At 57.8% G+C, this 114,231-nt stretch carries 109 protein-coding genes and 2 pseudogenes (2 of these 111 only partly in view); 66 read left to right on the top strand and 45 right to left on the bottom strand.

Annotated features, from left to right (window positions below; translation table 11 throughout):
• A protein-coding gene (locus GOW04_RS09825) for a CocE/NonD family hydrolase (RefSeq protein ID WP_171232402.1) crosses the window boundary here: on the top strand, positions 1-800 show its end. It extends 1,165 nt beyond the left edge of the window; 800 of the gene's 1,965 nt are visible here — the last part of the coding sequence; its start codon lies beyond the left edge, outside the window; the stop codon is at positions 798-800.
• A gap of 284 nt (positions 801-1,084) precedes the next feature.
• Here the strand turns inward: GOW04_RS09825 and GOW04_RS09820 are convergent, their stop codons facing one another.
• Positions 1,085-2,116 (bottom strand): LysR family transcriptional regulator, encoded by a 1,032-nt coding sequence (locus GOW04_RS09820; protein WP_256368248.1) that lies wholly within the window; start codon positions 2,114-2,116, stop codon positions 1,085-1,087.
• A gap of 90 nt (positions 2,117-2,206) precedes the next feature.
• Here GOW04_RS09820 and GOW04_RS09815 point away from each other — a divergent pair, with 90 nt between their 5' ends.
• A complete protein-coding gene (locus GOW04_RS09815) occupies positions 2,207-2,383 on the top strand; it encodes a hypothetical protein (RefSeq protein ID WP_171232401.1) in 177 nt (58 codons plus the stop codon).
• Positions 2,384-2,637: 254 nt separating this feature from the next.
• Positions 2,638-3,294 (top strand): aminotransferase class III-fold pyridoxal phosphate-dependent enzyme, encoded by a 657-nt coding sequence (locus GOW04_RS09810; protein ID WP_371814382.1) that lies wholly within the window; start codon positions 2,638-2,640, stop codon positions 3,292-3,294.
• Positions 3,295-3,497: 203 nt separating this feature from the next.
• On the opposite strand, the gene GOW04_RS09805 is transcribed toward GOW04_RS09810, so the two are convergent.
• Together GOW04_RS09805 and GOW04_RS09800 are read right to left on the bottom strand one after the other, a co-directional pair.
• Positions 3,498-5,924, bottom strand: coding sequence for an FAD-dependent oxidoreductase (locus tag GOW04_RS09805; protein ID WP_171232399.1), 2,427 nt, complete (start codon positions 5,922-5,924; stop codon positions 3,498-3,500).
• A gap of 4 nt (positions 5,925-5,928) precedes the next feature.
• Positions 5,929-7,425, bottom strand: a complete 1,497-nt coding sequence (locus tag GOW04_RS09800) for a trimethylamine methyltransferase family protein (RefSeq protein ID WP_171232398.1) — start codon at positions 7,423-7,425, stop codon at positions 5,929-5,931.
• Between the two features lie 135 nt (positions 7,426-7,560).
• Here GOW04_RS09800 and GOW04_RS09795 point away from each other — a divergent pair, with 135 nt between their 5' ends.
• The 17 genes from GOW04_RS09795 (at position 7,561) to GOW04_RS09715 (ending at position 24,974) form a co-directional block, all read left to right on the top strand.
• Entirely contained in the window at positions 7,561-8,466 is a 906-nt protein-coding gene (locus tag GOW04_RS09795; RefSeq protein WP_217356915.1) for an NAD(P)-dependent oxidoreductase, read from the top strand.
• A 12-nt stretch (positions 8,467-8,478) separates the two neighbouring features.
• Positions 8,479-9,954, top strand: coding sequence for an aldehyde dehydrogenase family protein (locus tag GOW04_RS09790; RefSeq protein ID WP_171232397.1), 1,476 nt, complete (start codon positions 8,479-8,481; stop codon positions 9,952-9,954).
• A gap of 2 nt (positions 9,955-9,956) precedes the next feature.
• Positions 9,957-11,216, top strand: coding sequence for an aminotransferase class I/II-fold pyridoxal phosphate-dependent enzyme (locus tag GOW04_RS09785; protein ID WP_171232482.1), 1,260 nt, complete (start codon positions 9,957-9,959; stop codon positions 11,214-11,216).
• The gene (locus tag GOW04_RS09780) at positions 11,213-12,220 is read left to right on the top strand and encodes a glutamate cyclase domain-containing protein (protein WP_171232396.1); all 1,008 of its coding nucleotides are present in this window, start codon (positions 11,213-11,215) and stop codon (positions 12,218-12,220) included. Before GOW04_RS09785 ends, GOW04_RS09780 begins: the two co-directional genes overlap by 4 nt.
• A gap of 455 nt (positions 12,221-12,675) precedes the next feature.
• Positions 12,676-13,602: a hypothetical protein gene (locus tag GOW04_RS09775; RefSeq protein ID WP_171232395.1), complete on the top strand. Its 927-nt coding sequence runs from the start codon at positions 12,676-12,678 to the stop codon at positions 13,600-13,602.
• A gap of 84 nt (positions 13,603-13,686) precedes the next feature.
• Positions 13,687-14,643 (top strand): MoxR family ATPase, encoded by a 957-nt coding sequence (locus GOW04_RS09770; RefSeq protein WP_171232394.1) that lies wholly within the window; start codon positions 13,687-13,689, stop codon positions 14,641-14,643.
• Positions 14,640-15,545 carry a DUF58 domain-containing protein gene (locus GOW04_RS09765; RefSeq protein ID WP_371814380.1) on the top strand — a complete coding sequence of 302 codons (906 nt, stop codon included), beginning with the start codon at positions 14,640-14,642 and terminating at the stop codon, positions 15,543-15,545. Before GOW04_RS09770 ends, GOW04_RS09765 begins: the two co-directional genes overlap by 4 nt.
• Positions 15,542-15,913 (top strand): hypothetical protein, encoded by a 372-nt coding sequence (locus GOW04_RS09760; RefSeq protein WP_171232393.1) that lies wholly within the window; start codon positions 15,542-15,544, stop codon positions 15,911-15,913. Before GOW04_RS09765 ends, GOW04_RS09760 begins: the two co-directional genes overlap by 4 nt.
• Complete coding sequence (locus tag GOW04_RS09755; RefSeq protein WP_171232392.1) at positions 15,906-16,865, top strand: VWA domain-containing protein; 960 nt, start codon at positions 15,906-15,908, stop codon at positions 16,863-16,865. Before GOW04_RS09760 ends, GOW04_RS09755 begins: the two co-directional genes overlap by 8 nt.
• On the top strand, positions 16,865-17,764 hold the full coding sequence (locus tag GOW04_RS09750; RefSeq protein WP_171232391.1) for a VWA domain-containing protein: 900 nt from the start codon (positions 16,865-16,867) through the stop codon (positions 17,762-17,764). Before GOW04_RS09755 ends, GOW04_RS09750 begins: the two co-directional genes overlap by 1 nt.
• Entirely contained in the window at positions 17,761-18,435 is a 675-nt protein-coding gene (locus tag GOW04_RS09745; RefSeq protein ID WP_171232390.1) for a tetratricopeptide repeat protein, read from the top strand. Before GOW04_RS09750 ends, GOW04_RS09745 begins: the two co-directional genes overlap by 4 nt.
• The gene (locus GOW04_RS09740; protein ID WP_171232389.1) at positions 18,432-19,622 is read left to right on the top strand and encodes a BatD family protein; all 1,191 of its coding nucleotides are present in this window, start codon (positions 18,432-18,434) and stop codon (positions 19,620-19,622) included. The genes GOW04_RS09745 and GOW04_RS09740 overlap by 4 nt, the downstream gene beginning before the upstream one ends.
• Before the next feature lie 101 nt (positions 19,623-19,723).
• The gene (locus GOW04_RS09735) at positions 19,724-20,443 is read left to right on the top strand and encodes a response regulator transcription factor (protein ID WP_171118293.1); all 720 of its coding nucleotides are present in this window, start codon (positions 19,724-19,726) and stop codon (positions 20,441-20,443) included.
• Between the two features lie 9 nt (positions 20,444-20,452).
• Entirely contained in the window at positions 20,453-21,610 is a 1,158-nt protein-coding gene (locus tag GOW04_RS09730; RefSeq protein ID WP_171232388.1) for an FIST N-terminal domain-containing protein, read from the top strand.
• Positions 21,611-21,612: 2 nt separating this feature from the next.
• Entirely contained in the window at positions 21,613-23,868 is a 2,256-nt protein-coding gene (locus GOW04_RS09725; RefSeq protein ID WP_171232387.1) for a PAS-domain containing protein, read from the top strand.
• 45 nt (positions 23,869-23,913) lie between these two features.
• Positions 23,914-24,588 (top strand): hypothetical protein, encoded by a 675-nt coding sequence (locus tag GOW04_RS09720; RefSeq protein WP_171229305.1) that lies wholly within the window; start codon positions 23,914-23,916, stop codon positions 24,586-24,588.
• Positions 24,589-24,620: 32 nt separating this feature from the next.
• Positions 24,621-24,974, top strand: coding sequence for a hypothetical protein (locus GOW04_RS09715; RefSeq protein ID WP_171229304.1), 354 nt, complete (start codon positions 24,621-24,623; stop codon positions 24,972-24,974).
• A gap of 15 nt (positions 24,975-24,989) precedes the next feature.
• Here the strand turns inward: GOW04_RS09715 and GOW04_RS09710 are convergent, their stop codons facing one another.
• On the bottom strand, positions 24,990-25,802 hold the full coding sequence (locus tag GOW04_RS09710) for a quinoprotein dehydrogenase-associated SoxYZ-like carrier (RefSeq protein ID WP_171232386.1): 813 nt from the start codon (positions 25,800-25,802) through the stop codon (positions 24,990-24,992).
• Positions 25,803-25,924: 122 nt separating this feature from the next.
• Between GOW04_RS09710 and GOW04_RS09705 the strand changes: the two genes are divergently transcribed.
• Positions 25,925-26,956, top strand: coding sequence for a quinoprotein relay system zinc metallohydrolase 2 (locus GOW04_RS09705; RefSeq protein ID WP_171232385.1), 1,032 nt, complete (start codon positions 25,925-25,927; stop codon positions 26,954-26,956).
• A gap of 5 nt (positions 26,957-26,961) precedes the next feature.
• Here the strand turns inward: GOW04_RS09705 and GOW04_RS09700 are convergent, their stop codons facing one another.
• Both GOW04_RS09700 and GOW04_RS09695 read right to left on the bottom strand, forming a co-directional pair.
• The gene (locus GOW04_RS09700) at positions 26,962-27,741 is read right to left on the bottom strand and encodes a pentapeptide repeat-containing protein (RefSeq protein WP_171232384.1); all 780 of its coding nucleotides are present in this window, start codon (positions 27,739-27,741) and stop codon (positions 26,962-26,964) included.
• Positions 27,742-27,770: 29 nt separating this feature from the next.
• Positions 27,771-28,385, bottom strand: a complete 615-nt coding sequence (locus GOW04_RS09695) for a hypothetical protein (protein WP_171232383.1) — start codon at positions 28,383-28,385, stop codon at positions 27,771-27,773.
• Positions 28,386-28,550: 165 nt separating this feature from the next.
• Between GOW04_RS09695 and GOW04_RS09690 the strand changes: the two genes are divergently transcribed.
• The 7 genes from GOW04_RS09690 to GOW04_RS09660 all read left to right on the top strand — a co-directional run bounded on the left by GOW04_RS09690 (position 28,551) and on the right by GOW04_RS09660 (position 34,797).
• On the top strand, positions 28,551-29,663 hold the full coding sequence (locus GOW04_RS09690) for an S-(hydroxymethyl)glutathione dehydrogenase/class III alcohol dehydrogenase (RefSeq protein ID WP_117873003.1): 1,113 nt from the start codon (positions 28,551-28,553) through the stop codon (positions 29,661-29,663).
• 1 nt (position 29,664) lies between these two features.
• Positions 29,665-30,498: an S-formylglutathione hydrolase gene (fghA, locus tag GOW04_RS09685; protein WP_217356914.1), complete on the top strand. Its 834-nt coding sequence runs from the start codon at positions 29,665-29,667 to the stop codon at positions 30,496-30,498.
• A gap of 55 nt (positions 30,499-30,553) precedes the next feature.
• The gene (locus GOW04_RS09680; protein WP_171232382.1) at positions 30,554-30,910 is read left to right on the top strand and encodes a cytochrome c family protein; all 357 of its coding nucleotides are present in this window, start codon (positions 30,554-30,556) and stop codon (positions 30,908-30,910) included.
• 134 nt (positions 30,911-31,044) lie between these two features.
• Positions 31,045-32,847: a methanol/ethanol family PQQ-dependent dehydrogenase gene (locus GOW04_RS09675; protein WP_171118316.1), complete on the top strand. Its 1,803-nt coding sequence runs from the start codon at positions 31,045-31,047 to the stop codon at positions 32,845-32,847.
• A gap of 69 nt (positions 32,848-32,916) precedes the next feature.
• Positions 32,917-33,420, top strand: a complete 504-nt coding sequence (locus tag GOW04_RS09670) for a c-type cytochrome, methanol metabolism-related (protein WP_171118318.1) — start codon at positions 32,917-32,919, stop codon at positions 33,418-33,420.
• A complete protein-coding gene (locus GOW04_RS09665; RefSeq protein ID WP_371809338.1) occupies positions 33,404-34,246 on the top strand; it encodes a substrate-binding domain-containing protein in 843 nt (280 codons plus the stop codon). The genes GOW04_RS09670 and GOW04_RS09665 overlap by 17 nt, the downstream gene beginning before the upstream one ends.
• Complete coding sequence (locus GOW04_RS09660) at positions 34,243-34,797, top strand: PQQ-dependent catabolism-associated CXXCW motif protein (RefSeq protein WP_171232380.1); 555 nt, start codon at positions 34,243-34,245, stop codon at positions 34,795-34,797. The genes GOW04_RS09665 and GOW04_RS09660 overlap by 4 nt, the downstream gene beginning before the upstream one ends.
• A gap of 1 nt (position 34,798) precedes the next feature.
• On the opposite strand, the gene GOW04_RS09655 is transcribed toward GOW04_RS09660, so the two are convergent.
• From GOW04_RS09655 to GOW04_RS09645, 3 genes are read right to left on the bottom strand one after another with little or no spacing between them, the layout of a single operon-like run.
• Positions 34,799-35,617, bottom strand: coding sequence for a quinoprotein dehydrogenase-associated SoxYZ-like carrier (locus tag GOW04_RS09655; protein ID WP_171118325.1), 819 nt, complete (start codon positions 35,615-35,617; stop codon positions 34,799-34,801).
• Entirely contained in the window at positions 35,614-36,558 is a 945-nt protein-coding gene (locus GOW04_RS09650; RefSeq protein ID WP_371814378.1) for a YncE family protein, read from the bottom strand. The genes GOW04_RS09655 and GOW04_RS09650 overlap by 4 nt, the downstream gene beginning before the upstream one ends.
• Positions 36,545-37,084, bottom strand: a complete 540-nt coding sequence (locus GOW04_RS09645) for an SRPBCC family protein (protein ID WP_171118329.1) — start codon at positions 37,082-37,084, stop codon at positions 36,545-36,547. The genes GOW04_RS09650 and GOW04_RS09645 overlap by 14 nt, the downstream gene beginning before the upstream one ends.
• A 366-nt stretch (positions 37,085-37,450) precedes the next feature.
• Between GOW04_RS09645 and GOW04_RS09640 the strand changes: the two genes are divergently transcribed.
• From GOW04_RS09640 to GOW04_RS09610, 7 genes are read left to right on the top strand one after another with little or no spacing between them, the layout of a single operon-like run.
• A complete protein-coding gene (locus GOW04_RS09640; protein WP_171232478.1) occupies positions 37,451-38,584 on the top strand; it encodes an ABC transporter substrate-binding protein in 1,134 nt (377 codons plus the stop codon).
• Positions 38,585-38,596: 12 nt separating this feature from the next.
• Positions 38,597-39,568: a YVTN family beta-propeller repeat protein gene (locus tag GOW04_RS09635; protein WP_171232379.1), complete on the top strand. Its 972-nt coding sequence runs from the start codon at positions 38,597-38,599 to the stop codon at positions 39,566-39,568.
• A 19-nt stretch (positions 39,569-39,587) separates the two neighbouring features.
• Entirely contained in the window at positions 39,588-40,025 is a 438-nt protein-coding gene (locus tag GOW04_RS09630; RefSeq protein ID WP_171205914.1) for a hypothetical protein, read from the top strand.
• Between the two features lie 15 nt (positions 40,026-40,040).
• A complete protein-coding gene (locus GOW04_RS09625) occupies positions 40,041-40,289 on the top strand; it encodes a PepSY domain-containing protein (protein WP_171232378.1) in 249 nt (82 codons plus the stop codon).
• A 20-nt stretch (positions 40,290-40,309) separates the two neighbouring features.
• The gene (locus tag GOW04_RS09620; protein ID WP_171232377.1) at positions 40,310-41,275 is read left to right on the top strand and encodes an ABC transporter substrate-binding protein; all 966 of its coding nucleotides are present in this window, start codon (positions 40,310-40,312) and stop codon (positions 41,273-41,275) included.
• Between the two features lie 6 nt (positions 41,276-41,281).
• Positions 41,282-42,031, top strand: a complete 750-nt coding sequence (locus tag GOW04_RS09615; RefSeq protein WP_171118337.1) for an ABC transporter permease — start codon at positions 41,282-41,284, stop codon at positions 42,029-42,031.
• Entirely contained in the window at positions 42,028-42,624 is a 597-nt protein-coding gene (locus GOW04_RS09610) for an ABC transporter ATP-binding protein (protein ID WP_171205917.1), read from the top strand. The genes GOW04_RS09615 and GOW04_RS09610 overlap by 4 nt, the downstream gene beginning before the upstream one ends.
• A 2-nt stretch (positions 42,625-42,626) precedes the next feature.
• On the opposite strand, the gene pqqE is transcribed toward GOW04_RS09610, so the two are convergent.
• The 10 genes from pqqE to GOW04_RS09560 all read right to left on the bottom strand — a co-directional run bounded on the left by pqqE (position 42,627) and on the right by GOW04_RS09560 (position 50,806).
• A complete protein-coding gene (gene pqqE / locus GOW04_RS09605; protein ID WP_171232376.1) occupies positions 42,627-43,739 on the bottom strand; it encodes a pyrroloquinoline quinone biosynthesis protein PqqE in 1,113 nt (370 codons plus the stop codon).
• The gene (pqqD, locus tag GOW04_RS09600; RefSeq protein WP_253283556.1) at positions 43,739-44,053 is read right to left on the bottom strand and encodes a pyrroloquinoline quinone biosynthesis peptide chaperone PqqD; all 315 of its coding nucleotides are present in this window, start codon (positions 44,051-44,053) and stop codon (positions 43,739-43,741) included. Before pqqD ends, pqqE begins: the two co-directional genes overlap by 1 nt.
• Positions 44,011-44,760 carry a pyrroloquinoline-quinone synthase PqqC gene (pqqC, locus tag GOW04_RS09595; RefSeq protein ID WP_171232375.1) on the bottom strand — a complete coding sequence of 250 codons (750 nt, stop codon included), beginning with the start codon at positions 44,758-44,760 and terminating at the stop codon, positions 44,011-44,013. Before pqqC ends, pqqD begins: the two co-directional genes overlap by 43 nt.
• Positions 44,757-45,653 (bottom strand): pyrroloquinoline quinone biosynthesis protein PqqB, encoded by an 897-nt coding sequence (gene pqqB, locus GOW04_RS09590; RefSeq protein WP_171232374.1) that lies wholly within the window; start codon positions 45,651-45,653, stop codon positions 44,757-44,759. The genes pqqC and pqqB overlap by 4 nt, the downstream gene beginning before the upstream one ends.
• 23 nt (positions 45,654-45,676) lie before the next feature.
• Positions 45,677-45,778 carry a pyrroloquinoline quinone precursor peptide PqqA gene (gene pqqA / locus GOW04_RS09585; protein WP_117873022.1) on the bottom strand — a complete coding sequence of 34 codons (102 nt, stop codon included), beginning with the start codon at positions 45,776-45,778 and terminating at the stop codon, positions 45,677-45,679.
• 102 nt (positions 45,779-45,880) lie between these two features.
• On the bottom strand, positions 45,881-46,564 hold the full coding sequence (locus tag GOW04_RS09580) for a response regulator transcription factor (protein WP_171232373.1): 684 nt from the start codon (positions 46,562-46,564) through the stop codon (positions 45,881-45,883).
• Between the two features lie 4 nt (positions 46,565-46,568).
• Positions 46,569-48,170, bottom strand: a complete 1,602-nt coding sequence (locus tag GOW04_RS09575) for a HAMP domain-containing sensor histidine kinase (protein ID WP_171232372.1) — start codon at positions 48,168-48,170, stop codon at positions 46,569-46,571.
• On the bottom strand, positions 48,167-48,958 hold the full coding sequence (locus GOW04_RS09570; protein ID WP_171232371.1) for an ABC transporter permease: 792 nt from the start codon (positions 48,956-48,958) through the stop codon (positions 48,167-48,169). Before GOW04_RS09570 ends, GOW04_RS09575 begins: the two co-directional genes overlap by 4 nt.
• Positions 48,955-49,701, bottom strand: coding sequence for an ABC transporter ATP-binding protein (locus GOW04_RS09565; RefSeq protein ID WP_171232370.1), 747 nt, complete (start codon positions 49,699-49,701; stop codon positions 48,955-48,957). The genes GOW04_RS09570 and GOW04_RS09565 overlap by 4 nt, the downstream gene beginning before the upstream one ends.
• Before the next feature lie 220 nt (positions 49,702-49,921).
• Entirely contained in the window at positions 49,922-50,806 is an 885-nt protein-coding gene (locus tag GOW04_RS09560) for a LysR family transcriptional regulator (RefSeq protein WP_171232369.1), read from the bottom strand.
• Between the two features lie 139 nt (positions 50,807-50,945).
• Between GOW04_RS09560 and glyA the strand changes: the two genes are divergently transcribed.
• The 6 genes from glyA to GOW04_RS09530 all read left to right on the top strand — a co-directional run bounded on the left by glyA (position 50,946) and on the right by GOW04_RS09530 (position 58,954).
• Entirely contained in the window at positions 50,946-52,181 is a 1,236-nt protein-coding gene (gene glyA, locus GOW04_RS09555; RefSeq protein ID WP_254430105.1) for a serine hydroxymethyltransferase, read from the top strand.
• Between the two features lie 161 nt (positions 52,182-52,342).
• Positions 52,343-53,098, top strand: coding sequence for a DeoR/GlpR family DNA-binding transcription regulator (locus GOW04_RS09550; RefSeq protein ID WP_171232367.1), 756 nt, complete (start codon positions 52,343-52,345; stop codon positions 53,096-53,098).
• Between the two features lie 485 nt (positions 53,099-53,583).
• Positions 53,584-54,396, top strand: coding sequence for a hypothetical protein (locus GOW04_RS09545; protein WP_371814377.1), 813 nt, complete (start codon positions 53,584-53,586; stop codon positions 54,394-54,396).
• A 272-nt stretch (positions 54,397-54,668) separates the two neighbouring features.
• A complete protein-coding gene (locus tag GOW04_RS09540) occupies positions 54,669-55,688 on the top strand; it encodes a putative 2-aminoethylphosphonate ABC transporter substrate-binding protein (RefSeq protein WP_171118362.1) in 1,020 nt (339 codons plus the stop codon).
• Between the two features lie 132 nt (positions 55,689-55,820).
• Positions 55,821-56,936 (top strand): putative 2-aminoethylphosphonate ABC transporter ATP-binding protein, encoded by a 1,116-nt coding sequence (locus GOW04_RS09535; protein ID WP_371814376.1) that lies wholly within the window; start codon positions 55,821-55,823, stop codon positions 56,934-56,936.
• A complete protein-coding gene (locus GOW04_RS09530; protein WP_171232364.1) occupies positions 56,933-58,954 on the top strand; it encodes a putative 2-aminoethylphosphonate ABC transporter permease subunit in 2,022 nt (673 codons plus the stop codon). Before GOW04_RS09535 ends, GOW04_RS09530 begins: the two co-directional genes overlap by 4 nt.
• Before the next feature lie 24 nt (positions 58,955-58,978).
• Here the strand turns inward: GOW04_RS09530 and GOW04_RS09525 are convergent, their stop codons facing one another.
• A complete protein-coding gene (locus GOW04_RS09525; protein WP_171118368.1) occupies positions 58,979-59,869 on the bottom strand; it encodes a LysR substrate-binding domain-containing protein in 891 nt (296 codons plus the stop codon).
• A gap of 120 nt (positions 59,870-59,989) precedes the next feature.
• Here GOW04_RS09525 and GOW04_RS09520 point away from each other — a divergent pair, with 120 nt between their 5' ends.
• The 5 genes from GOW04_RS09520 (at position 59,990) to GOW04_RS09500 (ending at position 67,274) form a co-directional block, all read left to right on the top strand.
• Positions 59,990-61,177 carry a 2-aminoethylphosphonate--pyruvate transaminase gene (locus tag GOW04_RS09520; protein WP_171232363.1) on the top strand — a complete coding sequence of 396 codons (1,188 nt, stop codon included), beginning with the start codon at positions 59,990-59,992 and terminating at the stop codon, positions 61,175-61,177.
• A gap of 18 nt (positions 61,178-61,195) precedes the next feature.
• A complete protein-coding gene (phnA, locus tag GOW04_RS09515) occupies positions 61,196-62,440 on the top strand; it encodes a phosphonoacetate hydrolase (protein WP_171232362.1) in 1,245 nt (414 codons plus the stop codon).
• 3 nt (positions 62,441-62,443) lie between these two features.
• Positions 62,444-63,907: a phosphonoacetaldehyde dehydrogenase gene (gene phnY / locus GOW04_RS09510; protein WP_253282465.1), complete on the top strand. Its 1,464-nt coding sequence runs from the start codon at positions 62,444-62,446 to the stop codon at positions 63,905-63,907.
• 106 nt (positions 63,908-64,013) lie between these two features.
• Complete coding sequence (locus GOW04_RS09505) at positions 64,014-65,366, top strand: aspartate aminotransferase family protein (RefSeq protein ID WP_171232361.1); 1,353 nt, start codon at positions 64,014-64,016, stop codon at positions 65,364-65,366.
• Between the two features lie 243 nt (positions 65,367-65,609).
• Entirely contained in the window at positions 65,610-67,274 is a 1,665-nt protein-coding gene (locus tag GOW04_RS09500; RefSeq protein ID WP_171232360.1) for a Na/Pi cotransporter family protein, read from the top strand.
• A gap of 459 nt (positions 67,275-67,733) precedes the next feature.
• Here GOW04_RS09500 and GOW04_RS09495 read toward each other — a convergent pair whose 3' ends face one another.
• A complete protein-coding gene (locus tag GOW04_RS09495) occupies positions 67,734-68,201 on the bottom strand; it encodes an Lrp/AsnC family transcriptional regulator (protein ID WP_171232477.1) in 468 nt (155 codons plus the stop codon).
• Positions 68,202-68,328: 127 nt separating this feature from the next.
• On the opposite strand from GOW04_RS09495, the gene GOW04_RS09490 reads away from it, so the two are divergent.
• Positions 68,329-71,790 carry an indolepyruvate ferredoxin oxidoreductase family protein gene (locus GOW04_RS09490; RefSeq protein WP_171232359.1) on the top strand — a complete coding sequence of 1,154 codons (3,462 nt, stop codon included), beginning with the start codon at positions 68,329-68,331 and terminating at the stop codon, positions 71,788-71,790.
• A 280-nt stretch (positions 71,791-72,070) separates the two neighbouring features.
• Here the strand turns inward: GOW04_RS09490 and GOW04_RS09485 are convergent, their stop codons facing one another.
• The 15 genes from GOW04_RS09485 to GOW04_RS09415 all read right to left on the bottom strand — a co-directional run bounded on the left by GOW04_RS09485 (position 72,071) and on the right by GOW04_RS09415 (position 86,767).
• Complete coding sequence (locus GOW04_RS09485) at positions 72,071-72,766, bottom strand: RraA family protein (protein ID WP_171232358.1); 696 nt, start codon at positions 72,764-72,766, stop codon at positions 72,071-72,073.
• Positions 72,763-73,458 carry an alpha/beta fold hydrolase gene (locus tag GOW04_RS09480; protein WP_171232357.1) on the bottom strand — a complete coding sequence of 232 codons (696 nt, stop codon included), beginning with the start codon at positions 73,456-73,458 and terminating at the stop codon, positions 72,763-72,765. Before GOW04_RS09480 ends, GOW04_RS09485 begins: the two co-directional genes overlap by 4 nt.
• A complete protein-coding gene (locus GOW04_RS09475; protein WP_171118384.1) occupies positions 73,455-74,579 on the bottom strand; it encodes a cobalamin-independent methionine synthase II family protein in 1,125 nt (374 codons plus the stop codon). The genes GOW04_RS09480 and GOW04_RS09475 overlap by 4 nt, the downstream gene beginning before the upstream one ends.
• A 10-nt stretch (positions 74,580-74,589) precedes the next feature.
• The gene (locus GOW04_RS09470; protein ID WP_171232356.1) at positions 74,590-75,192 is read right to left on the bottom strand and encodes a trans-aconitate 2-methyltransferase; all 603 of its coding nucleotides are present in this window, start codon (positions 75,190-75,192) and stop codon (positions 74,590-74,592) included.
• Entirely contained in the window at positions 75,189-76,154 is a 966-nt protein-coding gene (locus tag GOW04_RS09465; RefSeq protein WP_171232355.1) for a cupin, read from the bottom strand. The genes GOW04_RS09470 and GOW04_RS09465 overlap by 4 nt, the downstream gene beginning before the upstream one ends.
• A gap of 191 nt (positions 76,155-76,345) precedes the next feature.
• A complete protein-coding gene (locus tag GOW04_RS09460) occupies positions 76,346-77,335 on the bottom strand; it encodes a nuclear transport factor 2 family protein (protein WP_171232354.1) in 990 nt (329 codons plus the stop codon).
• Positions 77,332-78,375, bottom strand: coding sequence for a LacI family DNA-binding transcriptional regulator (locus GOW04_RS09455; RefSeq protein ID WP_216597841.1), 1,044 nt, complete (start codon positions 78,373-78,375; stop codon positions 77,332-77,334). Before GOW04_RS09455 ends, GOW04_RS09460 begins: the two co-directional genes overlap by 4 nt.
• On the bottom strand, positions 78,375-79,139 hold the full coding sequence (locus tag GOW04_RS09450; protein WP_171232353.1) for an SDR family NAD(P)-dependent oxidoreductase: 765 nt from the start codon (positions 79,137-79,139) through the stop codon (positions 78,375-78,377). The genes GOW04_RS09455 and GOW04_RS09450 overlap by 1 nt, the downstream gene beginning before the upstream one ends.
• Complete coding sequence (locus tag GOW04_RS09445; protein WP_171232352.1) at positions 79,139-80,191, bottom strand: ester cyclase; 1,053 nt, start codon at positions 80,189-80,191, stop codon at positions 79,139-79,141. The genes GOW04_RS09450 and GOW04_RS09445 overlap by 1 nt, the downstream gene beginning before the upstream one ends.
• Positions 80,188-81,519 (bottom strand): histidinol dehydrogenase, encoded by a 1,332-nt coding sequence (gene hisD / locus GOW04_RS09440; protein ID WP_171170235.1) that lies wholly within the window; start codon positions 81,517-81,519, stop codon positions 80,188-80,190. Before hisD ends, GOW04_RS09445 begins: the two co-directional genes overlap by 4 nt.
• A gap of 11 nt (positions 81,520-81,530) precedes the next feature.
• Entirely contained in the window at positions 81,531-82,061 is a 531-nt protein-coding gene (locus GOW04_RS09435; RefSeq protein WP_171232351.1) for an ester cyclase, read from the bottom strand.
• A 127-nt stretch (positions 82,062-82,188) separates the two neighbouring features.
• Positions 82,189-83,343 carry a carbohydrate ABC transporter permease gene (locus GOW04_RS09430; RefSeq protein ID WP_152460107.1) on the bottom strand — a complete coding sequence of 385 codons (1,155 nt, stop codon included), beginning with the start codon at positions 83,341-83,343 and terminating at the stop codon, positions 82,189-82,191.
• 1 nt (position 83,344) lies between these two features.
• The gene (locus GOW04_RS09425; RefSeq protein WP_254430104.1) at positions 83,345-84,322 is read right to left on the bottom strand and encodes a carbohydrate ABC transporter permease; all 978 of its coding nucleotides are present in this window, start codon (positions 84,320-84,322) and stop codon (positions 83,345-83,347) included.
• Positions 84,323-84,433: 111 nt separating this feature from the next.
• Complete coding sequence (locus GOW04_RS09420) at positions 84,434-85,645, bottom strand: ABC transporter substrate-binding protein (protein WP_171232350.1); 1,212 nt, start codon at positions 85,643-85,645, stop codon at positions 84,434-84,436.
• A gap of 75 nt (positions 85,646-85,720) precedes the next feature.
• Positions 85,721-86,767 carry an ABC transporter ATP-binding protein gene (locus GOW04_RS09415; RefSeq protein ID WP_152460110.1) on the bottom strand — a complete coding sequence of 349 codons (1,047 nt, stop codon included), beginning with the start codon at positions 86,765-86,767 and terminating at the stop codon, positions 85,721-85,723.
• 164 nt (positions 86,768-86,931) lie between these two features.
• On the opposite strand from GOW04_RS09415, the gene GOW04_RS09410 reads away from it, so the two are divergent.
• Both GOW04_RS09410 and GOW04_RS09405 read left to right on the top strand, forming a co-directional pair.
• Complete coding sequence (locus tag GOW04_RS09410; protein WP_371814374.1) at positions 86,932-87,933, top strand: ester cyclase; 1,002 nt, start codon at positions 86,932-86,934, stop codon at positions 87,931-87,933.
• Positions 87,930-88,802 carry an amidohydrolase gene (locus GOW04_RS09405; protein WP_171232348.1) on the top strand — a complete coding sequence of 291 codons (873 nt, stop codon included), beginning with the start codon at positions 87,930-87,932 and terminating at the stop codon, positions 88,800-88,802. The genes GOW04_RS09410 and GOW04_RS09405 overlap by 4 nt, the downstream gene beginning before the upstream one ends.
• 97 nt (positions 88,803-88,899) lie before the next feature.
• Here the strand turns inward: GOW04_RS09405 and GOW04_RS09400 are convergent, their stop codons facing one another.
• The 4 genes from GOW04_RS09400 to GOW04_RS09385 are packed head-to-tail and all read right to left on the bottom strand — an operon-like array spanning position 88,900 to position 94,509.
• Positions 88,900-89,937: an ACP S-malonyltransferase gene (locus tag GOW04_RS09400; RefSeq protein WP_171232347.1), complete on the bottom strand. Its 1,038-nt coding sequence runs from the start codon at positions 89,935-89,937 to the stop codon at positions 88,900-88,902.
• Positions 89,934-92,123, bottom strand: a complete 2,190-nt coding sequence (locus GOW04_RS09395) for a thiamine pyrophosphate-dependent enzyme (protein ID WP_171232346.1) — start codon at positions 92,121-92,123, stop codon at positions 89,934-89,936. Before GOW04_RS09395 ends, GOW04_RS09400 begins: the two co-directional genes overlap by 4 nt.
• An 11-nt stretch (positions 92,124-92,134) precedes the next feature.
• Complete coding sequence (locus GOW04_RS09390) at positions 92,135-93,337, bottom strand: acyl-CoA dehydrogenase (RefSeq protein WP_170346870.1); 1,203 nt, start codon at positions 93,335-93,337, stop codon at positions 92,135-92,137.
• Complete coding sequence (locus GOW04_RS09385) at positions 93,334-94,509, bottom strand: pyridoxal phosphate-dependent aminotransferase (RefSeq protein ID WP_171232345.1); 1,176 nt, start codon at positions 94,507-94,509, stop codon at positions 93,334-93,336. Before GOW04_RS09385 ends, GOW04_RS09390 begins: the two co-directional genes overlap by 4 nt.
• A gap of 134 nt (positions 94,510-94,643) precedes the next feature.
• Between GOW04_RS09385 and GOW04_RS09380 the strand changes: the two genes are divergently transcribed.
• Positions 94,644-95,504: a LysR family transcriptional regulator gene (locus GOW04_RS09380; protein WP_171232344.1), complete on the top strand. Its 861-nt coding sequence runs from the start codon at positions 94,644-94,646 to the stop codon at positions 95,502-95,504.
• Positions 95,505-95,548: 44 nt separating this feature from the next.
• Here GOW04_RS09380 and GOW04_RS09375 read toward each other — a convergent pair whose 3' ends face one another.
• Positions 95,549-96,424, bottom strand: a complete 876-nt coding sequence (locus GOW04_RS09375) for a LysR family transcriptional regulator (protein WP_171232343.1) — start codon at positions 96,422-96,424, stop codon at positions 95,549-95,551.
• Between the two features lie 132 nt (positions 96,425-96,556).
• On the opposite strand from GOW04_RS09375, the gene GOW04_RS09370 reads away from it, so the two are divergent.
• The 13 genes and pseudogenes from GOW04_RS09370 to GOW04_RS09315 all read left to right on the top strand — a co-directional run bounded on the left by GOW04_RS09370 (position 96,557) and on the right by GOW04_RS09315 (position 107,932).
• Positions 96,557-97,522 carry an NAD(P)-dependent oxidoreductase gene (locus GOW04_RS09370; protein WP_171232342.1) on the top strand — a complete coding sequence of 322 codons (966 nt, stop codon included), beginning with the start codon at positions 96,557-96,559 and terminating at the stop codon, positions 97,520-97,522.
• 35 nt (positions 97,523-97,557) lie between these two features.
• Positions 97,558-97,770, top strand: coding sequence for a hypothetical protein (locus GOW04_RS09365; protein ID WP_152460119.1), 213 nt, complete (start codon positions 97,558-97,560; stop codon positions 97,768-97,770).
• 98 nt (positions 97,771-97,868) lie between these two features.
• Positions 97,869-98,978: a sterol desaturase family protein gene (locus GOW04_RS22230; protein ID WP_171232341.1), complete on the top strand. Its 1,110-nt coding sequence runs from the start codon at positions 97,869-97,871 to the stop codon at positions 98,976-98,978.
• A gap of 90 nt (positions 98,979-99,068) precedes the next feature.
• On the top strand, positions 99,069-99,884 hold the full coding sequence (locus GOW04_RS09355) for a PaaX family transcriptional regulator C-terminal domain-containing protein (protein ID WP_171232340.1): 816 nt from the start codon (positions 99,069-99,071) through the stop codon (positions 99,882-99,884).
• Positions 99,885-100,115: 231 nt separating this feature from the next.
• Positions 100,116-101,318 carry a 3-oxoadipyl-CoA thiolase gene (gene pcaF, locus GOW04_RS09350; RefSeq protein WP_171229247.1) on the top strand — a complete coding sequence of 401 codons (1,203 nt, stop codon included), beginning with the start codon at positions 100,116-100,118 and terminating at the stop codon, positions 101,316-101,318.
• 15 nt (positions 101,319-101,333) lie between these two features.
• The gene (gene paaA, locus GOW04_RS09345) at positions 101,334-102,311 is read left to right on the top strand and encodes a 1,2-phenylacetyl-CoA epoxidase subunit PaaA (protein WP_171232339.1); all 978 of its coding nucleotides are present in this window, start codon (positions 101,334-101,336) and stop codon (positions 102,309-102,311) included.
• A 23-nt stretch (positions 102,312-102,334) separates the two neighbouring features.
• Positions 102,335-102,619 (top strand): 1,2-phenylacetyl-CoA epoxidase subunit PaaB, encoded by a 285-nt coding sequence (gene paaB, locus GOW04_RS09340; protein ID WP_171118424.1) that lies wholly within the window; start codon positions 102,335-102,337, stop codon positions 102,617-102,619.
• Positions 102,619-103,377, top strand: a complete 759-nt coding sequence (gene paaC / locus GOW04_RS09335; protein ID WP_152460124.1) for a 1,2-phenylacetyl-CoA epoxidase subunit PaaC — start codon at positions 102,619-102,621, stop codon at positions 103,375-103,377. The genes paaB and paaC overlap by 1 nt, the downstream gene beginning before the upstream one ends.
• Positions 103,378-103,383: 6 nt before the next feature.
• Positions 103,384-103,842 (top strand): 1,2-phenylacetyl-CoA epoxidase subunit PaaD, encoded by a 459-nt coding sequence (gene paaD / locus GOW04_RS09330; protein ID WP_171170265.1) that lies wholly within the window; start codon positions 103,384-103,386, stop codon positions 103,840-103,842.
• Positions 103,843-103,855: 13 nt separating this feature from the next.
• The gene (locus tag GOW04_RS09325) at positions 103,856-104,929 is read left to right on the top strand and encodes a 2Fe-2S iron-sulfur cluster-binding protein (protein WP_171232338.1); all 1,074 of its coding nucleotides are present in this window, start codon (positions 103,856-103,858) and stop codon (positions 104,927-104,929) included.
• Between the two features lie 13 nt (positions 104,930-104,942).
• Positions 104,943-105,704: a Phenylacetic acid catabolic protein gene (locus GOW04_RS09320; RefSeq protein ID WP_171232337.1), complete on the top strand. Its 762-nt coding sequence runs from the start codon at positions 104,943-104,945 to the stop codon at positions 105,702-105,704.
• 81 nt (positions 105,705-105,785) lie between these two features.
• Positions 105,786-106,045, top strand: a pseudogene (locus tag GOW04_RS21915) (transposase); the annotation flags it as partial.
• 255 nt (positions 106,046-106,300) lie between these two features.
• Entirely contained in the window at positions 106,301-107,932 is a 1,632-nt protein-coding gene (locus GOW04_RS09315) for a bifunctional aspartate transaminase/aspartate 4-decarboxylase (protein ID WP_152460129.1), read from the top strand.
• A 117-nt stretch (positions 107,933-108,049) separates the two neighbouring features.
• Here GOW04_RS09315 and aspT read toward each other — a convergent pair whose 3' ends face one another.
• From aspT to GOW04_RS09300, 3 genes and pseudogenes are all read right to left on the bottom strand, one after another.
• Positions 108,050-109,750: an aspartate-alanine antiporter gene (aspT, locus tag GOW04_RS09310; RefSeq protein ID WP_152460130.1), complete on the bottom strand. Its 1,701-nt coding sequence runs from the start codon at positions 109,748-109,750 to the stop codon at positions 108,050-108,052.
• Between the two features lie 234 nt (positions 109,751-109,984).
• Positions 109,985-110,576, bottom strand: a pseudogene (locus tag GOW04_RS09305) (transposase).
• 204 nt (positions 110,577-110,780) lie between these two features.
• Positions 110,781-111,872, bottom strand: a complete 1,092-nt coding sequence (locus GOW04_RS09300) for a zinc ABC transporter substrate-binding protein (protein WP_171232336.1) — start codon at positions 111,870-111,872, stop codon at positions 110,781-110,783.
• Between the two features lie 57 nt (positions 111,873-111,929).
• On the opposite strand from GOW04_RS09300, the gene GOW04_RS09295 reads away from it, so the two are divergent.
• Genes GOW04_RS09295 through GOW04_RS09285 form a run of 3 tightly spaced genes read left to right on the top strand, consistent with a single transcriptional unit; the run spans position 111,930 to position 113,982 of the window.
• Complete coding sequence (locus tag GOW04_RS09295; RefSeq protein ID WP_171232335.1) at positions 111,930-112,442, top strand: Fur family transcriptional regulator; 513 nt, start codon at positions 111,930-111,932, stop codon at positions 112,440-112,442.
• A 2-nt stretch (positions 112,443-112,444) separates the two neighbouring features.
• Complete coding sequence (locus GOW04_RS09290; protein ID WP_171232334.1) at positions 112,445-113,185, top strand: metal ABC transporter ATP-binding protein; 741 nt, start codon at positions 112,445-112,447, stop codon at positions 113,183-113,185.
• Positions 113,185-113,982 carry a metal ABC transporter permease gene (locus GOW04_RS09285; protein WP_171232476.1) on the top strand — a complete coding sequence of 266 codons (798 nt, stop codon included), beginning with the start codon at positions 113,185-113,187 and terminating at the stop codon, positions 113,980-113,982. The genes GOW04_RS09290 and GOW04_RS09285 overlap by 1 nt, the downstream gene beginning before the upstream one ends.
• A 123-nt stretch (positions 113,983-114,105) precedes the next feature.
• Here the strand turns inward: GOW04_RS09285 and GOW04_RS09280 are convergent, their stop codons facing one another.
• Positions 114,106-114,231, bottom strand: partial view of a BMP family ABC transporter substrate-binding protein gene (locus GOW04_RS09280; protein ID WP_152460134.1) — the 3' end only. It continues 948 nt past the right edge of the window; the window shows 126 of its 1,074 coding nt (coding positions 949-1,074); its start codon lies beyond the right edge, outside the window — the gene reads right to left on this strand; it ends in the stop codon at positions 114,106-114,108.

Below are 114,231 nucleotides of genomic sequence, written 5' to 3'. Positions count from 1 at the left end.
ATGATTCCCGTTCTTTGGTTTTCGAAACAGCGCCTCTTACAGAGGATCTGATAATCTATGGGTCGGTCGTTTTGAGGTTACATGGAGAAACGAAAGACAAACCAAATCAGATTATCGCAAGACTCAGTGATGTAAATTCTGACGGCGTGTCGGCACGTATAACCTATGGCGTCAGGAATCTGTCGCTGGACGAGAACCTGGATCGCATTTCGCCCTCGGCAAAAACCGATGCATTTAACGCAGACATCCGTTTTCATTCAACCGCCTACCGCATCCGCAAAGGACATCGCATCCGACTAGCGTTCTCTTCGTCTTACTGGCCGCTCATTCACGCGGCGGCACCGAAAGGTGACTTGAGTCTGGATGATGGAGAACTTGTTCTTCCTTTGATGGCCAATAAGCCTTCCGACTTAAGCGAACCTCTTCCGCCTGCAGAAGATTTGCCAGAAGAGAAATCGCATTTCACTTCTGCTGCTGACAGGCTGACACGCTGGAATAAAACCCGTGACAACTGTATCGAGATGGGCTGGCACCAACCACTGGTGAAGACTGCATTCCCTCAGATGGGTACTGTTTTTAGCTACGAAACAGGCATGGTGCATAGATTGAAGACCTCTGATGTCGTCGAGCAAGAGACAAACGTTGATCACAAAATGATTTTTGAACGGCCTGACGGAACCGCCGAGGTTTCAGTTGCTTTGACCGCGTGTTCATCGCTCGGGCATACGACGGTGGATGCTGAACTGATTGTTACATGGAACAAAGAAATCTTCATGACACGGCACTGGCGTAAATCCTAATCACTGCAGCGCAAGTGGTTTCCTCCAACCAGTGTTAGCTGTATTGCAGGTTTTCAATGTTTCGGCACTGGTTGCAATCAAGTAGAAATGTCGTTGGTTCTGCGAAGTACAAATGTCACCATAGTGCGCGACGGTAGCAAAGCCTGACAGCGCAGAGGCTTCATAAATCGTAGCCCCAGCTGCCTTTGCGGTCGTTGATGCGCTTACGATCAGCCAATGAGATTCAACCGTCATTGCGACGGCCGTTTGGCTTGTATCCTGAGCGTTGTTTGATGGCACATCTCTTAGTGCCGCTTTGTCCTGTTCTTCTTCGACGAACTCCGGGACGGAACAGAGGCGCTTGTTCTCGGTGGTTGCGGCATGGGTGACGCGCTGATCCTTGTCGAAGACACAGTAGCGGGGCGAGACGCCCTTCCAGCGATTTGCCAGTCCTTAAGCGCATGCGCGACGCGGAGCACCGGCCCATCTTCAGGCTCGTCTGTGCGGAACTTGCAACTCCAATTCATGAGCACCGGATCGGGGCCAAGCGGTATTGCCAGGATACGCTTGGACGCCACATGTGGCGAGACGGCCCATTGCGCCAGAATGCTTGTACCTTGGTTTGCAGCAACCAATTCGACAATGGCTTCGGGCAACTCGACGGCTGCAGTCCAGTTGGGATAGCGACGTTCTGCACGAAACAGTCTTGCAAATTCTTGATCAGGCTCGGGGATCTTGGTGAATGTGATAAACCGTTGCCCTTCGATATCACGCGCAGATACCGATGCAGCCCCGGCCAGTGGGTGTTCTGGCGCGCACACGAATACAAGAGGATCCTGAAAGAGATGCAACGACCGCGTCGCTGCATGGCTCGACTCTCCGGCGACGATGGCCAAGTCAATCTGACGGTCCAGAAGCGATGTGACCATGTCACGACGGTAACCAGCCATTATCTGAATATCGATCGCTGGGTGTTTAGCGCGAAACATTTGCAGAAACGCGGGGAACCAGTGATAGGCGCTGTAGTTTTCCACCGCGATGCGCACGACGTGATCAATGCCCGCATTCATCCGACGCACTTCATCTTCGATCACATACATCTCGCTCAGAAACTTGTCGCTGAATCGGGCAAGATACTCGGCGGCAGCCGTCATTCGCAAACGTTTGTGCATGCGTTCAAACAGGGGCACACCCAGCCTGCGTTCTGCTTCGCGGATTCTGTGGGACAGCGCTGACGGTGTCAGGCCCAACTCATCGGCCGCGTCAACGACGCGACCGGTTTTCCCAATGGCGCGGATCATCTGCAGGTGGCGGATGTCTAGTCGGGGATTTTCCATACTGATCTCTGCATGAAAGTTGTTCATGAAAACCTACGATTAACGCGAGTGTTGCTCAATAATTTTTCGCCAAGAATACGCCCGGCACAGATGATCAAGATCCATATGGACAAGCTCGCAGACGTCGATTCACCCCGCGCTTGGGACCGTCAGTTCCATGTGTATGGACAGACGAACGCCCGCCTGCACCAGCGAGATGGCCCCACCGCGATGGTGACGCGCGGCCACGGGTTCGGATTGAAACGGATGATGGGCAAAGTATCATAGACGGCTTTTTCGGGTTGGGATGCGTGTCATTGGGTAATCATGACGACCGGCTGGCGCGGGCGGCCATGGATCAGATGCAGGAATTGCCTTTCGCGCCGACATTTTACGGGAGGTCCCATCCAAGAGCCGCGGATTTAGCGCGCACACTAACGTCGAAAGCAGCGGTGCTCTGTCCGGCCAGCCTCACATTCATGCGGGCTTTGGTCTGCCGATACATGATTTTCTCAAGCTGTCGACGTCGAACTACTATTTAAATGCCGAGGCCAGTGAAACCGAGGAGGAATTCTCTGCCCGAATGGCGGCTGAGTTCGAAGCCACAGTGCTGGAGGCGGGACCAGACACAATCGCCGCGTTTCTTTGCTGAGCCGATGCAATCCGGCGGCGGCGCGATCCGCCCGCCAAAGGGAAATTGGCATGCGATGCAGACCATGATCCGGAAGTATGACATTCATTTCCATGTGGACGAGACCGTTTGCGGCTTTGGCCGCACCGGGCATTACTGGGGCGTAGAGGCCTTCGATCTTACGCCTGATAGCACCACCTGCGCCAAGGCGCTGACCGCTGCGTTTTTCCCGATATCGGCGATCATGTTCCGGCAGGATTTCTTTGACGATCTGATGCTGACCTCAGACGCATCCGGCGTGTTGGGCCACGGGTTCACCTATGCTGGTCACCTTGTCGGTGCCGCCGTCGCATTGGAGGCGCTGAAAATCTATGGCGACATAGATCTGATCGGTCATGTGCGCGGGATCGGTCTGTTTTGCGGTATTCAACTGGTGCAGGGCAAAGGAACGCGTGCGCTGTGGGATCCGGCGCTGAAGGTGGGGACAATGGTGCAGGATCGCGCCCACACGCGGGGCTGCACTTACGGTCCGTCCCGCCCGATCGGATTAGTTTTTTGCCGCCGTTGATTATCAACGAAGATTAGATCGACGAGGCAACTGCGATCCTGAAAGCCGCCTTGGACGATGTCCGGGCCGAGGTGAAAGGGCGCGCCTGGGGCTCATCCAGAACGCGGCCAATACGGTAAGAAATCAGCAATTTCGTCGCATCGGCCCAATTGAGTTTCAGACAAAAGAAAAAGGTGCCTATTCATACAGACGCCTTTAGTCGTTCAGGCCTTCATTTTCAGATTGTCCGGGTCATAGACATGGGGATTATGCCGCCGAGCGTTGCGGGGCTGGCCAAGCACACGCACCGTGCAATCGGCCCCCATACCCAGTGATCCGCGCTTGATATAAGCCAGAACACAATGTGTTCCGGTGCGATAGCCTTGGCTGGCTGAGGTCACGTACCCGATCCATTCGCCATCCTTCAGGATCGGATCAGAGGCAAGCGGTTCGGGGCTGTCGTCACTGATTTCCAGCCCGATCCATTCCCAGTTGGCCTCCTCGCCAGACTGCCGCTCGACCGCATCGCGTCCGATGAACTCCCCCTTTTTCATATTGGCAAACCGGTCCAGACCCGCATCGTAAAGCGTATATTCCGTTCCGAAATCCGAACCCCACCCGTGATAACCTTTTTCGATCCGCATCGCATTCAGCGCGTAGGAGCCGAACTGGCAGCCGCCAACCTCGTTCACGCGCGTCATGATCGTGTCGTAGACCGCCACAAGGTGCTCGGAGGCCAGATGCAACTCCCAACCCAGCTCACCGACGTATGATACGCGCATCGCGGTGACAGGAAAGCCGGCCAGCGTGATCTCGGCCACTGACAGCCACGGGGCAGCAGCGGCAGAGAGGTCTGCATCGGTCAGCGGGGCAAGCACCTCTCGCGATTTGGGGCCCATGACCATCAAAGCGGCATCGTGTTTGTAGCCGCGGCTTAGTGTGACGCCCTCTGCTGGTAGGTGGGTGTTCAGCCAGTCGAAGTCTCGCAGATCGGCCAGGGTCGGGCCACATAGAAGGAACCTGTCACTCGCCAGTCGCGCAACGGTGGCTTCTGACCAGATGTGCCCCTTGGGGGTCAGCATATAGCTGAGCCGGACGCGTCCCGGTTTCGGAACACCGCCGCACAGGACGCTGGATAGGAACGCCTCAGCGCCGGGGCCGCGCAGATCGTATTTGGTGAAACCGCCGTGATCCATGACGCCGACGCTTCTTGCCACGGTTTTGCATTCTTGCGCGACAGCGTCCTGCCAGGGTTCGTGGTGGAAGGACAGGTCGGCATCGCCATTGTCCTTGATCGCATCGGTTTCGAACCAGAAGGCGCGCTCCCACCCGGCGATCTGACCCATGACGGCGCCCTGATCCTTCAGGCGTTCATAAAGCGGGGTACAAAGCACCGGGCGGCCACGCTGCATGTTCCGATGCGGAAATGGAATGGCATATTGTAGATCATAGTGTTGTGAGGCACGGGAATGGGCATAGTCCTGCGTGGTCCAATCGCCAAAGCGGCGCGGATCCCACGCACTGAGGTCCCATTCTGTTTCGCCTTCGGTGATCCATTCGGCCATCGCTTTGCCGATAGCGGCCGAATGGGTGATGCCAACCTGCACGCCAGTCGCTTGATAGAAATTCGGCGCACCCGCCGCCGGACCGACCAGCGGCAGGGCATCTGGGGCATAGGCGATGGGGCCGTTGACAAACCGCTGCGCGCCCGCTTCGCCAAGTAGCGGCACATGGACCATCGTCGCCTCCAGCACATCCAGAATATCCTCAACACTGTCAGGGAAAAGCTGATGCGCAAAGTCATCCGGCGGGCCGTCCTCCTCCCACGCGGGGCGACCATCATGGGCGTAGGAACCAACAAGGAAAGCGTTGCGTTCGCGGCGCAGATAGAAGCGGATATCGGGGTCACGCACCAGTGGGAAAAGATCGGCATGATCCTCCAACGCTTTGAGCGGTTCGGTCACAAGATACTGGTGCTCGAGCGTGACCACCGGGGCAGGCAATCCTGCCATCTCGGAGATTTTGCGGCCGTAAAAGCCACCTGCGTTGATGACCATCTCTGCCTTCACTGTGCCTTTCGCACAAGTGACCAGCCATTCCCCTGATGCCGTGCGGTCAATGGCTTTCACGGGCGCAAACCGTTCCACCTGCGCGCCCAGATCCCGCGCGCCCTTGGCCAGCGCTTGCGTTAGCTGGCTGGGGTCAATGTCACCTTCGTAAGGGTCCAGAATACCGCCCAGAACGGATTCGTCCGGGTGCCAGAACGGGTGCATCTTGTCCATCTCGGACGGGCTCAGCATCTGCAGATCGAAGCCTGCGCTTTCCGAAATTCCGCAAAGATGGCGGAACAGGTCCATTCGTTCCGGCGTATGGGCAGGCCAGAACGCCGAGGTATGACGATAGGTGATCGCGCTGTCCACCTTTTCGGCCAGATCTTTATAGGTTGACCAGCCGTAGTTTCCTGCCCGCATTCCCAGCCATGAAGTCGCGTAGGTCGGGATGTTGCCCGCTGCGTGCCAGGTCGAGCCGGAGGTCAGTTCGTTGCGCTCAAGTAGAAGCGTATCAGTTACGCCGGCCAAAGCGAGATGATACAGGATTGAGGTGCCAACGGCCCCCCCGCCAATCACAACAACGCGGGCAGTGTCTTTCATGGGGCTATTTTCCTTCGGGCAATCGGATATCGAAAGCGGCGCGTATCGCGGCCTCCCGGTCCTTGGGCAAATGGGTTGGTGGCTCGCGCAACATCTCGGCGCTGCGATCAACAGCGACATCCCAGATCGTGCGCGACCCGGCATCTTTCCAATCCGAAATGCTCTGCCGGTTGCCGAGGCTCGGATAAGTGTATTCGGATTTCATGAGTTCCAGTGTCTGCGCCTCGCCCAGGTAGTGGCCGTCGCCGGTCGCCACGGCTTCGATTCGGCTGAGGTCGATCGCGGTTTCGGTCAACTCGACCCCGCGAACCGACCGTAGGATCGCGCCACACATGTCATCGTCGATCACCAATGCCTCGCGCGAGGCGGCCATGATGGACCCGAGCATGCCAACAGACAGGTTGATCATGTCTGCCCCGGCTTGCGCTGCAAGAGCCACCGTGTACCCTTTTTCATACCCCGCCTGCGCATCGGGGGTTTTGGCATCGGTCATTCCCGCAGAAGCGGTTGACGGCAAGCCTAGATGCAAAAGCAGTTGCGTGGCGGCAGCGGCGGCGACGGCAGCTTCGCCTGATCCACCTGTCATTGCACCGGTGCGCAAATCGGAAATGAATGGCATGAACGCAAAGATGCAGGGATACCCCGGCTCGAGGGCGTCGACGACCATCAACCCAGCCAGCGTTTCCGCAAGACCCTGCGCCAGCGCGCCCGCCAAAGTGACAGGGCTGGTTGCCCCCGCCTGCGCCGCGGTGCAGATCTGCAGCGGCATTCTGTGGGCCATGGCCCGTTGCATAATCTCTAACCCTTCGGGCGCAAAGCGCAGCGGCGAGACCGCATGCACGATCACGCCGAAACAGAAGGGTTGCGCTCGAAAGGCGCCCTCGTGGCCCAGGGCCATATCGAACATGGCGATAACCGGATCCAGATGCGCGGCGCTGTTAAAGCTGATCCCGATGGGTTTGGGGCAGGCCCTGAGACAGGCAAACCCGGTGTTGAGGTCCAGCAGCAAGGGCTGGTCCATGTCCCGTGCAATCACCGGGCGCAAACCGTAGTGGATGTTCGGCAATCGTCCCACCAACTGCATAAGATCGTAGAGATCGTACAGCTGGGCACCGCGAAACTCGCCGGTGGCGCTGTCCAGAACCTCTGTCGCCGCTCCGCCTGTTCCGATATGCACATGGCCGCCGCCAACGGTCAGGCCCATATCCTCCACAAACCCTGGTAGATTTACGCGCCTCGCCGCCCGCGCAATGGCGGTTTCCACCATCGATTGCGAAAAGCAGACCCGCCCATCCGAACGTCTGGTTGCCCCGGCATTGACGAATTGCGCTGCGATGGCATCGGGGCATTCTGCGATCCCGGTCTGCGCAAGGATATCAAACGCGGCCTGCACGATCCGATCTACCGCAGCAGCATCCAGTGGCGCAAACCGCCCACCCTGTGGAGGCGGAGTGATGCGGGGCGCGCGACGGTTGGTTTTTGAGCGGGTTCTGCGGGCCATCGGGCGGTCCTTGGAAGAATAATCTACGCAAGGATTGCGCAAACTCTCGCAATGGCAATTCGAAAATTCGCGCACTCAGACCAGAATCTTTCATGCAAACGTCGGCTTTTCCTGCGCAATACTACGGACCAGCATTTGACGTTCTACGACTTCGGCGGGGTGAACATGGCGAGGATTGCGTTTATTGGCTTGGGCACGATGGGCCGTCCGATGGCGCAAGTTCTGCGGGACGCAGGCCATGACGTAACGGGCATGGATATCAGCCCCGAAATGCGTGAAGCGTTTGTCGGCGCGATCGCGCCGTCGTCGGATACCATCGCAGCGGCAGAGGTCATTATCACCATGCTGCCAGAAGCCGATCACGTCGCGCGCGTTCATGAGACACTGATCCGAGCGGCTGCCAAACCTGGCGCGCTGGTGATCGATTGTTCGACCATTGATGTGAACACGGCGCATGCGCTCGCCTTTGAGGCGATGTCTCATGGGTTGGCAATGCTAGACGCGCCCGTTTCCGGCGGCCCTGCTGGGGCCGAGGCCGGAACACTTAGCTTCATGGTCGGCGGAGACGCGGCGAACGTCGAACGGGCGCAACCAATCCTGCTGGCAATGGGCTCCAAAATTACCCATTTCGGTGGACCCGGAACGGGGCAGGCCGCGAAGGCCAGTCACAACATGATCTGCGGTATTACCGCGATGGCGGTGATGGAAGGATTTGCGCTTGCCGATGCCTTGGACCTCGATCTCGACAAATTCTATGCGTTGTGCGCGGGGGCCGCGGCGCAAAGCTGGACGCTTGAAAATCGCTGCCCGATACCCGGTGTGGTTCCCGGCGCCCCATCGTCCAACAACTTTGACCCCGGCTTTGCCGTGCGCCTGATGGCAAAGGATTTGCAACTTGCTCAGGCGGCGGCAGAGTCGAGCGGACAGCCCACGCCTTTTGGGGCCGAGGCGGCCAAAGCCTTTACAATATTTGCCGAAACGCGCGGCGACCGCGACTTTTCGGCCTTTTACACCACGCTTCGGGCGTTGCCCGAGCACTAGAAGGAATAACATATGGCAATTCTGGATTACACCTTGCCCACAGACGGGTTGGCCGGGTCCTTCATAGACGGGCAATGGCATTGGCCCGCAAGCGGAGAGATGCTGGCAGTTGAAAACCCCTCGCGGCGCGAAACGATCTGCGAGGTTGGCCGGGGGACCAAAGTAGAAATAAGCCTTGCCGTTGCCGCCGCTGAACGGGCGCGCCGGGACTGGGCCGCGCGACCTGCCGCGGAACGCGGCGCAATGCTGACCGAACTGGGCAACCGCCTGACCACACATGCCGAAGAGGTCGCCCGCGTTCTGGCCGCCGAAAGTGGCAATGCGGTCCGCACACAATCACGGGGCGAAGCGATGGGCGCGGCTGGTGTGCTCAAGTATTATGGCGGTGTTGCGGGTGAGCAAAAGGGCGAAACGCTTCCCTTTGGCCCCGGGCTCATGTCGTATTCCACGCGCGAGCCATTGGGCGTTGTCGGCTCGATCATCCCATGGAACTCGCCCTTGCAACTCGGCGCGGTGAAGATTTCCATGGCGCTGGCCACGGGCAATTGCATCGTCCTGAAGCCTGCCGAAGATGCGCCACTCGCCGTTCTGAGGCTGGTTGAGCTGGCTGCCGACATCTTTCCACCAGGTGTCTTCAACGTGGTCACCGGGCTTGGGGAAGAGGCCGGCGCGGCGCTGGTCAATCATCCCGGTATCGCGAAAGTGTCGTTCACCGGATCGTCCGAAGTGGGCAAACTGGTGGCTCATTCCGTGGCGGATCGGGTGGCCAATGTAACGCTTGAACTGGGGGGCAAAAGCCCCTGCATCATCTTTCCCGACGCTTGCGCACCAGAGCGTATCGACGCCACGGCGCAAGGTGTGGTCAATGCCATGCGATTTGCACGTCAGGGGCAAAGCTGCACAGCCGGATCTCGCCTGTTTGTGCATAAATCTGTCTGGGATGACCTGATGCCTTTGGTCGCAGAAAAGGCTGCTGCGATGAAAATCGGCGATGCGCTGGATGAAGACAGCGACATCGGGGCCGTGGTGAATGAAGAACGCTACTCTGAGATTTGTGCCTATGTCGCTGAGGCCGAAGAGCAAGGCGCCACATTCCTGACAGGCGAAACGCCAAAGGCAACAGACAATGGGTTTCATCCGATCCCCACAATCCTGACGGGGCTAGACAATTCTTGGCGGATTGCCCGCGAAGAAGTGTTTGGCCCTGTCCTGGTCGCAATCCCGTGGGAGGATGAGGCCGATATGATCGCGCAGGCCAACGACACGCATTACGGGCTGGCGGCGTTCATTTTCAGCTACGACATGAGCACCGTCATCCGCATGACCCGCGCGCTTGAGGCCGGCTGGGTGCAGGTCAATCAGGGTGGCGGGCAAATCCCCGGCATGTCTTACGGCGGGATTAAGCAATCCGGAATGGGCAGCGAATATTCTATCGAAGGCGCGCTTGAGGCCTATACCTATCGTAAGTGCGTGACCGTGGCGCTGTAGGCATGGAAACAGACCGGTTCGGGAACACGATTGACGCTTCGGTCGGCTATGCGCGGGGGCGATATTTGTCCTCCAGCGCAGCCGAAATCCGCCGGCTGCGCCATGCGCAAGCGGTTGCGGCAGAGGTCTTGGAAACGCGCGGGGCTGACGGAATTGGGATTTTTACAGGTAACCCGCGTTACTTTCCGCTGAAACCGGATGATCTGTCGACCTATTGCGAAGAATGGGTGGGACCGGGCCTGTTTTCAGCGGAACTGACCCAGGCTGCCATCGCGCATTTTGGGGGCGGGGATACGGTCGCTGTCACCAACCGCACAAGTGCAGGTATTGTGGCGGCCATATTGGCGCTATGCGATGGGCGACCCGTGGTCTCCGTAGTGCCCGATAAGGACCGCAGCCACGCATCGGTTGAGCGCGGATGTCGGCTGGCGGGCGTTGAGCTTGTGGAAATCGAAGGATCGGCGGACCCAGGGCCAGCGATAACCACGCACGCGCCCGCATTGGTGGTGATCACGACTGTCACAAGCACGTTGGCGCGATTGCCGGACGCTGAGACGAGCCGCGCCATAGCTGAGGGGCGGGCCGCGGGCGCCACCGTGTTCATGGACGAAGCTTATGGCGCGCGTCTGCGCCCAGTGCTGCATGGTGGAGCACTGAGCCTTTCCATGGGAGCGGACATAGCCATCACGAATGCGGATAAGGCGGGCCTGTGCGGCCCGCGCGCGGGCATCCTTTGTGGGGCGTCCACGCCGGTACTGGCCACGCTTGCCAAGGCGTCGGAACTGGGCCAGGAGGCACGCGCACCCATAGCGGCCGGCGCAATGCGCAGTCTGCAGGCCTTTGACCCGGAAGATTTGCGAATCGAGGCAAGCGACGGCGCGTCCATTGCAGAAGCGCTGGCCGGGGCCTGGGGTGCAGAGGTTGTGCAGCGGTCTGATCTGGGGCCGATGCTGGATGAAGAGGACGTGTTAGCGCGGGTGCTGTCACTGGCAGGACGCGACAAGACCGACATTGTCCCGGCAGAGGCGACAGCGGCCGTTGGTATGCTATTGCTGAAAGAGCACGGCGTTTTGACCGTGAACACACATGGCGCGCCGGGCGGAAGGGTTTCGCTGCGCCTGAAACCGACCGCCGGAGCTGTGGCCGCTGTGGGTGGGGTTGCCGCTTTGGTGTCGGCGCTGGACGCGGCCACAGAAGAAGTGTCGCACAGGCTTGACGATGACGCGTGGTTCACGGCGGTTTTGTTCGGAGACGAGTCATGAGCGAATTTGCAAAGTATGATGACAGGCTGGACCGGCTGGTGAACCTCGACCTCGGCAACCGGGGGATCGAGCCGCTCTATGACGCCTCGCGCGCCTTGGCGGGCCAAGCGTTGTGCGGCGCCGCGGCGGATTTGCTGCTTGCCATGCCCGAAAGCGGGACGGCAATCGTCACCACGGGTTCCGTGTCGCGGGCGTGGCTGTCTCCGGCTTTGGGCGAAAACGATGGCCCATCCGGGGCGGCGGCCCTCATTCGCGCGCTTTGGCTCGCCCGAAAAGCAACCTGCGTATTGGTGATTGAGGAAACGCTGATCCCGCCCATGGCTGCTACCTTGCAGGCCTGTGGCGTCGCGATCGTGGATCTTGAGACGACGCGCAAGGCCAGTGCGGATGGCTCAATGGCCTGCGCAACCTTGCTGCCGTATCCGGTGACAGATGCCGAGGGCGCTGTTGCGGCGGCCAAGATGCTGAATCAGCTCAAGCCCGATATCATGGTCTCGACCGAACGCGTGGGGCGCAACGAAAACGGCATTTATTACAACATGCGTGGGCGCGACTACGGCTTAGGCCGGGCGCGCATCGACATGCTGTTCGATGCTGCCATGGCGCGAGGTATCCCGACGCTGGCTGTGGGTGATGGCGGCAACGAGATCGGCATGGGGCTGGTCGCCGATATCGTGAAAACCGCCGTTCCTTTTGCTGCCCCCGGCGATTGCGCATGCGGCGGTGGGATCGGCGCGACCTCTGGCGCCGATATCCTGATGACCGCTGCGGTTTCGAATTGGGGCTGCACGGCGATTTGCGCGGCCATGGCCATGCGCACAGGCGACGCCCGCCTGATCCACACCCCAGCGATGGAAGCCCGCCTGTTGAAGGTCATGACCGCCAACGGGCTGATCAATTCTGCCGATGGGATCATCGACCCCCATGTGGACGGCATCAAGGACACCACCCATATCGCACTGGCGGAAATGGCCGAGGCCATTACCCGCAAAGCGCCGTCATAGCAGAAAGACCCAACCGTGATCACCGAAACACTCCTTCGCAATATCCGCGACCCCATCGCTCATGCGAAAAATTGCCCTGTGACGGGGGCTCTGTTGCAAAGCTTTGGCGGTTGGTGCGCCTGCGTTTAACGTGCGGATGGCTTTCGGTCCCAATTGTAAACGTAAGGTTGAAATTTCCTGATAGCATTGTTGAGCAAGGCCATCGGTTCAACAAATGTCTGGCAAAGCCAATGCTATGGTCTAAGTCCGTCGGTACAAAAATATATGTCCTTGCGGGAATGGAACTGGTCAACATGACCAGCAATTTCAATTCACGCCAGGTCGCTCTTTCCGGTTCAGCAGGTTGCTCAGCTGGTGGGCTAAAAGGATCGCCATTCCCATCGAGGCGGGTCTCAATGAATTTTGCGAGAGACCCGTATCCCAGATAGAATGTGCGTCACATTGAGAGGGGCTGAATGCGCTATCTGTTGTTGCAAATATTGGCGATTGTCGCTTTTGCAGGCGCGCTTTGTGCAGAGAAGAGCGATTATATCGAACTTGCACAAAGAGGATGGGGGTATGAGCTGCGGTCCACGATGCTGGGGCGTGACATGGCGATCCCAGTGCACATCAATGGCCGCGATCAGGCCGGTGCAGCCTTGTGCCTGGTCGGTGAAAAACCGCATCCGCAAACGCTTGTCGTTCTTGATACCTTTCGGGCGTTGCTGAAACACAGCTTCGGCCACCCGACACCCATGCGCTACGCTGGCCCGTCTGCGCGCGATTGTGGAACCGGTCGAACCGTGGTTTTGCGATTGTATTCCGGGTACCCTCCCAATCGGGACCTTTCGTCAGATATCGACTGGCTCAGCGAACTCCACCAGCTTGGTTTGCCTGCGGGTCGAAACTATGTGGTGACATCACCGGCGATGGCACAGACCTTTTTTGGTCATCGGGGGCAGGGGACCCATATTGTGGTGAAACAACCGGCGCATGATCGGCCCAGCAAGCTTGAAAGGGATTTTCACAAATCGATCCTGCTGGAAGAGCTGTTTCAGTCCTTCACCTTTGGCATGGACATCCTGTTATATGACAAATCGTCAGGGTTCTTGTCGAAATTGCAGGAAACGCCGGTAAACTTGCAGCGCCTGCCTTGGAGTTCGCACGACTTCATGCGCGCATTGCTGGCTTCGAACCCAAGCGGTCTTTGTGCGTTTGACATCTTCATGATGCATGCTGTCGCGCAATCCCCGGTGGATCAAACCATAGACCCCGGCTTTATCGAATACATTGACGCCCAATATGATCGGCTATGGGCGCAGGCGGACGAAACCCTCGCCAATCCCAGATTTGCAGCCCTTTTTGATGAAGGCTGCACCAATTCGGTTCGTGTGCCCAGGTAATACCATCTGACGTGTTTTATCGGGCGGGTGACTCCGGGTAGCCTGAGCGCAGGCAATGCGCCCTCAGAGGCTATGGGAGGACATATGGATACGAGGCCTGAAAACCCGCCACGCGCCATTGCGGGATTGTCCGCGTATCTGTCGCAGGGGCTTATCGGTCACGCGCATCTGGTGGACTCTCTTTTGATCGCGCTGCTGGAAGGTGGTCATCTTCTTGTAGAAGGTCCGCCCGGGCTGGCGAAGACACGGGCGGTCAAATGGCTGTCAAACGCTGTCGAGGGCGGCTTTGCCCGTATTCAATGCACACCTGACCTGATGCCCTCTGATCTGACCGGAACACCGGTTTACCAGCCTCAGGAAGGCCGCTTTGAGTTTGTTCCGGGGCCGGTGTTTCACACTCTGGTGCTGGTTGACGAGATCAACCGCGCGCCACCAAAGGTGCAGTCTGCCTTGCTGGAGGCCATGGCAGAACATCAGGTTACGGTTGGAAATGAAACACATGCTCTGCCGGATCCCTTTCTAGTCGTGGCGACCCAGAACCCCATTGAACATGATGGAACCTTTCCCTTGCCCGAGGCGCAGTTGGACAGGTTTCTGCTGCATGTCGTACTGACATTGCCGGATCTGGAAACGGAACGTGAGATCCTTGATCTGGTCATCGCCGAAACCCGGAATGGGCCTCCGGACGCGCAGCGGATGACGCTTGAGGAGCTGAAGATTGCCCGTACCGAAGCCCAGTCGGTTCACGTCGCGCCAGAATTGAGGGACTATATCGTACGGCTTGTGCTTGCGACCCGTGAAGGTCCGTTTTCCGAATATATTGAACACGCTGTCTCGCCGCGTGGGTCATTGGCCCTGGCCTCGGCATCGCGCGCGCGCGCCTATCTACGGGGCCGGGATTTCGCCCTGCCTGAAGATGTCGCCGCTGTTGCGCCCGATGCGCTGGCCCACCGCATGGTGCTGACCTGGAGAGCCGTTGCAGATGGGAAAAAGCCGCGCGAATTGGTGGCCGACATTCTGAATGCGGTCGAGCCGCTGTGACGGGGGTGCTGGCACATGCGGGGGTTCGCCTGACGACCGAGGCCTTGATTGCATTGCGGCATATCGCATTGACCGACCGTGGCAACCCGACAATGACGGCCCTGCCCGGAGGATTTCTGACCCGAAAGCGCGGGCAGGGCGTCGAGGTTGCAGATGTACGCGAATATGTGGACGGGGATGACATTCGTCATTTGGATCGCGGAACAACCGCCCGCACGGGGCGTATGCATATCCGGCAGTTTCAGGAGGAACAGGACCGCGTCGCCCTATTGGTTGCGGATTTTCGTGCACCGATGTTCTGGGGCATCCAGCGGGCGTTTCTCTCAGTCGCTGCCGCCGAAGCCTTGACCCTGATCGGGTGGTTCATGGTTGAAAGCGGCGGGCGTGTTGGTCTTTTGGCGCTTACCCCCGGCGCACCCGTCATCGTTCCGTTGCGAGGGAAAACGCGCGGAATGCTGGACGTGATCGGTGGCCTGGTTCAGGCTCATGCGCGCAGTCTGACCGCGCTGCAAAAAGGTGAGGATGAAAGCTGGACGCTGGAACAGGCGCTTGCCGGCGTTGAGCGCCTGACGCCGACGGGGGCCGAGATTATCATCGCGTCTGGCTTCGATCAGCAGGGAGGCGGCTTTTCGGACGTGCTGGACCGGCTTAATCATCGCCGCACCCCCAGACTGCTGCTTGTGACCGAAAGCAAAGCGCACGAGATGCCAAGAGGCTGGTATCCGATCCGCCTTTCAGATGGGCGGCAAAAGCGGGTCTATCTGGCCCGGGCAGAGCCTTCCGGTGAACTTGCGTTTCAGAAGGTGGCAACACATCCTGCGCTTGTCCTGAATGCCAGTGACCCGGTCGAACAAACCTCTCGTCGCATTTCGTCGGTTTTCGCGGCAAGATATGTGGCATGAGTGAGAAAGCACTCTCTGAAGCCACGATGCTGGCCAGCCTGCGGGATATCCATTTGCCCGCCGAGGCCGCAGGCGGGGCGGTTGCGGAATACGCGGCTGTTCTTGGTATCTCGGCGCTGGCCTCGGTCGGCTGTGTCGCAATCTTGCGGTTGTTGAGTGTCAGGACCGCGGCAAACAGGCGGCCGGATCCACCTGATAAATCTGCTGAACAACCGGGGTGGTCCGTGGATCGCCGCAGGGTGGCTCTTTTGCACAAACTGCGCGCTCAGAATCCGAAGCGTTATGCAGAGTTGACGGGTGATCTTTATCAACCCGGCGGCGAACCGGATCTGGCGACCCTGCAAGAGGAGGTTGCGGGTCGTGTTTGAGCTTGCTGACCCCTGGATCTTGCTGGCGCTGCCATTGCCTCTTGTCATCATGCGTCTGGTCAAGCCGCGGCCGGTTTTCGAGCGGGGGTTCCCAGTTCCGGACCGCATAGGTGGAATGCTTATGGCGGCCAGCCCACAGGCTCAGGCCAGGACCCGGACTTTGGCGGACCTCCTGATTTTGTGGATCATTTGGGGGCTCATGATTTTTGCACTGTCCGGTCCGCGCCAACTGCAACCCGTCAGCGCCTTGAAAGTGTCCGGACGGGACCTTGCGATTGTTCTGGATCTTTCGGGATCGATGGTGCGGGAGGATTTTTATCTCGATGGGCACCAGATCACCCGTTTGCAGGCGGTGACCCGCGTTGGATCCGAGTTCGCCCGACGCCGCGCCGGCGACCGGGTGGCCTTGATTGTTTTCGGATCCGAAGCCTATTTCGCCACGCCTTTCACTTTCGATACAGAGGCTGTCGCGCGACGGATCCAAGAGGCCACGATCGGTATCTCGGGCCGTGCGACAAACATATCCGATGGTCTGGGCCTTGCTTTGAAGCGCCTGGCCAACAGCCAGGCGGCGTCGCGGGTCGTCATTCTGTTGTCGGATGGGGTGAACAACGCGGGCGCTACGAATCCCGGTGGCGTGGCCGAACTGGCGGCCGAGATCGGGGTGCGGGTCCATACGATTGCTCTGGGCCCGAAAGACCTGCAAAGCGCCGAACCTGGTGAGCGCGGCGTCGTCGATGCGACAACCCTGCGCGCCATTGCCGAAATTTCCGGCGGCGAAGCGTTTCGCGTCAAAACCACCGATGATCTTGTCGACGTGACTCAAGCCTTGGATCGGCTGGAAGCGACGGATAGCGCGGGCCTTACGGCCGAGGTCTACCGGTCATTTTGGACCTGGCCCGCAGCAATGGCGGCAGCGCTTGCCCTGTTGGCGGTGTGGAGGCAAGCGTGATGATTGAGCTGGATGTCACTCTGCTCAGACCGGCCTGGGGGCTTTTGTTGCCTGTCATCTGCGGGGCAGGGTGGTGGTTGCTTTCCCGTGCCGGAGGGTTCGGAGCCTGGGACAAGATCACCGACCCGCAGCTTGTCCAGGCGATGGTCGCGATCGGCCGGATCGAAGGCGGCTCCTTCCCGGTTAAACCAGCCGCCTTGCTTCTGACCGCCGGGATCGTCGCGATTGCCCTGACCGGCCCGGCAATCGAACGGCGCGACGCGCAGACCTATCGCAATCTGGATGGCGTTTTGTTCCTTGTGGATGCATCAGACAGCGTGGCGGAAGGCGACCGCTGGCCGCAACTGCTGAGCATGGGGCGTTTGGGTGTCAGTGCGCTTGGGTCCCGCCCCGGCGGCATCATCGTTTACGCGGGCGATGCCTATGTCGCCACGGATATGACCACCGATCACCGCCAATTGGGTCAAACGCTGTCGCTCATCGATGGGCAGACCGTTCCGGACAAGGGATCGCGACCCGAACGCGCGCTGGCTTTGGCGTTGCAGCGGATGGAAGAGGCGGGCATCCTGGCCGGGGACGTCGTCTTATTCACTGACGGAGACGGGCTTGGATCACCCTCATTGCAGCAGGTCGCATCGCTTGCCGCACGAGGGGTGCGCGTGTCCTTGGTGTCGGCTCACCCCACGACTGCGCAAATCCAAACCCACGCCGCGCTCGGCGGTGGTGCTGTTTTCACTTTGAACCAGTCAGATGATCTGGCCAATTGGCTGGCAGATGATGCCGTAACCCGCTTGATACGGGCGGACTATCCGGTGCTGTTCTGGCATGATCTGGGGCGGTACATGCTGTATTTCGCACTGCTCCCCCTGCTGTTTTTGTTCTGGAGGGAAGGGGCATGAGATGGTTCGCGATTGCAGGTGCCACTTGTATTGCCGTTGCCTTTGCGCTGGGCGGCGCTGCCCCTTTTGGCCGCGTCGCATTGGCAATCGGTCTGTATCCAATGGCTGCAAAGCTGTTTTCCGACCCTGACTGGCAAGGTGTTGCCTTCTACCGTGCGGGCGTTTTTGACAAAGCGGCCAGTGCTTTCGAGCGCGCCGGGAACCAGTACAACCTTGGCAATGCTTACGCCCGGACCGGCCAATTGGCCGCCGCGCTGGAAGCCTATGATCAGGCCATGGCCAGGGGAAACCTGGATGCTCAGGCGAATTTCGATGTGCTGGCCGCCTATTACGCAGGGCAGCAGATCACCCCAGAGGCGTTGAGCCTTTTCCCCGAACGCAAATCCGGCCCCAAGGCCGACAGTTTTGTCGCGCGCGGGAATGCGCGGGCGGCGGGAACCGGCAGTGAGGTCACGAACGCGAACACGATGCTGGGATTGGCGGAATTGGACAGTCGCGGGCAACTGGGCGTGCGCCGTATCTTTGATGACAAGTTCATGGTTGCCGATCTGCGCTGGCTCAATCAGCTTTCCGATGTTCCGGGTGAGTTCATGGCGGCCAGGATCGCACACGAACACAAACGCCGGGAAAAGCTTGGTCTTTCGCCGCCAGAAGCGGAGAACCCGGAATGAAGTGGCTGTTTCTGCTTCTTATTGCATTTCCGATGCAGGTTTTGGCGCAGTCGAAAACAGTGCTGCCGTCCGAGGCGTTGATCGAAGTTGCCATCGAAGACGATGCCCCGGTTCCGTTCACCCAAGAGATGGTGCTGTTGACGATCCGTGGTGTCTATCGTCGGCACATCACGCGCGAAGAACTGATCCAACCCCGCTTGGATGGGTTCAGCTGGGCGCAACTGGGTCCGGACAGCTGGTCGGAACAAAGGATCAATGGCCGGAAATACAAAGTGTTCACCCGACGGATGGCGATCTATCCTGTCGAGGCAGGCAAGCTTACAATTGGTCCGTTTGTGCACAGGTTGACCCTGACAGACGAAAATGACGACTGGTTCGAACACGAGATTCAATCAGAGCCGCTGACCATTCAGGTGGCGCAAGCCCCGGCCACCAAGGAGTGGTGGTTTCCGGTTCGCAAATTGCAGATTTCGGATCAGTGGTCGAATGCGCCGGATCAACTTGCACCGGGTGAGGGGGTCTTGCGCGTCATTCGACTGGAAGCCCTGGGCGCGACGCCCGAGATGATCCCGCCCATGCCCGAGTTGACCTCGCCTTCGGCCCTGATCTTCGCGCATCCTGAGAAACGGCTTGTCGAACTGACCCCGGAAGGGCCGGTCACCCATGCGTTCTGGCGCTGGACCATACGCCCCTCGAACGACACGTCCGGCATCGTTGAACCCTTGCAATTCAGTTACTTTGATACTGTGGCCCGTGAAACCCGAGAAGTCATCATCTCACCACAACGCATTGCCTATGGTACGGCCATCGAAGACGCAGGCCTTGGCGTCGCAGAGGCAGATGCGCCACCAGCAACGCTGTTGGGTTGGCCAATGGCCGCAATCGCCATTGTCGTTTTTCTGGCCGGTTTGGGATTGGGACTGTCCGGCCACAAACTGGCCGTTTCAAGGGCATTGCGCCGCTTTGGGGTTTTTGATCCGTTGGCCCGGGAATTGCGACGCAGTGCCAGGTCTGGTCGCGCAGACAGGCTGCGGCAAGCGGCTTCTGCCATCCTGCGCCGCGACGGCCCTTCATCCAGTCGACTCAAACACATGCAAGACTTTGACAGGCAGTATTTTGATCCCAATGCTGCGGCGCCCGATTTGAACGCGTTTGCCAGGGTCTTCCTCAGGAACCAGACCGGCTGAGTCATCAAGCATTTGTTATCTATGGTATCTTTCGCATGTCTCAAAATGAAACAGTTGAACTGATCGGGAAATGCTGTACCTTTCCTGTCGGAGGAGAAGCAATGCACATTGCGGGATGCCCTAAACCGGTGGACCAGGTGTCCAGCGTGCTTATCGTGGATGATCATCCGCTGTTCAGCGATGCGTTGGCCGCGGCATTGCAGCTGAGTTTCGAGAACTGCCGAATTGAAAAAGCCAACACGCTGAAGCAGACACTTGAAATACTTGGCGCAGGCTTCAAGCCCGATCTGATCATGTTCGATCTGAAATTGCCTGACGTAACGGGTATCTCGGGTTTTCAGCAGCTACGGCAGCGCTGTCCGAATGCGCCGGTTCTGGTGATATCGTCCCTGGCATCCGGAGAGCTGGTAAGATCTTTGCTGGACCACGGTGCGATGGGATTTCTGCCGAAAGATACGCCGGCGCAAACCCTGAAACACGCCATTCAGGAGATCACCTCTGGGCGGAGATACGTGCCCACCGAATACAACCGCGTCGAAGAGCTGAAGCCCTCCGAAAGCACCGTCTACCAATCCAGCCCCGAGCTTTCATCACTGACGCCACAGCAGGTCAAAATTCTCAAGCTTATCTGCGTGGGCCAATCCAACAAACAGATTGCCTATGAGCTGTCATTGGCAGAGGCGACGGTCAAGGCGCATATCACCGCTTTGCTGCGCCGCCTTGGGGTGCGCAACCGGACCCAGGCCGCTGTTCTGGTCGACTCGGTTGTCGCCAGACAGTCGCGACACGAACCGGAGGTCAAATCCTTTCTTCAACACTAGGGGGGACACATGCGGGATCTGGAGCATGAACCGAATTTCATTGTGATTGGCCGTTCCGATGATTTGGACCCGACGACCGCCGTTGAAGAAGCCTGCGCGGAAATCGATAGTCTGTCGTCCTGCTTTGTACTGGCCTTTGTCCCCAGCACTCTTGACCCGGCAGAGGTGTCACGTTGCCTGAACAGAAGACTTGCGGGTGTTCCAGTCTTTGGCTGCACCACCGCAGGTCAAATCACGCGATCGGGTTATGAATCGCATGCGCTTTTGCTGTTGGCCTTTCCAAAGTCCAACTTTCGGTGTTCGTCCATTTTGTTCGAGTCGCTCAGGCCGCTCAATTCAATGGAGATCGCTGCCGCAGCGCAGCGACTGGCCGAAAGATTCCGCCACACGGCGGGGTGGAACAGGCTGGCGCTGGTGTTTACGGATGGATTGTCCAAGCAGGAAGACTTGCTGGTCTCAACGCTGGAAACCGTTCTGGATGGATTGCCGATATTCGGCGGCTCTGCCGGGGACGGCCTTCAATATGAAGAGACGTTCGTTTTTCACGGTGGCAGTGCGCACAACAATGCTGCCGTCCTGTTGCTGATTGAAACCAACCTTGGTTTTCAGGGTATCGGTTTTGATCATTTCCTGCCCATCGGGTCAGAGATCATCATCACCGACGCCGACCCGGAAGAACGCGTGGTGTATGAGATCAACGGGGCGCCGGCAGCGCAGGAATATGCACGATTGGTTGGGTGTGCGGCCGAAGATCTTTCGCCACTGGTATTCGCGGAAAACCCGCTGCTTCTCAGGCAGAACCTCAATTACTATGTGCGTGCCATTCGTGAACCGATGGAGGGGGGATCCCTGTCTTTTCTAGCGGCGATCGATGACGGCCTTATCATGACATTGGGGCGCGGGAAGGAGATCATTGAAACGCTCGAAGCTGGACTGAATGTGCGCGACAACACCGGCGCGGCCCCGGATTTCATTCTTGGATTCGACTGTATTCTGCGGAAACTCGAAATCGAACAGAAGCAGTTGAGCAAACAGGTTTCGGATGTTTTGCAATCCCACCGGGTGGTTGGCTTCAACACCTACGGAGAGCAGCAATCCGGCGTTCACATGAACCAGACCTTTGTAGGGGTCGCTTTCTTTGAACCCGAAAAGCGGGAACTGAGCTGACCATGCTTAATCCGGACGACCCGCCAGAGATCCAGATATCCAAACAGGCCAAGATCATTGATGCGCTGATGCGGCGCGCCAACCGTCAGAAAGATGTAGGCCCGTCCGCCTTTCTGGCGTTTCAATCGGCGATAGAGTTGCAGCAGCAGGTGATGAAGCAGAGTCGCGATCTGGAACGCGCGACCACCGAACTTGAAAGCGCCAGGTACGAACGCGAACAAACCCGCAAGAGCCTCGTCAAGGCCCTGTCTTCCATGGAAGAAGGGTTTGCGCTGTTCACGGATGGTGAATTGAATCTGTGCAACGAGCTGTTTCAGGCGATCTTCCCTGATATGTCCGATATTGTCGGGCCCGGCCTCAGCTTGGGTCGGTTTTTTCTGTTGGTGCAGAACAGCCCCGAATTCGTATCGTCCGACAATGGCATATCGAAAATGCTGGATACGCTTGAGCGCAATTGCCATACCGGGATGGTGTCCAGCGACGTGATCGAACTGCGTGGGGATCGTTGGTATCAACTCAGCGCACAATACACGTCGCCTCAGAATGTGGTCATTCTGTTGACCGATATCACATCCGTTGTTCGCAGAAACCGTGATGAGAAAGAAACCCTTATTGACCGTCAGGAGGACTACCTTAAGGCGGTTTTCCAAAACATGAGCTCAGGCGTTTGCACGTTTTCATCAGATACGAAGATCATGATGCACAATGCGCGGTTCAGGGAAATACTGAACCTGCCGCTTTCCGTCTTGCAGGCAAATATGCCAGTGCAAACGCTTTTGGATTTGATGCGGGCGCGTGGGTTGATCAAGGCCGATGATGAACTCAGGATCGGCAAATGGCAACACGAGCTGAAAAGCCGTGGCTGGTTGCGCAAACGTGTGCGCGACGGATCAGACCGCGTATTGGACATTCAGGTCAACCAGCTGCCGGATGGTGGTTTTCTGGTCGAACTGAAAGACGTAACGTTTGAGGCACGCGCGACCGAAACCCTGGAAAACCGGGTAATGGAACGCACGGCAGAGTTGACCCATGCCAACGCCAAGCTGGTTCAGGAATACGAAGAAAAAGCGCGGGTGGAAGAGGCGCTGCGGATCGCAAAGGAACGCGCCGAAGCTGCGGTTTCTTCCAAGACGCGATTTCTTGCGGCCGCCAGCCACGACCTGCTTCAACCGATCAATGCCGCGAAACTCATGATCTCGACCCTGCTGGAGATCACGCGTGAAACCGAGCTTCATGAGATGATGGAGCGTTTGGACGGTGCGTTTGGATCTGCTGAACAACTGTTGCACTCATTGCTGGATATATCGCGGCTTGAAACCGCTGACCCGGACACGGTCTCACCGACAGAAGTTAGCCTCGCTACGATGATTGCAGGGATACAGGGCGACCAAACGCTGGTGGCCGAGAGCAAGAATGTGACGCTTGATGTGGTTCCGTGTTCGGAAATCGTGAAATCCGACCCGGTCTATCTGTTGCGCTCGATCCAGAATTTGGTCGTGAATGCCATACAGTATACCGAACCGGGTGGTCGGGTTCTGGTGGGGTGCCGCAGGCGCGGCGACAAGGTCATTTTGCAGGTCTGGGATACGGGCATCGGGATCGCACGCAAAGACCAGGAGCGCGTGTTCGAGGAATTCACGCGGGCCGAAAACGTGCCATTGGGGTCCGGCATGGGGCTGGGTTTGTCCGTCGTGGACCGCGCCTGCCGGCTGTTGGGTCACAAGTTGTCGCTGCGGTCCAAACCTGGCATAGGTTCGGTGTTCAGCATAGAGATGGACAGGGTCGAAACCGGGCCAAGCACCATCGAACCCTTGGATCTTCTGGCCAATACGGGCGACGTGCCGTTGGATTTCATCATTCTGGTGATTGAAAACGACCGTGACGTTCTTTTTGGAACAACGCAGTGGCTGGAACAGAACGGCGCCAGTGTTCTGCCGGCCCGGTCACCGAAAGAAGCGCTGCAATTCATAAAAGACATAGGAATGCCCCCGGATATCATTCTGGCCGACTATCAATTGGATGATGGGGAAACTGGCGTGATGGCCATTCACCGGATCCGAGAGATGACGCAGACTCAAGTTCCGGCGATTCTGATCACGGCTGATCGCAGCGAAGCGTTGCGCAAAGACGGATTGCGGCATGAAATTTCGGTTATGGCGAAACCGGTCAAGCTGCCTCGGCTGCGGTCTTTGATCTTCTGGAAAATACAGAATGCCCTGCACGCGCAAACGCTCAACACCGACAAAAGTCGGCGATGACATGGGGCGATTTGCCCATACTCTCATCCTTGGGAGGGCCAGGTTATGAGAAGGCTTCTTTGCGGCATCGCCGTTTTGTTTCTGAGTTTGAATGCCGTTTCCGCGGCATCGGTTGATGCCGAGCAAGCCTATGATTTGCTGTTCCAAAATGGCGTTTTGGACACAATCGAACGTGACAAGGAGTTGATTTATCAACGTACCGTCACAAACCGGATAAGACCCGATGCGGCGGAACGTGATAGTGGTCTTATCTCTCTCAGTTTTTCGGATGACGGGAACGAGATGGCCCATCTGGAATTTCGCCAAGATGACAAACACCGCGCCATGGGTGTTTTTCCGGCCAGCGTCGGCAATCCGATGATCATGGTTTTCTATGAAAGCGCCATACGGGATATGGCCGAGTCCGCCGGAGGCAGCCCGTTTTACATCCGAAATCGTATCAAGGATGCGCTGGTTCAACCTGCCGAGATCGTCGAGGGCGAGGCGGCGATTGGTGGCAAAACCATCCCCGTTCGGACCATTTTCATGCGTCCTTTCGCCGAGGATCCGAACCGCGACCGGATGCAAGGGTTCGGAGACCTGGTTCTTCGCGTCACGGTGTCCGAAGAGGTCCCGGGCTGGTATCTGAGCCTTGTGGCGGAAGCTGTTTCCGAACGTGACGGCACGGCCGTTTATCGATCGGAAATGCGGTTTGAAGGAATGCAGGAGGGTCGCGAATGAAAACGCCAGGCCAAATTAGGGAACGCGGCCGCATGACCTTTAAAGCGCTGGTCGCGGGCATTCTGGCAGCGCCCATTGCAGCGTCAGCACAAAGCGTTGCGGATCGGCTCAATGACTACCCGACCGCGGCGCGCGCGGATTACGTGTTTGCATGCATGGTCACCAACGGTCAAACCCGCGAGATGCTGGACAGGTGCTCATGCTCGATCGATTTGATCGCTTCGATCCTGCCGTATGAGCAATATGAACAGGCGGAAACTGTTCTGTCGATGCGTCGGGTCGGGGGAGAGCGTATGGCGTTTTTCAAAAGCGCGGTACTGGCCGAAAACATGGTGGCTGACCTGCGCCGGGCGCAGGCAGAAGCCGAGGTTGTCTGTTTCCGATAAACGCAGGCTCGTCCGTCAGCTGGCCGCAGCTTTGGGAAGGTCTTTTTCGAACGTGTTGCCCTCGGTATCCGTTGCCTTGACCGTCAACATGGTCGAGCCGTTGTCATTGTAGGCAAAACGGAAAGCCGGGTTTTCCGAGATCGAGATGCCGCCATCCATCGTGAACAGCAACTCATCCCCCTGCCAGACTTCGATATGGTCGATGAAATGCGCGGGGATGAACAGTTGCGTGACCTGATCGCGTTGCAGGCCGGAATAGTTCGGGTGGCGGATCATGATTTGAGCTTCTCGGCGTGATGTGGAAATCTGCGCCTCTTCCCCGAAGCTGCGCAGCTTCATCTTGCCCATGGACGCCAATGCGACCTCTGGGTCTTTGCTGGCCGGTGCCGAACAGCCGCCCGATGCTTTGACAAACCGGCCCGTCATATGAAGCCCGTCAGGCGTTTCAGCGATCACGCGGACATTCGAATATTGGTTCACGCGAACGCGCATCTCGAAATCCAACTGACCCATGGCCGGTGAAAAGCTGAAAACGCCTGCGATCGGGGCCGGGTTTTCGTCGATCACGACGGTAGCAGCGGAAATCCGGGCATCGGGATCAAGCTGTTTCAAAACGATCGGCACCGTTGCGGCATCATGCGCCCGGTAAGGGGCGTCCAGCGCAAGCAGCGTGTCCGCGTTCCCGATCTGGGCGTCGCCCACGACATCGTATTGCAGATCCTTCCAGGTTTCGCCTTCGACCAGCGGGTTTTTGATCGGCTGCTGTGCCCATGCAGGCAGGGACAGCGCAAGAGAAAGGATCGCTGCGGGTGCTAGTGCTTTGGCCATGGTGTCTCCTCAGGCAACCGGTGGCCGAGAATGTGCCACAAAATGCGGGGAAAATACATGCCGACGAAAGGCGCGGTGGTTCGGGCAGAGATCTATGCCAATGTTCCGGTCGGAGGGCTGCCATGTTTGAAGCCGTGATTTTGCTATGCGCGCAGGTTGCGACAGAGCCTTGCAGAGAACGACTTTTGCCGGGTTACGAAGCCCGATCCCAGGCTGAATGCGAGCAGAAGCTGATAACAACTCCTCCGCCGCTGTCGGATTGGCGTAGCGGCGCGCCTTTTTGCCAACCCATTGGCCAGGCTCTGGAATTTGAAGAAGCTGCGCCCGGTCTGTTCGTGCATCGCGGCTTGATAGCGGAACCCGACGCGGACAATCTGGGCGACGTGTCCAATATCGGGTTTGTCATTGGCCAGGACAGTGTCGCCGTGATTGACACGGGAACGGCACCGTGGATAGGCGAGGCTGTCTGGCGGGCCATTCGGGCCGAGACGGACAAGCAGGTCAGTCACGTAATTTTGACTCACATGCATCCCGATCACACATTGGGCACAGAGTCTTTGGCCCTTTCAGGTGCGCAGGTTGTCGGCCATGTGGGGCTGGAGCGAGCGTTGCTGGACCGGTTGGGCAACTATGTCGAAAGCCTGAGCGCCGCGATCGGCGAAAGCGCCTATGTGGGCGTCGGGCCGATTTCCGTCGACATCGCCGTCGAAACCACGCACGAGATTGATCTGGGCGGGCGTAAACTGATCCTGCGGGCCTGGCCCCGGGCACATACCGGGAATGACTTGACCGTAATGGATGCAAACACCGGCGTCATGTTCACCGGCGATCTTGTATTTCACCGGCACACCCCGGCATTGGATGGTCAACTGATCGGCTGGCAACGCGTCTTGAAACAGATGACTGGGCTTGAGGTCACCCAAATCGTGCCGGGCCATGGTGGGCCGATCCTGGCGTGGCCTGAAGGTGCCGAGGATATGATGCGCTATTTGAACGTGCTGGAAAGCGACACGCGCGACGCAATCGACAGTGGCCAGCGGTTGGGGGATGCGGTTGAAACGATCGCTCAGGAAGAAGCGGTGCACTGGGACTTGTTTGACGCCTACAACCCGCGCAATGCAACGGTCGCATTCACCGAACTTGAATGGGAATAGCCCGGTCAGCGAATGGCCCGATCCAGGTTTTTCGCTTCGTTCAGATTGGCCTGATCTGCGCCCTGAACATCAGTCAGCCGCGTTGCCGTCAAATCGGCATTCGTAAAATCGGCACCGGACAAAGTGGCCCCTGTCAGGTCAGCCCCGCCCAATGTGGCCATCGACAAATCGGCATTGGTGAAATTGGCGTTGGGCAATTTGGCAAATTCCAGATCGGCGCGGGACATTTGCGCATCAGTGAAATCCACGTCCGATCCACGAGCCGAGGACAGAACTCCGCGCATAAGCCCCATGGATTGGTTGCGCATGTCGGCCGAAAAATCCGCCCCTTTGAATACTGCCCGGTTCAGATTGGCCTTGGTAAAATCGGCGGCTGTTCTGGCGTTTGTGAAATCCGTATCGCTCAGATTCGCCTGGCTGAGCTGAGTCTGGAACAGCTCGGCCCCGACAAGAGATGCGCCTGAAAGGTTGGCGCCGATCATCCAGGATTGGCTGAGAATCGCGCCGTCCAGAGTCGATCCCGACAAATTGGTGCCGTTCAATGATGTCGCTCGCAGGATCGCGTTGCTGAAATCCAACCCGGACAAGTCGAGATTGTTCAGCCAGACCCGGGTGAAATCGGCGGGCGCGTCGGCCGTGGCAGCCGTAAGCCGGGCCACGACATCGGCGCGGGTCATTTGCGCTTGGGTCATTTTGGGCAGGGTCATGTCAACGCCGCTGAGTGGGGACTGGCCCATGGCCGAGAGGGGCGACAGCGTCAGAAAGATGATCAATACGTGTTTCATGTGTCCCTCCTTCCTCCGCCGGCGCTGCGTCAACCCTGGTCTGAGGTCAATTGTTGCAGCATTTGCGAAATCGCGAACAGGCGCCGCTCGATGATTTGCGGCGTTTCACACAGATAGGTGATCGAGCGTTGACGGTCAGAATAGATCAGCTGGTCCCAATCCAGCTGCTCCTCAAGGGCGTCGATGCGGTCATAATCAGGCGGGTCGGAAGACAGGGCCTGCTCCATTTCCACCCGGGCCAGATCAATCTTTTCCGCCATATCGATCTGCTTCAGCGAAAACTCTCCGATCCCCGCGATGATGTGCTTGCGTCTTTTGGACAAGGTGTCAAAGACGCGCTGGAACACCTGACCCAGAATATCCGGATCGCCGTTGTGACGCGCGGCAAACTCTGCAACCTGGGGCCGCAGGTCTTCCAAGTCGATCCGCCTCAGCGCCAACAGGCCAGCAATTTCATCGATGTCGGCACTGTCTTCGGTGGTTTCGCTGTCAGGGACCTGGTGCGGCCACATGAGGCCCAGCGACAGGTCCTCGACCTTGCGTTGGATGCACGGCCAGGTTGGGTCGGAAAAATCCGCTGCCAGGCCCGGGCCAGCCGCGCCGAGCCAGGCCAGAGCCATAAGTGTTAGCTTGCCGTTAGACATCGCAGCTCTCCTCCACGCGGACATCATGCATGGAATCTGCGCGCGAAGTCCATTCAACCCAATACACACCATTGTCTTAATTGTTTGAACATGGCGCTCGCCCTCATACTCGACCCAAGTTGCCGGACTACGGTTGATTCCGGTGCCATGGGAGGAAAGACAGAGATGAGAACACGCGCGGCGGTTGCTGTGGCGGCAGGCCAACCCTTGGAAATCATGGAGGTTGAACTGGATGGCCCGAAAGCAGGTGAAGTCCTGATCGAGGTCAAGGCGACCGGTCTTTGTCATACGGATGAGTTCACTCGTTCAGGTGATGACCCTGAAGGGATTTTTCCGGCAATTCTGGGTCATGAAGGCGCCGGAGTGGTTCTGGAAGTAGGGGAAGGTGTTACCAGCCTTGAGGTTGGAGACCACGTGATCCCTCTTTACACCCCCGAATGCCGTGAATGCGAGTATTGTCTGAATCCCAAGACAAACCTGTGTCAGAAAGTACGTGCCACGCAGGGTGCGGGCTTGCTGCCGGATGGGACGACCCGGTTCAGCATGCTGGACGGGACACCCATCCATCACTACATGGGCTGTTCGACTTTTGCCAATCACACCGTTGTGCCCGAGATTGCGTTGGCCAAGGTGCGCAAGGACGCGCCGTTTGACAAGATTTGCTACATCGGCTGTGGCGTCACCACCGGCATCGGGGCCGTTATCAACACGGCCAAGGTCGAAATTGGTTCACGCTGCGTGGTCTTTGGTCTGGGCGGAATTGGCCTGAATGTCATTCAAGGCTGTCGCATGGCGGGCTGTGACCAGATCGTTGGTGTCGACCTGAATGACGGCAAGGCCGAAATGGCGACTCATTTCGGAATGACCGATTTCGTGAATCCCTCGAAAGTCAGCGGCGATATCGTGGCACATCTGGTCGAACTGACCGGCGGTGGCGCGGATTATACCTTTGACGCGACCGGCAATGTCGGCGTGATGCGAACCGCTTTGGAATGCGCACACAAAGGTTGGGGAGAAAGCATCATCATCGGTGTTGCACCTGCTGGTGCCGAGATTTCAACGCGCCCATTCCAGCTGGTCACCGGCCGGTCATGGCGCGGAACCGCGTTCGGCGGTGCCAAGGGCCGGACGGATGTTCCGAAGATCGTTGATTGGTACATGGCCGGGAAGATCGAGATCGACCCCATGATCACGCACAAGCTGACACTTGATGAAATCAACCACGGCTTTGACCTGATGCACCAGGGTAAATCGATCCGCGCGGTTGTGGAGTACTGACATGGGTCTGAAAACCATCTCGCAAAACCGCAGTTTCGGAGGGGAGCAGACCGTGTACTCCCACTCGTCCGAGACCTGTGATTGCGAGATGACCTTTGCCATCTACCTGCCGCCTCAGGCCAAATCCGGGCCGGTGCCGGTGTTGTGGTACTTGTCCGGCCTGACCTGCACCCATGAAAACGCGATGACCAAGGGCGGATTTCAGGAGGCGGCGGCGGATTACGGTGTCGCGGTTGTGTTTCCCGATACATCCCCGCGTGGCGAGAATGTTGCCGACGATGACGCCTATGATCTGGGGCAGGGGGCCGGATTCTACGTGAACGCCACACGGGACCCATGGCGGGCCCATTTCAGAATGTATGACTATATCGTCGACGAGCTGCGCGGAATTGTTCTGAAGAACTTCCCAGTGCAGGATCGCCACGGGATCACGGGCCATTCCATGGGTGGACATGGTGCGATTACGATCGCGATACGCAACGCCGACAAATTCGGGTCTCTTTCGGCATTCGCGCCGATTGCGCACCCGACGCGGTCGGATTGGGGCCGCAAGCAGCTCAGCAGCTATCTGGGTGACGACGAAAACACTTGGGTCGCGCATGACGCCACGCTGCTGCTGGAAGAGCACGGCTGGAAAGGTGACCTGCTGATCGATCAGGGCGCGGATGATCAGTTCCTTGATCTGCTCAAACCCGAAGCTCTGGCCAACATGATGGCAAAGCGCCGCCAGCCCGGACAGATCAGAATCCAGGAGGGGTATGACCATTCGTATTTCTTCGTGAACAGTTTTGCGCGCGACCATGTCGAATGGCACGCGGAACGTCTCAGCCAATGAAAACAGCAAGGAAAGATTGATAGTGATCAGAACGGTATTCGCAGCAACCTGCCTCATGCTTTTCCCCGCCTTTGCAAGCGCCGAAGGCGATCCCGAAGCGGGCGAAAAAGTCTTTCGCAAGTGCAAGGCCTGCCATGCGGTGGGCGAAGGGGCTGAAAACAAGGTGGGGCCGGTGCTGAACGGTATTGTTGGACGTCAGGCCGCAAGCGTCGAAGGATTTGGCTATTCACCGGTGTTGATTTCGCTGTCCGAAGAAGGGCTGGTTTGGACACCCGAAGAACTGGACGCGTTTCTGACGAAACCGCGCGACTATGCGAAGGGGATCAAGATGACCTTCGCCGGGCTGCGAAAAGAGGACGATCGGGCCAACATCATCGCATATCTTGCGACCTTTGAGGACAGCGGGTCGTAGGAGATCGCATTGCTCTCCCACCTAAGCGACCGGAAAACCGTCGGTCGGGGCGAGCATCAACAGACACCGTAATCCGACCTGGGTGAGGTGTTGCAATGCAGAGAGAGATCGCTGCACGAAAGGGAGGAGATTGAATGAAAAATCTATCGCTTTGGACCTCCGGGATTGCCATTGCACTGGCCACCACGGCCTACGCAAATGACGACCTGGTTGCCCAGATGGAGAACGCAAAACAATGGGCGATCCAGACGGGTGACTACAAAAATCAGCGCTATTCCGAACTGGATCAGATCAACGCAGACAATGTAGGTGATCTGCAAGTGGCCTGGACCTTCTCGACCGGTGTTCTGCGCGGGCACGAGGGTTCACCGCTGGTGATTGGTGACATGATGTATGTCCACACGCCGTTCCCTAACATTGTCTATGCTCTGGATCTGGCAAATGAGGGCAAAATCGTCTGGAAGTATGAACCCAAGCAGGACCCGGACGTGATTCCGGTCATGTGCTGTGACACGGTGAACCGCGGTGTGGCTTATGCGGATGGCAAGATCTTCCTGCATCAGGCCGACACCAAGGTTGTGGCGCTTGATGCCAAGTCCGGGGATGTCGTCTGGGAAGTCCAGAATGGCGACCCGGCGATTGGTGAAACCAACACAGCCACGGTGTTGCCGATCAAGGACAAGGTCATTGTCGGTATCTCGGGTGGAGAATTCGGTGTGCGCGGGTCAGTTACGGCCTATGACATGAACTCGGGCGAGCAGGTCTGGAGGGCCTATTCCATGGGGCCGGATTCGGACATTCTTGTTGATCCGGAAAAGACCACCCATCTGGGTAAGCCGGTTGGCGCGGACTCGGGTACAAACACCTGGGAAGGCGATCAGTGGAAGATTGGCGGCGGCACCACATGGGGCTGGTATTCTGCGGATCTGGACGAGAACCTGATGTACTATGGCACGGGTAACCCATCGACCTGGAACCCGGCGCAGCGCCCGGGCGACAACCGCTGGTCCATGACCATCATGGCGCGTGACATCGACACCGGTATGGCAAGATGGTTCTACCAGATGACGCCGCATGACGAATGGGACTATGACGGCATCAATGAAATGATCCTCACCGAACAGGAAATTGATGGCGAGCAGCGCAAGTTGCTGACCCATTTTGACCGCAACGGTCTGGCCTACACCATGGACCGCGTCACGGGTGAGCTGCTGGTGGCCGAAAAATTCGACCCGGTTGTGAACTGGACAACTGGCGTCGACATGGATCCCAACAGCGAAACCTATGGCCGCCCGGCCGTGGTTGCGCAGTATTCGACGGAACAGAACGGCGAGGACGTGAACTCGACCGGTATCTGCCCGGCGGCTTTGGGCACCAAAGACCAGCAGCCGGCGTCATACGACCCGAACCTTGGTCTGTTCCTCGTGCCAACGAACCACGTTTGCATGGACTACGAGCCGTTCCGTGTCAGCTACACCGCCGGTCAACCCTATGTGGGCGCGACGCTGGCGATGTATCCTGCACCGGATAGCCACGGTGGTATGGGTAACTTCATCGCTTGGGACAACATCAAAGGTGAGATCAAGTGGTCTATACCCGAGCAGTTCTCGGTCTGGTCGGGTTCGCTGACCACCGCAGGAGGCGTCACCTTCTATGGTACACTAGAAGGTTACATCAAGGCGGTGAATACCGAGACAGGTGAAGAACTTTACAAGTTCAAAACACCTTCTGGTATCATCGGCAACGTGATGACGTACGAGCAAGGTGGCAAGCAGTATATCGGCATCCTGTCAGGTGTCGGTGGCTGGGCCGGTATTGGTCTGGCGGCTGGTTTGACCAACCCGAATGACGGTCTGGGCGCCGTGGGTGGCTATGCCGCACTCAGCGACTATACCGCGCTGGGCGGTCAGCTCACCGTGTTCGCATTGCCGAACTAAGCCAAAGATCTGGCCGGCGCGGTTCAATCGGACCGCGCCGGTTTTCACTTGAAAAGAAACGAGCGTTCCATGAACCATTCTGTACGTCTTCTGGCATCAATTCTTGCATTGTGCCTTCCTGTTGCCGCCATTGCTGACAATCTGGCAGTCGCGTATTCCGAAGATGGACGGTATTACACCGAAGACGATATCCCGACATTCAACGTGGCCGAGGATGGAACCGTGGACTGGATGACATTTTCAGGCTTCCGGCGCTATCACGCAGAATGCCATGTCTGTCATGGCCCTGATGGCGAGGGCTCGACCTATGCGCCGGCTCTGAAAAACTCAGCGTTGGAAATGGATTATTACGACTTCGTTGATATCGTCACAAATGGTCGCCAGGTGGTGAACGCCGCTGAAAACTCGGTGATGCCGGGATTTGGCGACAACCCGAATGTGATGTGCTTTCTTGATGATATCTATGTATATCTCAAAGCCCATGGATCGGGCGCGATCCCGCGTGGCCGCCCGCCCAAGAAAGAGGCGAAATCTGACGTGATCCGCGAGGATGAAGATGCGTGTATGGGCTAAGGCCTGCCTGCCGATTTTCGGACTTTGCGTCTGGCTTTGTCAGGCAGTGCCCGTGTCGGCGCAGACGTCTGACCTGGTTTCAAGAACGGCTTTTCGCGTCTGTGCGGATCCAGCCAACTATCCCGTGTCATCCAAGGATGGATCGGGGTATGAAAACAAACTGGCCGAATTGATTGCCGAAAAGCTGGAACTGCCTGTGCAATATGTCTGGTTTCCGCAGGCGACGGGCTTCATACGGAACACGCTGGCCGCCAAGCGTTGCGATGTGGTGATCGGTTATGCGCAAGGTCATGAGCTGGTGCAGAACACCAACCACTACTACACGTCCGCCTATGCGCTGATCGTGCCGATGGACAGTGATCTGGCCCAGGTGGACAGGCTGAACGATCCCATGCTCAAGGGGAAACGGATCGGGATCGTGGCGGGTACACCGCCCGCGGCTCATATGGCGCGGAACGGGCTGATCGGGCAAGCCAAGCCCTACAATCTTTTCGTTGACCGACGTGTGGAAAGCCCGGCCATCGACATGCTGGATGACCTGCAAACAGGTGAGATCGATGCGGCCATTCTCTGGGGCCCGCTGGGCGGACCACTGGTCAAGGCAGACTATCCTGATTTCAAGGTGATCCCGCTGGTCAAGGAAGAGCTGCCACCGCGCCTGTTCTATCGCATCACCATGGGCGTACGGCAGGGTGAGAAGGTATGGCAGAGACAGCTGAATTCCCTGATCCGGCGCAACCAGGACGAGATCAATTCGTTATTGGCCGAGGCCGGTGTTCCCCTGGTGAATGATCTGGGGACAGAGGTTCTGGACCTGTCGCAATGATGCGGGCAGCGGTGGCAATTGCGTTGATCTCGACTGCCGCAACAGCGCAGACAGTACCCGAACCAAGTGATTATCGCATGGATCACTACCGCGCGCCGGTGCCGGATCAGATAACCGGCGGGACGGTCATCGGCCCGGAAGAGGCATACGGCCTGTGGCAGGAACAACGCGTCGCGTTCATCGACGTTTTGCCGCAGCCGCCCAAACCCGCCAATCTGCCTGAAGGCACGATCTGGCGCGACAAGCCGCGCGACAGCATTCCGGGATCACTGTGGTTGCCCAATGTCGGCTACGGCGCAATTGCCGATGTTACGGCAGACTATTTTCGAACCGGCCTAGAAGCCAGCACCAATGGCGATATCAACCACGGTCTCGTGTTCTTTTGTCTGGAAGATTGCTGGATGAGCTGGAACGCCGCCCGACGCGCAATCGAATGGGGATACACCAAAGTCTATTGGTTCCCGGAAGGTACCGACGGCTGGGCCTTGTGGGGCTATCCGCTGGAACGGGTAGAGCCAGCCCCGGGCCAACCCGTTGCCGGAGGCGGCTGATCTAAAAACCCGCCAGTTTTTTGTGTAAATGACTGACCGTGCCGTCCGTATCCGTCATGGTCACGTCAACTGCTTGCGCCCTGCTTGGAACGGAAATGCCGACCCTTGGATTTTCGGACAGTGAAATCGACCCCGTCATCTGGACATACCCCGCGCCATCAAGATCGATATCCACGGTCTCTACATATCGCATCGGGATGAACAGCAGGGAAATCTGATCCATCTGCATTCCGGAATGCGACGGGTGATCAATGTTCAGATCCATCTTGTTGGCCCGGTTCGCCCCCAAGCTGGACAATCGTGCCCGTGTGTTCAACGCAGGGACGCGGCCCACCAGTTCGGCCTCCATCGTTCCAAGGTTTGCCAACGCCAGTTCCGGATCAGTTCCGGGAGGTGCCGCGCAGGCGCCAAGGCCCGAGGTTTTGACGAAAGTTTCTGACACCCAAAGGTGGCCATCCGTGGTTTCGGCGATGACATGTATCGGCGTGGGGCCGTTCACGCGCATGGTCACGTCGAAGTAGAAACTCGGCAATGGTTCTTCCAACTCGAACACGGCAGAAACCGGCATCGGGTTTTCGTCCAGCACCAAAGTCACCTTGGCCACTTTCGTCCCCCGAGGGGCCGCAATCTGAGCCGCCAGTTGAGCCCGCGCATCGTCGGGCGTGCGATAGGGGGCATCAATCGCGATGAACGCATCTCCGTTTTGCATCGGTCGGTCGCCATACAACATCGCTCGGACATTTTCCCATGCCTCGTTGGATGCCCAAACCGGAGCCGCCAGCACACAGAACAGGACTGCAATCAGATGAGAAACTTTCATGGTCGTCCTCCTTGCAGGAACCTGCCAAAGGCACGGGGCCCATCACAGGTTTCCATTGTTTCTAACACCGAAAGTGCCTGCGGGTCCACGATGCTGACGGTGTTGTCGAACCAGTTTGCGATGACCAGAAGATCTTCGCCCGCCGTCGCATCAATGCCTTCGGGGTATTCTCCAACATCAATCACGGCCTCATGTTCGAGCGTCTCCAGAGATATGACGCTGAGCGTATTGGCATATTGGTTCGTAACAAACGCCCGGCCGTGGGAGAAGGCGATGCCGTAAGGGCGTTCCCCGACCGGGACCGTTGCGAGGACGGAGCCGGTTTCCGCATCGACCACGCTGACATCATTGCTGCCGACATTGCCGACGAACAGACGCCCATCCGGGTCAAAACGCAGCCCGAAGGGGCGTGAACCAACCGGAATGCGGTGCAGAGGCTGAAGAGTGTCGGCATCGAAAACCGACACCTGGTCCGCGTCCTTGTCGGCCGACGCCAGAAAGCGCCCGTCTTTCGACATCGCAATACCCGCCGGGGCGGCTCCGGTGGGCAACTCGGATTGAACATTCAGAGTTTCACTGTCCAGCACCCACAGTCGGGCGTTGTACCAGTCCGAGACGAAAACCCGCCCGCGATCCTGATCCAGAGCGATTCCAATCGGCCCCCCTTCAAGCGTGACTTGCGCGACCGTTTCACCGGTCTCGGCAGACAAACGCCTGACCATCTTGCTGTCCGGGGATACGGTGAACAGCGTTTCATCCAGACCAACCGCCACACCCGCAGGCTTGCCAGGTAGTGGCCAGCGGGCCGTTTCCTGCATCCGTGCAAGATCCATCCGGCTTAGTTCCTCACCGTTCTGACAGGTGATGAATGCTGTCTGTGCCAGTGTCGGGCTGCCAGAGAGCGCCAAAAACAACATCAGCGGGTGGCTAACTTGCCGCACCGAACCGCTCGATCAACGCGTCGAGACCCGCCTGATAGACGCCGGTCACGGCGGCAATGGCGGCTTCGTCATTCAACTCGGCCGGAGGATCGTTGTTTGGATACCCGCGATAGAAGGCACCGCGCCATTCGATGATCGAACCACCTCCGTCGCGCGGTTTTACCGTCAGATGCGACGAATAGTTGGTGACTGGCAGCACCTCTACCGCGACCTCGGTGATCCGGTAGGAGTAGCTCATTTTTTCTGCGCTGTACTTGTACAGAATTTCATTGATCGTCGGCCCGCCTTCCTGGCCAAGTGTCAGCAATCGGGTCGCATCAATCTTATTGCCGCCGTTTCCTTCGGTCGCAAACACAGCCGGATGCCACGACATGTCATCAAAGTTCCCGACAACGGCCCAGACTTCCTCTGGTGAGGCTGCGACCTCGGCAGTCAGCGTGACTTTCTGCCGGGTCGGCCCGTGGGCCCAAACCAGACCCGGAACCAGCAGAGCGGCGGTTGCGGCAAGAAGAAATCGTCGATTCATTCCATGTCCTCCCTGAATGCGCAAAGCGTTGGCACACGCTGCGCGCTCGCGGCGTTTCTTCTGTCAGACCTGACATGCGAGCGCACGTCGCTGGTCACCCGCAACACCCTATGAATAATCGGTGGGTGTCGCGGGAAACCGCAGCAAGATCAACCGTATACGCGCATTCTTATAAAATAAGAATCGAGCTCAATGATGAAGCTGATAGGCTTTGTTTTACAACACGGCCAAAAGTATCGGTTCCGTTTTTCGGGGCGCTATGCCCCGGATGTTTCAACCTGAACTCTGACTTTCAGGCAACGGGAGGACATCTTGAATATTCGCCTGCTGCCGCTGCTTGCGGCGCTTCTTTGGTGTGCATCCGCGATGACCGCGGCGGCGCTGGATGTAAAGGCTGCGGTGCTGCGGATCGACTATCCGTCGCTTCTGCCGATCTCACGTTATGATCTGAAACCGGACGACCTGGGGTTTGCTGGTGCCGCGCTTGGGGATGAGGATAACGGAACTACGGGCGGATTTCTGGGACATACCTATGAAACCACCACGATGGCCGTTCCGCCGGAAGAGGTCGACGCCGCAATGGACCAGATCCTTGCGGGAGGCGTGCGCCTGATCGTCCTTTTGGCCAAGGCGCCTGACATGTTGCGCCTGACGGACAAGGCGGCAGAGTCCGGGGCGCTTGTTTTCAACGCGTCTGCACCTGATGTCGATCTTCGCGACGCAAACTGCCGGGGCAACCTGCTTCATATCGCCCCGTCCCGCGCCATGAAGGCCGATGCGGTTGCACAGTTTGCCGTCTGGAAGAAATGGCGCGATTGGTTCCTGTTGGCGGGATCCAACCCCGAGGATGTCCAGCTTGCGGACGCGTATCGCCGCGCAGCCAACAAGTTCGGCGCGAAGATTGCCGAAGATCGGACCTTTGCGGATACCGGGGGATCTCGCAGAACGGATTCCGGTCATGTTCTTGTTCAGCGCCAATTGCCATTGGACACGCAGGATGCGCGAGACCATGACGTTGTGATTGCCGCTGACGAAACCGATTATTTCGCGCGCTATCTGTCCTATCACCTTTGGACCCCGCGCCCCGTGATGGGGTCAGGCGGCTTGCGCCCAACGACGTTTCACGGCGCGCATGAGGCATGGGGCGCGACCCAGTTCCAGACCCGTTTCGAGGATCTGACAGGGCGCTATGTCCGCCCCGAAGACTACAACACCTGGCTTGCACTGCGCGTGATCGGCGAGGCCGTGACCCGTGCCAGTACGGCAGAGCCCGAAGGTGTTCGGGATTATGCTCTGTCGGACGAGTTTGAGCTTGCCGCATTCAAAGGGCAGAAAGTGACATTCCGCGATTGGAACGGGCAGTTGCGTCAGCCGATCCTTCTGTATGACGGGTCGATCACTGTCAGCGTCAGTCCGCAAGAGGGGTTTCTGCACCAGGTCTCACCGCTCGATACGATGGGATTGGATCGAGCGGAATCCAGCTGTCGCGCATTTGAGTAAACGGAGGTATTGATGAAACGACTGTTGTTGACCGTTGCCTGTGCTGCGCTGACTGCGGGTCCCGTGTTTGCGGGCAAGGCTTTTGTCTCGAACGAGCGGGGCAATACGATTACCGTGGTTGATACCGAAACCTGGGAAGTGATCACCGAATTTCCAGGCGGCAACCGACCGCGCGGGATCACCGTCAGCCCGGATGGCGGCACGCTATATGTCTGTGCCTCGGATGACAATATCATCCGGGTATTTGATACAGAGACCTATGAGGAACTTCCCAGTTTGCCCTCTGGTCCGGACCCCGAACTTTTCATTCTCGAACCCTCGGGCAAGCGGCTCTATATCGCCAATGAGGACGACAATCTGGTGACGGTCACCGACACTGAAACCCGCACCATTCTGGCCGAGGTTCCGGTCGGCGTCGAGCCCGAGGGCATGGGGATCAGCCCCGACGCCAAGTTCGTGGTCAACACGTCCGAGACCACCAACATGGCGCATTTCATTTCCACCGAGGATTATTCCATCAAGCATAATGTCCTAGTCGACCAGCGCCCGCGCTATGCCCAGTATACAGCGGATGGAAAGCGCCTGTTCGTGACATCGGAAATCGGCGGAACCGTCACTGTCATGGACATTGCAGAAGACGGAACGCCGACGGTTGTCGGCAAAATCAGTTTCGAAGTGGCGGGCGTGCAGCCGGAATGGCTGCAGCCCGTCGGTGCCAAGGTGACTTCGGACGGCAAACGTCTGTTCGTTGCTTTGGGGCCTGCAAACCGGGTTGCCGTCGTTGACGCGCAAAGCCTTGAAGTTCTGGACTATATCCTGGTGGGGCAGCGGGTCTGGCAGTTGGATTTCACGCCGGACAAAAAATATCTGCTGACCACAAATGGTAATTCAAACGACATCACAATCATTGATGTGGCTGCAGAGAAAGCCATCAAATCAGTACAGGTCGGTCAACAGCCCTGGGGCGTGGTGACCATTGACTGAAGTTCTGGGAGGGACGGGAATGAAGAAATTAGTGATCGCAGCGATGGTAGCAGCGTTGGGTGGGCCGATATCGGCGGCACCTCTTTGCGATGATCTGGGATTTGCCGGGCTTCTGGCGAAATGCAACCGTGGGGAAACCATCAAGCTGACGCTTGCTTCGGGGCAACCGTTGGGTGAGGACGTGGTTCTGCAATCCGGCGCGTATTACAAGCTTGAGATCACCGCGGACGGTTCGGCGGAACTGGCCATCGAGGGGCCGTCTTTCTTTCGCGCGATCTGGATGAATGAGATCGTGATCAACAAGATCGAGATCCGTCCGATGGCGGTGGACAGCATCGAATTTGACAAGGCCGGCGTCGCCGAATTGTCGTTTATCGCAATCAAACCCGGCAGTCATGAAATTCGCATCCCCGGTTCCACCGGTGACACGCAACGCATTACGGTGAGTATTCAATAGAGGAGAGATAACATCATGAAAAGATTTGCAATGTTGATAACCGCCGGGCTTTTGGCGGCCCCGGCTTTCGCCGACGACATTGACGCGGAAACGGTGGCAAAGATCGAGGCCTATCTTGCCTCTGTCGAGTGTCAGATGGACCCGGATGACATCGAGGTTGAAGATGATGGTTATGATCTGGACGATGTCATCTGCAAGGGTGGCAACCAGTTCGATATCAAACTGGATAAAGACTTGAATGAAGTCAGCCGAAAGGCGGAATAGCGAGTAAACGGGATCGGGTCATGTCCAAACTTCTTGCCGCGTGCCTTGCATTTGCACTCAGTTCGGGGGCTTTGGCCGCCGAGACCCTGCCGACCATTCGCGCGGCCGTACTCAAAATCGGAACGGTGAATTGGGAACTTGAGACCATTCGCCGGAACGGCTTGGATCGGAAACACGGCTTTGTCCTTGATGTTCAACCTTTTGCCGACAATGGCGCAACGCGTATCGCGGTCGAGGGGGATGAGGCTGATTTGGCCGTTGCCGACTGGATTTGGGTTGCTCGTCAAAGGGCTGCCGGCAAGGACTATGTGTTCATCCCTTATTCCAAAGCCGTGGGCGGGGTGGTTGTGCCCGCTGACAGCCCGGCAACCAGTTTGAAGGATTTGGCGGGCGGCAAGATCGGCATCGCGGGTGGTCCGCTGGATAAATCCTGGCTGATCCTGCGCGCCTATGCAGCAAAGGAATACGGGATGGACTTGAAAGCCGACACCGAACAGGTGTTCGGTGCGCCGCCTCTGATCTTCAAATCTGCTTTGAACGGCGATTATGCCGGGGCGATCAATTTCTGGCATTTCCTGGCCAAGATGAAAGCGTCCGGCATGAAAGAGCTGATCTCGGTTGAGGATGCCGGGCAGGCTTTGGGGCTCGACACCAATACGCCTTTGCTGGGTTATTACCTGAAAGAGAGTTTTCTGAACGAAGACCCCGACCTTGCGCAAAGCCTGTTTGCCGCCAGCCGCGACGCCAAGGACCTGCTGGCCAATTCGCCCGAAGCATGGGAGGCGATCAGACCGCGCATGAACGTCTCGTCCGATGCACAGTTTGAACAACTCAAGTTCGATTGGATCGCCGGTATTCCCGATCGCCGCCCGGTTGATGCGGTCGCGACCAACAAGATGCTGGAACTTATGGCCGAATTGGGCGGGGCTGAACTGGTGGGCGCCGCGACGACTGTGCCGCAGGGTCTTTTTGCCGACGTGGAATAGGATCAGATGCAAAACGCGCGCCTCACGCCGCTTATGTCTATCGCAGGCCTTGTGGCGTTGTGGATTGTTGCGGCGTCGCTGACCGCAGACCCTCAGATACTGCCGCAACCCTGGGACCTGATCCCCCGGTTTCATCAAGAGCTTGCGTCAGGAGAGTTGCTGCGCAGCCTTGGCGCGACCCTGTCACGCGTGATCTGGGCGTTCGTGCTGGCAATGACATTGGGAACGATCATTGGCCTGGCCATGGGGCGGTCGGATGCGCTGAACCGCTGGCTCGATCCATGGCTGGTTGTCTTCCTGAACCTGCCCGCGCTGGTTCTGATCGTGCTGTGCTACCTCTGGATCGGATTGACCGAGGCTGCGGCGATCACGGCGGTTACGCTGAACAAAATTCCCAATGTCGCGACGATCCTCCGAGAGGGCGGCCGGGCGCTGAGCCCGGATCTGGATGCGTTGGCACGGGTCTACCGGATGCCGTGGCAAAGGCGACAGCGCCATGTGATCCTGCCGCAGCTTGCCCCGTTTATCGCAGCTGCCGCACGGTCCGGACTTTCTCTGATCTGGAAGATCGTGCTCGTGGTCGAGTTTCTTGGGCGCTCATCCGGTGTCGGGTTTCAAATCCACTTGTATTTTCAGCTGTTTGATGTGGCAATGGTGCTGGTCTACGCGTTTTCGTTCATTGCCGTCATGCTGGTTGTCGAATGGCTGGTTCTTCAACCTTTGGAGCGTAGCGCTCGACGGTGGAGAACTGCATGATCCGAATTGACATCCGAAAGAAGCGCTTTGAACACCACGCCGTTCTGGGCCCCATTGCATTTGACATCGCCGCCGGGGAAACGGTCGCGCTGACCGGACCATCGGGCATCGGAAAGACGACGTTGCTGCGATTGGTGGCAGGCATTGACCCGGATTTCGAAGGCCAGATTGTGCGGCCGGATCGGCTTGCGATTGTGTTTCAGGAACCCACTTTGCTGCCATGGCGCTCGGCTTTCGATAATCTCGCCCTGATCCATGGTAACCTGTCGCAGGCTGACATTGACGCTGCGCTGTCAGACGTTGGCCTGGACGGAAAGGGGGATTTGTTTCCCGGTCAATTGTCATTGGGTCAGCAGCGCCGGCTTTCTCTGGCGCGCGCCTTTGCCGGGCAGCCTGAATTTCTGATTATGGACGAGCCTTTTGTATCACTGGATTCCGAAACGGCCGAGACGATGCTGACCCTGACCGAGGACCTCATCACGCGGCATCGCCCAGCGACCCTGTTCGTGACGCATTCCAAACCGGAAGCACAGCGGCTTTCCGACCGGATTCTGAATCTGGTACCCGGGCCCAGCGGTGCGGTTCTTGGTTAGGGTCATTCTGCGGGCTCTCTCGCGGCACCGGGTGCGGTACGATATATAAAGGGTGCATCCGATTTGGCGGCATGTTCGTTTGCCTGGTTTTGCAGGGTCTGATGGTGGGGTGATTTGATGCAAACCGGATCGGTGGCGGCTGCGTCTCCGATAACGGCCATGGCCTGACAGCGGCAGCCACCAAAATCAATGGTTTTGCGTTCGCAGGTTTTGCACGGGTCCGACATCCAATCCGTGCCGCGATAGGCATTGAACGCGCTGCCATGGAACCAGATATCCGCAAGCGGTTTGTCCTGTACCCGGTCAAATGTCAGATGCGGGATGGACTGTGCCGCATGGCAAGGCAGAACCTGACCGTCTGGCGCCACGTTCAGCCCGGTTGTCCCCCAGCCGCCCATGCATCGCTTGGGGTAGTCGTCGTGATAGTCCGCCGGAACATAATCGATGACCAGTTGCCCCTTGAGGTTTTTCCTGGCCTCGGCCACCTGTCGCGTCACCTGTTGCGCCTGTTCCCGCGTCGGCATCAAGGCATCCCTGTTCCGCAAGGCCCAGCCGTGGAATTGCACTGTTGCAACTTCGATCCGCCGAGCACCCATCTCCTGTGCCAGTTCCAGCGCCCGCGGCAGTTGGTGGGCATTGCGACGGTGCAGCACGAAGTTCAGGGTCAGCGGAAACCCAATCTTCTTGATCCATTCGACCGTTTTCATCTTGCGGTCAAACCCGCCCCGATAGCCGCCTACCTTATCCGCCATCGCAGCGTCGGTACCCTGAAGAGAAAGCTGGATATGGTCCAGGCCGACTTCGTCCAGCTCATGCAGGCGTCGCTCGGACAGGCCGATCGCCGACGTGATCAGGTTGGTATACAACCCGGCCTCACGCGCGGCATTGACCAGCGCAACCAGATCGCGGCGGGATGCGGGTTCGCCACCGGACAGATGCAATTGCAAGACACCAAGCGCCGCCGCTTCTCTGAAAATACGTGCCCAGCTTTCGGTATCCATTTCGTTGTCGAGTTTGGCCATTTCGACTGGGTTGGAGCAATAAGGGCAGGACAACGGACATCGGTGCGTCAGCTCGGCCAGCATGGCAATGGGGGGAGGGGTTTTTACCTGCATCAGATGACATCCAGAAAGCGACGCACCCGAAGGGCATCCAGAAACCCCGAGCTGTCTTCGACAATCTGTTCTTCCGGGGCGTTGTATTTCCTGGACAGTCTTGCGGTGATCTGACCAAAGCTGCGTTGGCCGTCTACTTCGCTCAGAATCGCATGTCCGATCTGATCCAACGTCACGGCCCGTTCAGGTGCCAGCAGAACCCATTGTTCTCGCACGGAATCGAAATGGATGCGGACACCACGCGGCAGCAAGGGGACCTCCTGCGCCAACATCACGACGCCTGCCGCATCCGTAAACCGGTGTCCGGCTTCCATGCCCCCGGAGGAATTCGGGCAGGTTCGACATAGGCACCCCACAGGGCATCCAGCTGCGACCAGAGGACATCGGTCTTGAATATCAGTGCCTTGGCTGCCGCGTCTTGTTTTTCTGCGGTGTCGGCATGATCCAGAACCCATGCCAGACCAAAGGCCACATCCTTGGGGGCTTCTTTCAGGCGGTTGCGGAAATAGGCAAGTGAGCTGTCATCCGCAAAATCGTAATGCCGAAGCAGGCCTTCGATCCTGTTGGCATGAATCTTGGGAGCAAACAGTTCTGTGAGTGAGGCCGCAACCGCTTCCAGCAACGACTTTTCGCGGACGTATCGCACGTAAGCATCCACCGCAAATCTGGTGGCAGGCAATACGCCGTCGCATGAGGCGACATAGTCCGGATCAAGACCGACTGCTTCGGCCAGTCGCAACCAGCGCCGGATACCACCTTCGTTGTCTTCCGTGCCGTCATGATCTTCGATCCGCGACCGCCAGGCTCGACGCAGCGCAGGATCTTCTACACGCGACATGAAGGCGGCGTCCTTCATCGGGATGGAATGCTGATAATAGTAGCGGTTGATCACCCAGGCCCGTACTTCGTCAGGCGTGCATTGACCTCCGTGCAGGCGATGATGAAACGGATGAAGGTCGTGGTAACGCTCGGCTCCGATCTGACGAAGCCGGGCCTCGAACTCTGTGCGGCTTTGGGTCATAGCGTTATCTCCATGCCATCCTGGCCTATCGTCCAGCCTTTCGCCCGTGCCCGGGCGTTCTCGGCGCTGTCGGGGCGCAGAACCGGATTGGTGTTGTTCATGTGGATGAACACTTTCCGGCCGATTTTCATATCGTCGAAACCAGCGATGGATCCATCGTGGCCGTCCATCGACATATGGCCCATGCGCTTGCCCGTTTTCTGACCCAACCCGGCCTGCACCATTTCCGTGTCGTGCCAAAGCGTGCCGTCGAAAAACAAAAGATCGGCCTCGTCAAGCCGGGCGCGCAGCTCGGGCGTCAATGCGGCACAGCCCGGTATGTAATATGCCGTCTTCCCCTGCGCGCTCAGTGCCACCCCGACGGTTTGTTCGCCAACCAATTCGGTTTCGACATGTTCCCCTTCAAGATACAGAGGCACTTTGCCGGGCACCGGAAACAATGACGCCTGCAAGCCGGGAACCAGATCGAACGTCTGATTCAACGAGATCGGCGCGCGAGTCACGACCGAGGCGTTCAAGGCGTCGAAAATCGGGTTCTGCGCGATGACGTTCTGAATGCTTTGGGTTGCAAACAGCGTGAATGGCTGCATCTCGCGCAGCGTCAGCAAGCCAGCCACATGGTCGATGTCACCATTTGTCACCAGCACCGATTGAACCGGCACCGCTCGCAACCCGGTCGGATACAGGACGGGCGTATTGCCAAGCTGCGTTCGAATATCCGGAGACGCGTTCAGGATGGCCCAGTTCTTGCCATCGGGTGAGACCGCGAGTGATGATTGCGTCTGCGCCGGAATATGTCCGCTTCGGGCCAGATTGCAGTTTTCACATCCGCAATTCCATTGCGGAAGGCCGCCACCAGCAGCGGCCCCAAGTATTATCGCGCGCAACGTCATCTATTGTTGGCGCCTGCGGCTGATCAGATCAGGCCACCACCGCGCTCGTCGTCATGATCGGGGCCGTACATGTTGATTTCCATGCCGCATTCGATTTCGCGAATAACAGGTCTGTTCCAAGCCATATCAGGGTCCTCCTCCTAGAAAGTGCTTGCGAGCAATGTGGCAGGTCTCATGCGCCCGTGCGACTCTTAATTCATAAGAAGGATTTAGACTTTGGTCGGTACTCAGGCGTCATCCGACAACGGGGCGACCCCCTGAATGCAAAACCCCTGGTTGCGTATGGTTTTGATTTCAAATCCAAAATCATCCAACCCCAATTTCTTCCTCAGATATCCGATGTAGACGTCCACCACATTTTCGTTACTGGACCCGTCCTGTGACCAGAGCGTGTCAAACAGTTCTCCTCGGGATATTGGCGATCCGGCCTTGCTGTTGAGCAGCGTGAGCAGTTCGAATTCACGTTCGGTGAGCGCAATGCGTGTCTTGCGGATCGAAAGCGTTCTGTCCTGCGACGACAGGCGCGCGGGGTCCGGGCGCTGAGAGAGCACGCGTTGTTCCTGTACTTGCAACCGGGCGACAAGCTCATCAAAGCTGAACGGCTTAACGACGTAATCATCGGCCCCGGCTTCAAGCCCGGCGGCACGATGATCGACATCGGATAGGGCAGACAACATCAATATCGGGATTCCGACCCCGGCAAGACGTGCGGCCCGGACCAGTTCGATGCCACTGTCGGTTCCCAGCATGACATCGACAATCGCGCCCGAGAATACACCGCTTTTCAACCGCTCCAACCCTTGGTCGGCGCGGTTTTCAGCCTCGGCTGAGTAGCCGTGCAGCGACAGGCCCCGGACAAGGGCCGACGTGATTCTGGGGTCGTCATCTATGATCAGCAGTCTGGAGACCATTTTTCTATGCCTCCGCCAGCGGTAGTCGAATGCAGACATTTGTACCGGCATTTGATCCCAGGGCGTTTTCACGCGGAACCGGGCTTGCCACCGAAATGGTTCCTTCATGGGCCTCGATAACCCACCTAGCCAGTGCCAGCCCGACACCGAAGCCCTGACTGTTTGCTGCCCCTCCCTGAACAAACCGCTCGAAGATCCGGGTTTGAGCGCCGTCGGGAATTCCGGGGCCGTTATCGGTCAGCTGTATTTGAACGCCACCATCAACCGATTGGCCGGACAGCAACAACGCCTTCCCGTCCCGCGCATGTCGGATCGCATTGCGTATCAGACTGAGCAGGACCTGACGAATCCAGTTCAGGTCACAGTGCAACGAACAATCCGGGAAGTCGCCCGTTTCAAGCTGCATGTCGGCGCCATCGATTTCAGGTTGAATGTCGCTCACGACTGTTTGCATCAGTTCGCATAGTGCAACGTTGGTTGGTTCCAGAGCCAGCTCACCGGTTTCGGATCGGGCGACGCGCAACAAATCATCGATTCTCTGGTTCAGTTTTGCGGCGCTGCTTTCGATTGTTGCCAACGCCTCTGGCGCGGTCTGGTTATCCCTCTGGCCTATCTGAGCTTCCATCATGATGACCGTCAGCGGCGTGCGCAGTTCGTGACTGACATCAGCAAAAAAGCGGCGCCGGTTTTCGTCGATCTTGGACAGGGATTCATTTGCAGCGCTCAGTTCGCGGGTTCGCTGGGCAATGGTCTCGTTCAACCGTGCCCATTCTGCGTCAACCTCGGCCTGGCGTTTTCTCAATGCAGCGGCCATGCGGTTGGTCTCGCCATATAACTGGCCGATCTCATCATTACGGGTTTGAGGCAGCGAAATTGCGAATTCGGATCGGCCGACCTGAACCGCCGCGTTGCGCAACCGATCCAGACGAGAGAACTGCGGTCGCACAAGGCCAAAATAGAACCACGCCGTGCTGAGCAAGGCGAACAGTGCCAGTGCCAGTGCCGCCCAGGTCAGAACCCAACGGGTCCGTTCGATCCCCGCCATGACAGAGTTTCGAAACAGAACCTCGGTATTCACCGCCTGGCTGAGCAGAGGATCAAACGCCGACGCAAACGAGTCGACATAGGCGCGCAGCTGGGCCTGATCGGCTTCTGCGTCGGCTAGCCCTTCCAGCGTGCTGGCCAGCAGCGCTTCCATTCTGGCCAGACCCAGGGATTGGGTTCCGTATCGCGATTGTTCGTCCAGCCCCAGGGATTGAACTGCGGCAACGGCATCTTCCACATCGGAACGAAGGTTCAGAAACGTTGCCCCAATCTGGTCTCGGATCGGTGAAAGGCGATCAAGTCGAGACTCGACCGTTTGGCCGGTCTGTATCGACTCGGTTGCGATCACAAGAAATGTGGCCGCCTGGGTCGACAGAGCAGCATAGCGTGCCATGCGGGTTTCCGATGCCAGAGCCGTTTCCAGGCGGCTGGCGACGGTCTGCATCCCGAAGTAAAGGATTGCGGCCGCCAGCAGGGTGCCTGATCCAAGCACGACGGCCCCAAGGCCCAAGCGCGTTTTCAGAAGCAGATTCCGCTTTGCGGTTTGTGGCGCTGCCGTCATGATTTTCGCCTCATCAGGCCCCGGGCCGGGTCATACCCCCAAACGGCGATCGCGCTCAGTATTGCGGTTGACGCCAGAACCCACAGCAGGGCCCCCCAGTTGATCTGCAAGTAAAGCAGAAACCGGATCAACTCGACCACATGCGTGAAAGGATTGAGCGCACAGATATCACGCAGCAATGGCGAGCTTTCAGCCATTTTCCACAGCGGATAAAGGGCGGAGGACAGGAAGAACATCGGGAATATGACAAAGTTCATCACCCCGGCAAAATTCTCCAGCTGCTTGATGAAACTGGACAGCACCAGCCCCAGCGCGCCCAGCATCAGACCGCCCAGAACCAGCCCCGGCAGAACCGTGACATATCCGGGTAGGGGCAGGACAATGCCGAACACAGCGGCCAATGCGAGAAACGTATAGACTTGCAGGATGGATATCGCGGTTGATCCCAGCAGACGGCAGAACAAAAGCCACCAGCGCGGGAACGAGCTGGTCAGCAGCAGGCGCATCGAGCCCATCTCGCGGTCGTAGACAAGGCTGAGCGAGCTTTGCATCCCATTGAACAACAGAACCATCGCACACAGGCCGGGGACGATATAGGTCTCGTAAGTGATATAGGTCTGGTAGGGTGGAATGATCGACAGGCCGAGGGCCGCGCGAAACCCTGCTGCGAAGATCAAAAGCCAAACCATTGGCCGGACCAGAGCTGCCAGAAATCGTTCGCGTTGATGGATGAAACGCAGAAACTCGCGTCCGATGATGGCGCGGGCGACTCCCAGGAACCCGTTCATGCCGGCACCTCGGTTCGGGACAGGAACCAATCGGACAGTGTTTGATCCCCCCGCAGGCGGCCCACCTGCCCACTGGCAAGAATCTGACCGCGATGAAGAACCAGAAGCTGGTCGTCGTCGCGCATTTCATCTGTCAGATGCGTGGCCCACAAGACGCAAAGCCCCTGTTCCGCCAGGTCGTGCACATGGTCGGTTATCGCGTGCCGAGCCGCGGCATCAAGCCCAACGGTCGGTTCGTCCAACAGCAACACCGAAGGTTCGTGCAGCAGGGCACGCGCCAGTTCCATCCGGCGGCGATGACCACCATTGAGATCGCGCACACGTTCCGCGGCGCGGTCGCGCATGTTCAGCCGATCCAGCGCCGCATCGATACGGCCGGGGACTTCGGATCGCGACAACCCATGCAGAGCCGCGAAATAGGCCATGTTCTGGCGCACCGTCAAACCCAGATCCAGTGTCGGTTGCTGAAAGACCACGCCAAGCTTTGCCAGCGCCTTGCGTGGGGATTGGCGCAGATCATGGCCTGCGACCGTGATTTCACCGTCCGGCGCCACAAGCAATCGCGTGAGCAGCGACACCAGTGTCGATTTACCGGCCCCATTCGGACCGAGCAGACCGCAGAACATCCCCGCCGACACGTCAAAAGAGACAGCATCCAAAGCCGTCTTGGCGCCATAATGAAAGCTCAGGTCGCGTACGGCGAGACCAGGATCGGTTTTCGCCGAGGGGCGCGCGTCTGACATTCTTCCTCCGTCCCGAACCATGGTTCTTGACAGCAGCTTGCATCGTCGGGGCGCGTTTCTCAACCTTCCAGTCCGAGGCCGGACCACGACTTAAGTATGTGAAGCTTCACGGATTTGATGGTATTTCCCGAAGGATTCGTCGCCAAATTTGGCCAGCTGAGACTGTCAGGGGAAGGCGGGCCTGATCGGCGCGAATACCCCGTTTTGCGGGCACCGCTTTTCAGTTTGCGTTCAGCAAAAACGATCTGAACTCTTTGAAGGCGGGGGATCTGCTGAAAGAGGGTGTGAATTTGGCCACCATTGCGCGGGGAAGCTTCAACGAGGCCGAAAACGGGCGAACCAGATCGCCATTGTCCAGCAAGTTCTGAACCAGAACTTCGTGCGCCATCAACACGCCACCGCCATGACGCGCCTCTTCCAGCGCGACGGAATACAACGAGTGCACGGTTCCCGTCTTCGGTACACGTGCGCCATCTGGTTGGCTGTTCAGCCAATTGTCCCAATCATTTGCCCATGCCCCGTCATGGAGAAGGGTTTCCCGCGAAAGATCTGAAACAGATTTCAATCTGTCCGCGACCGAGGGCGCGCAAACCGGGAAAATCACATCTTCGGCTATTTTGATTTCGTTGATTCCGATCGTTTCACCGGAAAAGAACAAAGTCATGTCAAATGGTTCACGCGCAAGGTTTGGCGGCGTTTCAAGGGCCACGACAGACACGGACAAATCCGGGGCAATTTGCCTGAGCGTTCCAAGTCTGGGCGCCAGCCACAATTGCGCGATCGACGGCAGCGCGGCGACCTTGACCTTGCGCGGCAGGGCCTTGGTTCGAAGTTCCTGCACGGCCATTCCCAATTGATCAAACGCCTGGGTGAACCCGGGCAAAAGCTCTTCGGCGAGCGCCGTCATCTCGACCCCGCGGGCATTTCGGACAAAAAGTTGGGTGCCGGCCCAGGCTTCAAGGGCCTTGACGTGCTGAGTTATCGCGCCCGGAGTAACGGATAGCTCGTCTGCCGCAGCGGCAAAACTTCCAAGCCGAGCCGCCGCTTCAAATGCTCGTAAAGCATTGAGATGTGGGCCTTTCGGGCGACGAGGGGAAAGTGACATCCATTTAAGCCTTAGTTTTTCTGCGGCAAATAAATAGCAATACTGATTTGCTTCGGCCAGTGGAACTCTGGAATTTTGGAGAAAACGCAATCGCATCGGAGGAGCCCGGATGTCGCGGCACTTTGAAAACCCAGTCAGGATGACCGACCCCGTCGTCGCAGAAGCTCTTGCAAACGAGAAAAAGCGCCAGCAGGACCAAATTGAGCTGATCGCGTCCGAAAATATCGTCAGCCGCGCGGTGCTGGATGCTCTTGGGCATGAGATGACCAACAAGACGCTTGAAGGGTATCCGGGAAACCGGTTCCACGGGGGTGGTCAGTTTGTCGACGTCGTCGAGCAGGCGGCAATTGACCGCGCCAGGGAACTGTTCGGATGCGACTATGCCAATGTTCAGCCCCATTCCGGCAGCCAGGCGAACCTTGCTGTTTTCTTTCTGCTGCTCAAGCCTGGTGACAGGGTCTTGTCGCTGGATCTGGCCGCCGGCGGTCATCTGAGTCACGGCCTGAAGGCCAACCTGTCGGGTCGCTGGTTCGAACCGCATCATTATGGTGTCGATGCCGAATCCGAGGTCATTGACTGCGATGCGCTGGAAAAACTGGCCGAGGAAATCCGGCCAAAGCTGCTGATCGCGGGTGGGTCTGCCTATCCACGGGAAATCGACTTCGAGCGTATGGGGCAAATCGCCAGGAAGGTCGGTGCGCGTTTTCATGTGGACATGGCCCATATTGCCGGGCTGGTCGCCGCGGGCGTGCATCCTTCGCCTTTTCCGCATGCGGACATTGTGACGTGCACCACGACAAAAACACTGCGTGGTCCTCGTGGCGGGTTGATCCTCACCAAAAACGAGGACTGGTTCAAGAGGCTGCAATCTGCGGTTTTCCCCGGCGTTCAGGGTTCGATTCACAGCCAGGTTCTGGCGGCCAAAGCAGTTTGCCTTGCCGAAGCGCTTACGGATGAATTCAAGGACTACGGAGCGCAGGTCAAAGCCAACGCCGCCAAACTTGCGGAAACCTTGCAGTCCCGGGGGTTGCGTATCGTGTCCGGTGGTACTGACACGCATCTGGTGCTCGTGGATCTCAGCCCCAAGGGTATCACAGGCAAACGCGCCGAGGTCGTTCTGGAGAAGGCCAATATCACAACCAACAAAAACGCGATCCCCAATGACAGCACGCGACCGCCAGAATGGGTTGGATTGCGCCTGGGCGTGAGCGCGGCAACGACCCGCGGAATGAAAGAGGCCGCGTTCGACCAATTGGCAAACGTGATTGCGGATTTGATCGAAGCTGAGGCCGCGGGTGATACCGGCGCGACAATTCTGCGCTGCAAAACCTCGGTCGCTGCGTTGTGCAAATCATTCCCAATCTACCCGGCGTAGTCACTGCGTGCCCGGTGGCAGGGTCCATTGACCGCTCTGGACCATTGGTGTGAGGGCGTTACCGCTGCGCCATGGCAACGCGTGTCTGATTGGGTGTTTGGGCTGTACCATGTTTGCAAATTTTGGCATATTCGTGCAGTCCAAAACCAAAGGGCCGGTCAATGCTCGCACCTGAACGCCACGCCATCATACTGGAAGAAGTCTCGCGCCAGCCAGCGGTCTCGATCCGTTCGCTGACGGAACGGCTTGGTGTGTCACGGGAAACCGTGCGCAAGGATATTGAACAGTTGGCACTGGAGAACAAGCTTCATCAGGTGCGGGGCGGCGCGACCAGTATCCGCAGGCGGGAACCTCCGATGGCCGACCGGGCTCAAACCAACCCGAAAGGCAAGGAACGGATTGGAGCCTATGTGGCAAGCGTGATCCCGGACGGGGCCAGCGTGATAATCGACAGCGGGTCAACGACAGTGGCGGCGGCGCAGGCTCTGGCTACTGTGCGACAAAATCTTACCGTATATACCAATGATTTGACGATTGCATCTGTGTTGGCACCGGTGGTCGCCGAAGTCACGCTGCTGGGCGGGCGGCTGGATTTTTCAGAGAATGCCACATTGGGTTTGGACACGCTCGACCACCTGTCGCGATACAATGCAGAATATGCGTTGATCGGGGTCGGCGGTGTGAGCTCTCGGGCATTGTTTACGGATTTCTCGCTGGAAGGCGCCAACCTGCGTCATATGATGATGCAGCGGTCGCAGCGGCCGCTGATCCTGGCTGATAGCAGCAAGTTCGACATGGTTGGTCCGATCGTAATGAAACCTCTGCCGGTGAAAGCGACTCTGGTGGTGGATGAGGAGTTGCCAAATAGCATTGCTGGCGCGCTGCAAAGCCAGCCCGTGGATATTGTGATCGCATGACGCAATAACAGGAAAAAAATTGCCAAAATTTGCAAAGTACAAATAGGGTGAAGGGAAATCCGAATCCCTGAGTATGGAGCGACCCGATGGCTGACACCAGACTTCCGCACAGCGCAGCATGTCATTGTCGGAGGCATCATCATTGGCTGCACGGTTGCGTATCATCTGACCGGAAAGTTGCATCGTGATGTGGTGCTTATTGAGCAGGGGTAACCAAGCCGTGGCACCACATGGCATACGGTTGGTCTGGATCGTCAGTTGTGCAACCAACCCGCGATGACCAACCTGATCCGCCCCTCGCCGGGGTTGCATTGCCCAGCGGGTTTGAGCCCAATAAAGCGTTGCCGTCGCGATACAGGTCAAGCTTTGGTCGAGCCGCTGTGTGTGCGCGCAAACAAGCGCTCTGAAAGCCGAATTGTGACGCAAGACAAATATTCAGCTCATATCGTCGGGCCACAATGACATTACAGGCCGTTCTCATCGTCTTGACCGCAGCCGTGTTGCACGCGCTCTGGAATGCGGTTGTCAAAGGCGCGCCCGACAAAGCGGTTGTTTTGGGGTTGGTGGCGCTTGGCCACGCCGTACCTGCGCTGATTGCGTTGCCTTTTATCGGCTTGCCGGTTTGGGCGGCGTTCCCCTTCATCATCGGCTCGACCCTGATCCACTGGGGGTACTATTGGTTTCTCAACACCGCGTACAAACATGGAGATCTGTCGGTGGTGTACCCGATCTCACGCGGGATTACGCCAATCCTGGTCACGGTGGGTGCCATTCTTTTCGCGGGTGAGTTTCTGCCGCCGATCGCGTGGGTCGGCATTGTCTGCATCTCGGCTGGGATTGGGTGCCTGTCCCTGATCGGGCTGGGCCGAAACACAAGCTGGGTCGCCGTGGCGGCGGCGTTTGGCACGGGTCTGATGATAGCGTCCTATTCGATTGTGGACGGCATTGGTATCCGGCTGTCCGGGAACATACTGGGATACATTGCGGCACTGTTCGTTGCCGAAATTTTTGTTGCCGGGTTTATCTTCGCGACCAGATGGCAGCGTTTCGTAGCGCTGCCCAGGCGTTATGTCTGGGCGGGTCTGACAGGCGGCGTCATCTCTGGCCTGGCGTATGGGCTGGTGCTGTATGCCAAGACGGTCGCGCCCTTGGGCGTTGTATCCGCCCTCAGGGAAAGTTCGGTTATCTTTGCATCGCTTATTGGTGTGATGTGGTTCGGCGAAGGACCGAAATCCAACCGGCTTCTTGCAGCGACCATTGTCGCGATCGGGATCGGACTTCTTGCGATGACACGTTAAGCGTTTTTTGCGCCACCGCAGGGAAAGTCTGAAGAATTCAGCGCCTTTGACATGGCCTGATGATCTGTTGATCGTCATGGTCCCGTTCCGCGCTGATCATCCAGGGCGGACGGTTTTCATCTATAGGAAATGCTTATGACATCGAAGATATAATCGATTTTTATTGGCGTTTTTATCTGTCAAACTGCTGTCAAACAATCGGTGCACAATAATCGAGTTCGAACGCCGCGCAAGAATGGCGAAAATAACATTACTACCAACAGAGGATCACAATGAAACACAAAGCATCACTTCTCGCAGCTCTGACTATCGGTGCGCTGACGGCGACGGCGGCGGCATCGGAAACGGAATTGACAGTTTATACCGCAGTCGAGGCGGAAGACTTGGCCCGGTATGCCGAGACGTTCAATCAAAGCCATCCTGATATCAAGATCAATTGGGTTCGCGACTCGACCGGGATCATTACGGCGAAATTGCTGGCAGAACGTGATAATCCGCAGGCCGACGTTGTTTGGGGCCTGGCCGCCACGTCGCTGCTGCTGCTGAAGTCAGAAGGTATGTTGGAACCTTATGCGCCGGCCGGTGTGGAAAAGCTGGACAAAAAATTTGTTGATGGCGACAACCCCCCTGCCTGGGTCGGCATGGACGCCTGGGTTGCATCCGTCTGCTACAATACCGTCGAGGCAGAGAAAGCCGGGCTGACCCCGCCGACATCCTGGAAGGATCTCACCGACCCGATGTACAAGGATCAGGTGATCATGCCCAATCCGAATTCATCGGGCACCGGGTTCCTTGACGTGTCCAGCTGGTTGCAGATGTTCGGTGAAGAAGGTGGTTGGGAATACATGGATGCGCTGCACGAGAACATCGCGCGTTACACCCATTCAGGTTCAAAACCCTGCAAACTGGCGGCGGCGGGCGAAATCCCGATTGGCATTTCCTTTGCGTTCCGCGGGGCAAAATCCAAAGCCGATGGCGCGCCGCTTGAGATCATCGTGCCTTCTGAGGGCGTCGGCTGGGACATGGAAGCCACCGCAATTGTTGCTGGCACCGCCAATTTGGAGGCCGCGCAGAAGCTGGTGGACTTTACCGTCACCAAGGAAGCCAACGAGATGTACAACACCGGCTATGCAGTTGTCGCCTATCCGGGCGTTGCAAAACCGGTTGAGCACTTCCCAGAGGGTCTTCTGGATGCAATGATCGAAAATGATTTTGAGTTTGCCGCCAACAATCGCGCGGCAATCCTGAAGGAATGGCAGTCTCGCTATGACGGAAAGTCGGAAGCGAAGTAACCCCATTGGCAGGAGAGGCTTTCGTGCCTCTCCTGCGCACCAGTCTATTGTTCCCCGAAAAACAACTTACTCACCCGGTTTCAACCGGCCAGGACCGGCCGCGCCCGAGGTGCAGATGTGAGGACTTCTCCCGTGCTTCAGAAAACACCACCCGGTGAACTGTATCTCAGCATCCAAAATTTGTGGAAAGCGTTCGGAAACTTTCTGGCGCTCAAGGACATCTCTTTGGAAATCAACGAGGGCGAGTTTGTCTGTTTCCTCGGCCCGTCCGGGTGCGGCAAGACCACTCTTTTGCGGGCAATCGCCGGATTGGATTTGCAGACCAAGGGTACGGTCATGCAGGATGGCAAGGACGTGTCCAATCTGCCCCCGTCCGAGCGTGATTTCGGGATCGTGTTTCAGTCCTATGCGTTGTTCCCAAATCTGACGATTGAAAAGAACATCGCTTTTGGCCTTGAAAACACCGGACGCAGCAAATCGGATATCGCTGTTCGCGTAAACGAACTCTTGACCCTCGTTGGTCTGCCGGATCAGGGCAAGAAATATCCGGCGCAATTGTCAGGTGGTCAGCAGCAACGGATTGCGCTGGCGCGTGCCATCGCGACCAACCCCGGACTTTTGCTGCTGGACGAACCCTTGTCGGCGCTGGACGCCAAAGTGCGTGTTCATCTGCGGCACGAGATCAAGGAGTTGCAGCGCAAGCTGGGTGTGACCACCGTGATGGTGACCCACGATCAGGAAGAAGCGCTGGCCATGGCAGACCGGATCGTGGTCATGAACCATGGTGTGATCGAACAGGTGGGGCCTCCTACCGAAATCTACCGGGAACCGGCCAATCTGTTCGTTGCCGACTTTATCGGTGAAATGAACCAGATCCGGTCACAGGTCACCAAAGGCGGACGTTTGAGCGTCGGGGAAAAGACCTTTGCCTGCCTCAGCCACAAGTTCAACGATGGAACCCCGATCATCGCGGCCATTCGACCCGAAGACATCATCCCTCATGAAGCTGGTTATCTCGACACGGGCGGCAATCGGAACTGCATAGAGGTGACGCTGGATGAGATGGAGTTCCTGGGTTCGTTCTGGCGCTGCCGCTTGAACAACGAGAAGTTCGGATCATCGGAACTGATCGCAGATTTCTCGATCAACGCTGTGCGTCGTCTGGAACTGGAAGAGGGGCGCAGAGTGGTGATTGAGCTTCCCGAGAACCGCCTTATGGCGTTTGAAGTGCCGGAGGCCAAGGCATGAGCTCGGTTTCTACCAATCAGGACAGCCTGCCTGTCGGGCCGGACATCAAGCCCAAGCTCAGCCGTGATGATATCCTGATGCGCGGCAGCATGATGGTGATCGCGCTGTATCTGGTCGTGACATTGGCGTTGCCGCTTTACACGATGCTGTCCAAGTCGTTTTCGACCTATCGGGTCGAGCTGTCCCAGTACGAGTTTCAGGTAAGTGACGACGTAGGCGTCTTTGATGGAACGATCCTGTCGGCGGACGAGTTGAACAGGCAATTGGGGGTCTATTCCGACTCTGATCTGGTGACGGGTTCCGACGGGCGCTTGCCGGTGACCGGTTTCTTTCCTGAATTCAGCTTTCGCAGCCCGGTGATGTACAAGGTCCGCAATACGACGGATACCGGGCGCTTTCTGGTCGGATCGACATTGAATGAAGGCACCGATTGGGTCGAGCTTGATTCCAACACGTTCCGCCGGGTGCAAATGCGGCCGGTCCAGTCGCGAGGGCTGGACAATTTCATCAACTACTTCTCGACACCGGCATTGTTCAATTCGATCAAGAACTCGCTTTGGATCTCGGTTGTAAGCACCATTGTGACGGTGACACTGGCGTTTTGGTTCGCCTATGCGCTGAACCGAAGCTGCATGCGGTTCAAGGGTGTTTTTCGCCTCATTGCGATGGCACCGATCCTGGTTCCGTCGCTTTTGCCGGGCATCGCGTTGGTCTACTTGTTCGGCAATCAGGGCATGATCAAGGAGTTGCTGTTCGGTGCCAGCATCTACGGCCCCATAGGCATCGTGATCGGATCGGTTTTCTTTACCTTTCCGCACGCGTTTCTGATCATATCGACCGCGCTCGCGATATCTGACGCGCGCCTGTATGAAGCTGCGGCCAGCTTGCGGTCGACGCCATGGCGGACCTTCTGGACCGTGACCATCCCCGGGGCCCGCTATGGCCTGATCTCGGCGGCCTTTGTCGTGTTCAACCTGGTGATCACTGATTTCGGATTGCCGAAGGTCATCGGTGGTCAATTCAACGTGCTTGCGGTGGATATCTACAAACAGGTGATCGGCCAGCAGAATTTTGAAATGGGCGCCGTGGTATCTGTGGTTCTGGTCATCCCGGCCATTCTGGCTTTTGCCATCGACCGGATGGTTCAGTCCAAGCAGGTTGCGCTGCTTTCGGCGCGTTCCGTGCCATATCAGGCGACGCCAAACCCGAAAGCTGACCGCATATTCCTGATCTATTGCAGCCTGATCGGCCTGTTCATCGTGGGTCTTCTGGCTGTGTGTCAGTTTGCGGCGCTGATCAAGTTCTGGCCGTACGACCTGAGTCTGAGCCTCAAGAACTATCAGTTCAACAGAATGGACGGCGGCGGCTGGGGGTCGTATTTCAACTCGATCAAACTGGCGTTGCTGACGGCAGTCATCGGCACGACGGTTGTGTTCTTCGGGGCCTATCTGGTGGAAAAATCAAACGGGTTCAGAACCGGCCGGTCGATTTTCCAGATGTTCGCGATGCTGCCCATGGCGATCCCAGGCATGGTATTGGGGCTGTCTTACATCTTCTTCTTCAACAACCCGTCCAATCCGCTGAACGGGATTTACGGCACGATGGCGATTTTGGTGATTTGCACTGTGACGCATTTCTACACCGTATCGCACCTGACGGCCGTCACCGCGCTCAAGCAAATGGACAGAGAATTTGAGTCGGTGTCTGCCTCGCTCAAACAGCCGACAATGAAGCTGTTCGCACGGGTAACGGTTCCGGTTTGTCTGCCGGCGGTGTTGGACATCTCGATCTATCTGTTCGTTAACGCGATGACGACCGTGTCGGCAGTGGTATTTCTTTACTCTCCCAAAACGACGCTTGCGTCCATCGCGGTGCTGAACATGGATGATGCCGGGGATATCGCGCCTGCGGCGGCGATGGGCATGATGATCTTTTACACCAACGCGGCTGCCCGGATCGTTCACCTGATTGCTTCAAAAGGCATTCTGAAGCGCACTCAGGCTTGGCGAAGCCGGTAGTCAAAGGAACGCTGCCCCCGCCGATCAGGTATCGGCGGGGGGGCTTTTTTCTTCCAGCGCGCGCTGGGCGAAGTCCATGAAGGCTCGGATGATCTTTACGTTGCGCCGTTGCGACAGCGAAATCATGCTTTCACCCATTTGCAACTTCACGTCCTTGAGCTTGATTTGTCGCAACCGATCATCATGCCCATACTCTGCCTGAGAGACAAATCCGATGCCTGCGCCCGAGGCCACAAGCTCGCGAACGGCCTCGCGCCCTTCCGCAACGATTGCAGGATTCAACGTGATACCGCGCCTTTCGGCTTCTTCTTCCAGTTTCTGACGTGTTTTTGACCCGTGCTCTCTGAATACCAGCGGCAGATCGGCCAGTTCTTCCAAAGAAAGCGAAGGTTTGGATGCCAAAAGCACGCCTTGGGCGGCAAAGGCCACGATTTCAGTGGACCCCAGGTTCAACACATCCATGTCCTTGCCGGGGGACAGGCTGCCGACAACACCGATCTCGGCGTTGTACGACCGAAGTTCTTCCAGAATTTCTTCGGTGTTTCCGGACCGCACGGTGATGGTGATTTTGGGGTACTTCTTTTGAAACGACCCCAGGAAAGACGTCATGTGATGCGCTGAATCGGCGATGATCCGCAATTCCCCGTCGATTGCGGCCTTGGTTTCCGAAAGGTAGTCCTCGATCTGATCTTCGATCTCAAAATACTGCTTTGTGAACCGGTAAAGCTGTTCGCCTTCGGGGGTGAGGTTCACGCGTTTTCGTTCGCGCTGAAACAACAACAGATCGTGATCCTGTTCCAGCTTTCGAACCTGTTCGGAAATCGCCGGCTGCGTCAGAAAAAGCGCCTCGGCCGCGCGGGAAAACCCGCCATGTTTGGCCACGTAATGAAAGGCTTTGAGCTGGCTGTGCCGCATCACCGGTCCCCAATGATTTGTGCATAGGCTGCACTTATAATTAGATTGATATTTGCAATTTCACATATAGCAACCGTTGCTGCAATGGTGTTTGTGAAAACGCTGTTCTGGAGCCCGGTAATGACGCCATCCCATCCAAAAATCGAGCAACCGCGCCTCGGCGAACCATACCTTTTGACACCCGGTCCTTTGACAACGTCCTATGCCGTGAAAGAGGCCATGCTGAAGGACTGGGGCAGCTGGGACGACGACTTTCGCGCCATGACAAGAGAGCTGCGGTCAAGCCTGCTGGGCCTGCTTGGTGACGGCGCCGACGCCTTCGATTGCGTGCCAATGCAAGGCAGCGGCTCCTTCTCGGTCGAAGCAATGCTGGCGTCTTTTATTCCGCCGGAAGGAAAGGCGCTGGTACTGGCCAATGGCGCCTATGGGCAACGTTCTGCGCAGACGCTACAGTATCTGGGCCGGGACCATATCGTGCTGGACAAGGGCGATTACCTGCCGCCACGGGGCGACGAGGTTGCGCGCATTCTCGCGGATGATCCGGCCATCACGCATGTTGTTGCCATTCACTGCGAAACCAGCTCGGGTATCTTGAACCCCGTCGAGGAAATATCCGAGGCCACATATGCAGCCGGACGCAAGCTGTTGATCGACTCGATGTCTGCCTTTGGCGCGATCGAGCTCAGGCCCTCGGATATTCGATATGAAGCCATGGTGTCTTCGGCCAACAAGTGCATCGAGGGCGTTCCCGGATTTGGCTTCATCGTGGCGCGCAAGAACGAGCTGGAAGCCGCAAAGGGTAACAGTCATTCCCTGTCTCTGGATGTGCACGCCCAATGGGCGCACATGAACAAGACCGGTCAGTGGCGCTTTACCCCGCCGACGCACGTGGTCGCCGCCTTCATCGAAGCGCTTCGGGCGCATACCGCTGAAGGCGGCGTTGCCGGCCGCGGCGCACGTTACACCCGCAACCGGGACGTCATGGTTGCAGGCATGCGTGAACTGGGTTTCGAAACGCTGCTGGACAATCGTTGGCTCAGCCCGATCATCGTCACGTTCTTCTGCCCCGCCGATGAGAAATTCGTATTCGATCGGTTCTACAACCTGATGAAGGACAAAGGGTTCATCATCTACCCGGGCAAGCTGACCGTCGTCGACAGTTTCCGCGTCGGATGCATCGGTCAGATGGACGAAGACGTCATGCGCAATGTCGTGCGCGCAGCAAAGGAATCCCTGGAAGAAATGGGCGTGACAAACGCCGCTCCTCCTCTTCGGGCACTGGAAGAACGCGCCAAGCTGGCCGCTTAAACATCAAGGAAAATACAGATGACCATTCAAACCCCTGTCGAAGCAAATGAGCGCGTCTATCCGACGCCGAAGGTGCCTGCCATTGCCATCTGCCTTGATGGATGCGAGCCCGAATACCTTGATGTCGCGATTGCGAAAGGGCTGATGCCCAATCTCAAGCGGATACGCGAAGAGGGTACGGACCGACTGGCCCATTCCGTTATCCCGTCCTTCACCAACCCCAACAATCTTTCGATTGCCACCGGGCGCCCTCCGATCGTGCATGGCATCTGCGGCAACTACCTCATCGACCCTGACAGCGGCGAGGAAGTGATGATGAATGATGTCCGCTTCCTGCGTGCGCCGACCATTTTTTCCCAATTCTACGACGCGGGTTTCCGCGTGGCGATGGTAACCGCCAAGGACAAGCTGCGCGCACTGTTGGGGGCCGGGCTGAAATTTGACGAGGGCAGGGCGGTTGCGTTTTCTTCCGAACGGTCGGGTGAAACGACGCTGGCGGAACACGGCATCGACAACGCCAGCAAATGGCTGGGCATGGACGTCCCCGAGGTCTATTCGGCAGAGCTTTCCGAATTTGTCTTTGCCGCTGGCGTCAAGCTGCTGAAAGAGTTCAAGCCCGACGTGATGTATTTGTCGACCACAGACTATATCCAGCACAAGTTTGCACCCGATCAAAAAGGCGCACTCGATTTCTATGCTATGTTTGACCGGTATCTGGGCGAACTGGATGAATTGGGTGCGGCCATCGTGGTGACCGCGGATCACGGCATGAAGCCCAAGCATTTGGCGGATGGATCCCCCTCGGTTGTGTACGTGCAGGACCTGATGGACGAATGGCTGGGCAAGGATGCGGCGCGGGTCATTCTTCCGATTACCGACCCATACGTTGTGCATCATGGTGCGTTGGGGTCTTTTGCAACCGCCTATTTGCCTGACGGAGCAGACCGGGACGACATAATCAGCAAGCTCAAGGCGACCAGCGGCATCACCCATGTGCTGACCAAGGCCGAGGCGATCGAGCAATTCGAATTGCCAGGCGACCGCATTGGCGACATCGTGATGGTTTCCGGCGAAAACATCTGCATCGGCACGTCCGCGCATCGCCATGATCTGGCAGCGCTCAAAGAACCGTTGCGCAGCCATGGCGGTTTGACCGAGCAGGAAGTTCCCTTCATCGTGAACCGCGTCATCGACCTGCCGAACCAACCGGTGCTGCGCAATTTCGATGCCTTCTTCTACGCAACAACAGCGGCGGCACAGTAAGCTATGAAAGATCAGACCATGTCGAAAATCGAAGTACGCAACGAGGGAATGCGGATCGGTGGCGAGATTGTCTTTACCGACGACACCGTTCCCGTTCTCTACCCGTACACCAACGAAGTTGTGGGCCACGTACCAGCCGGTACAGCCGAACATGCGCGCCGGGCGTTCGAGATTGCGGCGAATTACAAACCCAAGCTGACCCGATACGAGCGCAGCCAGATCCTGCAACGGGCAGGCGAGTTGATCGGCGAAAAGCGCGACTATCTTGCGAAATGGCTGACGCTGGAGTTGGGGATCTGTCACCAGCATGCGATCTACGAAACCAAGCGCGCGCAGGACGTGTATCAATTCGCGGCGGCCGAGGCACTGAAGGATGATGGTGAGATCTTTTCCTGCGACCTGACCCACAACGGCAAGGCCCGCAAGATTTTCACCACCCGAGAGCCGGTGAAAGCAATCAGTGCGATCACGCCGTTCAATCACCCGCTGAACATGGTCAGCCACAAGATCGCGCCGTCGATTGCCACCAACAATTGCATGGTTTGCAAGCCGACTGAACTGACGCCGCTGACCGCATTGACACTGGCTGACATTCTTTATGAGGCCGGCTTGCCGCCCGAGATGTTCCAGGTCGTGACAGGTTGGCCCGCCGACATTGGCGACGAGATGATCACCAATGAACACATCGATATCATCACCTTCACCGGCGGTGTGCCCGTGGGCAAGATGATTGCCGAAAAAGGTGTCTACAAGCGTCAGGCGCTGGAACTTGGCGGCAACGACCCTCTGATCGTACTGAATGACCTGAGTGAGGCCGATCTAGACAAGGCGGCAGCCATTGCGGTGGCGGGGGCTACCGGAAATTCCGGCCAGCGTTGCACGGCGGTCAAGCGCATTCTCGTGCAGGAAAGCGTGGCCGATACATTCGTGCCGCTGGTTCTTGAGAAGGCCAGGAAGATCAAGTTCGGCGATCCTCAAGACCCGGAAACCGAACTTGGATGCGTGATCCATGACAAGGCCGCCGAGGTTTTTGAAAACCGCGTTTTTCAGGCGGAAAAAGAAGGTGCTGAAATTCTGTACCACCCCGGTCGCCAGGGTGCGCTGCTGCCGCCTATCGTGGTCGACAAGGTGCCCCATGACAGCGAATTGGTGATGGAGGAAACCTTTGGACCCATCGTGCCGATCGTTCGCGTGCCGGACAACGACGAAGAGGTGATGGCAATTTCAAACGGAACCGAGTTCGGCCTGTCTTCGGGTGTCTGCACAAACGATCTGAACCGGGCGATTGCCTTCATCAACGGGTTGAACGTCGGCACCTGCAACATCTGGGAACAGCCGGGTTACCGCATTGAAATGTCGCCCTTTGGCGGCATCAAGGACAGTGGAAACGGGGTGAAGGAAGGCGTCATCGAAGCGATGAAGTTTTTCACCAACGTCAAAACCTATTCGCTGCCGTGGCCTAACTGAGTCTGTTGCCCTTACCCCTTTTGCGGAAAGGGCAACACAGTTCCTCCCTGGTACTGGCGGGCCTTGCGGGGTCTGTATCTTTTGATGACGGCAAAGAGGAGCGGCGATGCCACAAATTGTCCACACTGAAGGGGAATCAAACACGTCTGAGGCGCGCAAGGCGTGGCTGCAAAAATCGATGGGGCCGAAATCATCGCCATTGCTCAAACGCGATGCGAACGTGTTCCTGCATCAATCTCTGTCCTCACCCTGCGTCAGCACCATTGCAAAGGCCGAAGGGCTCTGGATCGAAGATATCGAGGGCCGCCGGTACATGGATTTCCACGGCAACTCGGTGCACCACATCGGGTATGGCCATCCCCGCTTGGTAGCCGCCATAAAGGCACAGCTTGACGATCTGCCTTTCGCGCCCCGCCGCTTCACCAATGATCCGGCGGTGGAGCTGGCTGAAAAACTGGCAGAGATCGTGCCTGGTGATCTGGGCAAAATGCTCTTTACCACCGGCGGCTCTGACGCCAACGAGGTTGCCCTCAGGATCGCGCGCGCCGCTACAGGTCGGTTCAAAACGATCAGCTTCTGGGATGCTTTCCATGGCGCGGGGTTCGGCGCTGCAAGTGTCGGCGGAGAGGCGACCTTTCGCAGTCACATTGCGGGGCCTCTTTTGTCCGGTACCGAACATGTCGCCCCCTTTACCTGCTATCGATGCCCGTACAATCATGCGGGCCCCGAAACCTGCGGGCTGGCCTGTGCGAAAATGGTGGAATATGTCCTCGAGCGCGAAGGAGATGTGGCGGCGGTCATTGCGGAACCGATGCGCGCCGTGCCCTATGTCCCTCCGCCGGGGTTCTGGAAGACGGTGCGCGAGGCATGCAACCGTCACGGGGCGCTGTTGATCATGGATGAAATCCCGACGGGTCTTGGCAAGACGGGCAGGATGTTCGCCTTTGAACATGACGAGATCATCCCGGACATCGTGACACTTGGGAAGGCGCTTGGCGGCGGCATCCTGCCTATTGCCGCCTGTGTCGCCCGCAAACAGCTGGATGTCTGCGGAGATTTTGCCATCGGGCATTACACGCACGAAAAGAACCCGGTCACCGCCCGGGCCGCTTTGACGACGATCCAGATCATCGAAGACGAAGGCCTGGTTCGCCGGTCAGCCGAATTGGGTGAACATGCCATTGGTCGCTTGATGGATGAACTTCAGAACGTTCCGATTGTCGGTGACATCCGGGGACGGGGCCTGATGTTCGGGATCGAAATCGTGGATGATCGCGCCGACAAAACACCGGGAAACGCGTGCGCCGAACGGATCTACTATACCTGCCTCGAGGCCGGTCTGAGCTATAAGATCAGTCAGGGGTGCGTTCTGACATTGTCACCGCCGCTGACCATCTCGCGTTTGGAGTTGGACCGCGCAATCGACATCGTAATTGCTGCAATCAAGGCCGAGAGTTGACGCCCCTTACCGATCTCGTGTCACAATAGAGGATCAGGGGCCGCGTCCTTCCGGGCGCCCTTGGCCAAGTTCATAGGTGACGGATGTTCCGCCAAAGCGCGGTCAAGTGCTTGCGGTGAAGCTCACAGGAGTTTACGCCTTGTAGGCCAAAAATGGGATGTATCCCTTCCCAATCGCGGCCGGTAACATGAATAATACAATGCGCCGCGACAAGCTGGGCCAAAAAGAATAACGGGGTAGAGTATGGCAATTGTCAGCTTCCTTATCAGCCTTGCCGGGGCGACGATGCTGCTGCTTTACGCGGTTCGTATGGTGCGAACCGGGATCGAGCGCAGCTATGGGGCGTCGTTCCAGCGGGTAATGACCCAACAACGCAGCTACCTTCAGGCCTCGGTGGTTGGGTTGACGATGGCGGTCGTGCTGCAAAGCTCGGCGGCCGTTGCTCTGTTGACCTCGGGGTTTGCGGCCAGTGGAATGCTCAGTTTTCCTGCCGGCCTTGCGATTGTACTTGGCGGCGATCTGGGGTCGGCGCTGATCATCCAGATTCTTTCGTTCCGGCTGGACTGGCTTGTTCCGATGCTGTTGGCGGTTGGGGGGTATCTGTTCGTAAAGACCGACGCCAAAAAAACCCGGCAAATGGGGCGCATCCTGATGGGCGTGGCCTTTATCCTGATCTCGCTTCGGTTCCTTCGCGAGGCGATGGATCCCATTCGGGACAGCGCGTTTCTGCCCGCGGTGGCGGATTATCTGGCGCGCGACTATATCACCGCGTTTCTGGTCGGGGGCGCCTTGGCTTTCATCATGCATTCTTCGGTGGCGGCCATCCTCATGTGTGTCACCCTTGTGCAGATCGGAGCGATCCCGTTCGCCGCCGGGATGTCTTTGGTGTTTGGCGCGAATTTCGGCTCTGCCTTCATTCCGGTCTGGCTCACCCGTGCCATGCCAGTCCAGGCCCGGCGCATTCCATATGCCAACCTGGCATTGCGTGGCAGTTGGGCTTTGGTGAGTTTGTTTGCCGCCAACATGGCTTTGCGGACCGGGTTGTTAGGAGACCCGCAAGGCGGGCAGATGCTGGTCAATGTGCATGTTTTGTTCAACCTGTCGCTGCTGCTTCTGGCCTTGCCATTTTGCGGGAGATTGAAAGTTCTGTTCGAAAGGTTTTTGCCGGATCAGAAGAAGGAACTGGTTCCGCAACCGGCACGACCGGCCAGCGCATTGGACATAGGAAACGTGGCAAATCCCAGTCAGGCCCTGCCAAGCCTCAAGCGTGAGCTGCTGCGGATGAGCGACCTTGTCGAAACCATGTTCCGGCCTTGCCTGGAATTGTATCGCAGTGGCGACAAACAACAGATTCGAGCGGTACAAGCCATCGACGAGGACGTGAACAATTGCCTGTCCGGGATCAGGGCATTCGTTTCGGCGATTCCGCCGGATGTATATGATAAAAAGGACGAAAAATCCGCACGCGACTTGATGGAATTCGCAATCCGGCTGGAGACGGCCGGTGATGTCGTAGCCAAGCGCTTGACCGTGTTGGCGGGTGAAATGCGAGCCAAAGGCTCGAGCTTCTCGCAGGAAGGCTGGTCGGAACTTGTTCAGATGCACGAGGGTATTCTGGCCAACATGAAGCTGGCATCAAACGTGCTTATTTCAGACGATCTGGAAAGCGCGCGCCTGCTGAGCCTTGAGAAGACCGAAATCAAACGGGTGGAACGTGAAAGCCGAAAACGACATCTGCGCCGATTGCAGCACGGGTCACGGGAAAGCTTCGAAACCAGTGATATTCATCTTGAGACGTTGCGGGCGTTCCGGGAGTTCAACAGCCATATCGCATCTATTGCTTACCCGGTGCTGTACCAGAATGGCCAGCTTCTCGAGACGCGGCTGATCGACGAAATTGCGAAATAGTCGGATGGTTCTCTGATAAAAATCTGAAAAAGCAAAGGAATGATGCTACACTTCTGATGACGGCAGCGAACAGGAGCCGGACTCGATGCAAGCACGGGAAAAGAAAACAGGAAGATCGAAACGCGAAGCAACAAAATGGCTTCAGTTTCGAAATTCGGTTTTGCGGCTGTTCGGCGTCGATGGAAGCTTCAGCCCAGAGCGCGGCGCAGAAGGCGGAATCCAAAAGGTCGCGGTCGAAAAGGCAACCACGTTTTACCTGCCTTGAAGCTGAATTGCGCGACGGTTTTTGGGGCGTTCCCAGACCTGATCCTTGAAAAATTCTATGAACATCAATTCCGTGGAGTTTGGCGGGCCAAATCGTAGCTTGGGAACATGTTCGAGTGGAACTTTTGCTTGGTGCGTTCAAAGCTTTGCAACAAAGCCGATACCGGACGGCAAGTCCAACCCGGGGAACCGATCTCAACAGGCAGGAATGGGCAGGGCGTTGCTGCGTTTGATTTCGCGCAGAACGACATTTGTTTGTGCGCTTTCCACCGCCGGCAGGCGAAACAGGAATTCTTCAAGAAAAACGTTGTAAGCCCCGATATCCTTGCAGATCACCCGCATGTGGTAATCTGCCTGCCCGGTCGTTGCGTAGCATTCCATGACTTCCGGGCGCTTCTCGATCGCTGCAATGAACCGTTCAAGATGTTCCGGATTGTGCCGGGTCAGATGAACATGCACCAGGGCCTGAAACGAAAGCCCGGCGTGTTCAGGCGACAATTCAGCACGGTACTGCGAAATCAGGCCGGCCTCTTCAAACACGCGGACTCGACGCCAACAGGCAGAGGATGACATGCCCACCCGTTCTGCAAGGTCAGCATTTGAGATGCGGCAATCCTTTTGAAGCAGCGCGAGAAGTTGGCAGTCACGTGAGTCGAGAAGCATTCGAGAAAAATACCCCATATCGTGACAAAAGAAGAGAGGATTATTCAGCAATCCCCGGAAATGGCGGGAAAGTAGAACAGATTCCTCAAAAGATTCCGGTAAAATACCCAGAAAAGGCGAGGCATCCATGACTGACCAGTCCCTGAAATTCGATACTTACGTCCTGTCGGACCGATACAAAGCCTCAGAGGGTCGTGTTTTCCTGACGGGAACGCAAGCTCTGGTGCGCATCATGTTGGACCAGGCCCGCAGGGACGCAGCAGCAGGAAACAACACGGCCGGGTTCATCTCCGGATATCGGGGGTCTCCTCTTGGTGGTTTGGATCTGGAGCTGTGGCGAGCGAAAGAGGAAACCGAGGCGGCCAGGATCACATTCATGCCGGCCGTAAACGAAGACCTCGGCGCCACAGCGGTTCTTGGTGCCCAGCAGGCCTCGCTGGATCCCGATTGTGAGGTCGAGGGCGTGTTTTCGATGTGGTACGGGAAGGGCCCCGGAGTTGACCGTTCAGGGGACGCGTTGCGCCATGGCAATGCCTATGGCTCGTCGCCGAAGGGCGGGGTTCTGGTTGTCGCGGGTGACGATCATGGCTGCGTGTCTTCTTCAATGCCGCATCAGTCCGACGTCGCCTTCATGACCTGGTTCATGCCAACGCTGAACCCGGCCAACGTGGCTGAATACCTGGAGTTCGGCGAATACGGGATCGCGCTGAGCCGATACTCGGGCACCTGGGTCGGGTTCAAGGCGATTTCGGAAACCGTGGAAAGCGGGCAATCCGTGCGGTTGAAGCCGGACCGTAAATTTACCTTGCCGGAAATAGATCTGCCGCCGGGCGGCTTGCACGTGCGCAGCGCCGATTTGCCAAGCCCGGCCATCGAGACGCGGATCGAACACAAGTTGCGGGCGGTCGAGGCTTTTGTCGAGGCGAACCCGATCGACCGGCGCATCTATGACATCAAGGATGCCCCGTTCGGGATTGTCACAACGGGCAAAAGCCATCTGGACCTGATGGAAGTGCTGCGTCTTCTGGGGCTCGACGAAAGCGGATGCCGCCGTTTGGGCATCGACATCTACAAGGTCGGGATGGTTTGGCCTTTGGCGCGGCGCGATGCACTGTCTTTCGTTCGTGGCAAAAAAGAAGTGCTGGTCGTCGAGGAAAAACGCGGGATCATCGAAAGCCAGTTCAAGGAATATTTCTATGACTGGCCGGGGGACAAACCCGAAAAGATGGTCGGAAAACACCGCGCAGCGGGTGATCCGTTGATTCCCTGGACCGGAGAGTTGAGCCCGTTGAACCTGATTCCGGTCGTTGCAGAGCGACTCGACCGTTTTTTCCCGGAAGAGGGATTTTTGGAAAAGGCGAAGGCGCTGACGGACGAACCGCCATCCGTTCTGAATGTTCCGGGTGCGGTCAGGGCTCCGTATTTTTGCTCGGGTTGTCCCCACAACACATCCACCAAAGTCCCCGATGGAAGCATGGCTGCGTCAGGCATCGGCTGTCACGTGATGGCAAGTTGGATGAACCGCAACACGGTCGGTTATGCGCAGATGGGGGGCGAAGGTGTGCCGCATGTTGTTGCCTCGAAATTCAATGGCAACAAACATATCTTTCAAAACCTTGGCGAGGGCACCTGGTATCATTCCGGGTCGCTTGCCATTCGCCAGGCCGTGGCTGCGGGTACGAACATCACCTACAAGATCCTGTACAATGACGCAGTGGCAATGACGGGGGGGCAGCCTGTTGATGGCCCTATCAGCGTTTCCGGGATCGCCCAGACCTGTCGCGCAGAAGGTGTCGACCGGATCGCTTTGGTTTCTGACGATATAACAAAATTCGATTCCAGCGATTTTCCGGCACGAACGAGCTTTCACCCCCGGGAAGAGATGGATGCCGTGCAGCGTGAGTTGCGTGACATCCAAGGTGTGACGGTTTTGATCTACGAGCAGACCTGCGCCACCGAGAAACGCCGTCGCCGCAAGCGTGGAAAAACTGAAGACCCCAAGCGGTTTGCTTTCATCAACCCCGCGGTGTGCGAAGGTTGCGGCGATTGCTCGGTCGAAAGCAACTGTCTGAGTATCGAACCCTTGGAAACCCCATTGGGCCGCAAGCGAAAGGTCAACCTGAACTCTTGCAACAAGGACTTTTCCTGCCTGAACGGGTTTTGCCCCAGTTTCATTACTGTGGAAGGGGCGGTGCGGCGAAAGGAACCCAGGCAGAAACTGGATATCCCGTCGCTTCTTGCCAAGGTTCCCGACCCGCAGCTTCCTGACCTGCACGCGCCGTACGATCTTTTGGTCGGTGGGGTCGGCGGCACCGGTGTCGTAACGGTGGGCGCCGTTCTGACGATGGCGGCGCATTTGGAAGGCAAAGGCGCCAGCGTGCTGGATTTTACCGGGTTCGCCCAGAAATTCGGTACGGTTGTCGGCTATGTTCGCATTGCCCGCACGCCCGAAGAAATCAATCAGGTCCGAATTGAGGCCAAAAGCGCCGACGCCGTCATTGGGTGTGACGTGGTCGTGTCTTCGGCGCCCAAAGCCTCGGTTCACTATCGCAAGGGCACAAAAGTCGTACTGAACCGTGCGGAAATGCCAACAGGCGACCTTGTTTTGCACCGCGATGCCCAGCTCAAGGTCGACGAACGAGAAGCGCTGATACGCCGGACCGTCGGCGAAGAAAATGTCTTCGCGTTGGATGCAAACCAGTTGGCCGTGGATTTGCTGGGGGATTCGGTCTTTGCCAATACCTTGCTGTTTGGTGTCGCGTGGCAGCTGGGGAACATTCCAATCAGTGAGGTTGCAATCAAACAGGCGATCAAGCTCAATGGAACCGCGATCGAGGCCAACATAATGGCCTTTGATCTGGGGCGGGTGATCGCTGCAAACCCGCAGATGCTGAATGCGAAGGAAAAGAGCTTATCGCAAGAATCGTCGCAGCAGATAATCGATTACCGGTCCGATGAATTGGCGATCTATCACGATGCCGCTTATGCGCAACAGTACCGGGATCGCCTGGCCCGTCTGTCCGCAGCACTGCCTGACCAGATACGCGAGGAAGCGCTTTCTCTTGCGGCAAAATCCCTGTTTCGCCTCATGGCAATCAAAGACGAATACGAGGTTGCTCGGTTGCTGACATCGCAACAATTCGAGAAACAATTGCGGTCCGAGTTCGAAGGGGATTTTCGGATCAAATACCACCTCGCGCCACCGGTTCTGACCGGTCGCAAGGATGCACGCGGGCGACCGCGCAAGCGAAGCTATGGTGGTTGGATGACCCCCGTTCTGAGGCTCCTTTCGCGTGCACGCAGGCTTCGCGGCGGCTGGCTTGATCCATTCCGGTTTTCAAGGGACCGCAAGCTTGAAAACGAAACCCTGGCCTGGTTTCTGGCTGTCTTGGATCGCATTGAAAAATCCAGCCCCGAGCTGGAGGCGGAAACCTGCCTGAAGATCCTGTCAGCGCCGCTGGATATCCGCGGTTTTGGCCCGGTGCGCGAAGCGGCAACACAAACCGTACGTACAGATGTAGATGCCATGCTGAACGTGATCGGAGAACAGCGAAGGGATGCGCAGGGCGCCGCTTCTCACAAGGTTTGATTGTTCTTTCGGGAAACTGTCTGGAAACGCGGATTGTACGCGGGGCTGAACGGATCTGAAACCCCGTACACTCCGGTGTAATGGACTGCTGCCTGAAACGGTCCGGTTTTCGTTCGGGCGTCACCGGCAGCGGCGCGACGCCGCCACCGGACAGACAGATGTGGGTAACCCTTCGTCACGGGCATTGCGTTGGCAGAGGCCGTCTTGCTCTGGGTTGACGAGCAAGGGGCTTGTAAGTGCATTTCACCCAGCCGGCTTTCATTGTCTCCGACCCTTGTGATCAGACCCGTGCTTTTTCAAAGGCGGCCCAGGCGGTTTCGAATGCTTCGAAATCAAACGCGGGCTCGCGGGCTGCGTCCAGAACAATACGTTCTGTCGCCAAAAGCTTATGGATTGCAGCTTCCAATTGATCAACGACATCATTCGGTATGACCAATGCGCCATGACGATCGGCGTGAACAAGATCACCGGGGTCAACTGTCAGACCAAAAATCGAAACTTGAGTGTCAATCTCGCGGACGTGGACGAAACCATGGCTCGGTCCGATGGAACCAGCGACAATCGGGAACCCTGAGGGCAAATCCCCGAGATCCCGCATGACACCGTTGGTCAGAGCGCCAGACATGCCGAAACCCTTGTGAACCGTCGTATTGATCTCACCCCAATAAGCGCCGATGCAATCGGGATAATCCAGATCCTCGATCACGGCGATTGAAGGGCCGGGTGCCTCGGCCATGTACTTGTAATAGGCCATACGTCGGACTTTGATGACGTCGGGCGGCTCGGTCGGGGGATTGACCGCAGCAATTTTTGCGGTGCGCGCATAGCCGACGATGGCAGGCCCTTCGGGGGCCGAGCTTAGCATGGTGCCACGCGTGAACCTGTCGAACCCGCGCCTGCCCTGTGCCACCTCGATGGCATTGCAGACAGTTGGCGTATCGACTTTGCGAAGCAAAGACAAAAGGGACGGTGTCATGTGTCCTCCAGCCAGCGGGACAGCGCCGCTGTTGTTTTTTCAGGTTGTTCCAATGTCGGGAGATGGCCCGCGTCGCCGATGATCTCAAGCGCGCTTCGTGGCAGCAGGTCATGCATAAGTCGGTGGCGTTCAACTGGGCAAAGCCGGTCTTCACGTCCGCACAAGACCAGAGCCTTTCCGGTATAAGCCGTCAGCGTCTCGCTTTGGTCCGGTCGGTTCATAAGCGCCTTGGACTGACGTATGAAAACGTCTGGGCCCAGGTCGGTGGCCATTGCCATGCACAGATCCAGGATCGCCCCCCGGTTCGGTCCGTCAGCCAGATAACCGGGCTTCATCTCGTCACGCATCACGGTCCTCAGCTGACCGTTGCGCACGACGGACATCTGCGGCGTACGACGCGCTTTTACCTCTGGCTTTTCCGCCAGTGGATTGGTGTCAAGCAAGGCCAGACGCGAAACACGTTCGGGGGCTTGGCGCGTGACCTCCATCGCCACGATACCCCCCATGGACAGCCCGGCCAGCGCGAAGACCGGCGGCGCATTCCCGAGAATATCCCGGGCCATGGCCTCTATGCTGTCGTGATGAGACAACGGAAAGGTCATCACGGGCATTCTGCCCGACAGAGCATTGATCTGAGGGCCAAAAAGCCGGGCATCACACATCATGCCCGGCAACAAGATCAGAGGTTTCATGCCGAAGCCAGCTTTGCCCCTTCGGACAACGCCGCCAGCTTGGCATAGGCGATCTGGGGATCGACGGCGCCGAAACCCGCAAAAGTGCCAAAGCCGCAATCGCTGCCCGCGATCACCCGGTCCGGTCCCACGATTTCCGTGAACCGGTCAATCCGTTGGGCCACAAGTTCGGGATGTTCGACGAAATTGGTCGTGGTGTCGACCACGCCGGGCACCAGAACCTTGTCATCGGGAATCTCGGCCTTGCGGTCCCGGAAAACAGTCCATTCATGGGCATGCCGCGGATTGGACGTTTCGAACAGGACATAGCGCGACTTGGTCGCCATCAGGGTGCTGAAGACCTTGTCCATGGCGATGTCGCAGCAATGCGGGCCTTCGTAGTTGCCCCAGCAGATATGTACCCGTACCCGATCCTGCGGGACGTTCTGAAGCGCATGGTTCAGGGCCTCGACATGCATGTCGGCAATTTTGATGAACGCCTCATCCGACAGGTCGGTGAACAGCATGTGGCGCGACAGGGCAAGATCGGGGCAATCCAGTTGCAGGTCCAACCCGGCGGCGACGATGGTTTCGTATTCGTCCTTCATCGCGTCGGCCAACGCTGCCAGATAAGCCTCTCGCGTAGGGTAGAAATCATTCTGCAAAAACAACGAGATCACTCCGGGAGACGCGGCATTCATGAAGCCGCGCTCGGCCCCGTGTCGAGCCATGGCCGCCTTTAGGTTGGCGATGTCCTTTTGTAACTCGCCTTGCCCTTTTGATCGCACCTCACCCGTGCACATCGGCCTTGCGTATTGTGGGGTACCGCCGTCATCGGCCAGTCTTTGCAGAAAGCCGGGGAACATCTTCAAGTCTGCCGGCGCGTTACGAGGGCTGTCGCCCGAAAACCCGGTGTAGCGATCTTTGACATAGGTCGCATAGGAGATTTTCGAAGTTTCGCCGTCGCTGACGATATCAACACCGGCTTCGACCTGTTTGCGCACCGTTTCGGCCACGGCGTTGGCCATGCAGGTATCAAAGGCGCCTGTGTCGTAAGGTTCGCCGTTTTCGCGGGCAAAAATAAAATCCACGACGTCCTGCGTTCGGGGCAGAGAGCCAACATGTGTTGTTTTTACGGTCATGGGGACCTCCTTAAATTTTTCGTGCCATCAGGATCGTGTGGCTTTGGGCTTCTGGATCTTCGGCCAGGTATCCGGTCATTTGCAGCCCGTTTTTCTCAAGACACCCGGCGTAACCGGCCGGGGACAGCGATGCGTGGTAGACAAGCTCTGATCCGACTGTGCCGCTGACCTCTCCGGCACGAGGTCCGACGGTCAGCATGAGCATTCCCTTGGGTCGCAAATGGCGCGCCATCCGGGCGATACAGTCTTTCTGCTCGTCCGCCGTAAGGTGGAAGAAGCTGTTCCAGGCAATGATGCCGTCGAATTGTTGATCCAGTTCAAAACTCCGCATATCCGCGTTGCGCCAGTCGCCATCGGGCCAACGGTCGCGGGCAATGGCAAGCATGGCGTCGGAAAAATCGATACCCGTGACGTCAAACCCTTCGGCCATGAACCAACGGGCAATCGGGTCGCCCGAACCACAGCCCAGGTCCAATACGCGGTCACCCGGCTTCAGGCTGGCCGTGAAGCGCGCCAACCAGCGCGCTTCGAACAGGGCCTTGGAACGGCGCCTGTCATATTCGCTCGCCTGCCGTTCATAAACGGCGTGGGTGTCATTCGGGTCCGCGTTCATCCTGTCCAGGTCGCTCCTGCCGGGTCATCGGTTGCGGTGATGCGGTACAGGCCCGCCTGTCCGGTCATAGATGGCTGAACGCCATAGGTTTCGCCGGGAAGAACCAAGGTCGTGTCGCCCACCGAGATCGTAGTCTCGTACCCGTCAATCGAAACACGCCAGTGACCGCTGGCTGGCATCAGAACCACTGGTTTCTTGGCAGCGATCGGTTGGGTCACTGCGGACCCGCGCCCCAGAAAATCGACCTCGAATCCGGGTTTGTCCTTGATCAACGCGTTTTCGCCAATCACCTTTGCGGGCTTTTTGGCCGACAACGCCATCAGATCCCAATACCGCGCAACGTATTTGCCGACCACATCTTCGACAGGAACTTCGGGATAGCTTTTCAGCTGTTCTTCGGTCAGCAAAGGCATCGGGCGGACATTGTGCGGCAGTACCTGGCCCAGTTTGGAGTCGTACAGAACGCCATTGTCGCCCAGCATCAGACCATGTGCCTGTGCATCTTCGATCACCTGAGGCGCCCAGGTGACGCCGCCACCCGCATCGTCTCCGCCCAGGATCGACATGATCATTCCGTAATCCTGGCCGACATTCTCAAAGCCCCGGAAAATACCCGTTGGAATGTTGAAGATGTCTCCTTCCTCGGCGATGAATTCCCCGGCCGTACCATAGCGGCCCCAGAAAAACCGCCAACGACCCTTGGCAACGAAAAAGACCTCGGCCGTGGTGTGGCTGTGCAGTGAGTTGCGGCATTTCGGCGGCTGCCCGGCCGCTCCGATGTTGAAACCGATCTTGTCCGTGATGTGGACATGCTGGTCCGGAGATTCCGAGACGCCGCCGCCGATTATCGTGAAGTTCTCTTTTTGATCGCTGCCGGGAGTATGGGCATCGATAAAAGCGGTTTTACAGGGTTGAAGCTCGCCATAGCGGACTATGCGGGAAGGGATGGATGATTTTGTCATGACGTACGATCCGATTGAACGTTTTTGGAAAGAAAGCTCGTGTGCCCAATAAGGACAGGCCCTTACTTTCCGGGCGGGCGCAGATTCAGTCGCCGCGCCCTCAGGCTTTGACGGTACATATGGAAACGCCGAACGGTTCGGGGCTCGGACAGACCGCCCGACAGGATTCGATATGAGACCGGGCGGCCCACTCAGACCTCGCCGTTCTGCAACAGGATCTGCTTCCAGACCGAGGTTTCATCGAACAGGGTGTATTCACGGCGCAACTGCGGTTGCCCTGTGATAAGCGCGCCGAATTCAGCGTGGCTGATCCCGAGGACATAAACCTGCGCTCCAGTCGGCGCGCCAAACACGCCCCAGCCGTCATGCTTGCCCCAAAGGCTCCAGCGAATTGCCGCACGCGGAGGCATATCGGGGTCATCTCGCCCGATCTGATGCTCGATCTTGAATTCCGCATTCGGAAAACTCGCCCGCAGACCCATCCAGAAGCGGTCGATGGCCTGCCAGCCATGCCCTGTTACGCCACCCACATATTCTGACTGAACAGCGCGGTCATATTCTGAACCGATCACGCCCATATCTGCGTTCATGATCCGCGTCAGAATGTCGGCGTAGCGCTGCCCCCATTCATTGTCATTCCCATGGCCTTTGTATGGTCCAGGCTGATCGATTTCGGGCGTCAGAGGTTTGACGCAGTTCTCTTTGCCGCCTTCCCGGGCAATCAGATCAGCGGCGTATTCTTTGGGATCCCAGCCCATCTGGCGCACAATCGCGCCCTGATCGCGGATCAGCCATTCATCGTTGATCTGATTGCCGATGGCGTGACAATCCGCAAGAATCCGGTAACGCAGCTTGGTGCCGGTGGGCTTGCCATAGACACCCTCGGCCAAATGCGTGGCCGTTGAAATGATCCGATGAGAGCTCAACATGCCCTCTTCCGGTGTGCCGGACCAAATCACGTCTTCGCCCAGCAGCTGCCGATCCGGAAACTCGGCAAGCGTTGCCATTGTGGCCCCAATGACATTCTGATTGCCCAAAACAACCGAACCAGGCGAACGGACGACGATGTCATCGCTGTAATACTCATGCAGCGTGGCGATCCCCCGATCTTCCCAGATCTCTTTGGTGATGCCGATGATATAGTCCGGAAAATCCCGGAATTTCGGATCGAAGCCTTTCATGTCTCTGTCCTTTGTGGGGCCCACCCCTTTGGCAATCGGGCCGAGGTCCGCACAACCAGTGGTCCATCAATGGCCACTTTGCGCGGTTCGGCTTTCGCCGGGGTGTCGATATGTTCGAAAAGTGCGGCAACGGTTTCGGCCACCATAAGGTTGGCCCGCTGCCGGATCGTTGTCAAATTGTAAGCCGGCCAACCGGCCGGCGGCACGTCATCATAACCCACGACCGAGACATCCTCGGGGACGCGCAGGCCAAGTTCAAAACGTATCACGTCCATCGCCGCCAATGCCATGTGATCATTGGCCACAAATACGGCATCCGGCCGTCGTTCAGGGGCGACATCGAACATCCGACGGGCTGCTGTACGGGCGTTTTCCGTGTGAAACTCCCCTACTTCGTGGGCAAACAGTTCCTGCCCGGCCTCGGCCAGTGCGGCGCGATACCCGGCTTCGCGGTCCCGCTGCGTCGAGGCCCCTTGCCAACCTGCGATATAGGCAATCCGTTGGTGCCCACCGGCTAGCAGAAATTCCGCGACTTTGCGGCCGCCGGCATAGTTGTCGGACGTGACCGTGGTGATGCCCTCGATGTCCTGGCTGCGGTTGAACAGCACCACTGGCACCCCGGCCTGTTGGCAGCGCATGGCGATATCCGACGACATAGGCACCGAGGCCAGGATGACGCCATCCACCTGATAATCAAGAATCTCTTCCATCACATCGTCGATGTTCCCGGCCGATCGTGAGGCCATGAAGATCAGCACGTGATAGCCTTGCTCCTGAAGGGCGTTGGACAGCTTCTCGAGCGCTTCCGGATAAAAATAGTTATCCAGGTAGCCTACCACCAAACCGATAATCCGGCTTTTCCCGGACACCATGGCGCGGGCCAGAACGTTTGGACGATAGCCCAGTTCAGCAGCGGCTTTGCGCACCTTCTCTTCGGTCTTTTTGCTGACGGACGCGCCGGGCGTGAATACGCGGCTGACGGCGGACTGGCTGACACCAGCCAGTTGGGCGACCTGAAGGGATGTTACTTTTTCGGCCATCAATCTGCTGTCCAACCCCCGTCGATAAGCATTGACGTGCCGGTAACCAGTGCAGAGGCGTCTGACGCGAGATAACGCACCGCCCCCATGATGTCTTCGACCTCTCCGACCCGGTCCAACTTGATCTTTTCCATGATCCACGCGGCGCGTTCAGGATTGTCGAAAGTGGATTGGGTCAGGGGGGTTCTGATGAAAGTCGGGCAGACAGTGTTGATCCGAATGCCTTGTTTGCCCCATTCGATGGCCATGGATTTGACCATGCCCTCAAGCCCATGTTTGGTCGCACAATAAACCGCCCGGTCGACCCCACCGACATGCCCCATCTGGCTGGAGATGTGGATGATCGATCCCGGCTTTCCTGCCAAGATCAAAGCGCGGGCGGCGTAGGCCGACAGGAAATAGGCCGAACGCAAATTGACGTTGGTGACAACATCAAAGTCATCGGGCGTGGTTTCGATGGCCGCGCTATGGCGCGCCACGCCCGCTGAATTCACCACGATATCGAAAGTGCGGTGATCGAAAAGCTGTTTCAGGGCATCCAGATCACCCTGATCCATCACAAGCGCTTCGGCCGACCAGCCGTGATCTCGCAAGGCGGAGACGGTGTCGTTCAACCGGTCCGCCCCTCTGGCCGCACAAACAACATGCGCGCCTGCCTCGGCCAGCGCTACCGCGCACCCCTGCCCGATACCCGAGGAGGCCCCGGTAACGAGGGCGGATTTTCCGTTCAGAGAAAACGAAGGGGTGCGTGGCAATTCCGTCATCAGCGCATTCCATCCGGTATTTCAATGCGGCCCAAATTGCGGGCCTTGTTGAATTCCCGCAGGCGGGCAAAGACGTCAACGCCAAGCTGCCGGTAGGCATCCAGCAAATCAACCAGCACCCAGTTTTCCCGGATCCTGCCGTTTTCCAAACGCCAGAAATCGAGGCTGCGCATGGTGATCTTCTTGCCTGACGGAGCGATGCCCATCCAACCATCGTCTGTGACGGTCTGGATCATGTTGGGCCAGCCCGTTACGGCCGCATATTCCCCGTCACCGAAGAAGTGATAGGTGATGTCGTCCACGAACTGCCCGCGATCCGGCATACCGTTCAGAAATGGGATCTGATGCCAATTTCGGAACCCCGCGTACCCGCGCCCGGTGCCGATGCCCGAAGGGCCGTACCAGTTCATGCGCGGGTGCCAGAACCGTTCCATCTCCATCACTTCGGGGCCGCCTTGGGACGGGTGTTTCTTGAGATGCTCCAGCATGTCGATGATATGCTGGCAGGTCTGTTTGCCCTTGGCTTCATCATAAGGGCCGGGGACAAACCCGTCCTGGGTGGCAGGGCCGGGGACATGCCATTCACGGCCCAGACTTGGCGCCATCGGCCAGGCACTCGCCTGCATCATGACTTCGGGGATGTCCCAAAGGGCCTGCATCTCGACGATCTTGCCGTTTTCGAAGCGGTAAAATTCATGAAACCGCATCGTGACTTGACGACCCGTCGGCGGGATGTCCAGCCAGGGGCCGGTGAAAACACCGGTGTAATAACCACCACATCCGACCCAATCTGCGCCGAACTCATCCGGGCCGGCCATGACGATGTAATCCCGTCGTTCAAGATCGGGCCAGGCCGCCAGTAAGTCTTTGTAGCCAGTGTCATAGAACGCATCACTGCCGACGCTGTCCCCAAAGGGATGACACAGACGGAACACGGCATCCGGTGACGTGACCTCCGCCAAAGCCCGGCGTACGCCGGCCTCATCGAAATCGTACATCGCAGCCCTGAGCGGTTCGATCAGGGCCTTGTGATGTGTGTGTTTGTCACTCATTCAGCAGCGTCCCGGTAAGGGGCGGGCGCACCGTAGGGAACATTGATTCCGCCATATCGGCGCACACGAACGTTGCATTGTTCCGCGTGGCCAACGAACCCTTCGAGCATGCACAGGCGCGAGCCATACTCGCCGATCAGCGTCGCGGCCTCATCCGTCAGAACTTTTTGATAGCTGTGCGTCTTCAGGTATTTACCAACCCAAAGACCACCCGTGTAACGTCCGGCCTTCTTGGTGGGCAGCGTGTGGTTTGTGCCAATCACCTTGTCCCCGTTCGAAACATTGGTGCGCGGCCCAAGGAACAACGCCCCATAGCAGGTCATGTTTTCAAGGAACCAGTCGTCTCGGTCGGTCATCACCTGTACATGTTCCGAGGCGATGTCATCGGCAACCTGCAACATCTCATCATAAGTGTCGCAAACGATCACCTCACCATATTCGTCCCACGACACCTTCGCGGTATCCGCGGTTGGAAGGATGCCCAGCAGCCGGTCGACCTCGGCCAGGGTGTCATTGGCCAGATTGCGTGAGTTGGTCAGCAGAACGCAGGGGCTGTTGTATCCATGCTCGGCCTGCCCCAGCAGATCGGTTGCGCACAGCTCCGCATCTGCGGCGGTCTCGTCGGCAATGACCATCGTTTCGGTCGGCCCTGCAAAAAGATCAATCCCGACACGACCGAACAACTGACGTTTGGCTTCCGCGACAAAGGCGTTGCCGGGGCCAACAAGCATGTGAACCGGATCGATTGTTTCGGTGCCCAATGCCATGGCCCCGATGGCCTGAATGCCGCCCATGACATAGATCTCATGCGCGCCACCCAGGTGCATAGCGGCAATCACCGCTGCATTGGGTTTGCCCTGAAACGGGGGTGTGCATGCTATGATGCGCGGAACACCGGCGACCGAGGCGGTCGCCACCGACATATGCGCCGAGGCGACCATGGGGAACTTGCCGCCCGGAACATAGCAACCCACGGATTGCACCGGGATGTTCTTGTGCCCCAGAATGACACCGGGCAGGGTTTCGACCTCGATGTCCAGCATTGAATCCCGCTGCGCCTGCGCAAAGTTGCGCACCTGTTCCTGCGCGAATTTGATATCGGCCAGCTCACGATCGGACAATTGCCCGATCAGGTCATCAATTTCCTGCTGGCTCAGGCGGAACGAGGCAGGTGAGTAGTTGTCGAACTTCTCACTCAACTCGCGCACCGCGGCATCCCCACGGGTTTCGATGTCTTTCAGCGTCGCTTCAACCACGGCGCGGGTCTTGGCATCATCTTCCGCCCGATCCGCATCGGATTTGCCGCGTTTAAGATACTCGATTGCCATCTTTCCAATCCTCAGTTTTCCGGCCGTGGCGGAGTCTTCTCGCCTCGGTCAAATGCTTCCCAGCCTTCGCCGTTGAACAGGTCCACGCCCAGCTGCGCCGCAACGTGGGCAAAGTCGACATTCACCCAGTTGTCGACAATCTTGCCGTCGACCACTTTCCAGAAGTCCATGTACCTGATTTCGACACGCTTGCCTGTGGGGGCAATGCCCAGAAATTCGCCGGAATGCGTGGCTTCCTGGCGGCCGAAGGCGGCGGCCCATTCACCCATGTAAAGGCGCGCTTCGTCGATGCAGACCTTATCGGAAAACGCGGCTTGAAACGGGCGCTGCCAATTGTCCTGAAACTCTTGCAGGCCGGTCTTGGTGCCGCAGCCCTGATTGCCCATCCAGCGAAAACCTTCGGCGAAGAATTCACCGATGTCATCAATGCGGTGATCATTCAGACCATCAACCATCGTTTCGATCACGCGGCGCGTGTCTTCCGTCTTGCTCATGTCCGTGTCGCGGGTCAGAACCGCTTGTTCGGGACGGGAACCTTTCATTTTTCTATCCTTTGAGGTTGCCGAAGGGAGGGATTGGGACGTGCGGCCCCAATGCTCAGAAAGTCCCTCGGCATCCTGTTCAGCGCCGGGTGGCGCGACATGGCGTTATGTCGGGCGTTCTTGCTCATCAGCCTTTCACCGCCCCGGCTGTCAGACCGCTGACAATCTGGCGCTGGAAAATCAGCACAAGGAAAATCAGAGGCGCGGTGATCGACACGGCAGCGGCAACCGCAACGACCTGATCGGTTGTCGTCGTCTCGCGATTGAACATGCCGACGATGGCGGGAACCATGGTCTGGTTCTGCGCATCAAGCAGCAGCGCGGTGACCAGAAAATCGTTGTACGCCAGCAAGAAGCTGAACAGTCCTGTGGTGATCACGCCTGGCCACATCACCGGCATGATGACACGGCGGAAGGCCTGAAAGTGGCTGCACCCATCCACGCGGGCGGCCTCATCCAGCTCGGCCGGGATGTTCTGGAAGAACGAACGCAGCATCCAGATTGTGAAGGGCTGGTTGATCGCAACCAGAACAGCAATTACCGCAAAAGGCTTGCCGTACAAGGTTGGTGCGTTCTCACCCAAGATCGGGCTGAGCCATTCGGCCGAGTTGATGAACACCGGCAGATAGCCTGCTACCAGAACCGAATGGGGCAATGCCCGGAACACCAGTGCGACGATCAGGATCCAGAAGGCCAACGTTGATCCTGACCGCGCTAGACCGTAGCCCGCCAATGTGCCCACGGTCAGCGACACTGTCACCACGCCCGTCGTTACGATCAGCGAGTTCTTGAAGTTGTTTGAAAAACCCCGATCGATCCAGACGGTTTTGTAATGCTCGGTCGTCAGACCAAGCACATCCCGTCCCAGTGGGCCAAACAGCGGGTTCAACACGTTCAGGATTGCAGGCAGGACCACGAAGAACACCAGCAGGAAACCCACCAGCAAGGACAGCACACCGATCAGCCAGCCGAACCATTCCTGACCGGGCTTGGTGTAGGACTTTATCATCGAAGGCAGTGTTTTGGTGGCAGCGAAGATCGTGCCCCAGATAACCGCGATACCCAGAATGATATCCAGCAGCGACAAGCCCTTTCCGACGCTCAGCGTGGCCGGCCCGAAGATCACGTTCAGCGCGTTGCTGTCGAACGCATCGACGGGTGACTTGAAGCTCATGACCACGATCCAGAAGATCGGAAAGGCCGCGATCAGGCACCAGAGCGCAAGGAAGATGTTCGAGGTCAACCGCAGGCTTAAGGGCTGGCGAAGCGCACGCGAGGACATGTCAGTGACCTCCTTTATGGTCGCGCCATGTACGGCGCAGCGGAAGGATAAGCAGGATGACGACACCGATCATGGTCAGCATCGAGTTGGCGGACGCCCGGCTGATCGACCGGTTGCCGGCCTGATCCGGCGTCAGGTAGTCGAAGGTCAGCCACTGTAGCGAGATGACGTAGCCCTGGCTCGAAAAACCGACGATCTCTTCGAACACGCGGTAGCTGTCCATCAGGTGGATCATCGACACGAAAATGATCAGTGGCATCAGGTGTGGAATGACGATGTATTTCAGGCGCTGCCAACGGGTCGCACCGTCAATCACGGCACTTTCAAGACTGTCCTGATTGACCGTTTGCAGCCCGGCGTAGAAGACGATCGCTGCAAAGGGTGCCACGTGCCAGACGCGGTAGAGCATCATCAGTACTTCGATGGTCCAGGCTTGGGCGAAAAGGGCGATGTCCCGGTTCAGCCACCATTCCATCATTGCGGTTAGGATGCCGTCGCCCCGGAAAAGCCAGTTGATCGACAGCACGCCGATCACGGGTGTGATGATGAAGGGCAGCAAGGACACAAAGATCACCGGCCCACGGATGGACCGCGCCGCGTTGTTGATCAGTATTGCGATCCCAAGCCCGCACCCGACCACCAGTGGCAGAGTGATCAAGGTGAAGGTCAGGGTGAACCGAAGCGCCTTCCAGAAGTTGATCGTAGACAGCACATGCCAACTGCCGTCGCTTATGGCGCGCCATGCGCGTTCAGGCTCCAATACGTTGCGATAGCTTTGCAAGCCGACATATTGGGTTTGGGTAATGACCTCGCCATGTTCGTCGAGCTTTGGCTGCGAAACCATCTCGGTCACGCAGGTCTGCGTCAGGAAACCTGGCGTGCAGGTTTCCTTTTCGACCGTCTCATAGATCGGCTGAGTAACGTAAAAACTCTGCTTGAACACGCTGACCAGAGGAAACGCGATAAAGAGAAGCATCATAAAGACAGAGGGGCCGACAAATGCGGCAAATGTCCGGAAATTCATGGCTCTGCCTTTCTCATGACTCTCGAGGGGAAGGGGCGGGAGGGCCGTAGCCCTCCCACGGGAGGATCAGTTGCTGATCAGACCTGCTTCTTTCGCGGCAGTGATGTAATCTGCCTCGATATCCGCCAGCGTTGTCTGAGCATCCTTGGCGCCGGTCAGGTAGTCGGCAAGACCGTTGCCCAAGGCGGTGTGCATGATGCCCATCGGGCCAGATGCCGGGTATGCCTTTGCGCCCGCTTCAGCCGAAGCGGCTGCTCCTGCCGCCAAAGCACCCGCTGAATAGGCAGGGCTCAGCCAAACAGCGACGTCGTTGTTTGCGCTGACCATTTCGCCGTCCATGCCCTCAAGCGCGACGCGGAATGCGGCGTCGGCCTCTTCGTCGCTCATGTTCGAAGCGAGAACGATGCCATCCCACCAGATGGTGGTTGCCGGCGCTGCCGAACCCATAGGAGCGGCTGCCATGGTGACTTTGCCGACGACCTGGCTTTCGGCCTCATCATTCATGGCGGCTGCACGGCTGGCCCAAAGGTTCGCCATGGCGATCTTGCCCTGTTGGAACTGTTGCTGCACGTATGTCGAGTCGGAAACCAGATATTCCGGATCCATGTACTCGGTCATGGCTTTCAGTGTTTCCAGCGCAGCGACGCCCTGCTCGTTGTTGATCGTTGGAACGTTGCCGTCGCCAAAGAACGAGCCGCCTTCGCCAAGGTACATGTTGACGAATTCCTGGCCGAGGTTCCAACCGGTCTTGAACGTTCCCCCGATCGGATAGTCCATGACGCCGGCGTCTTTGATCTTGGCAGCTGCGGCCAGGACGTCATCATAGGTTTTTGGTTCTTCGATGCCCAGTTCAGCCAGAACATCATCGCGATACATCAGGTGCTGCGCATTCACCATCATTGCAATGGCCATGGTCTTGCCATCGACCTTGATCAACTGGTTGGGAAGCAGGTCCTGGCCGTATTTTTCGACCAGATCATCCAGCGGACGGATCGTGCCTGCGTTCAGCAACGGCACCAGGGTCGCGTTTGAAACACCGCCGATCTGATAAAGCGCGGGATCCGCAGCAAATGCTTCGGGCTGCTTTTCGCGGAATTCCTGATCCAGCGATGCGCTGAAATTGCCGCATTCTGCCATTGCATCGGTGACCGCCTTCCACGCTTCAAAACCGGCGGACAGCGATTTTAGCGGCACTTCGTTTTCAAAGGCGCAATCTGCCCACGCGCCGGTGGCCGCGATGGACATGGCGCCGGCCATGAGGATCGTCTTGAGTTTCATAGGTTTCTCCCTGTCAGGATCGGTCCGTCGTCGACGTCCGGACCGGTGTTATGCCCTTGCGGGCCGTTTGTGGGGTTAGCCCCCGATCCGCGCACCGCTTCCAGCTTCGAAGAGGTGACAGATATCCGTCGGCACCGAGAACGAGACCGTTTCGCCAATCTCGGCGCGGAATGCTTTGTCTGCTTTCACCGAAACCAGAGCTCCGCCGACCCGAACCGAGATCATGGTCGCGTCGCCCAGCAGTTCCAGCGTATAGATCGGAGCGGTGATCTGACCTTTGCCATCGGCAAGGCTGGCATCTTCGGCCCTGAAACCCAGCGTCATTGGGCCATCCGGCGCATCCACCGCAATTTCGACATGTTCGGCGCGGAAAATTCCGCCCGCAACTTCGCCATCCATCAAATTCATGGCGGGTGAACCGATGAAGCTGGCGACGAACGTATTCGCGGGACGGTCATAAATTTCGGTCGGGCTTCCGACCTGCTGAACCACGCCCTGTTTCATCACGACGACGCGGTCCGCAAGGGTCATGGCCTCGATCTGGTCGTGGGTGACGTAAATGGTGGTTACAGCCAGCTCATGGCTCAGGTTCTTGATCTGGGCCCGAGTGGAAACCCGCAGCTTGGCGTCCAGATTGGACAACGGCTCGTCCATCAGGAACACGTTGGGTTCGCGCACGATGGCACGTGCAAGTGCCACACGCTGTCTCTGACCACCCGACAACTCGGCTGGCTTGCGATGCAGGAAATCGTCCAGTTCAACCATGGCGCTGGCGCGGCGCACCTTTTCGTCGTGTGTTGCCGGGTCGATACCACGCACTTTCAGCGGAAAGCGGATGTTCTCGTAGACGTTCATGTTGGGATACAGAGCGTAGCTCTGGAACACCATCGCCACGTCACGGTCTTTGGGTTCCAGATCATTGACCACGTTGCCGTCGACAAGGATTTCGCCCTCCGTCACGTCTTCGAGGCCGGCGATCATGCGCATTGTGGTTGTCTTGCCGCAGCCTGACGGGCCGAGCAGCACCAGAAACTCACGATCTGCAATCGTGAGGTCGAAATTGTGAACCCCAACGAATGAGCCCCATCGCTTGCCGACGTTCCGCAATTGAATTTCCGCCATGGTGCCCCCTGCAAGGAATCATTTTGCATACGTTTGCAAAACTGTAATTCGCATGTATCAAATCAGGCAAGACTTTTTTGCATACGTATGCAAAAATAACGGAGAAATCCGACTCAACCTGGCTTCGCGCCGCTCGCAAAACTTTGACTACAATGGTAAATACCGTGAACTTTCAGACAGAAAAAAAACTGGTCTCTGCGTTTCACACCGCATTGGAATCCGCCGCAGTGATGGAAACTCCGAAGGTGATGAGCCAATTCTGCGCTTCGGATTCGAGGTGGCGCGGCTTTCATCCGTTCAACGAAATCAACGGCGCCGAACAGGTTGCCCGGCAATTCTGGCAGCCGCTGAAGGGCAGCCTTGCTCATTTACAGAACCGAGTGGATATTCTGTTTGCGGGGCAAAACTCGTTGCGGAAAGAAACCGACGTTTGGGTTGTCGCCATGGGCCATCTGATGGGGCTGTTCGACCGACCGTGGTTGGGTATTCGCCCGACCGGCAAGATGGCGTTCCTGCGATATTGCGCGTTCTACAAGGTGGCCGGCGGAAGAATTGTCGAAACGGCGATGTATTTCGACATCCCGCACCTGATGGTCCAGGCTGGCCAGAACCCGTTTCCCCCGCAGACCGCGGCACATTTGGTGCAGCCCGGACCAAGGACCCATGATGGTTTGCTGCTTGATGAGCAGCCCGCACACGAAGGCGAAAAGACGCTGGCGGTCATCAACGCGATGATCGCGGATCTGGGCCGTTGGGACAGCGGACTGTCGCTGGAAGAAGAATTGGCGCGCACGTGGCGCCAGGACATGATCTGGTGGGGCCCCGAAGGAATAGGCGCGACCTACACGATCGAACGCTATGCCAGGCAACACTCTGGCCCGTTTCGCGCTGCCTTCACGGACCGGTCAAAGACCAATCACGTTTGCCGTCTGGCCGAGGGGCATTACGGTGGCTTCTTTGGATGGCCCAACTTCACTGCCACGCCCACAGGGGGGTTCATGGGGATGCCGGCCACCGGAAAACCCGGTGAATTCAGGGTGATCGATATCTATCGCCGCGTCGAAGACAAGCTGGCCGAAAACTGGATCTTCATCGACTTGCTGCATTTCTGGAAAGGGCAGGGTGTGGATATTCTGGCGCGCACCACCGGGATTGAAGCATCATGAGGATAGATGCGCATCACCACCTGTGGGACCTTTCGGCCGTGCACTACCCCTGGCTTTCAGAGAAAGGTATCGTTCGGTTTTTCGGCGATCCGTCTTCCATCCAGCGGGACTATTTGCTCCCGGAGTTTCGCACGGACGCCGAAGCCATGGGGTTCGGCGCTTCGGTTCACATTCAGGTCGGCGCCGCTGACCCCTGGGCCGAGGCGCAGTGGGTACAATCCGTTGCCGACCAGTTCCCTGACTGGCCGTTGGTGCAGGTGGCATTCTGCGATCTGACCTCGGATGATCTGGATGCACAGCTCGACCGTCTTCAAACCCTGCCTTCGGTGCGCGGCGTTCGTCAGATTATTGGCCGCGCTCCGGGTGAAGACGCCTCAACTGGTACGAATGCGTTGCTTGAAGACCCAAAGTTCTTGACTGGTCTGAAGCAACTGGGCGCGCGTGGTCTTTCCTTTGATCTTCAACTGCTGCCAGAGCTGATGGGTCAAACCGCGAAAATCCTTGCACAGGCCCCGGAGACCCGGATCGCTCTTTGCCACGCAGGTTCGCCATACGACCGGACCCCGCAAGGGTTGCGACGGTGGGCAGATGAATTGACAGCCTTGTCAAACCTGCCACATGTCGTTTGCAAACTCTCCGGCCTGGGAATGTTCGACCACAACTGGCATGCTGAAAGCGTCTCGCCGATCGTTTCAACCTGCCTGTCGCAATTTGGCGCCGATCGCTGCATGTTCGGATCGAATTTCCCGGTCGACAGCCTTACCTCGACCTACAAGGAAACCGTTTCTCGGCATGAGACGCTGATCCCGGGGGCGATGCTGGACGACGTCTTTCGCGGCACGTCAGAACGTTTCTATCGCATTGAATAGCGACGGAATCGACAAACCGGGCTCCCTGCACCGGTTTTCTGAAACGGCTTGGCAACCTCGGCGCGCCGGCTCTGAGGCTGACCGGCGGCCCGCAGGTTCATGTCACCTGTTTCCTTTGATCATCCATTCCCATCGAACACAGAAACGGGCTGTTTCTTTGGCGAGACTGAAATGTCGACTTGTCCGAAAGTCCGGACCAATTGGTCAGGATCAGGCTTTGCGCGACGGCACCGCCCAGCGTGGTGCCGGGACCCGTAACAATGAAAAGATCCGGTGCGAACTCATGCGCGGCCTGTGCAATGGCATGCGTGAAATCATATGTTTCGGTCACTTGATGGCCCAGGGTGTAATCCCAAAGTGCATTCGGGTCGCAAGCTCCGGGCCACCAAATCCGGCCACGCCCGTCGATCAGGGGCAGGTCCGGTTGTCGGAACAGGTCAGCGCTCAGTCGCGTGCGGCCCTGCGCCGAGACCGGAGCCTGAAGATGCGAATGGAACCCGGCATGGTTGGCCAAGCGCATGGGAAAACGTTCCTGAACCACCGGTACGGCCTTTTCGAACGCGGCCAAACCGGCGTCGTCACCTGCAAGCACCAACATGCCGCCCAGATCAATCGACAGGGTCAGCGTTGCATCGGTTCGGTCAATGTCATCCACCAAGGCAAGCAGCTCTGCCTTGCGGGCCTGGTCAGGATGCCAGTCGGAATCCACGAAAGGATAGATAAATTGTCCACCGATCATGTTTTCCTGCATCAGAGTGCCCATGGTGTTGACCACCTCGAACCCTCCTTCGGCGGACAGCGCACCGCCGCAGGCCAGTGTCGAATACCAGCCCATCGAATTTCCCGTCACCGCAACCACTTCGATTTTGTCAGGATTGATGGCGCGGAAATCGCCCAAAGTCGCGGCATAGATCAAAGCAGATGCATTGTCGCCGCGGGTATGCTTGGCAATGGAATATCGGGCCGCACCGTCCAGTTCGCTGAGCGTGTCTTGCCCCTGCGCGCGCCGCATGTCATCAAAGCGTCGCAACAGGGCCTTGTCGCTGAATTGCCGGCCCAAGACACCCAGTTCGGGTCTGTTGTAAGTACCGCGGCCAGGGCAGATGACGACGGCAGTCTGTTTGGCGGAACTCATGTGCCGGCCTCCATCAAGGATCGCGCGGCGGCTTCGATACTGTCCTTCGATGGCATGGTCGCAGCATAGGCCGGGCCTGTTGCGATAATGCTGTCTTCTGCGGTGATGCGGGCCAGCGGCACATCGCTTGTTTCATGAAAATGCGCCATCAGAGCTTCGGCCACGCCGCCATGGTGGCGGGTTTCGTCGACGATCAGGATGCGTTCGGCCCCGCTCACGGCCTGTGTCAGTGCCGCTTTGGGCAAAGGGGACAACCAGCGCATATCGATGATCCGTGTCTTGATCCCGTCGGCCTGCAAGGCCGTGCGCGCCTGATGGCTGAGATAGACGCCGTTTCCAAAGGTGACGATGGCCAGATCGTTGCCTTCACCGTCCACGCCCACCTCGCCGAAGCCGATCTTTTCAGAAGGGTCGGGATAGGTTTGCATCCAGCCGCCATCTCCGGCCTCGTGCAGGTCCCGCATCGGGTAGAGGGCGATGGGTTCGAGGAAAACGACCAGCCGCTGTTCTTCACGCGCCAGGCGCACGCATTCACGCAGCATCCGCGCGGCGTCGGCACCGTTCGACGGGCAGGCCAGGATCAGGCCCGGGATGTCGCGCAATACAGCGACCGAGTTGTCATTGTGGAAATGTCCGCCAAACCCTTTTTGATACCCCAGTCCGGCAATGCGCACGACCATCGGGTTGGTGTATTGACCATTCGAGAAAAAGGGCAGGGTGGCGGCCTCACCTCGCAGCTGATCCTCGGCATTGTGAAGATAGGCCAGAAACTGGATTTCCGGCATTGGCGTGAACCCGTTCTGGGCCATGCCGATCGCCAGGCCCAGGATCGACTGTTCGTCCAGCAACGTGTCGATCATCCGGTCAGGGCCAAACCGTGTTTGCAGTTTTTGGGTCACGCCGTAAACGCCGCCCTTGCGCCCGACATCTTCGCCCATCATGACGATCTCGCCGTGTTCCAGCATCAGATCGGTCAGTGCCCAGTTGATCAATCGCGACATAATCTGCGGTTCGGAATGGGCCTTGAGATCGCCGCCGAACACCTCGGCCCGACGCTCGGGTGTTGGGCCATTGGTCGGTGCGCAGGGGCGTGCCGGCGGGATCAGGCTGGCCATCACCTCTGTTGCGTTTTGCAGGCGAGGGCGTGTGATGGCCTGATCGGCCACGCGGGCGACCCGGGCGCAGGTATCATTGTAGACGCTCAGCGCCTGTTCCGGGCTCATCGCGCCGCACTGATCCAGCAGGCGCACGGAATGCAGCAGCGGGTCGTTGGCCTCTTCGGCCTCAACCTCGGCCTTTGGCATATAGGTGGTTGGCATATCGGCCCCGGCGTGACCGTACAGGCGAACAGTCCGAACATGCAGGAAGGCAGGTTTCCTGCGGCTGCGCACATAGTCGGCCGCCTGTTGCGCAACGCGATAGGTGTCGAACAGATCCAACCCGTCGCACGAGAAATACTTCAGGCCCGGACGGTTGGCGAAAGTGGCCGCGATCCAGCCTTTCGGCGTTTTGGTCGAGATACCGATCCCGTTGTCTTCGCAGCAGAACAGAAGGGGCAGAGGCACAGATTGAAAGGACGTCCACTGCGCCGTGTTGAACGCGCCCTGTGCGGTGGAGTGGTTGGCCGAGGCATCCCCGAACGAGCAATAGACGATGGCATCCTCGGGCATGTCTGCATGTTCAGGGCGATGACGCCGTGCAGCAGCGACGGCATATGCCGCGCCGACCGCCTTCGGCAGATGGCTGGCGATGGTCGAGGTCTGCGGCGGAATGCACAGCGCTTTCGATCCCAGAACCTTGTGACGCCCGCCACTGATCGGATCCTCGGAAGACGAGGCAAAGGACAGCAGAATATCCCATGTCGGGCTTTGGCCCGGCACCTGATCCGCGCGGGCAATCTGAAAGGCCGCATCGCGGTAGTGCAGAAAGGCCGGATCGGTTGGGCGCAGGGCCGCGGCAACGGCCGCCATGCCCTCATGTCCGGACGACCCGATCGTATAGAACCCCTGACCGGCCTTCTGCATCGCGCGGCTTTGCCGGTCCAGCGCCCGGCTCAGGCATTGCGCCCTGTAAAGCGCGACGGCTTCATGACCGCTCAGCGGTCCGGCCGGTGCGGACCCTTCGGGAAAGTCCCGCGCCGCAACACGGCGCAGGAAATTGTCATGCACGATTGCGGCGCGATCCATGTCAGATGTCCTTAGGCGAAGGCTTGCAGACCTGTCTGCGCACGGCCCAGGATCAGGGCGTGCACATCATGGGTGCCTTCATAGGTGTTGACGGTTTCAAGGTTCACCATGTGACGGATCACGTGAAAGTCCTGACTGATCCCGTTGCCACCATGCATGTCGCGGGCATGACGGGCGATCTCAAGCGCCTTGCCGCAATTGTTCCGTTTGATCAGGCTGACCATCTCGGGCGCGGCGCGGGCCTCGTCCATCAGGCGACCCACGCGCAGCGCGGCTTGCAGGCCCAGCGTGATCTCGGTCTGCATGTTGGCAAGCTTCAGCTGGAACAGTTGAGTCTGCGCCAGCGGACGGCCGAACTGTTTGCGGTCCAGCCCGTATTGCCGGGCCGCGTGCCAGCACGCCTCGGCGGCCCCCATCGACCCCCAGGCAATGCCGTACCTCGCACGGTTCAGACAGCCGAACGGGCCCTTAAGACCTTCGACATTGGGCAGCAGAGCGTCTTCGCCGACCTCGACATTGTTCATCACGATCTCACCGGTGATCGAGGCGCGCAGAGACAGCTTGCCTTCGATCTTGGGGGCCGACAATCCCGCCGTTCCCTTATCCAGAACAAAGCCCTTGATCTTGCCGCCATGCGCCTCGGACTTGGCCCAAACGACGAACACATCGGCGATCGGGGCGTTCGAGATCCACATTTTGGACCCGTTCAGCACATAGCCGCCCTCGGTTTTCCTTGCGACGGTCTTCATCGAACCGGGGTCGGAACCGGCATCGGGTTCCGTCAGCCCGAAGCAGCCGATAAATTCGCCGGTTGCCAGTTTGGGCAGGTACTTCTGGCGCTGCTCTTCGGTGCCGTATGCGTAAATCGGATACATCACCAGACTGGACTGCACCGACATCATCGAGCGATAGCCGCTGTCCACACGCTCGACCTCGCGCGCGACCAGGCCATAGGTCACATAGCTGGACCCAATGCCGCCATATTCCTCGGGGATGGTTGTCCCCAGCAAACCCATCTCACCCATCTCGCGAAAGATGGCCGGGTCGGTTTCTTCATTGGCAAACGCGGCAGTTACCCGAGGCAGCAGCTTGTCCTGCGCGTAGGCATGTGCAGCGTCACGAACCATGCGTTCGTCTTCGGCCAACTGGTCTTCCATCAGGAACGGGTCGTCCCAGGTGAAGGGACCGAGATGCGGGGCGGATTGAGGTTTCATGCAAGTTTCCTTTCCACAGCGGTTTTCAGACGCGCAAGGCCCGCTGCAATTGTATCTTCAGCATATGCGAACGACAGGCGAAGATGGCCCGGCATCCCAAAGGCGCGGCCGGGCACCAGGGCAACGCCGGCATCTTCCAGCAACCACGTGCAGAATTCCGCGTCGCTGTCAAATGGTCCGCCTTGTTCCTTCAGCAGGCCAACGCAGGACGGAAAGGCGTAAAACGCTCCGTCCGGGGTGGAACAGCGCAGCCCGGGTACTGCGTTCAACCCGTCGACGACCAGATCGCGGCGCGCGGCAAAGAGGGCGCGACGCTCCTCCAGCAACTCGGGGTCGCAAGTGATCGCGGCCAGCGACGCCCATTGCGAGATCGAGCATGCCCCCGATGTGACCTGACCCTGAACAGCGACCATGGCGCTTATCAGATCGGACGGTCCGATCCCCCAGCCGATGCGCCATCCGGTCATCGACCACGCCTTGGCTACACCGTTGACGATCAACATGCGATGGGTCAGCGCCGGGGCGGCCTCGGCCGCGGACGTGAAAGGTGCAAAGCTGAGATGGCGATAAATCTCATCGGCCAGAACCCAGACCTGCGCGTGGCGCTCCAGCACTTCTGCCAGCCCCGCAAGTTCTTCCTTCGAGTAAATCGCGCCCGACGGGTTCGAGGGTGAGTTCAGCATCAGCCAGCGCGTGCGCGGTGTGATGGCGGCCTGCAATTGTTCAGGCAGAAGTTTGAAGCCCTGCTCCATAGGGCAGGGCAGAACAACCGGCACCCCACCTGCCATCCGGACAATATCGGAATAGCTGGTCCAATAGGGGGCGGGCATGATGACCTCGTCGCCGGGGTTCAGGCTGGCCAGCATCGCATTTGCGATCACCTGTTTCGCGCCTGTTGAAACGATGACCTGAGCCATCTCGGCCCCCGCTTGTCGGGCGATTTCCGTGCGCAGCGCAGGCACACCCGCAGTGGGCGGGTACTTGGTTTTGCCCTCCAGTGCCGCTGAATGCGCAGCTTCGACCACATGGGGCGGCGTCGGCAGGTCCGGTTCGCCGGTAGACAGCGCAAGAATATCAACCCCTTGGGCGCGCAGGCGGGCGGCGGTCTCTGAGATCTGGACGATTTCCGACAATTCGATACCGTTCAACCGGTCAGCGCGCTGGAACACCATGAACCTTCCTCTGCAAACAGGTTCGGTTCTAGCCAGAAAGTCACTTGAGAAAAATACGCCAATAAGTACCCTTTCAGTGACTAAAACTCATGAATGTCATGCCCCGGATCAATTCACTTCCATCTCTTGCGCTCATGCGCAGTTTCGAAGCCGCCGCGCGCCATGAAAGCTATACCATGGCGGCCGAGGAGCTTGGCGTGACCCAAAGCGCGATCAGCCGTCAGGTCCGAGAGCTTGAGGCCGCGATTGGCGTTACGCTGTTTCGGCGGGTCGGACGCGCAGTGCGCCTTTCCAAGGCGGGGCGGGCCTTGCGGGACGAGCTGGCAGGTGATCTTGAGCGTCTCAGTGGTACGATCAACCGTGCAATTGCAGCCGGAGACGGTGCGTCGCTGTTGACCCTGGCCGTCCTGCCCACTTTTGCGACACGGTGGCTGGTGCCGCGCCTTCCGGATTTCAAAACGCGCCATCCCGGGATCGAACTGGATCTGCATTCCTACACGACTCCTTTCAGCCTTGAAGAACAACGCATGGATCTGGCCATCCATTTCGGGCAGGAGGATTGGCCGGGTGCGCAACTGCGCAGGTTGTTCCCCGAGCATCTGGTGGTCACGGCAGCACCCGCGCTGCTGAGACGTCACAGGCTGGACACCCGCGCGCAAACCTTTGATCTGCCGCTTTTGCATCTGACCTCGCGCCCCGAGCTGTGGTCCACCTATCACTCTCAGCTCGGGCTGGATCCGGGAGCGGTTTTTCCGGGGATGCGGTTTGATCAGTTCTCGATGCTGATCGAGGCCGCCGTCGTCGGTTTGGGTGCCGCCATTCTGCCCTCGTACTTGATTGAAGAAGAGCTGGCGTGCGGCGTTCTGACCGAAATCGGCCAGATCGCCAACACGTCGAACAGCGCCTATTACATCGCGACGCCAACAGGTCAGAAGAACGACGCCGTTCAAGTTTTTGCAAACTGGATCAGCAAGCAGACGCGGGCACGCGGGTAACTGGTCAAATACAGAAGATCGAACTCATTGCCCGCAGGCACATCTCAGGCGAAAATCTGTTTGAGCCAGGTTTCAAACATCTGTTTGGTAGCAGAGTTCGCGTTCGATCTCAGGCCATCGACAAGGAAATGGCTCTGTTCGATTGGAATGGCGTCCCCGACAATCGCGATGGCCCTTCCGGCATTGATTGCGGTTCTGGCAAAGCGCTCAAGGATTACCGCGTAACCTCCACCTTCCGCCACGATGTCCACGGCGGCAATTGTCGTGTCCACGGTGAAGCAAGACGCCGCAGGAGAATATTCTGTGCCGAAAGCGGAAAAATACCGGTGCCACATGTCCTGAAATCCCAAAATCTGTATCTGGGGTTTGACCAGCAGTTCTTCCGTCGAAGGCCATTTCCGATCTCGTGATCCGGCTGCAACCGGTACGATACGTTCGTCCGAGATCTTGCTGAACGGCCCGTCGTTCCATTCCCCGTTCCCCAAACGCAGCTCGACATCGACGTTTTCCCTGCCCGCGGATTCTGCCCAGATATTTGAAACCAACCTGATCGATACACCCGGGTGTGCGCGTGAAAACTCGGGCAATCTGCCGGCAAGGAACAAGCTGGCCGTGGAAATCGGCACACGCACGACCAGCTCGTGCTTGTGACTGGAGCCAAACAGGCTTGCGGTCGACAGGTCGATATCGCCCAAGGCGCGCCGAACTGAAAACGCATACGCCTGCCCGACCTCTGTCAGGTTGAGGTTGCGCGCGGCACGAAAGAACAAAGGGCAGCCCAGCTGTGCTTCCAATGAGCGGACGTGCAGGCTCAGGGCCGTCTGTGTGATGCCAAGTTCTTCTGCTGCAGCAGTAAAGCTCATATGCCGTGCGGCACAGTCAAAAGACCGCAGCCAGACCAGATTGGGCGATTTTGACATTTCCAGCACCAAAAAATTTTATGGATACCGGCGATATTTATTCGTTTTACACGCTGCATTCAACGCCCGTAGATTTCATCAGGGAAAAACAGCGCTGGTCCTCTGATTGGTCACCGGAAAGGGAACGCAGGTATGAAAGTTGGATTTATCGGCCTTGGAAATGTCGGCGGGAAACTCAGCGGCAGTTTGATGCGCAATGGCGTTGATCTGACCGTACATGATCTGAACTCTGACCTGGTGTCAGGTTTCGTCGACCGCGGGGCAAAGGCTGCCGAGAATCCGGCACAACTGATGCGGGATTGTGATGCGGTGATCACCTGCCTGCCCTCTCCGGCGGCTTCGGACGCTGTGATGGAGGACATGCTGCCCGAAGTGACCGAGGGCAAAATCTGGATGGAGATGTCCACCACGGATGAAGCAGAGGTCAAGCGTCTGGGTGCGATGGTGAAGGAACGCGGTGGCGCTGCCGTCGATTGTCCGGTCTCGGGCGGGTGTCATCGAGCGGATACCGGCAACATTTCGATTTTTGCCGGATGTGATCGCGCCACGTTCGAACGTATTCTGCCCTTTCTGACCACGATGGGGCGTCGAATCCTTCATACCGGTGAGCTGGGATCTGCTTCGGTGCTGAAGGTGCTGACCAACTATCTGGCCACTGCAAACCTGATCACCTGTTCAGAGGCGCTTGTCGTCGCCAAGGCCGCCGGAATGGATTTGAATACGGCGTATGAGGCAATGAAGATCAGTTCGGGAACATCCTTCGTGCATGAAACCGAAAGTCAGGTCATCCTCAACGGATCTCGCGATATCTCGTTCACGATGGACCTGGTGTTGAAGGATATCGGCCTGTTTCAGGAGGTGGCGGATCGCGTCGGGGTGCCGCTGGAGGTCAATCCGCTGATGATCGAGATTTTCAAGGACGGGATCGAGAAATACGGTCCTCGTGAGTTTTCCCCCAACATCATCCGCCGGCTCGAAGACAAAACCGGGCTGGATATCCGCGCGCCGGGGTTCCCATCGGAAATGCTGGACGAGGAACCCGAAGAGCCCGGTTACGAAGTGATCCCGCAAGGATCTGACCTGAAGGCCGCCGAGTAGGGCGGTGCGCGGCGGGCAGGAAACGGATCTACAGCATGGCGGATCATCATTCTTGCGCCGTTGCATTCGCTGACATGGGGGGATCCTGCATCACGCCTGAAGCAAATCGGCTGAAACGTCTGGCCGTTTTTCGTGCCGCCGTTGCTGTGGGGAACGGTTCGCTTTCCGCTGCCGGTGTCCGCAAGAAACCGGATGGGCGGGGCAGGTTGCACAAGGCGCTCGATAACCACCGCCCGTTCCACGAATAGGTCGCATCATGTATCGCCGGCCATCACGCAAATATCCTTACGAGCCGCCTCCGGCTTGGTCCTGAAAAAGGCGACTTTATTCAGGAAAGGACAATCACGTGACGACCCAAGACGCGAACCCTCAGGACATCACCAAAGCAAGCCCCGAGCCCGGCCCCATGAGCCGCGAATGGCATTGGCACCCGGACTTGCCGGTGAAATACGCCCCGTACTGGAACTGGCCACCGAAAATCGACGTCCTGGCGAAATGGGATTGGCAGAACTGGCTTCAGTTCTCGGACCGCTCGATCTTTCTGGCCTTGGCCTTCCTTGTGGCCTTCTGGGTACAACCCGTCGATGCCGGGCAGGCCTCGTTTGCCCCGGGCTGGATGTCATGGGTATTCATTCGGAACTGGGTGCTGCTGTTGATCGTCGCCGGTGGTCTGCACATGTGGTTCTACGGCGTTGACGGGCAGGGAAAGCTGCTGAAATACGACCCACGGCCTTACATGAAGCGCAAGAACGCTTTGTACAAGTTCGGCTATCAGACCTGGGACAACATCTACCATTCGATGGTCTTTGGCGCGACATTCCTGTCGATGCTGGAGTGCTTTCTGCGCTGGATGTACGCCAACGACTATATCGCCACGCTCAGCTTCGCGGCGCATCCGGTCTGGTTCGTGCTGCTGTTTCCGATTCTGGCGATCTGGCAGAGCTTTCATTTCTACGTAGTGCATCTGTTTCTGCACCAGCCGTTCATCTACAGACATGTTCACGCCGTGCATCATCGCAACGTCAACACCGGCCCATGGTCGGGCATGTCGATGCATCCGGTCGAGGCTTTGGGGTACCTCAGTGCCATCCTGATCGTGCTGGTACTGCCCAGCAACCCGGTGCACATGATCTTTCTGGGGTATTGGCTGATGTTGGGCGCCGCCTCGTCTCATTCCGGGTACGAGGCCATCTGGGCGCGCGACCGTCAGGCGTTGTTGATCGGGGCGTTTTTCCACCAATTGCATCACCGGTATTACGAATGCAATTACGGCAACGCGGAAATGCCCTGGGACAAGTGGTTCGGAACCTATCATGATGGCTCGGAAGAGGCCACGAAACGGACTCGCAACCGCAAACGTGACATGCACGCCAAACAGAGCGGCAGGCAACGCGACGCGCGCGCAGATGGCGCTGCCTCGGTCGATCGTTTGTCTTGCCCGACAACGCTTGACTGAACCGACCCCGTTGGCGAAATCCTGACCCTGAACGAAACTGGGCGCGTGGGGCCGGATGGCATTTCCTTCGGGCCCGATTATACTGGGCAAATGAAAGATACCGCTCCAGACTGGTTTGAAACCTGTGTCAGCCGGCTGACCACGACAAGCACCCAGCGGGTGTGGTCTGTTCTGGTCACGATTTTCGGCGATCTGGCGCAGGATGGATCAGATCAGATCAGTGGATCACTCATCACCGCGCTTACGCGTCTGGCGGGGATCAGGGCCGAGGCCACGCGTGTTGCCCTGCATCGGTTGCGCAAGGAAGGCTGGATTGAAAGCACGCGGGTCGGTCGGAACAGTGTGCACAGGCTGACCAGCTTTGGCCGCCGTCAAAGCGTTGCAGCCGCACCGCGTATCTATTCCCGCGACCCGAACATGCCGGATATCTGGCATGTCCTCATCGCCAGCAACTCGGAAAGTTCCCGAAAGGAATTGTCGGACCTGATGCTGACAGGGGATTACTTCTCGCTGAATGCGTCCACGGCCATGGCGCCCGGGCCGATGCCGGATGATCTTGAGGAGCTTCTGGGTTTCGAGAGCGACACGATGTCCGTCCCGAACTGGCTTCGCGACCTGTGCGGGCCGGAGCCGCTGAAAACTGCCTATGATCAGTTCTGGGATGCCATTCAGGTTGTCGAGCGGCTTTTGCCCGCAGAGGGGGCGGGCGATCCAATGCGGTCGGCGGTTCTGCGCGTACTGGTGGTGCATGCCTGGCGACGTATCGTTCTGCGCCACCCAAGCCTGCCACCGGTTTTCCTGCCGGACGACTGGAAAGGCGCCGCATGCAGAGAAGCTGTCTCGCACTTGTTGGACAGGCTGCCGCGCCCCTCGCTATCGAGCTTGGAAGCCGAGCTGATGGACTGACCCACAGCGGGGCAAAGTTCGGGCGAGCTGTTGGATGTCCTGCCATCGCGAAGGGCTGCGTCGTCTTTTTTGCAGTCAAGAAAACCTCTTTGGTCAGCAGTCACATTTAATGTTACAAGATGTGCGACACATGAGAAGATTGAGTAACATAAGACTTGCATCGAATCAGGGGAAGATTTATTAACCGACCAGACGGTAGATATTGTTCCATGGGAACAGGAGTACTCTAAGATGGACGCTTTCATTTGTGACGCGACGCGCACTCCGATCGGACGCTACGGAGGAGCGCTTTCGTCGGTCCGCACAGATGATCTGGCTGCTCTGCCGTTGGCGGCATTGAAGGCGCGCAACCCTCAGGTCGACTGGGCCAGTGTTGACGACGTGATCTATGGCGATGCCAATCAGGCGGGCGAGAGCAACCGAAATGTTGCGCGTATGGCGGCGCTGTTGGCGGGTTTGCCGATTGACGTTCCGGGAACGACGGTGAACCGTCTGTGTGCCAGCGGCATGGATGCCGTGGGGATGGCGGCGCGCGGCATCAAGGCGGGCGACTATGATTTGGCCATTGCGGGTGGCGTGGAAAGCATGTCACGCGCGCCGTTCGTGATGCCCAAGGCAAGTTCGGCGTTCACTCGCAGCAACGCGGTTTACGACACCACGATCGGATGGCGTTTCGTGAACCCGAAGATGAAGCAGGCATACGGCGTCGATTCCATGCCGCAAACGGCCGACAATGTCGCCGAAGATTATGGTATCAGCCGGGAAGACCAGGATGCCTTTGCCGCGCGCAGCCAGTCCCGCTGGGCCGCCGCGCATGCGGCTGGGGTGTTCAAGGATGAAATCACCCCGGTTTCGGTTCCCCAGCGCAAGGGTGATCCGATTGTCGTTGATACGGACGAGCACCCGCGCCCGGGAACTACGGCAGAAAAACTCGCGGGTCTGAAAGGTGTGAACGGGCCCGACAAAACCGTGACGGCGGGAAATGCGTCCGGTGTGAATGATGGCGCGGCGGCAATCCTGATGGCGAATGAGGCCGCAGCAGCCCAGAACGGCCTGACCCCGATGGCCCGTGTGGTTGGCATGTCGGTTGCGGGTGTTGCGCCACGTGTGATGGGCATCGGCCCGGTGCCGGCCAGCCGCAAGGTGTTGGCCCGCGCAGGGCTGAGCGTGGATCAGATGGACGTGATCGAACTGAACGAGGCGTTTGCGTCTCAGGGCCTTGCCACCTTGCGCGAGCTGGGTCTTCCCGACGACGCGCCCCACGTGAACCCCAACGGTGGCGCAATAGCGCTGGGCCATCCCCTTGGCATGAGCGGTGCGCGTCTTGTGCTGACCGCGGCCTATCAATTGAAACGTACCGGCGGGCGCTATGCCCTGTGCACCATGTGTGTGGGTGTCGGGCAGGGTGCGGCCCTTATACTTGAACGCGTGTAACGGAGGAGACGGGACATGTATGCTCAGATGGTAGAATCCGAAGCGTCGAATGAAGATCCGGACAAGCTTGCTGAATTCCAGGCGCGGATCGACGCGGATATCAAGATCGAGCCAAAGGACTGGATGCCTCATGGGTATCGCAAGACGCTGATCCGTCAGATTGGACAGCACGCTCATTCCGAGATTGTGGGCCAATTGCCGGAAGGCAACTGGATCACGCGCGCGCCGACGCTGGAGCGGAAGGCGATCCTTCTCGCCAAGGTGCAGGACGAGGCCGGGCATGGTCTTTACCTGTATTGTGCCGCCGAAACGTTGGGTGTCAGCCGCGATGAACTGACCGAGATGCTGCTGGATGGCCGCATGAAATACTCGTCGATCTTCAATTACCCGACCTTGAACTGGGCCGATATCGGTGCCGTCGGGTGGCTGGTTGACGGGGCGGCGATCATGAACCAGGTGCCGCTGCAAAGAACGTCCTACGGGCCGTATTCCCGCGCGATGATCCGCATCTGCAAGGAAGAAAGCTTTCACCAGCGTCAGGGATACGATGCCATTCGCAAGATGGCCGAAGGCACGCCCGAGCAACGCAAGATGGCGCAGGATGCGATGAACCGCTTCTGGTACCCGTCACTGATGATGTTCGGTCCGTCCGACAAGGACTCGGTGCATTCGGCCCAGTCGATGGCGTGGAAGATCAAGATCAACACCAATGACGAGCTGCGTCAGAAATTCGTCGACCAGACCGTGCCGCAGGCTGAATATCTGGGTCTGACAATCCCCGATCCGGGTCTGAAGTGGAACGAAGAGCGGGGGCATTACGACTTTACCGAACCCGACTGGTCGGAATTCTTTGACGTGATCAAGGGCAACGGCCCCTGCAACGTGGATCGGCTGGCCGCGCGCAACAAGGCATGGGACGACGGCAAGTGGGTCCGTGACGGGCTGTTGGCCCACGCCCGCAAGAAGCAGGCCGGCAATCTGGCTGCTGAATAAGCTTACCCTGAGGAGGATACCCGATGAATACCGAATGGCCCCTGTGGGAAATCTTCATCCGCGGTCAGCATGGGATGAGCCACCGACATGTCGGTTCGCTACATGCCCCTGACGCGGAAATGGCAATCAAGAACGCGCGCGATGTCTACACCCGCCGCAACGAAGGCGTCTCGATCTGGGTGGTCGAAGCCAACAACATCTCGGCGTCGTCGCCCAGCGACAAAGGCCCGCTGTATGAACCGAGCCAAAGCAAAGTGTACCGCCACCCGACCTTCTTCGACATTCCCGATGAAGTGGGGGCAATGTGATGACCCGGGACGAGGCATTTCTGCAATTCCTGCTGCGGATGGGGGACAACACCCTGATCCTCGGCCATCGTGTCAGTGAGTGGTGCGGCCATGCGCCGGTTCTGGAAGAAGACATAGCGCTGGCCAACACCGCGCTGGACCTGATTGGCCAGACCCAGATGTGGCTGGGCCTTGCCGGAGAGGCCGATGGTGGCAAAAGCGCCGACGATCTGGCCTTCCTGCGCGACGCCTGGGATTTCCGCAACGTGTTGCTGGTCGAGGTGCCGAACGGCGATTTCGGCCGTACGCTGATGCGTCAATTCCTGTTCGATGCGTGGCACTCGATCATGCTGGGACGCCTGATGGCATCTTCGGACGAGCGGGTTGCGGCAATCGCCGCCAAGGCCAGCAAGGAAGTGACCTACCATCTGGAACGTTCGGGCGACACGGTTGTCGGGCTTGGTGATGGAACCGAGGAAAGTCATGCCCGGATGCAGGACGCACTGGATTACCTGTGGCCCTATGTGGGCGAGATGTTTGCCAGCGACGAGGTGGACGCCCAGATGGTCGCCGCAGGGATCGCGCCGAACCCGGCGGATTTGCGAGAGGAATACGACGCTCTGGTTGAGCGGGTCCTCAATCAGGCGACGCTGACCATTCCGGAAAGCCGTTTTGCCCATAAAGGTGGCCGCGACGGGCGCATGCATACCGAGCATCTGGGCCATCTGCTGACGCAGATGCAATGGCTGCAACGCGCCTATCCCGGAGCAAAGTGGTAAAAGCGGATGCGGGTCTCGACTGACCAGATATGGAGCTGGCTGGATGCCGTGCCCGATCCAGAAATCCCGGTGATTTCCGTCGTGGATTTGGGCATTGTGCGCGATGTGCGCTGGGACGCTGACACGCTGGTCGTAACCGTCACGCCAACGTATTCCGGTTGCCCGGCGACATCCATCATCAGTATGGATATCGAAACCGCCCTGCGCGATCACGGCATCGGGGATCTGCGCATAGAAACCAGCATTTCACCCGCCTGGACCACCGATTGGCTCAGCGAAAAAGGCCGCGCCAAGCTGGAAGACTATGGAATTGCGCCGCCGCAACCCGCGGGCGGCCCGGATCGCTGTCCCCATTGCGGCAGTAAATCAGTCGAAAAGGTCAGCCAATTCGGCTCGACCCCGTGCAAGGCCCATTGGCGCTGCGCGGACTGTCTGGAACCCTTTGACTATTTCAAGTGCATCTGAGGAGGAGCACCGGATGGCACGTTTTCACGACCTGAAAGTCACCGACATCCACAAAACCATCCGCGATGCGGTTGTCGTTACGCTTGAACCTGTTAACGGCGCAGCGGAACAGTTCGACTTCGCCGCCGGGCAGTACCTGACATTCCGGCGCGAATTCGATGGTGAAGAACTGCGCCGCTCCTACTCCATCTGTGCTGGCAAGGATGACGGTGTTCTTCAGGTTGGCATAAAACGTGTCGAGGGTGGCGCGTTCTCAAGCTGGGCAAATGAAGAGCTCAACATAGGTGACGTCGTGCAGGCGATGCCGCCCATGGGCAATTTCCATGTACCCATCGATGCGGATGCGGAAAAACAATACCTTGGCTTCGCCGGCGGATCGGGGATCACGCCTGTTCTGTCGATCCTCAAAACCACATTGGCGCGCGAACCCAAATCCCGATTTACGCTGATCTATGCCAACAAGGGCATCAACACGATCATGTTCCGCGAGGAACTGGAGGATCTGAAGAACCTCTATATGGGTCGGCTGAACGTCATCCACATTCTGGAAACCGACGCGCAGGAGATTGACCTGTTTACCGGTCTGGTAACGCAGGAAAAATGCCGTGAGCTTTTCAAGCACTGGATCGATGTCAAGAATACAGACACCGCATTCATCTGTGGCCCAGAGCCGATGATGCTGGGTATTGCCGCCGCTCTGCGGGAACACGGACTTGAGGACAGCCAGATCAAGTTCGAACTCTTCGCCAGCGCCCAGCCGGGTCGGGCCAGGCGCACGGCAGACGCGGCCGACGCAGGCACGCAGGCAAACCAGACCAGTGCTTCGATCACACTCGACGGCGCGACGCAGACCGTCACCTTGCCGAAGGATCAGTCCATTCTGGATGCCGCCCTGGAAAATGCCATGGACGCGCCTTACGCCTGCAAGGCCGGGGTCTGTTCAACCTGCCGCTGCCGTGTTCTTGAGGGCGAAGTCGAGATGCTCGCCAATCACGCGCTGGAAGATTACGAGGTCGAAAAAGGTTACGTGCTGAGTTGTCAGGCTTACCCGGTGACCGACCGCGTGGTCGTGGATTACGACCAGTAAAGGGAGAGGATCAATGACCGACGCCATGACACTTGACAGCTATCTGGCCGCAGGCGGAGTGCTGACCAATCCGACCAACGTACCGCCGCGTTACCGCGCCGAGCTGATGAAACTGATGGCTACGTTTGTAGACAGCGAACTCGCAGGTGCCGCAGGCTTTGCTGATGTCATCAACCAGGGCCCCGGCATAAAGGAACGCATCGCGGCGGCGAAGATCGTGTTGGAAAAGACGGACCATGCGGATCGGGTTCTGAAAATCATGGGTGAGTTCGGCGCCGACACGGATCGTTATGCCACGCATCACCCGTGGACTGCCCGGTTGGATCGAAAAGCGGATATCGGCGCGACCCGCAGCGAACATGACATGCGGCTTGCGGTGTTCAATTATCCGATTTCCGGTTGGACTGATGCCGTCGTCATGAACCTGCTGATGAGCCGTGCCGTGGCAGAGCAACTGGCGGAGTTCTCGACCGTCTCTTACCAGCCACTGGCCGAGGCTTTCCGGCAGATCGCACCGATCGAGGCGCATCACGGCGAACTGGCGTTGGAAGGCGCTGTGAAGCTGGTTGAAAACGGAGCGTCGCAAGACATGCAAGACGCTGTGGACTATTGGTGGCCACGCGTAGCAGTGTCTTTCGGGAGGGATGACCCGGACCGATTTGAGCATCTGAGATCACTTGGTTTGCGCCATAGCACCAACGCTGCCCTTCGGGAACGTTGGGCTCGGTCAGCGGACGAAGCTCTGAAACAGTTGGGTTTGAATTCACCCTCATAGTGCCACGATGCATCCAATTTCAAGGTACTTCAGGGTACACGTCCTAGAAAACAGAGCGGTGACACGCGTGATCCTTTCTGGTTGACTGACGAGCAGGAGGCCAGGCTCGCCCCCTTCTTAGCGGAGTCGCGTGCCACGCCTCGGGCTGATGACAAACGGGTATTAAGCGGGACTATCTTCATCAATCGCAATGGTTCGCGGTGGCGCGACACTCCCAAAAAAACAGAGCGTACAACTCGCTTTACAGCCGGAGAAAGCGTTGGTGCGAGAAAGGTATCTTCGCCCGAATGTTGGCCGGCCTTGTTGCCGGGCAGGGCGAGAAGAAGAAGACTGTGATGATCCCTCTCGTGACATCATTGGCGTGCTACCCTGTTGGGCAATAGGCGCGACCTGTTCCAGGATCTTTCAATCAGCGATCGCACCCGCAGCAACAGTCGTTTACTGGTTAGGAATCGCGACCCCAGAGCCTGTTTTGAAGTTCATGGTTTTCTTTTCGTCGGTCGCTCCATTCTGATAGTTCTGTTTACATTTGCACATCACCTTGCATACGATCCGGTTGAATTCTTTCGATTGTTCTAACGCAAAGGTTTGATGCCATGGCAGAAACGCTGGACCTGCATAAGTTCGAGAACCTAAGTCCTTTCCAGATCAAAGACGAACTCATAAAGCTGGCGCAGAGGGAGTCGCGCCAAATGGCACTGCCATATTTGAACGCAGGGCGCGGCAACCCGAATTGGATCGCTACCAAGGCGAGAGAGGCGTTCTTCCTTTTGGGTCAGTTCGCGATGACCGAGGCACAGCGACATCGCAATGAACCACAAGTTGGACTAGCCGGTATGCCACAAGGGCCGGGATGTTACGAACGGCTCAAGGCATACTGCGCCGAAACGTCGGAAAAAAACGGTCCTCCAGGTGCAGATACTTTGGTGGCCGTGGTGGATTTTGCGATTGAAAAATTTGGTTTCACAGCAGACGATTTCGTACTCGAATTGACCGACGGTATCATTGGCGACCACTACCCGATGCCGGACAGGTGCTTGGAACACAATGAGGCGATCGTCCACGAATACGTGATGTGGGCGATGTGCGCAGGCCATCGGCCCGACGCAAAGTTCGATATCTACGCAGTAGAGGGCGGAACTGCTGCGATGTGCTATATTTTCAAAGCGCTCAAGAACCAGCGGTTGCTTAATGCAGGCGACACAATTGCATTGGGCACGCCGATCTTCACGCCTTATCTGGAAATGCCGGTGCTTGAAGATTACGGGTTGAATACTGTGGATGTGTCTTCTGCTGAAGAAGATCATTTTCAACTTAACGACAACGATTTTGAACTGCTGGCCGATCCTAAAGTCAAAGCGCTGTTCTTGGTCAACCCAGGGAATCCATCCTCTGTCGCGATCAGCCCCGAAGTCATGACCCGACTTGTGGACTTCGTAAAGACCCGCCGTCCTGACCTGATCATATTGACAGATGATGTCTACGGCACATTCGTACCCGACTTTCAATCGGTGATGGGACATCTTCCTGAAAATACGATCGGGGTTTACTCCTACTCGAAGTATTTTGGTTGCACGGGCTGGCGTCTGGGCGCAATTCTGGTGGCCGAGAACAACATCTTTGACAAGATGATTGCTGAGGCACCGGACGAGACCAAAGCTGTGGTGAACGCCCGGTATGAATCGCTAACCCCCGACCCGTCCTCGTTCAAGTTCATTGATCGGATTGTCGCCGACAGCCGGGATGTCGCACTAAATCACACTGCGGGTCTGTCGGTGCCACAACAAGTGATGATGACATTATTCTCGCTTGTTGAATTGATGGACCAAGAGAAAGTTTATCAGAAATTCTGTTGGGGTATCTTGAAGCACCGTTTTGATGAACTGGTCGATGGATTGGGCGTTGAAGTCGCCGACAACCCGTTGTTCGACAAGTATTATGGCATCATAGATTTCGAGTTCTGGCTGCGGAAATACGTCGGCGAAGATGTGGTCGAATGGATCAAGGAAAACGTTCACCCGTTGGATATCTCGTTCAAACTGGCGCAGGACCACGGAATCGTGCTGTTGAACGGGTCCGGTTTTGATGCGCCCAACTGGTCTGCACGCGTGTCTTTCGCCAATTTGGACGACAGCGCCTATCGCCAGATTGGTCGCGCTGTACGGGCTGTGGCCGTTGGATATGTGCAGGCTTATCGCGCGTCAAAAGGATTGCCGTTGCACGGTTAAAAACATGGCCGCTGAGGACGCAGGCGACCCAAACTATCAGCCTGTCTTCTCAGCGGGTCATGTCCTAGCCGCATGCCACATAGTCGCGATCGAAAGTTGAGGTAATTCTGAAGCGACTTACGGTACGAACGCCACAACGAGCGGGCCCCAGAGCGTCAAAAAGATATTTGCAACCGCATAGGTCATGGTGAACGCTGGCGTGGGAGTGGAGTTCCCTGCCTTTTCAAGCAACGTGGCAAACCCCGGGTTCCCGGACCGGGACCCGGTAACAACCGCGCAGGCTTCGACCGGGTTTTTGATGCGCAAGACATAGTAGTTAATAGGGAATTGAACAATCATTGGCATCATTGTGACCAGGACTCCCAACAGAAGCAGGGTAACGCCGTACTGTTGAATTGCTTCCAGAGCAGGTTTACCGGCATTCAAACCAACAACCCCGACGAATACCGCCAATCCGAAACTCTGCAGAAAATTTGCGGCCCCATGGTTGATCCCGCCGATCTTTGGTCGGCGAATACGCAAATACCCGATTATCAACCCTGTCACGAGGCACCCAAGGCCCGAGCCGAGCGACACTTTGGTTCCAGCGATCACGAAGCTGATTTCGCCAATCAAATAGCCAATTGCCACACCAATCCCCAGCGCGATGAAATTTGTGGCCGAAGCCAATGGCGGTACGTATCCCGCCTCTTTTGCCGCTCGGTTCAAGTCGTCTTTGTGGCCGACGATGCAGATCTCATCGCCTGCATGAATTTCGGTATTTTGCAACACCGGCACTTCGTGACCCATTCGGGTAATTTTTGAGATGTGAACGCCGCGTCGTTGATCGGCTGTCAGGGCTTCGCGTAATTCGGCAAGAGTTTTACCTGTCAGTTTCCGATTAGTGACAACAACATTTCGACGTTCTTCCACTACCGTCAATTCAGGTGGGTACTCACCAATTTCTCCGCTTGCACTACCTTCGAACCGGGTCAGGGTTGTAACAAGCCCCGATACAACGATGACGTCTCCTGGGCTGATAATCATGTCCGGTTTGGGATCTAACGGCGCACCTTCATGCAGAATTTTCTCGACGATCAGGTCGCCGTCGTAAGTGTTTTCGATGGATTTAACTGACTTTCCTGCGATCGAGGCGTCGGAACCTACCTGATAGGCGCGGGCGTTAAAGCGGTTCATTGGGAGGAACTCGCCTTCTTCCAGTTTGCGGCCACCTCCGCTGAGTTTTTGGGCCAGCTTAATCGCCTCTTTACGCAGATCCACGCGCATTATGATTGGAATGACACTCACCGCCAAAATTGGCCCGATCGAGCCGAAGATGTAAGTGACTGAATATCCCACGGCGATGTTGGTTTTGAGCTTTTCCGCTTCGTCAGCGGCCAGCCCAAGCAGGTCGATGGCATTTCCAGCGGTACCAATGATTGCGGATTGCGTAAGCCCTCCTGCAGCCAGCCCGGCGGCCAACCCTTTGTCCAACCCAGCCAAACGGGCGACGACCACCACAAAGAAAAGTCCCCAGACAGTCATCATAAATGCAGCCAGTAACTTGGTAAGTGCGGTTCGGTTCAGAGCTGCAAAAAATTGAGGGCCACCATTATAGCCGACCATAAAAATGAAGAGAGAGAAGAAAATATTCTGGACATCGGTGCTCAGGTTAATGCCCCCGATTTGACCTACAAGAACGGCCACCAAAAGGGTTCCGGCGATGCCACCAAGTTCGAACTTGCCGACCCTGAACTTTCCAACGCCATAACCTAAGCCCAGACAAAGAAACAGCGCCATAATCGGGAAGGTACGAAGCTGCTCAGAAATCAATTCCATTTTGAAATCTCCTGCGTCTCTCTTCAGGGTCGTTCCGATCAAGATACAGTGACTAACTATATTGAAAACAAAAAAACAATGTGACTGACGTAGCGCGAGGATTTAAGAGCACAGCGCTTTGCATCTCTATTCCGGCGGAAAGGTTTCGAAAAAGAGCTAATGTACATGGGCGAGGATTCCCAGTCAGTGGATGACGGTTTCTTTGAGTGCGGTCGCTGATTGGAAGACCCCGGATCAACAGTGATGGCGGGTTGCCGCACGCCTCCAATTCTTAAGCCCGCCAAACATAGTCTCGATGCAGTTGCGGCGCTTGTCTTCCTTAACTGGTATCACGGCCACGTTCCCCAAGCAGCCAATCCACATTTGGGATGCTACTGAGCAGAGCCCGGGCGTCGATGTAATCACTGTCGCTCCCGGGGGTCACGAACAGGTTGAGCGGGCGACCCTGGCCATCGCAGGCGGTCATCAGCTTGGTATTTATGCCGCCCTTGGTGCGCCCGATCAGGCGGCCACGCCCCCCTTTTTCGGCCATACTGGTCTCGGTGCCGTGTGCGATGAGATAGGTCGCGTCCATTGCCCGGCAGGGGATCGTGGTCTTCCTTTCGCCGTGGCCGGCAACCAGTTCGGCCAACATCCGGGCGGAGATACCCTTCTTGCACCGACGCTTCCACCGGCTGTTAAGCGTCTTGTTAGTTCTGTATTCCTCGGGAGTGTCGCGCCACCGCGAGCCATTGCAGTTGATGAAGACAATCCCGCGAAACACCGGTTTGTCATCCACCCGAGGCCTGCCGTGCGACTTCACGAAGAAGGGGGCATGCCTAGCCATCTGCGCGCCGGTCAACCAGAAAAAATGACGTGTGTCACCGCTTCGTTTTCAAGCCGTGAACCGTGCCGCGCAGTGAATACGGATGCACCATGGCATCATATATGAAGTAGCTGCCGATTATTTCGGTCTGCGAGTTGATCCGCCCTGTCTTCTGGAAGGTTGAACCCGGCCAGTTTCTCAAACTGAACCGGGCTTGCGACAGGGTTAGAGACACTCGGCCAGAGTTTTTGCCATATTGAGAATGACTTGCGGGTAGAGATCGGCTCCGGGTTCCAGATCAGAGCCCAGCGGATCGATTACGCCCGTCTTGGCCTCGGTGCCGTCCAGCACGGTTTTGACCATGCCGGGGTTGAATTGCGGCTCGGCGAGAACGCAGTTGATACCTTCTTCGCGGATACGGGTTTGAATCTCGGCGATACGAGCCGGGCTCGGGTCCGAGGCGTCGGCGATGGAAATCGCACCTGCGGCCGGAAAGTCAAATGCATCCTCGAAATACTGGTAGGCGTCGTGGAACACGACGAAGCTTCCTCCGCGAACTGGTCCAAGCGTCTCGGCCACTTGTGCGGACAGCGCGGCCATTTCAGCGCGCGCGGCTGCGGCATTGGCAAAATATGCACCTGCATTGTCCGGGTCGGCAGACGACAGCTGCGCGGCGATCAGATTCAGCCAGGTTTCAGCATTTGCCGGTGAAAGCCATGCATGTGGGTCGTGCGCACCATGCGCGTGATCATGATGCTCATCATGCTTGTCTTGATCGGCATGTTCTTCGTGATCGTGATCATCATCCTTGGCGTGGTCGTCGTGATCATGCTCGTGGTCATCATCCTTTGCATGGTCGTCGTGACCATGTTCATGATCATCATGATCGTGCCGGTCGTCTTCGATGTGCTCATCATCATGATCATGTTCGTCTTCGCCGCCATGATCGTGTGCCTCGAAAACAGCGCTTTCGCGGAACTCCAGAAGAACCGTACCATCCGCGTCAAGAAGGGACGTGACCGTCGCACTGTCGGCAAGGGTTTCGATGGCACTTTCCATCCAAGGTGTCAGGTCTTCTCCTACCCAGAACACCAGATCGGCATCCTGCAATGCGGCCGCCTCGGACGGGCGCAGGTTGTATTCATGAGGCGAGGCACCTGGTGCGACGATCAGGGCCGGTGTTCCGACGCCGTCCATAACCCGGGAAACGAGCGAGTGGATCGGTGCGATATCGACCGCGACGTTCGGAACGTCCGCAATGGCCGTTCCTCCCATCAATGCAACCGTGATCGAAACTGGAAGAAGCTTTCTGGACATCAGACCCTCTGTGTGATTTTATAACGTTACGAGTGGCAATACATGATATGAAATAACATGACAAGCGATACGAACCCTGCCTCTGTCGATGAGGCGGCCCCGGTCGGGTTTCAGGAACATGACCATCAGAGTTGCGTCAAAACTGCGTTGGTATCCGCCGAGGCGCGCTGCAAGGGCGAGGGGCTGCGCCTGACGCCGGTTCGCCGCAAGGTCTTGGAAATGCTGCTGCAAGAGCATCGGGCCCTTGGTGCCTATGCAATTCTTGACCGCCTGCGAGAGGAAGGGTTCGGGTCTCAACCTCCGGTCGCCTATCGGGCGCTTGATTTCCTTGTTCAAAACGGGTTCGTTCACAAGATCGAGCGGCTGAATGCATTCGTTGCCTGCTCTCATCCCGGCGCATCGCATTCTCCGGCATTCATGATTTGCAGGAAGTGCGATGCGGTTGCCGAGGCGCAGTCCGCGCCGGCCAAAGGTGTTCTTGGTGCTGCTGCGCGCGCTGCGGGTTTCGAGATCGAGCGAACGGTTGTAGAAGCCGAGGGACTTTGCCCCGACTGCACCGAAAAGGCCTGAAAATGACGCTCGTCTCTGTCGAGAATCTCAGTGTTCGCTATGGTTCAAACACTGTTCTCAGCCATGTGGACATGGCTGTCGAACCCGGCGAGATCGTCACCATCGTCGGGCCGAACGGGTCGGGAAAAACCAGCCTGTTGCGCGCCATCATCGGTGCGACCAGGCCAAGTGCCGGGCATGTATTGCTGAAACCCGGATTGAAGATCGGGTACGTGCCGCAGAAACTGCACGTGGATCCCACGCTGCCAATCTCGGTCGAGCGATTCATGCGACTGACAGACCGTGTCTCCGGCCGTCAGTGCGTCGAGGCATTGGAAAAAGCGGGCGTCCCGGATCTGTTGAAACGTCAGATGTCGCAACTGTCCGGCGGGCAGTTTCAGCGTGTGTTGCTGGCGCGGGCGTTGATCAACCAGCCTGACCTTCTGCTGCTGGATGAGGCAACCCAGGGGTTGGACCAGCGCGGATCGGCGAGTTTCTACCAGCAAATCGAGGCCGTACGCCGCGAAACCGGATGTGCAATCCTGATGATCAGTCACGAATTGCACGTGGTCATGAGCGCCTCGGACAGGGTGATTTGTCTCAACGGGCATGTCTGCTGTGAAGGATCGCCGGCGGTGGTCGCTTCGGCACCCGAATACCGGGCCTTGTTCGGAACGGGAACAGGCGGTGCGCTTGCCCTGTACCGGCACGAGCACGATCACAATCACGACCATGATGCAAACCCTCAGGAAGCGGCGGAATGATGCTTGACGATTTCATGATGCGGGCAACGCTCGCAGGTATCGGTGTTGCGTTTGCGGCTGCTCCTCTTGGGTGTTTCGTGGTGTGGCGCCGCATGGCGTATTTCGGTGACGCAACCGCACATGCCGCAATTCTGGGCGTGGCCCTGTCGCTGACCTTTCAGATGTCGATCTTCACCGGAGCGCTGGCCGTTGCACTGATTATGGCGCTGACGGTCACTTTGTTGGCGGGTCGTGGCTATGCGATGGACACGCTGCTGGGGGTCCTGGCGCATTCCGCCTTGGCTTTCGGTCTGGTTGCCGTTTCGTTTTTGTCCGGCGTCCGCATTGATTTGATGGCATATCTATTCGGCGATATTCTTGCGGTATCCCGTTCGGATCTGCTTGTGATCTGGGGCGGCGCGGCGCTTGTCGTGGCGCTGATCGCCTGGCGATGGGCTCAGCTTTTGACGGCTACATTGAACGAGGAACTGGCCTATGCCAGTGGGTTCGACCCGAGGCGGGAACAGTTGATTCTGACACTGTCTCTGGCGGTGACCGTGGCTGTTGCGATCAAGGTCGTGGGGGTATTGCTGATCGCGGCGATGCTGATCATTCCCGCGGCGGCGGCACGAAATCTGGCCCGATCGCCCGAATCAATGGCGTTGATAGCGGCAGCAATAGGCGCGATGTCCTCAGTTGCGGGGTTACGGGCAGCTTATGTGTTCGATACTCCGGCGGGGCCATCAATTGTCTGCGTCGCCGCAGTCTTGTTTGCCTGTCTCAGCGTGGTGGGGTGGCGAAGACAGGGCAGGGCGTGATGGATCTGAGCTCGATTGCGCTGACCAGGTAATCTCTTCGTTGTTCGGCACCTCAGGTGCACATAGCACAAAAAAGGGCCCGCACACGGATTGCGGGCCCTTTCCGTTCCTTGACGATACAGCTTACTGCGGAATTTCGCCTTCCAGCCCTTCAACATAGAAGTTCATGCCTGCCAGCGTGCCATCGTCAGCGGTTTCGCCTTCAGCCAGCCAGTCACTGCCGTCCTGCTTCTTCAGCGGACCGGTGAA

Origin of the sequence: Ruegeria sp. HKCCA4812 (assembly GCF_013034245.1) — a bacterium.
Taxonomy (GTDB): Bacteria; Pseudomonadota; Alphaproteobacteria; order Rhodobacterales; family Rhodobacteraceae; genus Ruegeria.
The sequence above is the reverse complement of the archived record's forward strand: the minus strand, read 5'-3'. Positions and strand labels throughout refer to the sequence as shown.

Excerpts from the sequence above, each read along its gene's own strand:
- GOW04_RS09820 (WP_256368248.1), bottom strand. The coding sequence starts at position 2,116 with ATGGAAAATCCCCGACTAGACATCCGCCACCTGCAGATGATCCGCGCC.
- GOW04_RS09815 (WP_171232401.1), top strand. The coding sequence starts at position 2,207 with ATGATCAAGATCCATATGGACAAGCTCGCAGACGTCGATTCACCCCGC.
- GOW04_RS09810 (WP_371814382.1), top strand. The coding sequence starts at position 2,638 with ATGCCGAGGCCAGTGAAACCGAGGAGGAATTCTCTGCCCGAATGGCGG.
- GOW04_RS09805 (WP_171232399.1), bottom strand. The coding sequence starts at position 5,924 with ATGAAAGACACTGCCCGCGTTGTTGTGATTGGCGGGGGGGCCGTTGGC.
- GOW04_RS09800 (WP_171232398.1), bottom strand. The coding sequence starts at position 7,425 with ATGGCCCGCAGAACCCGCTCAAAAACCAACCGTCGCGCGCCCCGCATC.
- GOW04_RS09790 (WP_171232397.1), top strand. The coding sequence starts at position 8,479 with ATGGCAATTCTGGATTACACCTTGCCCACAGACGGGTTGGCCGGGTCC.
- GOW04_RS09785 (WP_171232482.1), top strand. The coding sequence starts at position 9,957 with ATGGAAACAGACCGGTTCGGGAACACGATTGACGCTTCGGTCGGCTAT.
- GOW04_RS09780 (WP_171232396.1), top strand. The coding sequence starts at position 11,213 with ATGAGCGAATTTGCAAAGTATGATGACAGGCTGGACCGGCTGGTGAAC.
- GOW04_RS09775 (WP_171232395.1), top strand. The coding sequence starts at position 12,676 with ATGCGCTATCTGTTGTTGCAAATATTGGCGATTGTCGCTTTTGCAGGC.
- GOW04_RS09770 (WP_171232394.1), top strand. The coding sequence starts at position 13,687 with ATGGATACGAGGCCTGAAAACCCGCCACGCGCCATTGCGGGATTGTCC.
- GOW04_RS09760 (WP_171232393.1), top strand. The coding sequence starts at position 15,542 with ATGAGTGAGAAAGCACTCTCTGAAGCCACGATGCTGGCCAGCCTGCGG.
- GOW04_RS09750 (WP_171232391.1), top strand. The coding sequence starts at position 16,865 with ATGATTGAGCTGGATGTCACTCTGCTCAGACCGGCCTGGGGGCTTTTG.
- GOW04_RS09745 (WP_171232390.1), top strand. The coding sequence starts at position 17,761 with ATGAGATGGTTCGCGATTGCAGGTGCCACTTGTATTGCCGTTGCCTTT.
- GOW04_RS09740 (WP_171232389.1), top strand. The coding sequence starts at position 18,432 with ATGAAGTGGCTGTTTCTGCTTCTTATTGCATTTCCGATGCAGGTTTTG.
- GOW04_RS09735 (WP_171118293.1), top strand. The coding sequence starts at position 19,724 with ATGCACATTGCGGGATGCCCTAAACCGGTGGACCAGGTGTCCAGCGTG.
- GOW04_RS09730 (WP_171232388.1), top strand. The coding sequence starts at position 20,453 with ATGCGGGATCTGGAGCATGAACCGAATTTCATTGTGATTGGCCGTTCC.
- GOW04_RS09725 (WP_171232387.1), top strand. The coding sequence starts at position 21,613 with ATGCTTAATCCGGACGACCCGCCAGAGATCCAGATATCCAAACAGGCC.
- GOW04_RS09720 (WP_171229305.1), top strand. The coding sequence starts at position 23,914 with ATGAGAAGGCTTCTTTGCGGCATCGCCGTTTTGTTTCTGAGTTTGAAT.
- GOW04_RS09715 (WP_171229304.1), top strand. The coding sequence starts at position 24,621 with ATGACCTTTAAAGCGCTGGTCGCGGGCATTCTGGCAGCGCCCATTGCA.
- GOW04_RS09710 (WP_171232386.1), bottom strand. The coding sequence starts at position 25,802 with ATGGCCAAAGCACTAGCACCCGCAGCGATCCTTTCTCTTGCGCTGTCC.
- GOW04_RS09705 (WP_171232385.1), top strand. The coding sequence starts at position 25,925 with ATGTTTGAAGCCGTGATTTTGCTATGCGCGCAGGTTGCGACAGAGCCT.
- GOW04_RS09700 (WP_171232384.1), bottom strand. The coding sequence starts at position 27,741 with ATGAAACACGTATTGATCATCTTTCTGACGCTGTCGCCCCTCTCGGCC.
- GOW04_RS09695 (WP_171232383.1), bottom strand. The coding sequence starts at position 28,385 with ATGTCTAACGGCAAGCTAACACTTATGGCTCTGGCCTGGCTCGGCGCG.
- GOW04_RS09690 (WP_117873003.1), top strand. The coding sequence starts at position 28,551 with ATGAGAACACGCGCGGCGGTTGCTGTGGCGGCAGGCCAACCCTTGGAA.
- fghA (WP_217356914.1), top strand. The coding sequence starts at position 29,665 with ATGGGTCTGAAAACCATCTCGCAAAACCGCAGTTTCGGAGGGGAGCAG.
- GOW04_RS09680 (WP_171232382.1), top strand. The coding sequence starts at position 30,554 with ATGCTTTTCCCCGCCTTTGCAAGCGCCGAAGGCGATCCCGAAGCGGGC.
- GOW04_RS09675 (WP_171118316.1), top strand. The coding sequence starts at position 31,045 with ATGAAAAATCTATCGCTTTGGACCTCCGGGATTGCCATTGCACTGGCC.
- GOW04_RS09670 (WP_171118318.1), top strand. The coding sequence starts at position 32,917 with ATGAACCATTCTGTACGTCTTCTGGCATCAATTCTTGCATTGTGCCTT.
- GOW04_RS09665 (WP_371809338.1), top strand. The coding sequence starts at position 33,404 with ATGCGTGTATGGGCTAAGGCCTGCCTGCCGATTTTCGGACTTTGCGTC.
- GOW04_RS09660 (WP_171232380.1), top strand. The coding sequence starts at position 34,243 with ATGATGCGGGCAGCGGTGGCAATTGCGTTGATCTCGACTGCCGCAACA.
- GOW04_RS09655 (WP_171118325.1), bottom strand. The coding sequence starts at position 35,617 with ATGAAAGTTTCTCATCTGATTGCAGTCCTGTTCTGTGTGCTGGCGGCT.
- GOW04_RS09645 (WP_171118329.1), bottom strand. The coding sequence starts at position 37,084 with ATGAATCGACGATTTCTTCTTGCCGCAACCGCCGCTCTGCTGGTTCCG.
- GOW04_RS09640 (WP_171232478.1), top strand. The coding sequence starts at position 37,451 with ATGACCGCGGCGGCGCTGGATGTAAAGGCTGCGGTGCTGCGGATCGAC.
- GOW04_RS09635 (WP_171232379.1), top strand. The coding sequence starts at position 38,597 with ATGAAACGACTGTTGTTGACCGTTGCCTGTGCTGCGCTGACTGCGGGT.
- GOW04_RS09630 (WP_171205914.1), top strand. The coding sequence starts at position 39,588 with ATGAAGAAATTAGTGATCGCAGCGATGGTAGCAGCGTTGGGTGGGCCG.
- GOW04_RS09625 (WP_171232378.1), top strand. The coding sequence starts at position 40,041 with ATGAAAAGATTTGCAATGTTGATAACCGCCGGGCTTTTGGCGGCCCCG.
- GOW04_RS09620 (WP_171232377.1), top strand. The coding sequence starts at position 40,310 with ATGTCCAAACTTCTTGCCGCGTGCCTTGCATTTGCACTCAGTTCGGGG.
- GOW04_RS09615 (WP_171118337.1), top strand. The coding sequence starts at position 41,282 with ATGCAAAACGCGCGCCTCACGCCGCTTATGTCTATCGCAGGCCTTGTG.
- GOW04_RS09610 (WP_171205917.1), top strand. The coding sequence starts at position 42,028 with ATGATCCGAATTGACATCCGAAAGAAGCGCTTTGAACACCACGCCGTT.
- pqqE (WP_171232376.1), bottom strand. The coding sequence starts at position 43,739 with ATGCAGGTAAAAACCCCTCCCCCCATTGCCATGCTGGCCGAGCTGACG.
- pqqD (WP_253283556.1), bottom strand. The coding sequence starts at position 44,053 with ATGGAAGCCGGACACCGGTTTACGGATGCGGCAGGCGTCGTGATGTTG.
- pqqC (WP_171232375.1), bottom strand. The coding sequence starts at position 44,760 with ATGACCCAAAGCCGCACAGAGTTCGAGGCCCGGCTTCGTCAGATCGGA.
- pqqB (WP_171232374.1), bottom strand. The coding sequence starts at position 45,653 with ATGACGTTGCGCGCGATAATACTTGGGGCCGCTGCTGGTGGCGGCCTT.
- pqqA (WP_117873022.1), bottom strand. The coding sequence starts at position 45,778 with ATGGCTTGGAACAGACCTGTTATTCGCGAAATCGAATGCGGCATGGAA.
- GOW04_RS09580 (WP_171232373.1), bottom strand. The coding sequence starts at position 46,564 with ATGGTCTCCAGACTGCTGATCATAGATGACGACCCCAGAATCACGTCG.
- GOW04_RS09575 (WP_171232372.1), bottom strand. The coding sequence starts at position 48,170 with ATGACGGCAGCGCCACAAACCGCAAAGCGGAATCTGCTTCTGAAAACG.
- GOW04_RS09570 (WP_171232371.1), bottom strand. The coding sequence starts at position 48,958 with ATGAACGGGTTCCTGGGAGTCGCCCGCGCCATCATCGGACGCGAGTTT.
- GOW04_RS09565 (WP_171232370.1), bottom strand. The coding sequence starts at position 49,701 with ATGTCAGACGCGCGCCCCTCGGCGAAAACCGATCCTGGTCTCGCCGTA.
- GOW04_RS09560 (WP_171232369.1), bottom strand. The coding sequence starts at position 50,806 with ATGTCACTTTCCCCTCGTCGCCCGAAAGGCCCACATCTCAATGCTTTA.
- glyA (WP_254430105.1), top strand. The coding sequence starts at position 50,946 with ATGACCGACCCCGTCGTCGCAGAAGCTCTTGCAAACGAGAAAAAGCGC.
- GOW04_RS09550 (WP_171232367.1), top strand. The coding sequence starts at position 52,343 with ATGCTCGCACCTGAACGCCACGCCATCATACTGGAAGAAGTCTCGCGC.
- GOW04_RS09540 (WP_171118362.1), top strand. The coding sequence starts at position 54,669 with ATGAAACACAAAGCATCACTTCTCGCAGCTCTGACTATCGGTGCGCTG.
- GOW04_RS09530 (WP_171232364.1), top strand. The coding sequence starts at position 56,933 with ATGAGCTCGGTTTCTACCAATCAGGACAGCCTGCCTGTCGGGCCGGAC.
- GOW04_RS09525 (WP_171118368.1), bottom strand. The coding sequence starts at position 59,869 with ATGCGGCACAGCCAGCTCAAAGCCTTTCATTACGTGGCCAAACATGGC.
- GOW04_RS09520 (WP_171232363.1), top strand. The coding sequence starts at position 59,990 with ATGACGCCATCCCATCCAAAAATCGAGCAACCGCGCCTCGGCGAACCA.
- phnA (WP_171232362.1), top strand. The coding sequence starts at position 61,196 with ATGACCATTCAAACCCCTGTCGAAGCAAATGAGCGCGTCTATCCGACG.
- phnY (WP_253282465.1), top strand. The coding sequence starts at position 62,444 with ATGAAAGATCAGACCATGTCGAAAATCGAAGTACGCAACGAGGGAATG.
- GOW04_RS09505 (WP_171232361.1), top strand. The coding sequence starts at position 64,014 with ATGCCACAAATTGTCCACACTGAAGGGGAATCAAACACGTCTGAGGCG.
- GOW04_RS09500 (WP_171232360.1), top strand. The coding sequence starts at position 65,610 with ATGGCAATTGTCAGCTTCCTTATCAGCCTTGCCGGGGCGACGATGCTG.
- GOW04_RS09495 (WP_171232477.1), bottom strand. The coding sequence starts at position 68,201 with ATGCTTCTCGACTCACGTGACTGCCAACTTCTCGCGCTGCTTCAAAAG.
- GOW04_RS09490 (WP_171232359.1), top strand. The coding sequence starts at position 68,329 with ATGACTGACCAGTCCCTGAAATTCGATACTTACGTCCTGTCGGACCGA.
- GOW04_RS09485 (WP_171232358.1), bottom strand. The coding sequence starts at position 72,766 with ATGACACCGTCCCTTTTGTCTTTGCTTCGCAAAGTCGATACGCCAACT.
- GOW04_RS09480 (WP_171232357.1), bottom strand. The coding sequence starts at position 73,458 with ATGAAACCTCTGATCTTGTTGCCGGGCATGATGTGTGATGCCCGGCTT.
- GOW04_RS09475 (WP_171118384.1), bottom strand. The coding sequence starts at position 74,579 with ATGACCGTAAAAACAACACATGTTGGCTCTCTGCCCCGAACGCAGGAC.
- GOW04_RS09470 (WP_171232356.1), bottom strand. The coding sequence starts at position 75,192 with ATGAACGCGGACCCGAATGACACCCACGCCGTTTATGAACGGCAGGCG.
- GOW04_RS09465 (WP_171232355.1), bottom strand. The coding sequence starts at position 76,154 with ATGACAAAATCATCCATCCCTTCCCGCATAGTCCGCTATGGCGAGCTT.
- GOW04_RS09460 (WP_171232354.1), bottom strand. The coding sequence starts at position 77,335 with ATGAAAGGCTTCGATCCGAAATTCCGGGATTTTCCGGACTATATCATC.
- GOW04_RS09455 (WP_216597841.1), bottom strand. The coding sequence starts at position 78,375 with ATGGCCGAAAAAGTAACATCCCTTCAGGTCGCCCAACTGGCTGGTGTC.
- GOW04_RS09450 (WP_171232353.1), bottom strand. The coding sequence starts at position 79,139 with ATGACGGAATTGCCACGCACCCCTTCGTTTTCTCTGAACGGAAAATCC.
- GOW04_RS09445 (WP_171232352.1), bottom strand. The coding sequence starts at position 80,191 with ATGAGTGACAAACACACACATCACAAGGCCCTGATCGAACCGCTCAGG.
- hisD (WP_171170235.1), bottom strand. The coding sequence starts at position 81,519 with ATGGCAATCGAGTATCTTAAACGCGGCAAATCCGATGCGGATCGGGCG.
- GOW04_RS09435 (WP_171232351.1), bottom strand. The coding sequence starts at position 82,061 with ATGAAAGGTTCCCGTCCCGAACAAGCGGTTCTGACCCGCGACACGGAC.
- GOW04_RS09430 (WP_152460107.1), bottom strand. The coding sequence starts at position 83,343 with ATGTCCTCGCGTGCGCTTCGCCAGCCCTTAAGCCTGCGGTTGACCTCG.
- GOW04_RS09425 (WP_254430104.1), bottom strand. The coding sequence starts at position 84,322 with ATGATGCTTCTCTTTATCGCGTTTCCTCTGGTCAGCGTGTTCAAGCAG.
- GOW04_RS09420 (WP_171232350.1), bottom strand. The coding sequence starts at position 85,645 with ATGAAACTCAAGACGATCCTCATGGCCGGCGCCATGTCCATCGCGGCC.
- GOW04_RS09415 (WP_152460110.1), bottom strand. The coding sequence starts at position 86,767 with ATGGCGGAAATTCAATTGCGGAACGTCGGCAAGCGATGGGGCTCATTC.
- GOW04_RS09405 (WP_171232348.1), top strand. The coding sequence starts at position 87,930 with ATGAGGATAGATGCGCATCACCACCTGTGGGACCTTTCGGCCGTGCAC.
- GOW04_RS09400 (WP_171232347.1), bottom strand. The coding sequence starts at position 89,937 with ATGAGTTCCGCCAAACAGACTGCCGTCGTCATCTGCCCTGGCCGCGGT.
- GOW04_RS09395 (WP_171232346.1), bottom strand. The coding sequence starts at position 92,123 with ATGGATCGCGCCGCAATCGTGCATGACAATTTCCTGCGCCGTGTTGCG.
- GOW04_RS09390 (WP_170346870.1), bottom strand. The coding sequence starts at position 93,337 with ATGAAACCTCAATCCGCCCCGCATCTCGGTCCCTTCACCTGGGACGAC.
- GOW04_RS09385 (WP_171232345.1), bottom strand. The coding sequence starts at position 94,509 with ATGGTGTTCCAGCGCGCTGACCGGTTGAACGGTATCGAATTGTCGGAA.
- GOW04_RS09380 (WP_171232344.1), top strand. The coding sequence starts at position 94,644 with ATGCGCAGTTTCGAAGCCGCCGCGCGCCATGAAAGCTATACCATGGCG.
- GOW04_RS09375 (WP_171232343.1), bottom strand. The coding sequence starts at position 96,424 with ATGTCAAAATCGCCCAATCTGGTCTGGCTGCGGTCTTTTGACTGTGCC.
- GOW04_RS09370 (WP_171232342.1), top strand. The coding sequence starts at position 96,557 with ATGAAAGTTGGATTTATCGGCCTTGGAAATGTCGGCGGGAAACTCAGC.
- GOW04_RS09365 (WP_152460119.1), top strand. The coding sequence starts at position 97,558 with ATGGCGGATCATCATTCTTGCGCCGTTGCATTCGCTGACATGGGGGGA.
- GOW04_RS09355 (WP_171232340.1), top strand. The coding sequence starts at position 99,069 with ATGAAAGATACCGCTCCAGACTGGTTTGAAACCTGTGTCAGCCGGCTG.
- pcaF (WP_171229247.1), top strand. The coding sequence starts at position 100,116 with ATGGACGCTTTCATTTGTGACGCGACGCGCACTCCGATCGGACGCTAC.
- paaA (WP_171232339.1), top strand. The coding sequence starts at position 101,334 with ATGTATGCTCAGATGGTAGAATCCGAAGCGTCGAATGAAGATCCGGAC.
- paaB (WP_171118424.1), top strand. The coding sequence starts at position 102,335 with ATGAATACCGAATGGCCCCTGTGGGAAATCTTCATCCGCGGTCAGCAT.
- paaC (WP_152460124.1), top strand. The coding sequence starts at position 102,619 with ATGACCCGGGACGAGGCATTTCTGCAATTCCTGCTGCGGATGGGGGAC.
- paaD (WP_171170265.1), top strand. The coding sequence starts at position 103,384 with ATGCGGGTCTCGACTGACCAGATATGGAGCTGGCTGGATGCCGTGCCC.
- GOW04_RS09325 (WP_171232338.1), top strand. The coding sequence starts at position 103,856 with ATGGCACGTTTTCACGACCTGAAAGTCACCGACATCCACAAAACCATC.
- GOW04_RS09320 (WP_171232337.1), top strand. The coding sequence starts at position 104,943 with ATGACCGACGCCATGACACTTGACAGCTATCTGGCCGCAGGCGGAGTG.
- GOW04_RS09315 (WP_152460129.1), top strand. The coding sequence starts at position 106,301 with ATGGCAGAAACGCTGGACCTGCATAAGTTCGAGAACCTAAGTCCTTTC.
- aspT (WP_152460130.1), bottom strand. The coding sequence starts at position 109,750 with ATGGAATTGATTTCTGAGCAGCTTCGTACCTTCCCGATTATGGCGCTG.
- GOW04_RS09300 (WP_171232336.1), bottom strand. The coding sequence starts at position 111,872 with ATGTCCAGAAAGCTTCTTCCAGTTTCGATCACGGTTGCATTGATGGGA.
- GOW04_RS09295 (WP_171232335.1), top strand. The coding sequence starts at position 111,930 with ATGACAAGCGATACGAACCCTGCCTCTGTCGATGAGGCGGCCCCGGTC.
- GOW04_RS09290 (WP_171232334.1), top strand. The coding sequence starts at position 112,445 with ATGACGCTCGTCTCTGTCGAGAATCTCAGTGTTCGCTATGGTTCAAAC.
- GOW04_RS09285 (WP_171232476.1), top strand. The coding sequence starts at position 113,185 with ATGCTTGACGATTTCATGATGCGGGCAACGCTCGCAGGTATCGGTGTT.